Below are 99537 nucleotides of genomic sequence, written 5' to 3' on the forward strand. Positions count from 1 at the left end.
TAGTTTCTTATATCGAATATACTTCTTGGAGTTATTTTATAAATAATTTACTCACATTCTTTTTCACTTCATAATTCAAATCTATTGACTTTTAAAACTCAAATCAATAACTTCGCAAACATAGGAGAAATTATAAGTTTTACTGAAATGAACTTATATAACTTATATGGTTTTAAAATTTGAATCGTACAAAAAACACCGATAATAATCCTATTTAGATATTTTATCGGTTGCTTTTCCCAACTATTAAAATTAACCTTTTACTTCAACAAATTCTTTTTCTAATTTCACAGCTTTTAGAAATAAGATATTGTTTTCCAAATGAATGTGTTTGTGTAAATCTTCTTCGAACTCCTTCAGCATTGCAAAAGTGACTCTGTAAGTCGTACAGGCATCTGCCGGCGGAGTATAATTATTAGTTAGAGCAGCAATTTCCCTAAAACGCTCTCCTTCATTATCGTGTTCGTGCATCATCATTTCAATCGGATTTGAAACGGTTCCGAAAGAAGGCTGAGATAAAATACCATCAGATTCTTTGGTTTTCACCATTCGTTTTATAAATGGAAATAAAACCAATTCTTCTTTTTTCATGTGCTGAGACAATTCGCCTGCACAGCCCATAAACAATTCATTAATTCTGAATAATTCCGGGTGATTAGCACCATGTACTTTGCATAATTTATCTAAAAACGGAAGCAAAACACTTGTTTTTTCCTCTACATAACGATGATGCGTTTTCTCAATATAATCTGCAAGTAAATCCAAGGGCCATGAATTAAAATCGATACTTTCGCTTCTTCCTGATTTTAAAACTTCATACACATTTTCCAATAAAGTATCCGCATCAATATTTTGTTTTTCGCAGACTTCATTAACTGTCCGGTTTCCTTTACAGCAAAAATCAATTTTATATTTTGAAAAAACTGCGGCTGTTCTAAAATCTTCCGCTACAAATGATCCTATTGTTTTGTTTTTTAAATTTTCCATGATAATCAATATTATATTTGTGTGTTATTTTTTGTTTTTTAATGTCAGTTCAAATACAAACCAGGCCATCGTAATAAATCCGATTCCGAAAATAGAATCTCCTATCGCACGAAGCCATTTTAAGGTAATCATGGCGGGCTGCTGCATTAATTCTGATGAACGGGCGTACCACATTCCGTGGCTGATACTTTCGATTGCCTGCCAAACTCCAATTGGAAGCAAGCTCAAAATTGCCATTAGAAATAAACCAATATTTAAAGACCAGAAAGTAATTTTAAGCAATTGATTATTCCAGCTTACATTTCGATATAAACTTCTTAATACAAATAGTACCAGACCAATTCCTAACATTCCGTAAACTCCAAATAAAGCCGTGTGCCCGTGTAAAGGCGTCGTGTTTAAACCTTGTACATAATAGAGCGCGATTGGCGGATTAATGATGAATCCAAAGATTCCGGCTCCGAGGAAATTCCAAAACGCCACAGAAATCATAAAGTAAATTGGCCATTTATAATCGGCGATCCATTGTGTTGATTTTGAGATTTTATAGTTTTGATACGCTTCAAATCCGATTAAAGTTAACGGAACCACTTCTAAAGCACTAAAAGTGGCTCCCAAAGCCATAATTGCTGTTGGTGTTCCTGAAAAATACAAGTGGTGGAATGTTCCTAAAATTCCTCCGGACATAAAAATGATTGTTGCGAAAAGCACATTTAAAGTCGCTGTTTTCGTTTTTAACAATCCCAAGCGAACAAATAAGAAAGCAATTACAACTGTTGCAAAAACTTCAAAGAAACCTTCAACCCAAAGATGCACTACCCACCATCTCCAATATTCGGCGATTGCTAAATTGGTTTGTCTTCCCCACATTAATCCTGCACCGTAGAAAATGGCGATTGCGGTACAGGAAATCAAGAATAAAATAATCAGGTTTTTCTCTTCTGTTTTTTTCTTCAAAACCGGAATCAAAGGACGAACCATTAAAGCCAGCCATAAAAACAGTCCCACTAAAAGGAAAATTTGCCAGAAACGGCCTAAATCAACATATTCGTAACCCTGATGTCCAAACCAGAAGTTTTGAACTAAATTCAGCTTTTGCATCACCCCAAACCATTGTCCGGCCATTGAGCCTAAAACAATAATCAATAAAGCAATGAACAAAAAGTTTACACCAAAACATTGAAATTTAGGATCTTTACCAGAAACTGCCGGAGCAATATACAATCCTGTCGCCAGCCAAGCCGTTGCAATCCAGAAAATTGCTAATTGTGTATGCCATGTACGTGTTACGGCGTAAGGCAGGATTTTATCAATTGGAATACCATACAAACCATTTCCCTCTACACCATAATGTGCTGTGATAATTCCAAAAACCATTTGCAAAACCATCAGCAAACTCACAATCCAGAAATATTTGGTCACCAGTCCCATAGATTTGGTTTTACCCTGCTTAATAATCGGATCTTCTTTTGGAAGCGGAAATTCTTCTTCCTCACCTGATTTTGCGTGATAAAAAACTAATATTCCAACACTTAAAATCAATAAAATAATACTTACTCCAGACCAGGCTAAAAGTTCAGTCGTTGCTGTATTTCCAACCAATTCATCAGAAGGCCAGTTATGTGTATATGAAATATCTGCATCAGGACGATTGGTAACTGTTGCCCAAGTCGCCCAGAAGAAAAAGGCATTCATTTTATGCATTCTTTCAACATCTGTAATAGAGTTTTTCGGAATCGCATAGTCGCCTCTCAGCTTATCGAATTTCGGATCATTGGTAAAAAGACCTTTATAGTATTCGCTTAAGCTTTCAATAGCTGCCAGACGATTTTCTGAAATCGTAAGAATTCCGGTATCTGGATTGTAACGATTGATTCTAACATCATTCTGTAAACGAATTTTTAAAGCCGATTGTTTTTCAGCATCCAATTCCTCATACTTTTTATTGAAATCTTTTTGGGCATAAATATCCAATATAAACAAAGCTTCCCTATGCAGCCAGTCAGCTGTCCAGTCCGGAGCCACATAGGCGCCATGTCCCCAGATCGAGCCCACTTCCTGGCCTCCTATACTCTGCCAGATGTTTTGTCCGTCTTTAATTTCGCTTTCGCTAAAAACGACTTTTCCGGAATCGGTTACGATTTCTTTTGGAACCGGCGGCGCCTGCTGATAAATTTCGTAACCATAATAACCAAGCACTGTAAATGATATACTCATTACCAATGCAAAAACGATCCATAATTTTTTTTCTCTTTTCATCTTTTTCTGATTCAATAAAAGACTTTTTTATCTTTTATTAGTTTTTAAAAAAACTCCAAAATCTATTAAAAGTATCTGGAGTCTTTATTATTTACTCAACAACTAATACACCTTTCATCATGGCTACGTGACCTGGGAAAGAGCAAATAAAAGGGTAAGATCCTTTTTTATCAATTGTAAATTCGATTATATCTTCTTCCCCGCCTCCAATTAATTTAGTATGAGCGATAATTGAAGCTTTTTCAGATTCTGGAATATAATCTGTTGCTTTGGCATCATTGGCTTTCAAAGCAAAGGCCGACTGGTCTGTTCCTTCCTGAAGGATCACTAAATTGTGTCCCATTGCTTCTTTCGGAATTTTACCAACATGTTTTAACGTCAGTTTAATTGGTTTTCCGGCAACGGCTCTCAGTTCATTTGTGTTAAACTGCATTTGGTCGTTTCCTTCAATAAGCAAAACATTTTCTTCAGCTGCTACAGGTTGTACACCCTCTGTTGATGATTCGACCACTTCTGTTGATTCTTCTGCCGGAACAGTTTCTTTTTTCCCACAAGAAGTTATGGTTAAAAATCCCATTAGGATTAATAGTGAAAGTTTGGTTTTAGTATTCATTATTAAAATATTTATTAAATGTTAATCATTAATATTTAGTGTTTTTAAAAAGAAATCACCCGATTTTACCCCTGAAGCAAGTTGTTCTAAAGTCGTTTTAGCAAGCATTTCTAAAAGGAGTCCCCTTATTTTTTTAAACTCATGATGCACAGGACACGGATGATCTTCGGAACATTCTTTTAGTCCAATGCCGCATCCTCTGTAAATTTTATCACCGTCTATGGCATCTACAATCTGAATCAGCTTGATGGATTTTACAGCTTCATCCGAAACTTCAAAACCGCCCCCTACACCTTTTGCCGAATGAATGATTCCATTTTTAGTCAGGATTTGCATAATTTTCGCCGTAAAAGGTTCCGGAGAGTCAATTTCTTTGGCAACATCTTTTATTCCAACCCTAATCCCTTTGGAAGAATTGGTTGCAATAAAAATAGATGCCCTGATTCCGTATTCACATGCTTTTGAAAACATACTTTTGATGATTTAATTTCCATACAAAGATAAAAGGTTTTTAATTAAAGACAAATTTATCCTTAATTAATTTTAAGGAACAAGAATTTATTTATAACCAAAATAATTATTGCCCCCGAAGTCACTTATTCAGCTACAAATTCTAATAAAAACCAATTTTAATTTTAACTTTGAAAGTAATTAATGTTATAATATCCAAACAATGGCTCTGAGCAACTCAAAAGAATTAAAACTGGCCGTTCTTATTGATGCAGACAACGTTCCTTACAGCAATGTAAAAGGTATGATGGAAGAAATTGCAAAACTGGGAACTCCTACTACAAAAAGAATCTATGCCGACTGGACTAAACCAAATTCTAATGGATGGAAAGGTGTATTACTGGAACATGCTATTACCCCTATTCAGCAATACAGTTATACAGTAGGAAAAAATTCTTCAGATTCAGCCCTTATTATTGATGCAATGGATTTGCTGTATTCAGGCAAATTAGACGGTTTTTGTATCGTATCGAGCGATAGTGATTTTACGCGTTTAGCGATTCGGTTAAGGGAATCTGGCATGAAAGTAATTGGTATTGGGGAAAAGAAAACCCCAAACTCCTTTATTGTGGCCTGTGACCGTTTTATTTATATTGAGGTTCTGGATGGTGCTATTCAAAAGAAAAAACCAAAAACAAACACAACAGCTGATTCAAAAAAACCTGTTGAAAAACCCTCCGCAAAAGCATTAAACAAAATAGACGATGGCACAATTGATTTAATTGAAGCCACAATCGAAGATATTGAAGATGATGATGGCTGGGCATTTTTAGGTGATGTCGGAAACCTGATTGTGAAGAAAAAACCTGAATTCGATCCCCGAAATTACGGTTTTTCGAAACTTACACCTATGCTGAAATCATTAACAGACATTCTCGAAATAGACGAAAGAGAGTCTGACAAAAAAGGAATCAAGCACGTTTATGTGAGATTGCGATTTAATTAATTCAAATAATTATATTTTTTTAAAGTTTTATAAGCATGAGAAAAAAATTCTTTATTTACGGAGTTTTATTGTTTCTAATTGTTGCCACAATTTATTATTATACCGGACGAGGTTACTTACTTGTTTTTGTCATTCCTGTTTTATTAATTATTGGAGCTTATAATGCTTCTCAAAAAAAACACGCTATTTTAAGGAATTTCCCGGTTTTAGGTTATTTCAGGTATTTGTTTGAAATGATTGCACCTGAAATCCAGCAGTATTTTATCGAAAGATCTACCGATGGAAAACCTTTCTCAAGAAACCAGCGTTCTCTAGTATATCAAAGAGCAAAAAATATTGATTCAAGCACGCCTTTTGGAACACAGCAAAACTTAAATACAGACAGTTATGAAGGAATTAAACATTCTATTTTTCCGGCAAAGGTTAACGAAGAACTTCCTCGGGTACTGGTTGGCGGAAAAGACTGTGAACAACCTTATTCAGCTTCTTTATTTAACGTTTCCGCAATGAGTTTTGGCTCACTGAGTGAAAATGCTGTTCGTGCCATTAATATTGGGGCTAAAAAAGGTAATTTTTATCAAAATACAGGAGAAGGCGGATTGACTGAATATCATCTTGCGGGAGGCGGCGATATTACCTGGCAGATTGGAACCGGATATTTTGGATGCCGTGATGCGGAAGGAAATTTCAGTCCCGAAAAATTCTCTGAAAAAGCAAATCTCCCAAATGTAAAAATGATCGAAATCAAACTTTCGCAAGGAGCAAAACCAGGCCATGGAGGTGTACTGCCTGCTGCCAAAAATACGGAACAAATTGCAAAAATCAGAGGTGTCATCCCTCATACCATGATCCTTTCCCCTCCCGGACATACTGCATTTTCTGATGCAAAAGGCCTGATTCATTTCATCAAACAATTACGTGACTTGTCAAATGGAAAACCAATCGGATTTAAATTGTGTATCGGAAACACAGCTGAGTTTGAAGCCATTTGTCACGAAATGATAGCAGAAGATACTTATCCTGATTTTATTACCGTTGATGGCGCCGAAGGTGGAACCGGAGCTGCTCCTCTGGAATTTTCTGATGGTGTTGGGATGCCTTTTGAACCGGCTTTAATTTTTGTAAACCAAACTTTGACAGCATTAAATATTCGTGACAAAATACGCATTATTGGAAGTGGAAAAATCATATCCGGATATTCTATACTGCATGCTGTTGCTTTGGGTGCGGATATGTGTAACAGTGCACGGGGCTTTATGTTTTCACTTGGATGCATTCAGGCTTTACGCTGTCATAATAATGAATGCCCAACAGGGGTCGCAACTCAAAATAAGATGCTCATGAAAGGTTTGGTCGTTACAGATAAATCAGAACGCGTTTATCATTTCCATAAAAATACACTTCATTCCGCCAATGAACTTTTGGCAGCAGCCGGAAAAACTTCTTTTGCTGATGTTGACATTAATATATTCATGAGAGGCGATGAATTCACCAATCTCTCAGAATTATATTTCCCGGATAACTTAAAAAATGTTACCGGGCGGAATTAAATACAAAAAAGCCTCTTTGTTCAGTTACAAAGAGGCTTCGTTTTATTTGAGCTGTACTCCAAATATTAGATTAAAGCTTTGCAGTCACTTTCACAGCTGAGTCTCCTGAACCCGTTAATGCAGCTAATTCTTCCTGACCTATTAATTTTTGTGCAATTATGGAATTATTATAAGCCAAAAAGTAAACATCAAACTTGACACCTTCATCCACTAACTCTTTTGAAATTTGATCGTTTTGTATCATTCCTTTTAACAAATCAGGAAATGACTCACTATACGTCTGTTTATTCTCATCTGTTTCCTCCAGATTAGTTTCAATCCTAATCTCAATTTTATTGTCATTTAAAAATGCTTTAGCACTTGTACTGGTAATATTGGAACCTTTTATTGAACTTGAGGTGTTGTAGGCAGCCACATGTTCCTGTATTTTTTGTTTTGTGTTTTTACAGCTTACCAACATTAATACGACTGCAAAACAAAATGCGATTTGAGTAATTTTAATCATAATTTTTTAGGTTTTTAGGTTAATTTCATTAGACTTAACTCAAACATAATAAAATATTAACACAAAAACAACAATTACATGAATTATCAAAAATTACATTTTTAAAAACTAACAAAATCTATAAGAATAAGATTAACAAACCTTTACAGGAAATAAATAAAAAAAGCCTCAATAACAGACTTAATGAGGCTCTTTCAAAAAAACTTTGATTTTCTTCCTAAAAAATAATTTTACAAAAATTTACTTAGTCCCTCCTTATTTAGGATTTCGTGGACAAAAACTGTATTATCATCAGCTAAAAAATAAACATGAAATAGTACTCCTTCATCAATTAACTCTTTAGGAATTTGATTTTTCTTAATCATTTCTTTTAACAAAAGAGGAAAACTCGCTTCAGCGTTTTTTTTATTCGTTTCGTTCTGCTGTAAATCTGTCTCGAATCTTAATTCAATTTTATTATCATTGATATAACCTCTGGCGGTGGTAAGTGTGACATCATCTGCTTTAAAATGTACAGCCTCTTTATTATAAGCAACAACATACTCCTGCAATTTTTGTTTTGTGTTTTTACAGCTGATTACCACTAGTAAAGCAAGGACAGTAAATACAATTTTGAATGTTTTATGAATCATATCTTTATATTTCAGAGATGTTAAATTTCAACTTTTATTACAATTTTATTCAGCATTCCGTCAGTTATCATTGGTGCATGAACATCTTCCGGGAAAAGAATTACAAATTGATTTTTATTTAAACTGAAAAACATATCAGGAGCATCACTAAAGAAACGGACATCTTTCTCATCATTATAACCTCCGTTTGGCGTTTTACAATTGGCTCTCGGTTTCCATGCAAAAGTTTCCGTTTCGCTGATACAAAACTGAATATCAATATTTTTGTCATGACATTCGAAAGTATTTAAGCTTTCTTCAACTGTTTTTCCTTTTCCCTGAAATCCAAAAAATTTTACTCCTTCAGTTTCATATTTAAAATCCGAAAGAAGATTTTCTAAATCATTTTCGCGCAAATAATCAAAAGCTTTTTTGAATGACGGATGTAACACTTCATATTTCGCTGCATTTTCTAACGAGTCTATAATCATAATTCTATTGTAAATTGGGTTGAATTTTTATTGTAAAAATAGGATTTAATTTATTCCAATTTATAAATTATCTGATTTAGTAAATCAATTGCAACTTCTTCTTAACTTTGTTTATGCCAAATTTTCTTTAAAACAAGTAAACATTTCCTTTTGAAAAGTCCCCGAATCCATTATATCATATCACTGATTATTATTGTTTTTCTTGGAATTATTTCACGAAAAATTGATTTCATTCCGGTATGTTTCGGAGATTTTCTCTACGCAGTTATGATTTATATTTTAGCCAGAATCTTTCTGATTAATCACAAACCGGTTCAAATTGCAATTATTTCATTACTTATCTGTTACAGCATTGAATGCTTTCAGCTTTATCAGGCTGACTGGATTGCCGCAATTAGAAAAACTATTTTTGGGAAATACGTACTGGGACAAGGTTTTTTATGGACGGATCTTATAGCTTATACCTGCGGAATTACAATTGTATTTATTATTGAGAAAATCATCTTAAAAAAAACATCATATGAAACTCGTCTTCGCATCAAACAACAAAAATAAAATCAAAGAAATCCAGAGCATTCTAAAAGAATCAATACAATTATTGAGCCTCGAAGAAATTGGCTGCCATGAAGAAATTCCGGAAACTGCAGATACTATTGAAGGAAATGCAGTTCTCAAAGCCAATTATGTAACCCAAAAATATGGCTATGATTGTTTTGCAGACGATACCGGTTTAGAAGTTCATGCTTTAAATGGGGAACCCGGCGTTTATTCAGCAAGATATGCAGGAGAACAAAAAAATTCCAATGACAATATGAATAAACTTCTGGGAGCTTTAAAAAATAAATCAGACAGAAGCGCGCAATTCAAGACTGTTATTGCATTAAATTTAAATGGTTCGCAGCATTTGTTTACCGGAATAGCAAAAGGAAGTATTACTTTAGATAAAACAGGAAACAACGGTTTTGGATATGATCCGGTTTTTCAGCCAGAGAATTATACCGAAACATTTGCCGAGCTGGCTTCTGAAATAAAAAATAAAATCAGCCATCGTGCGAAAGCAACTCAGCAACTAATTGATTTTCTGAATTCAAGAAAATAATTGTTTAAAATACAACATTTAAATAGGTAAAATTTATATTTTCAGACGTAAAATTCTTCATTTAATTATCAAATCGATTTTACAAGAAAGATAACTTTTTGATTATCAAATCATAACAAATACATAATTCTTAAAAATGGATTAGTTTATCTGAAATATTAACAGTAATTTTGCACCCTATTTTAAAAATACATATGAATAAATTTGAACAATTAGGATTGAATGAATCGTTACTGAAGGCGATTTTAGATCTAGGATTTGAGAATCCGTCAGAAGTACAGGAGAAAGCGATTCCCCTATTATTGGAAAAAGATACAGATATGGTTGCGTTGGCTCAGACAGGGACAGGGAAAACGGCAGCTTTCGGTTTTCCGCTAATCCAAAAAATTGATGCTGACAACAGAAATACACAGGCATTAGTTTTATCGCCAACAAGAGAGCTTTGTTTACAGATTACCAACGAACTTAAAAACTACTCAAAATACGAAAAAGGTATTAATGTGGTAGCAGTTTACGGCGGGGCTAGTATTACAGAGCAAGCCAGGGACATTAAAAGAGGGGCACAAATTATTGTAGCTACTCCGGGAAGAATGCAGGATATGATCAACAGAGGTTTGGTTAACATTAAAAATATAGATTACTGTATTCTTGATGAGGCTGATGAGATGTTGAACATGGGATTCTATGAAGACATCGTATCTATTTTATCTGATACTCCAGATCAAAAAAGCACATGGTTGTTCTCTGCAACTATGCCACAAGAGGTTGCCAGAATTGCAAAACAATTTATGAGCGATCCACTAGAAATTACTGTTGGAACAAAAAATTCAGGTTCTGCAACAGTTTCTCACGAATTTTACTTAGTGAATGCACGTGACCGTTACGAGGCCTTGAAACGTTTAGCCGATGCTAATCCGGACATTTTCTCTGTAGTTTTCTGTCGTACAAAAAGAGATACTCAGGCTATTGCCGAAAAATTAATTGAAGACGGATATAGTGCTGCTGCGTTACACGGAGATTTATCTCAGGCACAGCGTGATGGTGTAATGAAATCTTTCCGCGGAAGACAAATTCAGATGCTTGTTGCGACTGACGTTGCTGCACGTGGAATTGATGTTGACAACGTAACACACGTTGTAAACTACCAGTTACCTGATGAAATCGAAACTTACAACCACCGTTCCGGACGTACTGGTAGAGCCGGAAAATTAGGAACTTCTATTGTAATTGTTACAAAAAGTGAGTTGCGTAAAATTTCATCTATCGAAAGAATCATCAAACAAAAATTCGAAGAAAAACAAATTCCTTCCGGAATTGAAATCTGCGAAATTCAATTGCTGCACTTAGCTACAAAAATTAAGGATACAGAGGTTGATCACGAAATTGACAACTACTTACCAGCTATTAATACTGTTCTTGAAGGTTTATCTAAAGAAGAACTGATTAAAAAAATGGTTTCTGTAGAATTTAATCGTTTCATCAATTACTATAAAAAGAACAGAGATTTATCATCTCAATCTGGTGAAAGACGTGAGAGAAATGATTCTGAGCCAAGAGAATTCAATAATAACGGAGCAGTTCGTTATTTTGTAAACATTGGTTCAAGAGACAATTTCGACTGGATGACATTAAAAGACTACCTAAAAGAAACATTAGACTTAGGTCGTGATGACGTTTTCAAGGTAGATGTAAAAGAAGGATTTTCTTTCTTCAATACAGATCCGGAACATACTGACAAAGTAATGGAAGTATTAAACAACGTACAATTAGAAGGACGTCGTATTAATGTGGAGATTTCTAAAAATGACGGTGGCGGAAGACGTGACCACAATAACCGTGGTGGCGGAAGAAGTTCAGGACCAAGAAGAGAAGGCAACTTCGCTCCAAGACGTGAAGGTTCCGGTGGTGGATTCAGAAGCGACAGAAACTCTGCTCCAAGACGTGAAGGTTCCGGAGGCGGTTTTAGAAGCGAAAGAAACTCTGCTCCGAGAGAAGGTGGTTTCAGAAGAAATGAAGGTGGTTCAGACAGAGCGCCAAGACGTTCTGAAAGCTTTGGTGATTCACCAAGACCAAGAAGACCAAGAAGAGATTAATCATTTGATTATCTTAAATATAAAATCCCAAATTCCAGACAAAATTGGAATTTGGGATTTTTTTTACATCTAAGAATCTTCCTTCTGTCTTTGTTAATTTTCTGATAATTATATTCAGATACTGCAAAATATTTAATCCTGATTTACTACTTTTAGTGCTTTAAATCAGGATATGAAATATTTCGCAGTTTTCTTTTTTACATTATTGTCAGCTATTGGTTTTTCTCAGGAAACTACACCTACTTTTCCTCAAAGGGTTTCCGGTTACATCTATAACGATAACAGTAAAGAACCTATTCCCAATGTAAATGTCATCAACACCAACAAAGTCCGTGGTGCCATGTCTGATGCCAAAGGATATTTTGAAATAGATGTACAGGTTAATGACACACTCCATTTTTCTATTTTAGGTTTTCAATCCCTAAGAATCAGGGTAACAAACGACTGGGTAAAAAATAAGGTTACGAGAATTCAGCTTACAGAAAAAGCAATTGCCCTGGAAGAAGTTGTTATTGCTCCATTCCATTTAACCGGTTATCTGGAAGTGGATTCAAAATTAATTCCAACAAAAGAAAACTACCGCTACAGCATTTCAGGACTTACACAAGGTTATGAAGCTGGCGAATATTCTCCAAACGCTTTCGGAAAAGTTTTAGGTTCGATTTTCAACCCCGCCGATATGCTTTATAATTTCTTTGGAAAAAATGGAAGAGAACTCAAGAAACTGAAAGAAATGAGGAAAGACGATACTGTACGAAATTTACTGGAATCTAAATATGATCGTGAAACAGTAGCTGTTCTTTTAGGAATAAGTAAGGATGAAATTCCTCAAATTTTAGAGCGCTGCAGCTACTCAGAAGCTTTTATCCAGGAAGCAAATGATTTACAGATTATGGATGCCATAAGTGCTTGCTACGAGCAATATAAAGTCTTGAAAAGAAATTAAATTTTACTATAAAAATCAAATCCTCAATTGTAATAATTGAGGATTTTTTATTTACAATCTTCTCAGATTGTTGATTTTATGAAATTTATTTTACAGGTATATTCGAAAGAATTTCCAATACAAATTTCCAGTATTTCTGAGCAGAAGAAATACTCGCTCTTTCATCCGGCGAATGTGCTCCGTGAATTGTCGGCCCAAAAGAAATCATGTCCATGTCAGGATAATTAGTCCCTAAAATTCCACACTCTAAACCAGCGTGACAAGCTACCACTTTTGGTTTTTCTCCATTTTGTTTTTCATAAATATTTTTTAAAACTTCTAATATTTCAGAATTTACATTTGGCGTCCAACCCGGATAAGAACCTGAAAGCTCTACTTCACAACCTACTAATTCAAAAGCTGAACGCAATGAATTCGCCAGATCAAATTTTGAAGTTTCAACAGAAGAACGTGTCAGGCATCCCACTAAAATTTCTCCGTCTTTTACAATAACTCGGGCAATATTATTTGAAGTTTCCACTAAATCAGCCATATCAGTACTCATTCGGTAAACTCCGTTATGAGCTGCATAAATCGCTCTGATTATCCCTTCCTGAACCCCCAGATCCATTACTTTTTCAGGTAAATCACATTTTACGATTTCAATCGAAAGGTTTGGTTCAGTAGTTTTATATTCCGTTTTAATATCGTTGATAATTTCCTGCATATTAAAAATGTAAGCTTCATCAAACATTTCCGAAATGATCACTTTTGCAACACTTTCTCTTGGAATTGCATTTCGCAAACTTCCACCGTTAATTTCAGAAATCTGAAGTCCGAAGTTTTCAAAAGCATCAAACAACAAACGGTTCATAATTTTATTAGCATTCCCTAGCCCCTTATGAATATCCATTCCTGAATGGCCACCATTTAATCCTTTTACCGTTATGGTGTAACCCACTGAACCTTCCGGAACTTCCTCCTCATGATACGTTCTTGTTGCTGTTACATCAATTCCTCCGGCACATCCAATATCAATTTCATCATCCTCTTCAGTATCCAGATTCAACAAAATCTGACCTTGCAAAATCCCGCCTTTTAAATTTAAAGCTCCGGTCATTCCGGTTTCTTCATCAATTGTAAATAAAGCTTCAATCGCAGGATGCGGAATATCTTTACTTTCCAGAATTGCCATAATTGTTGCTACCCCAAGCCCATTATCAGCCCCAAGCGTAGTCCCTCGCGCACGTACCCAGTCACCATCCACATACATATCGATTCCCTGAGTATCAAAATCAAAAACAGTATCAGCATTTTTTTGATGTACCATGTCAAGGTGTCCCTGCATTACTATTGGTTTGCGATTTTCCATTCCCGGTGTTGCCGGTTTTCTGATGATTACGTTTCTGATTTCGTCTTCAAAAGTTTCCAAACCTAAGCTGTTTCCAAAATTTTTCATAAACTCAATTACACGTTCTTCCTTTTTTGAGGGACGCGGAACTGCATTTAAATCTGCAAATTTATTCCAAAGTGCTTTTGGCTCCAGATTTCTTATTTCCTGACTCATATATTTTGTTTGATGTTTAACAATTAAGAGCTCCAAAGTTACAAAGTTTAAATTCTTTTTCGATACTAATTAATATTGTATTTATATTTACGTATTCAAAATATATACTGTGAAATCAAAATACATTTTACCTTTATTTCTTTTAATTCAGATTATCTTTTTAAAAATCCTGCCTTTCTATCCGGATTTTGTTGAAGGAGCTTACAGCAACAATTTTTATATCCGAATTTCACATTTCTCCAGAACACTTTTAGGTGAAATTCCGTTTTCTGTTGGTGACTATATTTATGCAGTTTTAATCATTTCTATAATCAGCTGGTTTTGGAAAATCAGAAAAACATGGAAAGCAGGCTGGAAAGATCATCTTCTTAAAATACTAGGTAAAATTTCTGTTTTTTACTTTTTGTTTCATCTCCTTTGGGCATTCAATTATTACCGTGAACCGCTTTTTCAAAAAATGGAAATTAAAAAAGAATACACGGATGCTGAATTGCTGGCTTTTACTAAAAGATTAATTATCAAAACGAATGAAATTCAGCTGCAGATTACTAAAAATAAAAGTACAAAAGTGATTTTTCCGTACTCGCAAAAAGAAGTTTTTAAGATGAATCTAAACGGATATGATAATCTGGCTAAAGAATATCCTTATTTTAAATACAAAACCTTAAGTATTAAAAAATCATTATTCAGCATCCCTCTTACTTACATGGGCTTTGGCGGTTATCTGAATCCGTTTACCAATGAAGCCCAGGTAAATGATTTGTTGCCCATGTATAACTTTCCTTTAACCAGTGCGCATGAAATGGCACATCAGATGGGGTTTGCGAGCGAAAGCGAATGTAATTTTATTGGTGTTCTGGCTTCAGTTAAGAATGATAATTTATATTATCAATATTCCGGCTACAGTTTTGCACTTCGCTATTGCCTTGGTATCTGGCAATTTAAAAACGAGAAAATTTTCGAACAGTTAAAAAAACAAACCCACACCGGAATTTTAAAAAATTATCAGGAAAGCCGTGATTTCTGGAAAAAATATGACACTTTTATTGATAAAGGTTTTCATTTCTTGTATGATAATTTCCTGAAAACAAATAATCAAAAAGAAGGAATGGAGAGTTATAGCAAATTCATTGACCTAATGGTGAATCATTATAAAAACAGAAAATTATAATTATGCTGTAACAAAATTGACAACATCACTACTAACACCCATATGAGCGAAAACCTAGAACATTCTTTTGTTGTGCAATTGCAGGCAAACCAGAATATAATCCACAAGATTTGTAGATTATATACTGCCGGCGAAGATGCCCACAAAGATCTGTTTCAGGAAATTACCATTCAGCTCTGGAAGGCATATCCTAAATTTAGAGGCGACAGCAAATTCTCGACCTGGGCTTATCGCGTTGCCTTAAATACCGCCATTACCTTATACCGAAAAACAAAGCGAACCGTATCTACAGTAGAATATGAAAACCACCAGCATTTTGTTAAAGATGTTGACTACAATTATGAAGAAGAAGAACAGATTAAACTAATGTATAAAGCAGTATATCAGCTTAATGATATTGAAAAGGCATTGGTTTTTATGTATCTGGAAGACAAGGATTATCAGGAAATAGCCGAAACTTTAGGAATCAGTGAAGTGAATGCACGAGTGAAAATGAACCGAATTAAAGGGAAACTTAAAAAAATATTAAATCCTTAAAATACCACCATGAAAGAACTGGATTTATTAAAAAAAGACTGGAAAAAGAACGCGGATTCTTTTGAACAAATTTCAGAGATAGAAATTTATAATATGATTCATAAAAAGTCATCTTCAACTGTAAAGTGGATTTTGATTATTAGTATTTTGGAAGTACTGTTTTGGACTGCCTCAAATTATTTTTCTAATATTGATGATATTCTCAAAAAGATCAATCATCCCGAAATTATACTTTACATGGAAATTTTAATGTACTTTAATTATGCTGTAATTCTGGCTTTTATTTACTTTTTCTACAAAAATTATAAAACAATTTCGACAACAGTCTCTACAAAATTACTAATGCTCAGCATTTTAAAAACTCGTAAAACGGTTCAGTACTATGTTTGGTACAACTTAGGAATGATAGTCGTTTCATCAATATTTAGCTTTTTCATTGGATACGTTTACAATCCAGAAATGGAGCTCATAAGAGAAAAACTAGCTCTTAATGGTAAAGCAATGTTATTTTCTATCGGAATTTTAATTCTGATAGTATTAGGGTTCTTTGGAATGTTCTGGTGTATTTACCGATTATTGTACGGAACTTTGTTACGCCGTTTGTATGCAAATTACAAGGAATTGAAGAAAATTGATTTTTAGAAAAATTTTTAAGTGAAATATTACTTCAAATTTAATTTTCACCTTCAGGTCCTTTATAACTCCATCTTCTCATTTCATTAAGTTCTTCCTGGGCTTTTAATTCTTCTGCCGGGATAACTTTTAAAAATGATGGGTGCTGTTCTATGGCATATTCAACTTTTTCAACAATTTCCTCAATAGTATCATTTTCATAATCAATATCAAGAGGCTCTTTGATAATGAATGATTGAAGGATATTTTTCTTTTTCATTCGCAATCCTTTCTTATCAAATGAACGACGGAAACCGTCAATAACAATTGGAATAACGATTGGTTTGTGCTGTTTGATGATATGCGCAGTTCCTTTTCGGACAGGTTTAAATGATTTTGTAGTACCTTGTGGAAACGTAATTACCCAGCCGTCATTAAGAGCGATTTTGATATTTTCAGTATCGTTTGGATTAACATCTCGTTTTTCTGTCACGTCAACGCCTTTGGAACGCCAGGTTCTTTCTACAGTTATTGCCCCAACATAAGCCAGAATTCTTGGCAGCAAACCAGCCTGCATTGTTTCTTTGGCGGCAACATAATAAATATTCATTTTAGGCTGCCATAAGTAGCCTATGTTTTTGATGGTATCCTGACGGCCGCTTAAACTGGCATTAAAAACATGAAACATTGCTACCACATCAGCAAAATAAGTCTGATGGTTGGATATAAACAAAACGTTTGTATCCGGTAACGTTTTAATAATTTCAGATCCTTCAATCTGCAATTCATTAAAACCTCTATATCGCCTATGTGTCATGGTGCCCAAAATACGGATCAGCCATTTTTTGATGAATAATATATGTCCGAAAGGATTTCGTTTAAACAATCCCATAGCAGTGAATTATGTTGTTTTTGTTAGGCCGCAAACATACAAAATTTATTTTTTTGGAAATTTTGTAAAAAATTCTACCAAAAAACAGTTATTGTAATGAATATCAAATCATTAAATTTACGTTTTTAAATCTTTTCTTCAAAAGTAATTTTTAAAACTTCTCTCAATTCACTTAACATCATCGCAGTTGCGCCCCAAACCACATGATTCTGAATATTAAAAGCCGGAACCAAAATATTGGCTGCATAAGAAGTTGATAACGTGGCTTCGATTATAATTTCATCATTTAAAAAAACAGATAGTGGAAGTTCAATAATATCAGCAACTTCCCTGACATCGGGGTAAAACGACAATTCCCGCACAGAAATACCTAAAAAGGGGTGCACCAAAAAATTACTTGGCGGAATATACATTGGCGTAAACTCCTTAACAATTTCTATTTTTTCAGATGAGATTCCAATTTCTTCCTGTGTTTCCCGCAAAGCCGTTTCCCTAAAATCCGCATCTGAAATTTCATGTTTGCCCCCGGGAAAAGCAATTTGAGAAGAATGAACACCATTATACGCATTGCGAACAATTAAAACTAAATGTGTTTTATTGTTTTTAGGATATAACAGCATCATGACTGCAGCAATTCTTGGACTTTTGGCTGTCAAATCAAGGTTTTTCATTAGCTGAATCCTTTCTGGAGGAGCCATTTTTACATGTGCATTCTCTGCCGGAAGTGCAACCGGAATTAAATTAGGAACATGTTGTAAAAAATCCTGAAAATCCATAATCAAAGTTTATTTTTGTACTTTCAAATAAAATATAAATATAGTCCAGAAAACGCGGTTGCACAAGTTTTCTAAAACCAAACCCCTGAAAATGTACAGCAGAGAAGAATCACAAAAACTAAAAAGAGAATTCTGGGTAGCATTTGCCGAGAAATATCCCAGAAAGTGGGTGCTTTACGATACTAAGATCAAAGACTTTTCTTTTAAATTTTATATAGATAATAAAAAAGCGCAGGTCTTAATTGATATCGAACACCGAAGCGATGAAAAACGAATGGCTTATTTTGAAAAATTAGAAGCATTAAAAAACATCTTAGAAGAAGAATTCATCAAAGATTTGGTTTTCGAAAAAAACTTCACATTAGAAAGCGGAAAAACCATCAGCCGTATTTGGGTTGAAAAAACCGGGGTTGGGTTCAGCAATCGAAATAATTGGGAGACTATTTTTGATTTCTTTTTCGAAAAAATGAATGCTCTGGAAATGTTTTATTTAGAGTATGATGAGTTTATTAAGGATATAGAATAAAGCAGTTCTTAAAATATTTATGCAATCCGCTTATTAGCTTTAAACTAATGAGCGTTTTTCTCTATTAAAAAATCTGTAATTAATCACACATTAAAAATATTATAGACAATAATCTGTTTATCATAATTGATATACAATTGTTTACGGTAGTCTTGCTTTTTGCGGGTAATAATTGAAATTTTGCAGTCAATTCCGCTATTGTTTTTGCATACAAACGAATAGACAATATCGGTATCATTTTCTTCCCTCTCTATGTATTCAATGATATTAAAAAGCTGTATTTCTTGTGAATACACCACAATTCTATGTTTTTCTGTATCAAGTATCACAGAAAGGTTAACCAAATCAAGATTTGACCATTCGCCCCATTTACCTTTATCATTTTTTTCTAAAACACTGAAACCCGATGTTCTAAAACGATAAGACTGACTGTAAGTTTGCTGGATTCCTAATGCAAGAAAAAGAAGTATGATATAATTGCGTAAAATATTCATAATGTTAGAGGGGCTATTAAAACTCAAATTTACTTTTTTCCTGATAAGCAGCTTTAAAATCGGCTATTATTTCATGAATTATTTTTTCTGCTGGTAAAATTTCATGGATTAATCCTGCTATTTGTCCTATTTCAAGCTCCCCTTCTTCAAGATCGCCTTCAAACATTCCTTTTTTTGCTCTTGCTCTTCCTAAAAGCTGTACTAACTCTTCTTTTGAGGGACACTTTTTATATAATTCCTGAATATCATCGTAAAATTTATTTTTAATCAAACGAACAGGCGCTAATTCTTTCAGGGTTAATTGTGTATCACCTTCTTTTACCCCTACTATCTTTTGCTTGAAATTAGGGTGTGAAGATGATTCTGTTGAGGCAGCAAAACGACTCCCAATCTGAACTCCGTCTGCACCAAGTATCATAACTGCCAGCATTCCTTTTCCGGTTGCAATACCACCTGCTGCAATAATCGGAATCTGAACTTTTTCTTTTACCATCGGAATCAAAGTCAGTGTTGTTGTTTCATCACGACCATTATGACCTCCCGCTTCAAAACCTTCTACTACAATTGCATCAACTCCGGCTTCTTGTGCCTTTAAAGCAAAAATACTGCTGCTAACCACATGAACTACAGTAATACCCTTTGATTTTAAAAATGAAGTCCATGTTTTAGGATTTCCTGCCGAAGTAAAAACAATCTTAACTCCTTCATCAACCACAATATTCATGATTTCTTCTATATTTGGATATAACATCGGAATATTGACACCAAACGGTTTATCGGTGTTTTTTTTGCATTTCTGAATGTGTTCCCGTAAAACTTCCGGATACATTGAACCAGCTCCAATAAGTCCTAAACCACCGGCATTACTAACTGCTGCAGCTAATTTATAACCGCTGTTCCAAATCATACCTCCCTGAATGATTGGGTATTTTATATTAAAGAGCTGTGTGATTTTATTCATTGAAAACTTATTTTTTTAAGATCTTTCCGGTTTTGTGCAAACCATTCGCATCAAAAGTATAAAAATAGAGTCCGCTTTTTAATGATTCTACTGAAAGATTTGGATTTTGACCTGTTATCTTTTGATCAATTACTTTTTGGCCTAAAACAGAATAGACAATAACCGATGCATCATTTATTTGATTAGAAAACCTGAATGTTATAGTGGTTTTAGCAGGATTGGGATAAACAGCAACATCTTTATTTGCAAAGCTATCAACTCCTAATGCAGTGCTGAAATTCGGAATTCCATAACCGTAATTATTATCAGGTGCTGAATATTTATCTGAAGACTGAATAACCATGTTTCTAATCTCCTGATTTGTTTTTTCAGGATACGCCTGCCATAAACAAGCAATCATTCCGGCCATAATTGGGCATGAAAAAGAAGTGCCGTCAGAAATACCAATATTCCCCGAAACATCGGCTACCACAGCATCTTTACCTTGTGCCATAACATCTGGTTTTATTCTTCCGTCATAACTTGGCCCTATAGAACTAAATCCTGATCTTACTTTAGAAGCCGTAACTGCACCAACTGTAATAACAGAAACAGCATCTGCAGGCCCTCCAATATGTTTTTCGGACTGTGTTCCTTCATTTCCAGCTGAAGCAACAACAATAATCCCTTTATTAAAGGCAATTTCAGCACCCCTGGATATAAAATTGGTTGTTCCGTTCATATCGCTGTAGGTATGATTATATTCCGGTCTTGTAAAATCACCAAAATATCCTAACGAAGTTGTGATGATATCAACACCCAGCCTGTCTGCTTCTTCTGCTGCCTCGACCCAAAGCGATTCCTCAACCGGACCTTCTGAAGTATTATCTTCTGTAATAAACAAATAATAAGAAGCATCGGGAGCAGTACCTATCAGTTGGTTTTCTTTATATCCTCCCATAGTCGAAAGAACTAAAGTCCCATGACTGTCGCCGGTATAAAAATTGGCGTTTCTGGAAACATAATCATACCCACCGAGAATTTGATTATTATCCCTTAATTTTTGAAAAGGCTGCGCCGTATTTACTCCAGGAAAACCGCCGTCCAAAACTGCAATTATTTTTCCGGACCCTGTGTAATTCTGCTGGTGCAGAACTTGTCCGTTCAGCATCTGAATCTGGCTTGCAGAAGTTCCGTAATTATAATTAATGGTTGTTTTAAGTTTATTGTTTGTTACTGCAATTTGATTTTCGCCAGCCTTCTTAGAAGTTATGTTTAATACCTTATTCGCAAAAACTACTTTACCAACAAATGATAACGCTTTTAACCCATTAATATTTACCTGAGTTCCCCTGATATGAAGCGCATTCAGCCATTTAGACTGTGCGAGAACCGTAATTCCGGTACTTGCTTTTACCTGATTAACATACGTTGTTTCCAAAGGAACATCAGTAAGATTCAGCGTTATATTTTGAGCAGATCTTCTCTCGAGGGCACGCTGAGAAAGCATTAAAGCAGGGTTGTCAAAATAGGCTTGCGCATTGGGTTTATCCTTAAAATAGACCCAGGCATCTTCCTGTGAAAACATTGCAGTCGAAATCCATAAGAAAAAAAACAAGTAATTTACCTTCATAGCAAACTCATTTAAAAGCAAAAGCCTTTGTTAAAAGTATAAAGCTATGAAATTACTCCCGAACCAACTAATTCATTTTCTAAATACCAGGCAACAAATTGTCCTTCGGTAATGGCAGATTGCGGTTCCTCAAATCGCACATACATCCCGTCTTCAAATTGATGCAATGTTGCTCTTTGCAAAGGCTGACGATAACGGATTCTTGCCATTACCTTCATGGTTTCGCCCACTTTTAAAGTCATATCGGTACGAATCCAGTGGACTTCTGATTTTTCTATAAATAATGCTTTTTTAAACAACCCGGGATGATTGCTTGTAAGACCGGTGTATATTGTATTGGTTTCAACATCTGTTGCGATAACAAATAGAGGATCAGTAGTTCCGCCAACGTTTAAACCTTTTCGCTGTCCAACCGTAAAATAATGAGCACCCTGATGTTTACCCATAAATTTTCCCATTTCAGGACGATAACCCAATTTTTGAGCTTCGATTTTTAATTCTTGTTCCAAAGATAATCCAAGTGGTTTTTCAACGTTATAAATGGGATCATTTTTATCAATCTGAACAATTTTCCCTTCTTTAGGCTGCAATTTTTGTTGTAAAAATTCCGGCAAACGCACTTTTCCAATAAAGCAAAGTCCCTGTGAATCTTTTTTCTCAGCCGTTACCAATTCCATTTCAGCTGCAATTTCGCGTACTTGGGGTTTAGTCAAAGCTCCAATTGGGAATAATGCTTTAGATAACTGTTCCTGAGATAACTGACATAAAAAATACGATTGATCTTTGTTATTATCTGCTCCAGCAATTAATTGATAAACAGTTTTTCCATCAACTTCAGTTTCACTTTTTTGACAATAATGTCCCGTTGCTACATAATCTGCACCAAGACTTAAGGCAATTTTCATGAAAACATCAAATTTGATTTCGCGGTTACAAAGCACATCAGGATTTGGAGTTCTTCCTTTTTCGTATTCGTTGAACATGTAGTCCACGATTTTCTCTTTGTATTCTTCGCTTAAATCGACTGTCTGAAACGGTATGCCTAGTTTTTCAGCTACTAAAAGAGCGTCATTGCTGTCTTCTAACCACGGACATTCATTTGAAATAGTTACAGAGTCATCGTGCCAGTTTTTCATAAAAAGGCCAATAACTTCGTATCCCTGCTGTTGCAACAAATAAGCTGCAACACTCGAATCTACTCCACCGGAAAGTCCAACAACTACACGTTTCATTCTAAATCTTTTATATTTTTACAAGGGTGCAAAGATAAATCAAATTATAGATAATTAGGGTAGTTTTGATTACTTTATAACATACTGAAATTGACAAAGCTTATTGTATTCATTTTTTCCAATAAACTTTTGAATTTATTTTTTCTTGTTCAGAAGATCAAATTTTCTTTATATCGCGAAAGTAAAATTATCCTTGAATACCTGCTTTACTATTGTTTCTTTTCAGCCGGATTTTTATTAGTTCCTGTTTTTTCAGAAATTTTATTGATATTCTTCGGATCACTCATATTGATTTCCTTCGTAAGCTTTCCTTTTACATAAAATTTCCAAATTCCTGCTTTTTTTCCATTCAGGAATTTACCTTCTGAAGCCACTACTCCATCTAAATCATAAAAAACAGCGTCACCATTATACTGGTCATTGGCATATGTTGTTTGTTCTAGAATGATTCCGTTTTGGCCAAACTTTTTATATACGCCTTCTTTCAGTCCATTTTTATACGTCATTTCTTCTGCCACTTTTTCATTTGGATAATAAACGGTTCTTTTACCTTCCAGTTTACCGTTCTTATAGTTTTCAAGCGTCATGATTACTTTTGAAGCTTTATGGTAATATTTCCATTCTCCTTCATATTTTTTGTCAACCACTTTTCCTTCACTTACCTTGTTTTTTTTCTGATCATAGAAAATTGTATAAGCACTTCCGTCATTTGCACTAAAGTCACGGGTTGCAATTACATCTCCTTTTTTAGTATCATCAAAAAATTTAAAAACCCCAACTTCTTTTCCGTGGCTAAAAGTACCTTCATAACGAGGTCTTTTCGAAATTTCATAAGTCCCTTTCCAGACACCATCTTTTTTTCCGTTGGTATCGAGTTTATTAAAATCCTGCGCAAAACCTGCGGCACTTATCAAAAACAAAATCCAAAAATTTCTCATATTTTTTTTTCTATATAACAACAAAGATTCATTTTTAGTATTGCAAAGGTATAACCATTAAACAAAAACTCCTTTATCTATTACTAAAAAGTCGTTAAGAGCTGAGATTTGAATCTTTTTAGTATCAGTAAATAAAATTTAAAAAAAGCTTTTATAATAATGAATAACTTTTGCAAATTAACCTATATTCGCAAAAAATATTATAGCAAAAAAATATAACGTAAATTAAATCCGGAGCCTGATGAAATCCTTAAAATTATTCTTACTTACACTTTTTATAGGTGCCTCACAATTACATGCACAAGCAAAAGTGGAATCTATCATCTATAAATTCCACCCACATTATATGACTACTGATATCGGTCAGACTGTCGCAGGAACTTATTTGATTGAAGGAAAAAAACAACCCGTTATTGAAATCAATGCTGATGGTACCGGTATCATTCAATTGGCCAATTTATCTAAAAAGAAATTAACCTGGGGAATAGAATGTTCTGATGAAGGTATTCCTATCTTCAAAGAAGGCTATGACAGTTCTTCTTATACATTTTGGTATAAAATAACAGGAACAGGTGAATGGCTTTATACACAGTTTTTAATTATTCCTGGCAAGAAAAAAATGTATCTTATGGGAGATCGTGTAAAATATTATGGAGAAACCCAAGTAAAAAATGAGGAGGAATAATTAACCTTTTTTATATGAAGTAAAGCAAAAATAAAAATGTTTTATCTGATTTTATCAACACTTCTGAAAATTTCAGCTTTTTATTTCATGAAATAAAAAATTATACCTAATTTTTATTTAATTTGCAATAAACTTCAATATCTCATCTAATGGTTACAATCACACGCCTTTTTGATTTCCCTTATTATCAACAAGAAACTTACAATCTTCAGGTTGCATTCGCTACCAAAAAAAATGGGGTTTGGGAAAAAACATCCAGCAGTGAATATATTGCTAAAGCCAATGCTGTTTCAAGAGCACTATTGCGCCTGGGTGTACAAAAAGATGATAAAATTGCCCTGATAACTTCTAATAACCGTACGGAGTGGAACATCATGGATATAGGCATCCAGCAGACTGGTGCACAGAACGTACCCATTTATCCTACCATTGCCGAAGAAGATTATGAATATATTTTAAATCATAGCGGCAGTATTTATTGTTTTGTTTCTGACGAAGAAGTGCTTCAGAAAGTCAATGCGATAAAAGCAAATGTCCCAACATTAAAAGAGGTCTATTCCTTTAACGAAATCGCAGGCTGCAAACACTGGTCGGAATTACTGACTCTGGGTGATGACGAAAGTAACCAGACAGAGGTTGAAGATAGAAAAGACAGTATCAAAGAAGACGATTTAGCTACTATAATTTATACTTCAGGAACTACCGGAAGACCTAAAGGCGTCATGCTTTCGCATAAAAATATTGTATCGAATGTATTGGACAGTGCTCCAAGAATTCCGTTTGATGCCGGAAAAAGTACCGCTTTAAGTTTTCTCCCAATCTGCCATATTTTTGAAAGAATGATTTTGTACATCTATCAATATTATGGTGTTTCGGTTTACTTTGGGGAATCCATTGAAAAAATAAGTGATAATTTAAAAGAAGTACGCCCTACGGTTATTACAGCCGTACCAAGGCTTTTGGAGAAAGTTTACGATAAAATTTATGCTAAAGGAACTGAACTGACCGGCATCAAGAAAAAACTTTTTTTCTGGGCGATTGATTTAGGCTTAAAATATGAACCATACGGCGCCAATGGATTTTGGTATGAATTTCAGTTAAAAATTGCCCGAAAACTGATTTTTAGTAAATGGAAAGAAGGTTTGGGTGGCAGGCTGGATTTAATGGTTTCGGGAAGTGCCGCTTTACAAACGCGTTTATCGAGAGTTTTTGCCGCCGCTCAAATTCCGGTTATGGAAGGCTACGGCTTAACGGAAACTTCGCCTGTTATTGCTGTAAACGACCAGAGAAATAAAGGTTTCAAAATTGGAACCGTAGGAAAACCAATCCGAAACGTCGAAGTTAAAATTGCCCAGGATGGTGAAATCCTTTGCAAAGGACCAAATGTAATGTTAGGTTATTTCAATGATCCTGAAAAAACGGCCGAGGCTTTACAAGACGGCTATTTCCACACGGGAGACATTGGCGAAATTGACAGCGAAGGTTTCCTGAAAATTACTGACCGTAAAAAAGAAATGTTCAAAACATCAGGAGGGAAATACATTGCACCTCAGATGATTGAAAATGCGATGAAACAATCCCGTTTTATCGAACAGATTATGGTAATTGGTGAAGGCGAAAAAATGCCGGCAGCTTTTATTCAGCCTAATTTTGAATTTGTAAAAGAATGGGCGAAAATCCATAAAATTACTTTAGGAAATTCTACTGCTGAAATCGCTTCTAATCCTGATGTGATTAAACGAATTGACGAAGAAATTGAAAATATCAACAATAAATTCGGACACTGGGAACAAATCAAACGTTTTGAGCTTACCCCGGACATATGGTCAATCGATGGCGGACAGCTTACTCCTACCCTAAAATTAAAACGAAAAATTATCAAAGAAATCTACAAAGATCTTTACTCAAAAATCTATGGGAATATTCAATAAATCAAAATAATTTAACCAAAAAACGGAAAAAGGCTGTCTTTTTAGGACAGCCGTTTTTTATTTGTATAATTCTTCCCTAATTTGAATTAAAGTCTGAATGGCTTTCGCCTCATCCGGTTTTTCAGGTAAAGTTGATGTCTGATAATGCTTTTCGATTGAAGCAATAAGATTATTTGCCATTTCCAGTAAATCATCGTATTCTCTGTTTCTGGCTTTTATATCGAGTAATTCCTCCCTATTTGAAACACGAATATTTAATTTTCCGGTTGACAGAATCTGCTCGGCGGTTTGCAAAAGTCTGATAGTGTGCATCATGTTTTTGCTGTCGTAATTTTTGCCGTGCTGCTGGTTGGTGTTGTAACGGTCTTCGTTGCGCTTTTCGATCCAGTTCCAGTATTCGGTGTATTCTTTGCAGTATTTTGAATAACCGTCCTTATTGCAGGATAAGTATCCAATCAATTTTTCGTTTTTAGGAATCGACGAAAGCGAAACTTCATTGGAGTTTTCTTTCTGAATAATTCCTTTGTAACCCAATGTTTTCTCGTGATCGTAAAACATTGCAAACATGCCTTTTGAATTGGGCAGATCGACCAGACCAATCTGTTCCTGCTTTAAATCATTTTGCTGTAGAAATTCTAATGCCGAAACAGTTTTATAACCTTCTAAAACATAACAAAAATCCAAAAGGCTTTTCTTTTCCTTTGGCAGCGGATTTACGATTTTCTTGTTTAAACCTCTCGCCTTTTTGATCTGGGTTACGGCATAACCTGCAAAAGAATCTTTGCAGAGTTTCGACAGAAAGTCTTCCATTTTTAACTGTTCTATCAACGGATGTTTGTACAAAATACAATCGTCCGGCGAAGCCAGAATCTCCAGAATATTAGGATTATTTTTAAGCAATAATTCTATAAAACGCCCAATTTCGTAATACACCTCATCATTGGTTTCATTACTAATCTGCGGAATATAATCTAACCCAAAGAATTTTTCTTTTGGGAGATAATAAACGCCTTTGATATCGGTATCTGATGTTGGAGTATTTAACCCAAACGATTTGCTTCCCGAAATGACTTCGAAAAGGATTAGGTTTTGGTATTTTAAGTTTTGGATGGTCATAGATTTATGATTTTATTCAGGTAAGCTCAAAATATAAAAAATAGATTTTGGCAAATCATCATAGGTTTTCAAAACAACGTAGTACCATTTGTTTTCAGGAATATCAACTTCAAAAACATCATTTTTTTTATGATTTTTAATTGCATCTTCAAAAGTTTTATGCATAACTCCCTCATTAAACCATCCTAAATCACCTTTATTGACATTACCATCCATATTATAAATGGAAGCTAACTCTTCAAACGATTTATTTTTTTTATATAATTTGAGAATCTCTTCCCTTTTTTTATTAATCTCATTAATAGTTAACCTACTACCATCTAAATAAATATAACTTACTCTCATCGAGACAGTAGGTTCTGTTTTAACAATTCTGGCCTTATCAATGATATCTTCTTCAAGAAATCTATTTTTATAATAATCAATACTATCATTAGTAATTTCTAAAGTCGTAATTTCAGCTTTTGGATTCAATTTAATAAAGTTCTCAGCTTCTTCAAGAGAGTTTATTTCTTTTAAGTTTTGTGAAGAAACAATAGTTAAATAGAAGAAGTTAATGGCTAATAGTAAGTATTTAAACATAATGCATAGGTATTTAATTTACATTTCATGATCACATTTGCTAAATTAATTTATCATAGCTTCAAAATGAGGTTCTGCTATTTCTCTAAAAATCATTTCAAATGCATTAAATAAATTTTGAGGAACCTCATTAACTACTCTCTGATAAAACATCTCATCCAATGGAGAAACCTTATGACTACCATCATTAATTTCAGAAATTAAGGCGCTACAAATATAATATCTTGGGTCTGTGACAGAAATGTTAGATATAGCAGCCCAAGAATCTTTTCCTAATTTGGTAAAATTAACATAACTCTCTAAAATTCTTCTCATTATATTACAAACAGAAATATTTAGTTCATTATCATCTTTATCTTTCAACGTTTTTAATGAATTCCAGAGTAATGTATAATCATTTAAAATTTCATTTTTATCTCCTGTACAGATTAGGCTACTTATATTTTTTTCCTTGATTACATGAAAAAAAGTTTTATCATAACAAATAGGCCTGAAATCTGAAGAAACTTCTTTAAAAAAATAAAGATTATGAGACATTATAAAAACTTGTTGGATATTGGTATTTTTTAATAGTTTATGATCAGGTTTATTCCCTTTTTTAGCAATTAATTGATGTATCAAAGTTGTAACTATAAACAAAACTTGGCTATCCAAACTAGAAACTGGGTCATCTATCACTATAATTTTCTTTTTCGAACTTCTATCAGCATTATCTGTTCCTAAGCAAAGTTGATAGAAATATAAAAATGAAATAAAATTTTTTTCTCCTTCACTCAAAGTTTTAAATACATTTTCTGAATACTCATTATCAATCCTTTTGAGATAATATTGAGATATATTATTGATCTTTTCTTTTTCATCGATTAAAAAACCGTCAAAACCGCTATTGCTTAAAATTGAATTTATATTTGATATTGCTTCTTGTGTTGTAATTGTTTCTGTCTTCCACTGCTCTATTTTATTTTTTGATTCTAATATTGACAAATTAATGGAATTCTCCATTTCAACTTCGAAAAAATAATCAATAGATGAATTGTACTTTCGTAAATAATACTTTTCTATTTTTCCTTTAGCTTTCTTTGCAAAATACTTCCACAAATCTAATTCGAATTGCTTTTTATTTAAATCAAGATTACTAAAATCCCCATTGTGTTTATTAATTAAATCTTTAATTTCCGAAATACTATCTTTAAAATTAAGTATAGATTGAAGTTCTTTTCTCGTATTAGATTCTTTAATTTTCAAATCAATCTGTTCGATGTTTTTATCGACAAAAGTTTTTAATGAATCATACAAATTAGAAACAAGATTTTTACGATTATATTCATTTAGAACATTTCTTATTTCTTGCAGTAAAAGAGAAACAGTTGAGACATAATTAGTCTTCAATTTTTCTAATTCTGATATTTTATTTTTAAAATTTTGATCAAAATAATTTTCAAATTTTTTAACCAACTCACTATCTATAGTTTCTTTTTGACAAAAAGGACATTTTTGTAAATCTTTGTCTTCTTTTAAAAATGATATTCCGGTAGAAACCCAATTACTAACCCCTAGATTATTAATCATCTCAGCAATGTCAATATCATTATTTCCTATAATTATCTCTTGCAGAAGTTTATTCAATTCTATTTCTTGTCTTCTAATTTTGGAGTATAATTTTGTTGAAATGTTGGAATTAATTTTTACAATTTCATTATCATAAAATCTTTTATACTTACTTACTAAATCATCAAAAACAATATTCTCGTAACTATTTTTTTTAGATAAAATCCCCTCAATTTGCTCAAAATTATTTTGAACCTGTTTGAAAGGAAATAAATCCTTGATTTTTAAAAAAGATTGTAATGCGCTCTTTCTCTCTTCGAAACATTCCCTCTTTAATTTATCAAAACTTGTTTTATCATCTTGAATAATCTTCTCTTTTCTTGGTTGCAAAATATCTTTTAGATAATCTGAATTTTGTTTCAAAATTATAGTCTCTTCATCTATCAACTTATCTATTATATCATTACCTTGATTTAAAGAGAAAATACCATTCTGAACATCTTTTTTAATGAAATTTTTCTCAGTAAATTTTTCATCAAAAATGACAATTTCATAATCTTCTTCTAAATACCCTATTTGACTACAATTATTAAACTCAATGGATTTTGAGACGTCATCTAAAGTTAAATTATACAAAAATTTAGCAATTGTCGATTTCCCTGAACCATTTTTACCAAAAAAGAAATTTACCTTTTTCAATTCATCAATTACAACTTCATTTTTGTAACTTGTTACTCCTTTAAGTTTTATATTTGTAATCATAAACTATAGTTTAATACATAATTTCTTTTCTAAAAAACAAATCCAACTCCTCAGCCATCTTCTTCCCACTTTCCAACGTAATCGAATTCTCCTGATTAAATTTTACGGTTTCGAGTAAAAAATCAGTGATCAAAACTTCTTTTGGGTGCAGGTATTTTTCGTCCTGAGTGGCTTTTATTTCTTGTAATTCCAATATTTTTTCCTGTATGTTTTTCGGTGCAATTGGTACTAAATCGGCAAAAGCAACGGGCGGAAATGTATTGTTTTCTATAATCCATTTTCCGGCTAAAGCGGTGCGTAAGGCGTAGAAATAACTTTTTAGTTTTACTTCCTCCATTTCGCAGACTTCCATGAAATTTTTTGTCGTTCCTAAATAATGGTGTAAAACCGCTATTGGCGAGAAACATTCCGTGGCTATCTTCCGCATTTGTTTTGCAAAATCATCATTTGCATAATACACAATTGGCGAAAACAACCACTCAATCAAAGGTGCGTTAGATTTTGCTAATAATTTTATGGCTTTCCGTAAATCCCAGCCGGAACCGTCAAGATCGTCTTCGGTCATGAACTCAATCACATCGGGTTGTTCCCAAAGTGACAAATAATACTCGGGTTTGTGTTTGTAGATAAAACGAATATCATAGTCACTGTCCGGAGAAGCAAATCCCCAGGCACGGCTTCCGGATTCTACGGCAAAGAGTATTTCTACTTCTTTTTCGAGTTCTGTTTGTTTTAGTTTTTGAAGTATTTTTTCTTTCATGGCTGGTTTCAAATATAAATAAACAACAAAGCTTTAAACCAGGTAATAATACGTGAATTTTTTAAAAAAAAAGGTACTGAGTTTCTAAGCTTCTAAGTTTCTAAGTTTTTTCTTCTCAGTATTTATATTATCTCGCAAAGGCGCAGAGTCGCTAAGTTTTATTTTTATGCAAGTGTTTTAAGTTTTTATTCTTTGTCCTCTGAACCTTTGCCTCTTTGTCCCTATATATTGAAAAAGACTTTAGCATTCCTCGTCGTTTCCTCTGCCACTTTATCCAAAGCAATTCCTTTAAACTGTGCAATTGTTCCGGCAACATACGGCAGAAAAGCAGGTTCGCAACGACGTTCATGGTATTTCTTCAAGAGACTGTTCGGGACATTTTTAGGAAGCATAAACGGCGCATCGGTTTCGATCAGCATTCTGTCGAGAGGTACGTACTGAATGACTTCTTTTAAATGGCTGAAACGTCTGGCATCTGAAATCGCTCCCGTAAAACCCAGATAAAATCCGTTATCGAGATAGGTTTTGGCTTCCTGCAAAGTTCCCGTAAAACAATGCACCACGCCTTTTGGCAGTTTCGGCAGATAGTCTTTTGTGATATTCATAAACGAACTAAAAGCGCTTCTTTCGTGCAAAAACAAAGGTTTCTGAACTTCAATCGCCAATTCTAACTGGGCTTTGTAACATTCTTCCTGTTTGTTTCGGGGTGAAAAATCACGATCAAAATCGAGTCCGCATTCGCCTACTGAAACTACGTGTTTCTGCTGTAATACATTCTTTAGTTTCGAAATGCTTTGTGCGTCGAAACTCTTCGCGTCATGTGGGTGAATTCCGGCTGTCGCATATAATATGCCCGGATACTGCCTGGCAATCTTTGCGGATTCTTCACTATTTCGTACGCTTGTTCCAGTTAGTATCATTTGCGATACATCGGCATCTAAAGCGTCTTGTACGACATCGTCTATGTCGGTTTGGAATTGTTTGTTGGTTAGGTTGATTCCTATGTCTATGTATTTCATTTTTTTTAGTTGCTAAGGTTCTGAGGGGCTAAGATTCTAAGTTTTTCCCTCTCAGTTACCTTGAATTATTATTTTGTTTTTTGCCATTAAGGCGTTATTTTTAATCTCGCAAAGTCGCGGAGTCGCAAAGTTTTTTGCGTTAAGTTTGTCATTTCGACATTTTGGGAGAAATCACACGCGGGATTCGACAAAGATTGGTTTGACTTTGTGGAGCTACTTGTGTGATTTCTCCTCCGTCGAAATGACAATAATGAGTATAAACTTTGCGAGTCTTTGCGTATAAATCTTTGCGAATCTTTGCGGTAAAACCTTTCTAAAAATCCCCGTAATACACCTGAAAGCAAGGTAATTTCAGGTCATTTCGCCATGTATCCACTACCTGGTTTCTATCGTCTAAAACAAATTCTACAAAGTATTTATCTTTTATAAACTCGTTATAGATTTCGGTTTTGATGATCGAATCTTTTCGGCTGTCTTTTGTTTTACGCATAATTAAATCATCGTATTCGATTTCGTGTTTTTGAAGGAATCGCAAGGTTGGTTCTTTGTATCGGTCTTCTCTTCCGGAAACCAGCAATATTTCGTATCCTAATTTCTTGTAGTTTCGCAACACATTTGCTACCGGATTGTTGATTCCGTCTTCATCACATTTGCTTGCATCAAAAGGGTTTCTTCCGTTCATTAAAGCCAGTGTTCCGTCAAGATCACAAATTATTGCTTTTGGCAGATCCGGGTTTTGATCGCAGTATTCCAGGTTTTTTTCGACTTTTCTGATCGGTTTAAAATCAAATTTTTGTTTGGTTTTCTGCAATTGGTAAAACATATTTTCAATTACTTTTTTAGGCACTTTTCGATCTCTTTTTTCATTTCGGGTAAAAAGTTCTTCTAATGATAAATCAAAAACTTTGAATTCGATATTAGCCATTTCTGAGAAATCTGCGATAGGCTGCTTTATGTATTCCAGGTTTACATTGCAGGTATCCAAAAGTACATTCCACCCATTCGAAAGCAGGGTTTTGATCTGCACATTGATAATCTTTGTAATCATGTTTTCTACCGATGGATCCATCACTTCCTGAAATTGCGAAAACCTGATTTCATCACGACTGATTCGCATGGTTTTGGCTTCAGTTCTCACTTTCCATTCGGCAAACGTACTTTTTCCTGATGCCGGGCAGCCGACTAATATCGTTAATGTAGGTATCTTTTTCATTTTATAATCGTGTTACAATCTTGGATCTAATGTTTTTTCTATTTCTTCATTATTGATTCTTTTCAGAAGAAGTAAACGCATCAAATAATTTTCATCTCCTAAATCTTTATACGGAATCTGAAGCATCTTCTGATTGATTTCCCAGCCGTTTATCGACTGTTCCAGTTTCTTTTTTACGTTTCTCTTATCGATATAGTGATCAAAATCCTGATGGAAATTCACTCCGTAAATCATCGTGAGATAATTATTGTTTCTGACTTTAAAACATGGCGGCTGGTTTTTGATGTAATTCTGCACCGGCTTTATCATGATTCCTTCTTCATTGGCATCAGTCAGTTTTTCAAAAAAGGCATAAATCTCTTTTAGCTTTTCCTCTTTATCAGAAGCCGTAATTTCTAAATGCAGAAACACATCATCGTTTACCAGTTCATACGTTAAATTGCTGTTTGGCAATACTTCTTCACCCGAAATTTTGACTTCTTTTAAAATCGTGAAAGGTTTAAAATGTATTTCCCCTTCAGTGCCAAACGTATCAATTTGATTTTTGAATAAATGTAAAGATTCCTGCTGTTTCTCTAAATCCGGAATTTTCACTGCCTGTAAAGCTTCGTACTGACGAACAATATGAGACTTGTATTTACTGCCGAATTCTTTTCTGGTCAGTTGCTTTTTATCCGAAACATAAGCTGTGAACGATTCCTCATTTTTTACAGCAACCAATTTCTCAAGCAATCCAGAAGTTTTCAAATACGAATTGTGCGTTTGCAAAGCGTCATAATAACCTGTAAATTCTTTTTCGATTAATCCCGCCCCCAAAACTTTCCATGGCAATAATTCTGAAGCAATCAAAAGCGTATCAAAATCAGGAAAAGCAATCAGCATTCTGGTATGTAGGTCTTTCAAGCTTTCTATAGCTTTCTCTACATCAATATGATCGAGTTTGAAACCATTTCTGGAAACAAAATATGTTTCTTCGAGATTTCTTTTTAGATAAATCGTACAGTAGGAACCCATGTATTTTTTCTGAACCACAAAATCGGTCACACCATTTTTCAAATAATAATTTACTGCTTCTTCGATGCTTTCGATTTCGTTTTTTTCTTTGCTTTTTGGAGCCGGAGAAATGGTTGGCGAAAAATCATTTATCTTATTTGTGCAGAACCACTCTATTCTGTTTCTTACTTTAAAATCTAACATCTCTTTACTTTTTTTGAATAATTACCGCACTTGTCGGGTAAACTCCTTTTACACAATCTCCTACTCCGTAAAATGTTTTTGGATTTGGAAAAATATCCTCAATCAACTTTACAAACTCTGCATTTGACAATTCGAAATCATGATCGTCGTGCCTGAACTCTTCTGTCAATTCGTAGTTAACATTAAAATCTTTATCCGGCGTTGTCACAAACAATTGCGTAAAACTGGTATTATCCCGAATCCAGATCAGCAATGATTTTGCTTCTTCTAACGAGTTGTGTTCAATCACTTCGCTTAAAATAATCTGTCCTTCAAAATCTTTAAGATCTTCTAATTTTTCAACCCAAACCAAATGATCTGCTCTTTCGATAGCCTGAATTTTATCTGCAACATGTTTAAAATCAACCTCATCGTAAGCGTAATATTCCTGCAAAAATCCTCTTTTGTTTAACAATTTGAAATACTGCAATTCGCCACAACCGAAATCTAAAACAGCTTCATCAAAATCAATTTTACTGCAAATGAATTCTCTTCTCGATTGATGTGTATCTGTAAAAACTAACTCCACTTCATTATCAAAATACGCTTCTAACTGCGGCTTGAACTTCTCAAACTGCACCGGAGAGCGCATGATTCTTTTTATGAAAAGATAAAATACGAAATACGGAATCCCGGTAAGATTGGTAAACATCGTAATATGCTTCTGAATGAAAAAATCATCGATAAAAGTGTACACTGCATATCTGTTGGTGAAATGTGTAAATAATGCTACCAGTGAAAATTTCTGAACAGCCTCTCTTACCGTTGCTCCTTCTATCGTTAATTCATAATTATTGCCAATCTTATGTTTGATCGTAATCCCGTCAATATATTTCGATAAAAGATATTTCTCGTTTTTATACCAGCCAGAATCTATAAAGAACGTAGGAACTTCGATTGTACATTTCCCGGTATCCACTTCATCGTAATTTTTCTCCAGCCAGGAAATAATCGTTTCGCTTAAGACTTTGTTTTCTTTGTATAAATGATTAAAAAACTCCGTCATGATGTTTAATGCCAGGAGCGGACTGCAATAACTTTGAAAATCAATCTGATTCCCTTCTTCCGGCAGGTAACTTTTTTTTCCGTCTAAAAAGACACAGTGATATTCGTTTTCGGCAATTACATTTCCTATTAAAATCCCGTTTTTCAATTCTTTCAAATAAAGTCCCTGATCGGTGTTTGGGTTCTTGTAAAGAATATCTAAAAAGTATTTATTATCTGATTTAAGTTTTATAATCATGACATTTATTTTTGTTTGACAAATATAGCTTTGTCACTGCGCAATTATTTTGCGCAGTTTAAATTAAAATTTAATTTTCTTCTCTATTAAACGGTTTTTCAAATTTTGGCCGGATCATTTTCCAGATTGTCTCTGAATACTCTTTTCCGTCCAGCATCCAAAACAATACATTTGGATGTTTACAAGTCTGAAAATACAAAGCGGTTTCCTTACGCGATTCTAATACTTTAAAATCGGCTTTACATTGCGCTTCGATTGCTTTATAATCATTTTCCAGATTTGTCTTAGTTAGTTTCACCCAGCTAAAAAACTCATCAGGAACACGTTCTAAAATTTCCTCGAATGACTGATTGTTTTTTAAATATTCCCAGATATTCAAATTAGAAACCTGCGTAACGATGCGATGCAAACGAAGATATTCTTCAAATTTGATTTTTACCCGAAAATTATTGGCGTATTTAATCACAAAACCTTCCTTGTTGTCCTGATTCAATGCTGATAATTCACCAATATCTTTTATTCCGTCAAACTTCTGAACTATTGGAAAACCAATATCCTCAAGCGGAAATTCGGCTCCTGATTCTGTATCAACAATCGCTAACAAAACCAATTCTTCTGATGCTCCGTAATCTAAAACGATTCGGTTTTCAGGATAGATAATTTCGAACAAATAGGTTTTGGTTTTATCCAGTAATGACCATGAGTCTTTATATTTTCCATGAAGCATTTCATTCGCTTTATCTGACTGATTGCTGGCAAAAGAACCTCGGCTCGCCATAAATGGTACATCGTTTATCCAATACAAAATGCCAAGTGAACCGTCCATTTTATCAAATACTTCAAAAGTTGTATTGGGAAGCATTTGATTTTCCATTTCTCCTAAATTAAAAAACTTAGGAAAAGGTCTTGCCACAACCTTACCCTCCGAATCTAAAATAAGTCCGCGACAGCTTATGGTAATTTCATTCCACACTCTCTCGAATTGGGCATTTTGAGTATAATTATAAATGTACAAATCATGCTCAAGATGTTTATTTACCCTGATATAATTTTGCGAAATCATTTCTTTTAAAAGCGTTGTATTCATTAGTTCTAATCTTTGAACAAATATTCAGAATGGACTACGCAATTATTTTGCGCAGTAGTTTGAAAAATTAATAAAAGCGGTTCCTACGGAACTTTATTTTGTGGTCGATTTATTTACCAACGGATTAAAATCCGTTGCTACAACATTAGCATTCCTACGGAATTTTTATAACAATAATTATGTTCTTTTACTGAACCAACAAACATGTGAAAGTTTCATAGAAACGATTTATTTTGTAGCAACGGATTTTAATCCGTTGAAAAAATAGCCGATTTAGAATTGAGTTCCGTAGGAACGACACATATAAACTAAGAATCTAATTTATTTTTCATAAATGTAATTTTCATCTTCATATTTATATTCTTCCTTGTTTTTCATTTCAAAACTTCTGGCTTTGAGTATTATTACAAAATCGAGAAGCCGTTGCTGCAGGTTTTCAAAATCTGTATTTTTTCTAAAAAGATATTGTCGCAAATCAGGAAACTCAAATGCAATTTCATTTTTTGTATAAAGTTCTTTTCCGTCATGAAGAGAAATCGCCTGTCCTAACTGGAATGCAATTGATTTAATACTATCCAGGTCGTTTTTATCTTTTCCGAAAGAATCAATATGTTTTAAATCTATGTTTTCTAATGCCTGAATCTTTTCATCTAAATCGCCTTTCAAACCATTTTTGATTAACGGTCGATATTCTGTTTTGCTCAAAAAAGACAGAATCATTCGGGTACTTCTCAAAAATTTCAAATCGACATCTCTAACCAAAAGTTTTGTTATCTGATTATCGAATTTCTGACTATGATTTTTATAGGTGTGGAATAATGCGTTATTCAATTCGTCTGTTGTGCCTTTGTAAACCTCCGTTAAATGTCCATTTTTTTGAACCGCAAGATTGGCATTGATTTCTTTTTCAGGATAAAATGATTTTATCGATTCACTGAGTTCTTTAGATACTGAAAGTCTTTCCAAAATAGTTTCCGGCATTTCTTCAACAAAGAAAACCAAATCGAGATCCAGTGAATTTTCAGAACCGAATATTTGATAGATTGGTGGTTTCATGATTCCGTATTAACATTTTAAAAATTATTCACTTTCAGAATCCTCTAAATTTTCAATTCTTATAGCTGTACGCTCTTTAAAATAAACAGCAATACCATAAGGATCACAGATGTCAAATTTACCTTCAGCAAATCTAACACACCATTCTTCATCTGATTCCCAAAAAGTTAATTCCGGAAAATCAACAGGAAAGTCTCCAAGGTTTAGCTTTAAATAATGTAATTCTTCAGTTCGGATTTTATATGTTACAGGATCTTGAGTTAAAGTCTTTTTTAAAAATATTATTGCTTTTTGTAAATAATTCTCAATATGCAATACAATTTCTTCAAGTTCCCTAACTGTTTTTTCTTCTACTTTTTGCTCGTTTGTTATAATATAAACCGGAATTTCTCCTTCAAAAAATTTATTATTTGTTGTAAAATTACCTGACCAGACAAATTTATTATCTGGTGCATTCTCAGGTTCAAAATCACTAAATGGAAGTTGTATTTTTTTGGCCATTTTATCTGTTTTTTAATTTCTAAAAACCACGAATCAAATGGATTCGTGGCTTAAAATTAATCTATTAATAATTGCGTGACAAACGCCGGGTTCATCGCCCATTGCACTGTATAAACCTCATCAGCAATTTCATTTTCGGTGATCGTTAAACCCTGAGCTTCCGCTTTAAGCTGTAACAAATTACCAATATTCAGTTTGCTGTTCAATTTTGCCAATAGCGCCTGAACTCCTTTAAAATCCAAACCTCCAACAACCTGACCTCCGAAAGTCATCTCTAACCAAACGATTTCTCTTTTGGCTACATCCAACACTCCAAAAACCAAACCTTTGGCAACATTCTGCGTCACACGAACCTGATGATCTACACACGACGGATCGTAAGCAACACCTGTTCGCTCCGAAATTTTCATCGGGTGTTTGCTGTTCATCCAACCTACAACCAAATTTGGTGTTATACTTCCGTTGCTGTACGCATTGCAGGTAAAAGTCACAAATTTTGCGTTGGCTTTCGCCAATTGGTCGATATTGATGTTGATATATTCGGCAGTTCCAATTTTATTCGGAATACTTCTGATATCACCACTATGCTGACAACCTGTTGTGGTTAATCGGCTGAAAGAACAAATATCTGAACTGTTTTCGTATGCGATATGACAGCTTAAATCCATATCCAGATGTTGTGCCGGCAAATCTTTCCCCCATTGCATAAACAATCGTACTTCGTTTCCTTCAATTGGGAAACGTGTTCCCATCAAAGCAACCGGAAAATCCTGAACCGTATCGCTTCTATCACCAATCGAAACTGGCATATTGTACAATTGTGGATCGATATAGATTGTCTTGTTTGGGTTTGAAACCGACGCAAATCGTTTTTTCATCGCCAAAATAGTCAGGTCTTCAATTTGAGTTTTCATTGTATCCAACTGAGCATCATCATACAACTTCAATAACTGATTTGACGCAATTCTTTTGTTGGTTCCACCCAAAGGTTTCACACTTCTCTTCATGTTTTTATCAAAATAATTTTGAGCATACATATTCAACGTAAACACCAATCGAGCTGGAACTTTATCGATAATTTCTTCAAAATGAGCAAAAGTTTCCTCCGCTCCAAACCATAGCATATTCGAGAATAACGAACGTGCAAACAATCCTGGACGCTGTTTCAATAAAGCAAACGTTTTATCGGCATCAAATTTCAATCTTGACGAATCTACTTTGCTTTGCCAAACATCGTACACTTGGTTGTAGAATACATCCATTAAAAAATTCAATTTCTCAAACCCTTTTCTTTTGCTGTATTCTGCCAAACGCAATGCTCGGATAAAACGAACCCACATTCCTCTTTTTGGATGCATAGTTTCGCACATCGCTTCAACGTCCATGTTCATATTATTCAACCAATTTGCCACCATTAAACATTCTTTTCGGGAATATTTTAGTTTCAAATCTTTTTGAGATGCAATTCTGGCCTGAACGCTTGTATTTAAAACATTGTAGAAATGCTGTGCATTTTTTGATGTTCTTTTGATAATCGTTTTTGGCTCAATAATCTGAAGCATTCCTGTGTTTTTATACCACAAGTATCGTAAGATATCTGTTGGCGTTTTCAAAAATTGAGAAGCCTCTTCTTCTTTACCATTTTCGATCAAAAGATCAATCACCAGCATTAAAGTTTCCTTCATTGCTACTTCCGTTTTTGGCAAAGGCAAATATTGCATCGCCATTTTTAAACTATCTACTTGCGTAGCGTCTAAAGCGGTTTTAGATTGCAATAACGAGATATAGAAATCATTTAAATCTTTTTCTGTCCATAATTCAAGCATTTTCAATTTGCTTCCCTGACCGATATTTTCCAGTTTTCCAAATTCAAACGGAGTTCCGCAGAACGGACAACCGTTGTATCTTTCTAATGAAAAAGTATTATCTGGGATAATATGCCCGCATTGCAAAGTTGTTCCGTTTTTAGTTTTAAAAACATTCCCGAAATACGTGATGATATGATCCAAAACAGATTCTCCTGTTGGAACATTCCATTCTTTTACCAATGGCGTCCAGTTTTTATCTGTCCCTAAAATTGCTCTCAAAACTTCTAAAACCTCAATTTTATAATTTGGGCTCACATTATTTAAAGCATGTAATAATGACTCAGAAAATGTAAATCCAAGTTTAGAAACATTGGCTAACAAAACTGATGTTGTTCCTGATAAATTTTTAACGTCATTCGTAATCATTTCTGATGGAATGAAAATTGCATTTTGACGTAAACTGATTTTTAATAATTCTCTTGTTTTCATTTTTTTTAATTTTTAAAATTTAGATAATGGTGTTTCTGAGTTCTACCTAAAAGATTTTTGAAGTAAGAAACACTTGACCTTAAATTGGAGTGTAATGAATTAGCTGTTTCAAAGTGACAGTTTGGTGGGTTCCCCCGAAGTAAGCTAATTTTGACCCTCGTTTTTTTTACTAATGATAATTCTAAAACTTGTTCGGACTCGAACCGAAAGTTACCAATTGACTGAAGTAAGTTTTAGTTGACCTTTAATAGTGAAGCAGATGGGATTCGAACCCACGACCCGGACATTAAAAGTGTACGAAGTAAGTTTTGATTGACCTTTGAAGGATAATTTCAAAACTACCTGCTCTAACCGCTGAGCTACTGCCTCATAATAATTAAATAAAAAGGTAATGGTGTAAGTGGGTACATTGGAAAGTGTTTTTCGAAGTAACTCAAACTTGACCTGTTTTATTCTTTATTTTATTTATATGAACGTTTGTTTTTTATTTCTGAACAAAGATTTTAAAACTAATTCGCAGTCATTTTGCGTAGTGAAATTTTTGTTTTCATTTTTTAGAAGTACTATTTGTTTTATTACTTGAGCAAAGATTTTAAAACTACTACGCAATTATTTTGCGCAGTAAAAAAAAGTATTTTAAATTTGAGTAAAAACAAGATGACTTTAAAGGAAATTTATTCTGAATTACTTTCTAACATTGGCTTTTCAACAAATGAAATTCAGCAGAATTGGTTGGATTTAGAAAAAGCATATTCCAAGAAATCAAGGCATTATCATAATCTGACGCATCTAAAAGACATGATTGCCAGTTTTGAAACGTATCATAATCGCCTTCAAAAGCCAAATGAAATATTATTTTCAATTTTTTATCATGATTTTGTGTATTCGGCTTCAAAAAAAGATAATGAATTGAAAAGCGCTGAATTTGCTTTGTCGATTTTAAATAAAAACCACACTTTAAATAAACAATTGGTTTTTGATGCGATCTGCGCAACACAACAACACGCCCACAGCACAAACGAAGATATTAATTGGCTAATCGATTTTGATTTGAAAATCCTTTCCAAAAACTGGGAAGATTATAAAATCTATTTTGAACAAATCAGAAAAGAATATCGTATTTACCCTGATTTTCTATACAAACCCGGACGCGCCAAAGCTTTGAAACATTTTCTGGAATACGAGTTTATTTTTCAAACAGATGAATTCAGAAATTCATATGAAGATCAGGCAAGACGAAATATTGAAAAAGAGATAAGTCTTTTAGAAAGTAAAAAATAATCTCGCAAAGTCGCTAAGACGCAAAGTTTTTATTTAAGTAATTCCCGCGCAGTTTGTCATTTCGAGGAACGAGAATCACACGCGGGATTCGACAAAGATTAGACTTGCTTTGTGGAGCTACTAGTGTGATTTCTCGTTCCTCGAAATGACAAAGCTAAAGCAACAAAACTTTGCGTCTTAGCGACTTTGCGAGCAAAAAACCAAACACCCTATGTCACAAAACAAAAATGCCTTAATCCGCTATAAAACAATCGACAAATGTCTGCAGAATAAATACAGGCAATGGACATTAGAAGATTTGATCGAATGCTGTTCTCAGGCTTTAGAAGAATATGAGGGCAGACAAATTCCGATTAGCAAACGAACGATTCAGATGGATATTCAGATGATGCGGAGTGAAAAACTGGGTTACAATGCGCCAATAGTAGTTTATGATAAAAAGTATTATAAATATGAAGACGAAGATTTTTCGATAACCGATATTCCGCTGACAGAAACAGATATGAATGTCCTGACTGAAACGGTTTCGATGCTGAAACAATTCAAGGATTTCTCTTTGTTTAATGATGTTTCGGATATTTTGCAGCGACTGGAGGATAAAATCTATTCTGAAAAGTCACATACCAAACCTGTAATTTATCTGGATAAAAACGAGAATCTGAAAGGATTGCATTATCTGGACGAGATTTATCAGGCGATTATTAAGAAAATGGTTTTGATCATTACGTACAAATCTTTTAAGTCAAGAGACGAAACCAAATTTCACTTTCATCCTTTCATTTTGAAAGAATTTAATAACCGCTGGTTTTTGGTTGGAAAAAAGAAAAAATCACAGCCCATTACGAATTTGGCACTTGACAGAATTATTTCGATTGATTATGACTTTAATCTTCCCTATTTAGAAGAAGATTTTGATGCCGAATTATATTATAAAAATGTAATTGGCGTGACTGTCAATTCAGGTTTACAGCCCAGACGGATCGAACTTTGGATTGATGCTGAAAATGCGCCCTATGTTCTGACCAAACCCTTACATCAAACCCAAAGGGTGATTCAGGAAAATGAGGATAAAAGTATTATTGTGCATCTTTTTGTTATTCCGAATTACGAAATGGAACGTTTATTATTGGGATTTGGCTGCGGAATCGAAATTTTACGTCCCGAAGGTTTTAGAAAACGAATGAAGGGAATACATCAAAAAGCGCTTGCTAAATACGATGAACAAATCTCAACTGAATAAAACCAGATTTCTCAAAAGGTAAATTAAATACTTCATTTTATTGTATCAATAATTATTCCGATCATAAACTCATTAATACTAAAAAAAAGAGTAGTATATTTCAATTAAAAAGAATCCCTTAAACCCCACAAATTCAAAAGTATTTACTAATTAACCTAAAATTTATGAAAAAATAATATGCATGCATAGTATTTTTTCATTATATTTGAAATCGATATAGTTATTTATGAAAGATAAAACGATAGATTATATTTTAAGAGCAACATGGCAGGCTGTATCTAGAATGTATAATGAAGAGGCTGCAAAATACGATGCTACAATGGCAACCGGATTTGCTCTGTTAAGTATTGACAAGGAAGAAGGAACTCCATCGACCGCTTTAGGTCCGAGGATGGGAATGGAAGCCACAAGTCTGACCAGGACTTTAAAATCTATGGAAGACAAAGGTTTAATTGTTCGTAAAAAGAACCCAAGTGACGGAAGAGGTGTTTTAATCTACCTGACGGAATTTGGAAAAGAAAAAAGAGAGTTATCTAAGAATACAGTCCTGAAATTTAATGAAATGGTTCGTAAACATGTTTCGGATGAAAAGATGGATCATTTTATCGAAGTTGCTGAAATCATCAACGAATTAATTCAGGACAAAAATATATTTACAGAAAACACAGCAAACGAATAATAACAATTCGTTTGCTTTTAAAAACAAATAGCAAATTATGAAATCGCCCAGATTAAATTCTTTTCAATTAATAAAAAGGCGATAACATATTTGACAAATAAAAAAGAAAATCAACAAATATGAAACGCACAATTAAAAAAGTTGCTGTAATTGGATCCGGAATTATGGGTTCAGGTATAGCTTGTCATTTTGCCAATATTGGTGTTGAAGTTTTACTGCTTGACATCGTACCTCGCGAGTTGACAGAAGCTGAAGCTAAAAAAGGATTAACGCTTGAAAGTAAAGCCGTTCGCAACCGTGTGGTAAATGACCATTTGGCGAACTCATTAAAATCGAAACCCTCTCCTATTTACAGTCAGAAATTTGCAAGCCGAATCACAACTGGAAATACAACAGACGATATGGCAAAAATTGCTAATGTTGACTGGATTATTGAAGTTGTAGTGGAGCGTTTGGACGTTAAGAAATTAGTATTCGAACAAATCGACAAATTCCGTAAACCGGGAACTTTGGTTACTTCTAATACTTCTGGTATTCCAATTCACTTTATGAGCGAAGGAAGAAGCGAAGATTTTCAACAGCACTTCTGCGGAACACACTTTTTTAACCCTGCGCGTTACTTAAAATTATTTGAAATTATTCCTGGTCCAAAAACTTCTTCTGAAGTATTGGATTTCTTAAACGAATACGGTTCTAAATTCTTAGGAAAAACTTCGGTTGTGGCTAAAGATACACCGGCGTTTATTGGAAACAGAATTGGTATTTACGGAATCCAGAGTTTGTTCCATTTAGTAAAAGAAATGGGATTAACTATTGAAGAAGTGGATAAACTGACTGGACCAGTTATTGGTCGTCCAAAATCAGCTACTTTCCGTACGGTTGACGTTGTTGGTTTGGATACTTTGGTACACGTTGCCAACGGTATTTACGAAAACTGTCCAAACGACGAACAACACGAATTGTTCAAACTTCCTGATTTCATCAACAAAATGATGGAAAATAATTGGTTAGGAAGCAAAACTGGACAAGGTTTCTACAAAAAAGTAGACAAAGATATTCTTTCTCTTGACTTAGATACATTAGAATACCGCGCTGCAAAAAAAGCAAATTTTGCAACTTTAGAATTAACTAAAACTATTGATAAACCTATCAATCGTTTTAAAGTTTTAGTAAAAGGTACTGACAAAGCAGGAGAATTCTATCGTAAGAGTTTCGCTGGAATGTTTGCTTATGTATCCAACAGAGTTCCTGAAATTTCAGACGAATTATATAAAATTGACGATGCCATGAAAGCTGGTTTTGGATGGGAAAATGGTCCGTTCGAAATCTGGGATGCTATTGGCGTTGCAAAAGGAATCGAAATCATGAAAGCAGAAGGTTTAGAGCCTGCTGCATGGGTAAACGAAATGCTGGCTTCTGGAAACGAAAGTTTCTATACTGTAAAAGAAGGCGCTACTTATTTCTACAACCTTCCAACAAAATCTCAGGTAAAAGTTCCTGGACAAGATTCATTCATTATTCTAAACAACATCCGCGAAAGCAAAAAAGTTTGGAGCAACAGCGGAGCAATTATCCAAGATTTAGGAGATGGAATCTTAAACTTAGAATTCCAATCTAAAATGAATACGATTGGCGGTGACGTTCTTTCAGCGATTAATAAAGCAATTGAATTAGCTGAAAAAGAACACCAAGGTTTAGTTATTGGAAACCAAGCCGCAAATTTCTCTGTGGGAGCTAATATCGGAATGATTTTCATGATGGCAGTTGAGCAAGAATACGACGAATTGAACATGGCTATTAAATTGTTCCAGGATACAATGATGCGTGTTCGTTATTCTTCGATTCCAGTAATCGTTGCACCTCACGGAATGACTTTTGGCGGTGGATGCGAAATGAGTTTACACGCTGATAAAGTAGTTGCTGCTGCCGAAACCTACATGGGATTAGTTGAATTTGGTGTCGGCGTTATCCCTGGTGGTGGTGGTTCAAAAGAATTGACTTTAAGAGCTTCGGATTTGTTCCGCAAAAATGATGTAGAATTAAACGTTCTTCAGGAGTATTTCTTAACTATTGCTATGGCAAAAGTATCAACTTCTGGTTACGAAGCTTTTGATACTGGACTTTTACAACACGGTAAAGATATTATCGTAGTAAACAAAGACCGTCAGATTGCTGAAGCTAAAAAACATGCTTTGTTAATGGCAGAAGCGGGTTATACACAACCAATCAGAAGAAACGATATTAAAGTTTTAGGAAAACAAGCTTTAGGTATGTTCTTAGTGGGAACGGATCAAATGGAAGCTGGAAAATATATCTCTGAACACGACAAGAAAATCGCTAACAAACTGGCTTATGTAATGGCTGGAGGTGATTTATCTGAAGCAACTTTAGTATCTGAACAATATTTATTAGATATCGAACGTGAAGCTTTCTTGAGTTTATGTACAGAGAGAAAAACTTTGGAACGTATTCAGTATATGTTAACTAAAGGGAAGCCTTTGAGAAATTAGTATCAAGTAATAAGAATTAAGTATTAAGAAATGCACCAATTTGAAAAATTAAAGATTTGGCAAAAAGCAATGGATATTGCAGTTCATGTTTATGAAATTTCGTCAATGCTGCCAAATGATGAAAAATTTAATTTAATTCATCAAATAAAAAAATGTGCCGTTTCAATCCCTTCAAATATTGCAGAAGGATCAGGAAGAAATTCAGATAAGGAATTTATGCATTTCTTAGGAATTGCAAACGGTTCAACTTTTGAATTAATAACTCAATTAATACTTGCAAAAAGACTTAAGCTTGTTAATGAAGATCTTATTCAACCAACTATTAATCAATTAGTAGAAGTTTCAAATATGAATTTTTCATTTCAAAGAATACTAAAAGATAAAATCAACAAAACTATTGGAAAATCTTAATACTTAATTCTCCAATCTTAATACAATCATTTATGAAAACAGCATATATAGTAAAAGCATATAGAACAGCAGTTGGAAAAGCTCCAAAAGGTGTTTTTAGATTTAAAAGACCTGATGAATTGGCTGCAGAAACCATTCAGTTTATGATGAATGAACTGCCTGATTTTGACAAAAAACGTATTGACGACGTTATGGTTGGAAATGCAATGCCGGAAGCAGAACAAGGACTTAACGTTGGTCGTTTAATCTCTCTTATGGGATTAAAAGTAGAAGACGTTCCTGGAGTTACAGTAAACCGTTACTGCGCATCTGGATTAGAGACTATCGGAATGGCAACGGCTAAAATACAGTCAGGAATGGCAGATTGTATCATTGCTGGTGGTGCAGAAAGCATGAGTTATATTCCGATGGGAGGTTACAAACCAACTCCAGATTATAAAGTTGCTGCTGCAGGTCACGAAGATTACTACTGGGGAATGGGTTTAACTGCCGAAGCGGTTGCTAAACAATATAATGTTTCCAGAGAAGATCAGGATGAGTTTGCTTACAATTCTCACATGAAAGCGTTGAAAGCACAGGCAGAAGGAAAATTCGATAAACAAATCGTTCCAATTACGGTTGAACAGACTTTCATCAACGAAAATGGTAAAAAAGAAACTAAATCTTACGTAGTCAATAAAGACGAAGGACCAAGAGCTGGAACTTCTAAAGAAGCTTTAGCAGGTTTAAGACCAGTTTTTGCTGCTGACGGAAGTGTAACTGCTGGTAACTCTTCTCAAATGAGTGACGGTGCTGCTTTCGTTTTAATCATGAGCGAAGATATGGTAAAAGAATTAAACCTTGAGCCAATTGCACGTTTGGTAAACTTTGCTTCTTCTGGCGTTGAGCCAAGAATTATGGGTATCGGACCAGTAAAAGCAATTCCGAAAGCTTTGAAACAAGCGGGATTAACATTAAACGATATTGAATTAATTGAGTTGAACGAAGCTTTTGCTTCTCAGTCTTTGGCCGTAATTCGCGAAATAGGTTTAAACCCTGATATCGTAAACGTAAACGGTGGCGCAATTGCTTTAGGACACCCGCTGGGTTGTACTGGTGCGAAACTTTCTGTTCAGTTATTCGACGAAATGAAACGCAGAGGTAACAAATACGGAATTGTTTCTATGTGTGTGGGTACTGGACAAGGTTCTGCAGGGATTTACGAAGTGTTGTAGATAAAGTTATACGCAATATTTGTCATTCTGAGGAACGAAGAATCTTCGTAAGTAACTCCTCAAAGATTGATAATCTATGCGGATAATTGTCGCGAAGATTCTTCGTTCCTCAGAATGACAAGATTGAGGACAAAAAACATAATGTGTAGGTCGAAAGTTCGAATCCTTCTGGGATCACCAAAAAAAATAAAAAGATACTAAAAACAAAAAAATAAAAGTCATGAGCGACAAAACAAGAGGAGGTCAATTCCTAGTAAAAGAAACAAAATGTGAAGATATCTTTACTCCAGAAGATTTCTCAGAAGAGCAGTTAATGATGCGTGACTCTGTAAAAGAGTTCGTAGACAAAGAATTATGGGCGCATAAAGATCGTTTTGAAAAAAAAGATTACGCTTATACAGAATCATCTATGCGTAAAGCAGGTGAATTGGGACTTTTAGGCGTTGCAGTTCCAGAAGAATACGGCGGATTAGGAATGGGATTCGTTTCTACAATGTTGGTTTGTGACTACATTTCGGGAGCAACTGGTTCTTTCTCAACTGCTTTCGGAGCTCATACCGGAATTGGAACGATGCCAATTACACTTTATGGTTCTGAAGAACAAAAGAAAAAATACGTTCCGAAATTGGCTTCAGGAGAATGGTTTGGTGCTTACTGTTTAACTGAGCCAGGCGCAGGATCTGATGCTAACTCAGGAAAAACAAAAGCAGTTTTATCTGATGACGGAAAATACTATTCAATCACAGGTCAAAAAATGTGGATTTCGAATGCAGGTTTCTGCAGCGTTTTCATCGTTTTTGCTCGTATTGGAGATGATAAAAACATTACAGGTTTCATCGTAGAAAATGATCCTTCAAACGGAATTTCTATGAATGAAGAAGAGCATAAATTAGGAATTCGTGCTTCTTCTACTCGTCAGGTTTTCTTCAACGAAACAAAAGTTCCAGTTGAAAACATGTTATCTGAAAGAGGAAACGGTTTCAAAATCGCTATGAATGCTTTAAACGTTGGACGTATTAAATTGGCTGCTGCTTGTTTAGATGCACAAAGAAGAGTTACTTCAGGAGCTGTAAAATATGCTAATGAAAGAATTCAGTTCAACACTTCTATTTCTTCTTTTGGGGCTATCCGTTCTAAACTGGCTGAAATGGCAACTAGCGCTTACGCTGGAGAAAGTGCTTCTTACCGTGCTGCAAAAGACATCGAAGACAGAATCGCTGCTCGTGAAGCTGAAGGAACTTCTCATCAGGAAGCAGAATTAAAAGGTGTTGAAGAATACGCTATCGAATGTTCTATCCTGAAAGTAGCGGTTTCTGAGGACGTTCAAAACTGTTCTGACGAAGGAATTCAGATTTTTGGAGGAATGGGATTCTCTGAAGATACTCCGATGGAAAGTGCCTGGAGAGATGCTCGTATTGCTCGTATTTACGAAGGTACAAACGAAATCAACAGAATGCTTTCTGTGGGTATGCTAATCAAAAAAGCAATGAAAGGACACGTTGATTTACTTGGTCCAGCAATGAAAGTTCAAGAAGAATTAATGGGGATTCCATCTTTTGATACTCCAGATTTCTCTGAATTATTCTCTGAAGAAAAAGTAATCGTGGCTAATTTGAAAAAAGTTTTCTTAATGGTTGCCGGAAGTGCTGTTCAAAAATACGGTCCAGATTTAGATTCTCACCAACAGTTATTAATGGCTGCTGCTGATATCTTAATCGAAATCTACATGGCTGAAAGTACTATCTTGAGAACTGAAAAATTAGCTAAATCTCAAGGAGAAGATAAAGTTCAGGAGCAAATTGCAATGGCAAAATTATACTTGTACAAAGCAGTAGATATCGTAAACTTAAGAGGAAAAGAAGGAATCGCTTCTTTTGCAGAAGGAGACGAACAAAGAATGATGTTAATGGGACTTAAACGTTTCACTAAATACACTAACCTGCCAAATGTTGTGGCATTACGTGAAAAAATTGCAGAAAAATTAGTTGCAGAAAATTCATACTGCTTCTAGCTCAAAATACTTTTTAGGTTTTAATTTGTTGAAGCCGCATTTGTCCTGAAACAAATGCGGCTTTCTAATTTATATACAGAAAATAAAGTACTTGTTATAGGGTTTTATTTTTTAACTTCCTCTAATTTTGGCGTCTCAATTTCTCCATCATAGGAAATTGACGCCCTATTATTGCTATTAACTGAAAGAGATGCCCCGCCATCTAAGAAAACAGTAAAAAAGAGATTGTAGAAATCATCTTTGCCTTTTACAGTTGCCTTTATATTATATGACTTTTTCTTTTTTTCAATCACAATATTTTCAGGAACTCCTTCGAATTTTATTCCGCCATCACCTCCTCCGTATGGCACATTAAATCCACGCCCAAAAAAGGGCAGATCGCAGGTTGTTTTGGCTTCATTAAATTTCAAAAAATAGCGATCGTAATCTAAATTTAAAAGTCTTCCGCCTTGTGGCATAACTTTTTGTGCTTCAAAAACAAAATTCTTCGAATTCATTAGCGATTCAATTTCTTTTTGTTTCTGTAGTTGTCTTTCAGCCTTAAGATCTTTTCTTGATTTTCCCTGTGCTGATCCGGGAATGGTTAAAAAGGACAATATTACTACTAATGCAAATAGTTTAGTTTTCATAAATTATATAATTAATAGTTTAAAATATTTTTTACTTTTTTGTAAATCGCATCGTTGCAATATCACCAGAAATAAGATTTAAAGTTTTTCCATCATCAGTAATACTATAGGAAGTTACTTTTGACAAAGTGTTCATAAAAACTTGTTCACCCTGCCCGTCCAGACACATCATTTTTGTTGATACCATCGGCTGTGTAAAATCAATCTTATTTTCTGTTGCAACAAGTTTTCCAGTATAGGAGTTACAACTATTATTACCAGAAACCATTTTTTCTTTTGTATTGAAGTTTATTGTCGGTTTTTTATTTGGATATAAACCATCAAATGCAATTCGTGGCCCGGATATGTAATTAAGCTCCCATTTACCTTCTAATTTAGAAATAGTATTCTTGTTGCATTTAAAAATATTACATGAAATTAAAAGGAAACTAAATAAAACAAGGGTAAAAAAATTCTTTATCATAAATTTTAAGTTTTTAATATATTCCAGATATAATTATATTTTTTCATTAAAAAACACATCTAAATTAAGCATTTTTTTGAGCATTATATCAAAAAACAAACTTAAATTACATTGAATAGTTTTAGATTTTTTTAACGTTAGGTCCTAAAGAATATCAACTGTTTTATGTTAAATTTACTTAACGTATAATTTAAAAACTCACTCATGAAAAAAATAATTGTTTCCTTCGCAATAATTACAGCCTTAATTATTGGTTGTAAGACTAGTACAAAATCAAACGATGCAAAAACTTTAACTGTAAATTTAGAGCCAAAAAGCAACAGTACAGTTACAGGAACTGCTACTTTTACAGAAAAGAATGGTAAAGTAACTTTTACAGCAAAAATAGCTGGTTTGCAGCCAGGTGTTCATGCTATACACATTCATGAAAAATCAGATTGCTCTGCTGCTGACGGAAGTTCTGCAGGCGGCCACTGGAATCCAACTTTTAAAAAACATGGAAAATGGGGAGTTGGTGAATATCATAAAGGAGATATTGGCAATTTTACTGCAGATGCAAACGGCAATGGAACTATCACTTTGACAACAGACGAATGGGCTATTGGCGGTGATGACGAAACTAAAAATATCTTAGGAAAGGGACTAATTGTGCATCAGGGAGCGGATGATTTTACAACGCAGCCTACAGGAAATGCAGGAGGCAGGGTTGCTTGTGCCGGAATCATCAAATAATATAAAAACATAAGACATATGATAACCACTATTTTCTACAAAATCTAGTGGTTATTTCATTTAAAAATAATCTTGACACAAGAAAAAAGATATAGCTTTGTATCCTCAAATTAAAAGTTAATGATTAACCCATCGGCACCAGGCTGGATAGACAAGTTTTTTAATGAACAAAAGTTTTCAGAAGCAATTCCTTTTGAAACAGCAGACTCGTTTTACTATCAGGTAAGAGAAACCGGTTTTATTTACGGACATATCATTTCTATCGACACCCAGATTCCTATTCCGATAAAAGGCTGGTTTAAAACCGAAATCTCAAAAACTGCTTTATTAAACACTTTATATCATGTTTTCTGCTTAGAAAAAAGAAATTCTGAACCAGCTAACTTCCTATCAGAAGTCTTGAAATTTTATAAAGAAATGAATCCGGAAGGGTTCAGTTTATTTAAAATGCTGCTTCCAAAAGATACACCTGCTCTTTCGCTGGAAAACATAATTGACCAGAGGGTACAAACCAATGACAGCATCATTAGTAAAAACTTCTCACATTTAGTAACGAATGCGCTTTTGTTTATTGATGTTCTTGCTTTTAGGAAATATTTGGAAGAAGGAGAAATCCCGGAAAAATATCTGAAAAGAATTGAAGAAACTGTTTTAGGAATTGTTGGTTTAGCATTAAAAACCAAGACCGTAAAATCACAGTACGACGATTTATTAATTAAACTTTTTGAAGCTTCTATACGATATTCTAAATTCTCAAAAGTAACTGTTGATACTTTAGAAACTTTAAATCTTGATTATTTCAAAAACAAACTGGAGCACTATTATTTAATCGATATGGCCGGAATGGCTTTATGGAGTGATGGTGTTGTTGAGAATGAAGAAGCATACTTTTTATATTCATTAGGATCTATGATGAATGTATCAGATGAATTTGTAACTAATAGCATTAAAACGACTAATGCATTTATAACAACCCATAAAAGCAAAATACCATATTTCAATTATTCGAATCCGGTAAAGCATTTCTATGATCAAATGACGCATATGGTCGTAAAACTGATTATTAGAAACAAAAACAGGTTAGTGAAGGAAATTGTTCAAAGCAAAGAATTAATGATTCTTTTGGCCTATTCTACAACAAGGGATTTAGATGCCAAAGAAAAGAAAAAAGTAAAAAAACAGCTTTTGGACATCTGCAAGACGATTCCATCACTTACGATCTTTTTACTTCCCGGAGGAAGTTTGCTATTGCCGATTTTAATAAAATTTATTCCCACGATGTTACCGTCAGCTTTTAATGAAAATCTGGACGAAAATGAATAAAAAAATCGCCTTTTTTACAGGGCGATTTTTCATTACTATATTTTTTCAATTAAAATTTTAATTGGTAAACTTCGTCAAGTTCTTCATTAGAAGCGATATTTACATTTAAATCGGTAACAAAACCTGAATTTAAACCGTAAACCCATCCGTGAAGCATTAAGTCCTGTCCGTTTTTCCAAGCGTTTTGAACAATTGAAGTTTTAGCCAAGTTATAAACTTGTTCTTTTGCATTGATTTCTACAAAGGCATTAAAACGTTCTGTTTCATCCTCGATAGAATTTAAATATTTATCGTGCAGACGGTATTCATCTTTAATGTGACGAATCCAGTTATCAATGATTCCAACAGATTGATTTCCCATAGCAGCTTTTACACCACCGCAACCGTAATGTCCGCAGACAATTACATGTTTAATTTTTAGTACGTTTACCGCATAATCCAAAACACTCAGCATATTCATATCAGAATGCACTACCATATTAGCAATGTTTCTGTGTACAAAAACTTCACCTGGTTTTGCGCCAACAATTTCGTTTGCAGGAACACGACTGTCAGAACATCCAATCCATAACAATGGCGGCTGCTGCCCTTTAGCTAAATCAGCAAAATAGTTAGGGTCTTTTGCTAATGAAGTTTCAACCCACTTTTTATTATTTTCTAATAGCTGTTTATAAAACTCTCTCATCTTTTTATTTGTTTGAATGGTATTTCTATGTAAAGTTACCTTATTTTTGAAGGTTTTCAAGTCATAGAACCACTTAAATTTATTTTATTTGTTTTAAAAATCTTCTTTTACTTCTTCTTTTTTAACCAATGCCCTTTTAGCCACATCATAGTAATGTTCAATAGAAACATGGTTATTATTTTCAGGCGTATTCTCTAACTCATAAGCTTCTTTAAAGCCTTTAAGCTTCACCTTAATATTTTCGTCAATAGCACGGGTTTCCTTAAACTCACGAATCAAATCAAGTACATCATGCGCAATATACTCTGTGTCATGGGCATTAATTATTACTTTTGAATTTTCCGGAATGTCATTTAAAGTCTGTTTTATAGCAGCTTTATTCAAAAAGGAAACTTCCTGGGCTAAGTCGATGTGAATAATATCGCCATCTTCATATTCTTCTTTTTTGAAGTTGTATGCTCTCTTCAGGTTTCCTCTTAATACAAAGATGATACTTATTATAATTCCCAACGCAACACCTTTCAGCAAATCTGTAGCGACAACAAAGACTAATGTTGCTATAAAAGGGATAAACTGGTATTTTCCTTTTTCCCAGAAATGCATGAAAGTTGCCGGTTTTGCTAATTTATATCCAACCAAAATCAGGACAGTTGCCAAAGTAGCCAATGGAATTTTATTTAATACTACCGGAATTGACAGTACACTGATTAATAAAAGCACTCCATGAATTATAGTTGACATTTTAGATTTAGCACCAGCATTGTTGTTTGCAGATGACCTGACCACTACTGATGTCATTGGCAAACCTCCTAAAAGTGCACTCGCCATATTTCCTAATCCCTGCGCTTTAAGCTCAACATTTGTATTTGTATATCGTTTCTGAACATCCATCCTGTCTGAAGCTTCAATACACAATAGTGTCTCAATAGAAGCAACTATAGCAATTGTAATACCTACAATCCAAACTTGTGGATTTGTTACGGCTGCAAAATTTGGCGTAATGATAATCGATTTAAAGTCCTCAAAAGATTTTGGAACTGGCAACGAAACTAAATGTTCTTTTCCAATAGCAAGTGAACTTCCTGAAGATGTAAAAAATTCATTCAGGACAACTCCTAAAATTACAGCTACAAGAGCTCCTGGAACTAATTTTAATCTTTTTAAAAACGGAACTTTATCCCATGAAATCAAAATTACCAATGATATCAGGGAGATTACTACGGCTCCTAATTGAATATGATTAATTACATCAAATAAAAATGAAAAAGAATTACTTCCGTCATTTTGAACAAAAGCCTGATCACCTTCATAATCAGCATCATAACCAAAAGCGTGTGGAATTTGTTTCAGGATTATAATAATTCCGATACCTGCCAGCATTCCTTCGATTACGTTAGTCGGAAAATAATTCGAAATACTACCTGCTTTTAAAAACCCTAATACTAACTGAATTACCCCTGCTATAAAAACAGAAAGCAAAAACACATCAAAAGCACCAAAATCAGTAATAGCCGTTAATACAATTGCTGTTAGTCCTGCTGCAGGTCCGGAAACGCTGATATGTGACTGGCTTAAATAACCCACTACGATTCCGCCAATAACACCTGCAATAATTCCTGAAAATAAAGGTGCACCTGAAGCCATTGCTATACCTAAACACAATGGAAGAGCCACCAGAAAAACCACTAAACCTGAAGCGAAGTCAGATTTGAGGTTGGCAAAAAGATTAATTTTTTTTGTCATGATATAATACTAAAATAATGTATAAAAAATCTACTGCATTTATATAAATACAGTTGGTTCAAAATAATCGGAAGTATTATACGAAATTTGGGGGTGGTGCAAAAATGCTTGGAGAAATATTGTCAAGTTTTACAATATTACCTGATACTATAATTTTTGATTCTGTGAAAACAGGCATTGTCAATTCATGATCAAGAGCGTCAGCATAAACTGCTGCCTTAATTTCTTTATGAGATTTTTCTTCTTCAGAAATACTGATTGTTATAGCCGCGTTGTTGCTTTTCTTTATCATGGCCACAATTGTTGGAGTTGATAAGAAGGCGATAAATATGAATAATAATATGCGGGCTACTAATTTCATCTGAACAAAAATAATGTTATAGATGTAAAATCAAAGTGTCACGTTAAAATTTTTATAGAAATTTAACATTTATAAAAAAGCTGAATAATCGATCTTCGTTATTCAGCCTTCTAAAGAACTCACTAATACTATTTTACAATTCCTCTTCAAGCCATGCATTCATCATCCAAATTGTTTTTTCCTGCTCGGCAATGAAATCACTCATCATTGAATTAGTACCTTCATCATTGATCTCTCCAGATTGATTAAGAATATTTCTTTCAATTTTCAACAAATCAGATAATGAATTTACAATGAGCTGAACTGCTTTTTCATCGTTCGAAATATTCTTTCCAATTGTAAGTTTATTGTTTTTAATATAATCTTCGAAAGTATGCAATGGTGTTCCGCCAATTGTCAAAACTCTTTCGGCTATCATATCAATTTTTAATTGTGCATCAGTATACAATTCTTCAAATTTTACATGTAAATCGAAGAAACGTTTTCCTCTGATATTCCAATGAATTCCTCTTAAATTCTGATAGTAAATCTGAAAGTTTGATAGCAGTACGTTCAATTCATTTACTACTAATTCTGATTCTTTAACAGGTAGTCCTAAAATATTTGTTTTCATCTTTATCTATTTTATAGTATGTTTTTTACAAATTTAAAATAAGTTGTCCTGAAAAAGCATAGTTAAAAATTATATTTTCTTATTTTTGCATCACAAAATACTATGAAATGACTATTACTCAATTACAATATGTTTTAGCAGTGGCTGAACATAAAAATTTTACATTAGCTGCAGAAAAATGTTTCGTGACTCAGCCTACATTAAGTATGCAAATACAAAAAATTGAAGAAGAACTTAATATTTTAATTTTTGACAGAAGTAAAAAACCCATTCAGCTTACTGATATTGGCCAAAAAATTGTAAATCAGGCCAAGAATATTGTAAATGAAGCAAATCGTATCCAGGATATAGTAGAGCAACAGAAAGGTTTTATTGGAGGGGAATTCCGTTTAGGGATAATACCAACCATAATGCCTACACTTTTGCCGATGTTTTTAAATAATTTTATAAAAAAATATCCAAAAGTAAAACTTTTGATTGAGGAGCTAAATACAGATGAAATTATTATAAAATTAAAAAATGGCCATTTGGATGCTGCTATAGCCGCAACTCCTCTCGAAGATGAAAAAATCAAGGAAATCGTATTGTATTTTGAACCTTTTGTCGCTTATATTCCTGAGCATCATTCTGTTTACCAAAAAGAAGAAATAGAAGTTTCTGATTTAAATATCAATGAAATTTTATTATTACAAGACGGACATTGCTTCAGAGACGGTATTTTGAATTTGTGCAAAAACGCTACTGAAACAGAACAAAACAATTTCCAGATACAAAGTGGAAGTTTTGAGACCCTTATAAAATTAGCCGATGAAGGTTTGGGGACAACACTGCTCCCTTATCTTCATACCTTAGATTTAAAGGAATCTGACAAATTAAAACTGCGTAATTTTAAAGAACCAAAACCTGCGCGTGAAGTGAGTTTAATTTACCCAAAAAGCGAATTAAAAATGCAGATCATTGATGCTTTAAGAAGCACAATTGCAGGTGTTGTAAAAGGAGCTATTGTTTTTCAGAACGTTCAGATTATAAGTCCGTTGCAAAAAAAATAATATTGATTAATTATCAATTAGTCTAAAATAAAAAAATCGTATCCGAATTAAACATCGGATACGATTCTTTTATAATATAATTGAAATTTATTTAATTCCCTTTTTAAGTTTTTCAACAGAAGGGTCTTCCAAAAGTTTTATTTGATTAACCACAATCTGTGCTATTTCTGTTGCGCCTTTCAAAGAAAGATGTGTATCATCTGCTTTATCTTCTTTATAAAAAGGATTTTCCCCCGCTTTAAAATGCAAATGCAGTTGCTTTGATTTTTCAGGACCATAAGACTGTTCCAACAGTTCTGTATAGTATTCTAAATCTATAAAAGGAACTTTATATTCCTGGGCAACCAGTCTTGTTTCCAGAGGATAATCTCCATGCGTACCAATTAAAACGCCTTTTTCATTAAAATTCCTTCTTGCAATTGAAGTCAATAAAATTGGAATTGCCCCTTTTTCACGGCTCTCTTTTACAAAACGGATTAAATTATGTCTGTACGCTGTGTGTGGATTAGTATAACGCAGTGAGTCCATATTTTTTTGGTCATTATGCCCAAACTCGATAAAAACATAATCCCCTTTTTTAAGACTATTATAAACTGCCTCCCATTGTTTTTCAGCAATAAAGCTTCTGGTACTTCTTCCGTTTAAAGCCCTGTTATCTATAACGATATTATCTTTAAAAAAAGGTTGTAAAACCTGAGCCCAACCGTGTTCCGGATTTTTATCAGGATCTTTTTTGTTTGCCATTGTCGAATCACCGATGGTATAGGCGGTAGTCTTTTGTGCAAAACAAACGGTTGAAACCAACCAAAAAATTAATATGTACTTTTTCATTTTATTTGTATTAAACTATTTTGCTGCTGAAGGAACTGTAGCTTTTTCTCCAATGAAAACTTCATTCAGAATGACATTTTCAGCATTTGTACTTGAAATAGCATTTTTTGCGGACTTAATTTCTATATTGTTCAAAGAGATATTCTTTATTTTTTTATCCGCAAAACCCTGTATAACAATACCCGAAGCTGATGCTTTATTACACGAAATATCAGAGAAAGACACATTTGAAATTTCAGACTGATATCCTTTTCCCTCTCCGTGGTAATTTGCAGTTATATAAAGGCAGTCTTCAACTTCGTCCAGCTTAATATTTTTAACAAAAACATTTTTTATAAAACCTCCTCTGTCAGCGTTAGTTTTCAGATAAATTCCTCTTTTCAGATAACCAACCGTCTTGCAATTTTCGACAAAAACATTTTTTACACCTGCAGACATTTCGCTTCCAATAACCACTCCGTGAAGTCCTTTAAAATTGCAGTTTCTGATAATAATATTTTCACTTGGAGTCGCTGAGTTTGCTCTTCCTTCATGATCTCTTCCAGCTTTTATGGCAATATTATCATCGCCATTATTGAACGTTACATTTTCAATTAAAACATTTTTAGCATATTCCGGATCAACACCATCATTATTATAATTTAATGACTTATAACTTATCCCTCTGATGGTTATACTTTCAGACTTGAGCAAATGCAAACACCAAAAAGGCGAATTTTCAATTCGAACATTTTCAATCAATATATTCGAACATTTAAAAAACTGAATCATCTGCGGACGCAAAAAGTAACCTGTTCCAAATTTTCTGTCTATTAATGGAACATTCGTATGGTTCATTTCGCGGCTGAGTTCTTTTCCTTTACCTTCTTTTGATTTAAAGGTTTTCCAGGTCTTTCCTCCTTCTCCATCAATTGTTCCTTCACCGGTTATTGCAATATTTTTACAATCATAAGCATATATCAATGGACTGTAATTGTAAAGCATTGTGCCCTCCCAGCTGGTTAAGACCATTGGTAGATAGTCTTCTGGGTTATCGCTAAATTTAATCTTAGCTCCTTTTTCAATTCTCAAATTCACATTGCTAACAAAATGAATCGGGCCGTTTAAAAGATAAATACCTTTTGGAACCACAATTGTCCCGCCATTATTCTTTTTGCACAATGCCATTGCCTTATCGAAAAAAGGTTTGCTGTTGGAAACAGAATCCCCTTTAGCACCCAGCTTTGCGATATTGACCTGATAAGAAGGGATTTTTGGCAACTGAATAGCATTTATAATCGAATCTGCCTTTGCTGTTGGGAATTTATTTTCCTGGGCAAGAGAAACTACTGAAAACAATAGAAAAAAAAGAAGTCTAATATTCATGATTTGTATTTTGTCTGACTCAGAAAAAACAATTAGCGAATCAATTCTTATTAAAAATTATTCTGAATCACTACTTTCTAAATTATTCTTTTTTGCCCACTTCTTATATTTTTTAAGAACTTCTTTCGGCTCATTAGAATACCACGAATAACCATTTCTTCTTTCTTCTCCAATATCGGTTATAAATCTCTTTTTAATTCCGTCACGGTCACAAAAAATGGCCTCATTAGTATCAAGTTCTGCAAATCTTGGCCAAATGGGCGCACTATCTACCATAGGATACATTTTTTTTCCTATAATTTTACCGTCTTCATCATAGATGCGTTCTTCCTTAAGATTGGTTATTTTTGTCTTTTCAAACCAATCGTAAGCGCTTTTGACAGCTGTCTTAATTTCCGGTGAGGGATTCTCGATAGACATTAAAAACAATACAACTTTAGCTGATTCTTTTCCACTTAAAGAAGCAAGCTCATAAGCTCTTGCTTGTGCCGGAGCAAAAGTAACTTCATCATGTTGTGCACACCAAACTGTGAGAACACCATTTTGTTTGTATTGCGTTTTTAAAATACACTCAATTCCTTTATTAACTGCAATTTTAGCTTTGTCAATAACCTCTTGAGATGGTTTAATACTATAATATGGTGTTTCATTTGCTATTTCCTTTAATACATTCAAAACATCAACCATTGAATTATCATTATAGGTAATATGTGTATAATATCCTTTTTTTAACGGAAAGTATTGAGGCCAGCCACCATTAGGATATTGTGCAGAAAGTAAATAATTCACTGCTTTCAAGAACGAATCTTTATATCTTTCATCTTTTGTCTGTGCATACATTTTTGAAACAAAAAGTATTTCCTGGGTCGTAGCTCTATTATCGATTGTACAATCTTTTGCTATTGGCTTTAGGGCTACTAATTTAGCTTTTTCTTCTTCTGTCAGTTCATTAAGCATTGGAATATTTTTAGGCCAGCCTCCAATATCCCTTTGGTAAAGCAAAACATTTTCGCCTACTTTTTTGCCTTCTTCAGATCCAAACCAGGCGGAGTAACTTTTTACAATTAAGTCTGGCCATTTTTTGGCTTTATCCTGTGCATTAACATGACAGCCAGTAATAATTAGAAGTAATAACGCTGTCTTTTTTAGTTGATTCATTTAATTGGTTAATTTTAGTTATTTATTTAGTTATTTAGTTTTAGTCAGTTATTCTGAACCAGTCTATTGCTACGCTTCCCGCATCATTTATAACTCCTTCTCTAAGAGCTAGAAATCCTATCTTAGCACCTATCCATTTTCCTTCTCTGGCTGTAAAAGTATCACCTATTGCATTGAATTTTTGCCCATCTTCACTATAGAAAAAATTACATATTCCTCCCGATTTTACTTTTACCTGCAGGTATATTGTCCTGTCTTTTATTTCGATTCTCTTATTTTCAGATTCAACTCCTTTTTTATCTGATCTTAAAGCTGTTTTTTGCGAAAGAAATAATTTTCCTTCGTTTTGCTTGAGACATAAAAAACTATAATCGAGTCCCATGATAACCAAACCTGTATATTCTCCATCGAATCTGGAATTGAAAGTGATTTTTGTAGTCGCCGTAAACTCATTTGCCGGCAATTTTTGCAAAAGTAAATTGGGAATATCAAACAGGTTATTATAATCTTTAGGGACAGGGATACAATTCAAATTATAGTAACCCATTGAGGTAGGAAGCCCCCATGTTATCTGCGGATTTGCATGCCACTGCCATTGAAGCCCAAGTTTAGGATTATTAAATTCATCACTTTCAGGTGGTGTTGCAACCGGAAAAGTTTTTTTACCAACATTTGGTTTTTTATATCCCATAACAGGCTCTCCAATACCATCATTATCGTCATCGCTTCCAATTACCGGCCAGTCTTGCTGCCATTTCATGGGCTGCAAATGAACAACTCTTCCGTAAGCAAACTGATCCTGAAAATGAAGAAACCAGTCTTCACCTGTTTGTGTCTGAACCCATGCACCCTGATGTGGGCCGTTAACAGTTGTTTTTCCCTGTTCCATCACTTTTCTTTTTTCATAAGGACCAAAAATATTCTTAGCCCTCATAACTGTCTGCCAGCCTGTGGCTACTCCTCCAGCAGGAGCAAAAATATAATAATAACCATTACGTTTATAAAATTTAGGCCCTTCAATGGTTGGTTCATCCGTGTGTCCGTCAATAATCATAACATCATCATTATTTGCAGATAAGCCATCCTTATTCATTGAACAGACTGCCAAAACACTTTTTACTCCTGCACGGCTGCCTGCAAAAGCATAACCCAGATATGCTTTACCGTCTTCATCCCACAAAGGTGTTGGGTCAATCAATCCTTTTCCTTCTTTTACCATAACAGGTTCAGACCACGGGCCTTCAGCTTTTTTTGCTTTCACGACATAAATCCCAAAATCAGGATCGGGATAGTAAATATAAAATTCATTTTTGTGAAAACGAATACAGGGAGCCCACACTCCGTTTCCATGCTGGACATTATTGTATATTTCTAATGGTTTTTGTCTGGAAAGTGCATATCCTATCAATTTCCAGTTTACTAAATCCTTCGAATGAAGAATAGGCAGGCCAGGAATACAATTAAAAGATGAAGCAGTCATATAATAATCATCTCCCACCCTGATAGCATCCGGATCAGAATAATCAGCATATAAAACAGGATTTTTATAAGTACCGTCACCCTGATCTGCCATCCAGACATTTGAATAATTGTTTTGTTTTTTTTCCTGCGCAGTCGAATCCTGCATCAAAATACTAGACAACAAAATAGATGTTATTATGACAAATTTCATTTAAAAGGTATTATCTGTTTAATTCTAATGCTGCCAGAATAAAAGGTCCTGTTGCTTTAGGATCATTATCTTTCTTTTTTTCATTTACATAATATTCATAAGAACCATCTCTGTATGGAGTTCCTCCAAGTCCCGCTACCTGACAAGCCTGAGTTAATGTTATAGTTCCGTCTGCATCAACTTTGATTAACTGAGTAGTTAGTCCATCAAAAGCTTTGTTAGCTAATTTTTTGAATTTTGCAGGTAAATATCCTTTATTAACACCTTTTGCAAATGCATAGGCAAACATAGATGAACCTGAAGCTTCAAGATAATTTCCTTCCTTGTCCATTTTATCTGTAACCTGATACCATAAACCTGATTTATCCTGATATTTTGCTAAACTTTCCGAAACTTTATTTAAATAACCAACCAATTCTTTTTGTTTTGGATGCTCTTTCGGGAAATAATCTAAAGCATCAACAAGAGCCATTACATACCAGCCAAGAGCTCTGGACCAGAAGTTTGGTGAATTTCCTGTTTCTTTATTTGCCCATGGCATTTGTTTGCTTTCATCCCATCCGTGATATAATAAACCTGTAGCCGGATCTGTTGCATGTAATTGAATTTGTTCGAATTGATGGGCAACATCATCAAGGTTTTTTCCTCCTTCAAAAGTTGCTGTATACTCAGCATAGAAAGGTTCCCCCATATACAAACCATCCAGCCACATTTGATTAGGATAGATTTTTTTATGCCAGAATCCTCCAGACTGGGTTCTTGGATGTACTGTTAACTGTTGGCGTAACAATTGCATCGCTTTTAAATATTTTTCTTCTTTTGTTTTATCATAAGCATTAAAAAGCAAACGCCCAGCCACAATCATATCGATATTGTATTTTTCAATTTCATAGGTTTTGATTGTGCCGTCATTTTCAATTAATGCATCCAGATATCCCTGCACATAAGAAGCATATGCCGGATTTGGATTTTTTTTATATAATTCCTGAAATGAATACAAAACAAGTCCGTGAACGTAGTCCCATTTTGGTGCTTTTGAATCATCAATCTGCCAGGATTCAGGATGACGTTTCATTAATGTCAACGCCATTTTGTCTGACCATTTCAAATCTTTAGAAACTACTGTTTGATTTGTAGAGTTGGTAGTTTTTCCTGCTTCGGGCGATGCTGTCTTGCATCCAAAAATTGCGAATGAAACGAAAAGTGTGGCGACTTTTAAAGTGTTGATTGTGTTGTTTAACATAGTGATTATTTTAACTTTTTGAAAATCTTATTATTTGATTACATCACATATAATTATAAAACTATTTATTGCTATCAAATTATGTTTCGTATTTGTACTGTAATTTATTTATTTTTAAAAATTTTATCTAAAAATTGAGTTGTATATAAAATTGTTTCATCCAGCCAGGGAGTAAAAAACCAAAAAGAATGGGGCGAATCCTTAATAGTCTGAACTTCATTGTAAACATTATTTATATTCAAAATTTTAATCATATCATCTCTTCCTGCATGAAATCTCGGAATACTACTATTCAAAAATAATGTTGGCGGTGTATTTTTATCTGTATGAGTCAAAGCAGAAGCATTTTTCCAGTTTTCAGGATTTTCATCAAAAGTACCTTTAAGCCATAAAGCTGCTACTTCACCTTCCGATGATTCCGGGTGTTTAAAAGCTAAAATGCCATCTATATTAATAATTGCATTTACCTCTGATGAAGATTTGCTTTTATTTAAAATATCATCAAAAGCCGGATTCTTATTTGTTGTACCAATCAAAGCTGCCATTTGACCTCCTGAAGAACATCCTAAAACAGCAATTTTGTCTGGGTCTACATAGAATTTTCGTGCATTATCTTTTATAAATCTTATTGCATTTTTAACATCTAAAATTCCCTCCGGATACTTGGCTTCTAATGAAAGCCTGTACTCAATTGCAAAACAGGAATATCCTTGTGAAGCTATTCTTTGTGCCATTACTTTCATTTGACTTTTACTACCTGATTTCCAACCTCCTCCGTGAATCATAACTACACCGGGATTTTTTCTTTTGGTTTTATTTAAATATGCATCCAAATGTAATGCTCTATTTTTATCGTGACTATAAATCACATCTTTAATTTCAGCAACATTTTTGTTTTTTACTTCCTGAGCAATTTTTATGAAGGGATATTTTTTTATTAGTTTAGCATAGGTACTTTTTATCGTATATGAGGTATCGATGGGAAAATTGATTTGTCCAAAAAAAGAATTTGATACAAAGAACAGAAGTACTAAAAAAATATTCTTCATAAACTAAATTTAGCTAATATACAAATCTGGCAAAATAACAGACTTTTTCTCTATACTGATTGAAAATAACATTAATAGTATGCAGTAAAAAATCATTTTTTAACTGATTCTATATTTTTGTCATTGATATAAGTATTAATAAAATTAAAATTCTTAATATTTTTCAATAAATAAACAGAGTCTGCTTTTTCGATAACTACATTTTTAAGCGTAATGTTTTCCACAGGGGATTCTTTATATCCCTCAGCCCAAATACCATATTTACCTGCTTTTTTTACTTTTACATTTTCTAAACTTACATTTCTGATAACCGGAATGAAGTTTCCTGTCTGCGAACCGTATACATTATAAAACATATTTAATTTCAGGACACATTCTTTAACAGTTCCTACTTCCAGATTCCTCACATAAACATCTTCAATAACCCCTCCTCGTTTAGAATTGGTCTTGATACGAATTGCCCTGTCTAAATTTGGGCTATCCATAATGCAATTCTCTACAAAAACATTATTTACACCTGCGGATATTTCACTACCAATTACAACTCCTCCATGACCGTCTATCATTTTACAATTTTGTACAATAATATTTTTGCTGGGTATCCCTACTCTTCTTCCATCAGCATCTCTCCCTGATTTTATGGCAATGCAATCATCTCCTGTATTAAACACACAATTTTTAATTAGTATATTTTGCGAATATTCAGGATCACAGCCATCATTATTAGGTCCATGACTATCAACTGTAACCCCGTCTATAATTACATTATTGGATTTTATTGGGTGCAAAATCCAAAAAGGGGCATTAATTACTCTAATATCTTTTATCAGAACAGTATTACATTCAAAGAATTCAATAAAATTAGGCCTTAAATAACGTCCTTCTCCAAAAATCCTTTCTGAAACCGGCACACCTTTTTCTGCCATATCAACCAAAACTTCACGATTAGTTGGGTCATTTTGCGAAGGAATCCCTTTTTTCCAGCCATAATCTTTAGCACCGGACCATACCCACCAGTTGCCACTACTAGCCTGACCATTCAAAGTGCCTTTACCTGTTATAGCAACATTTGTTTTATTCTTAGCATAAATAAGTGGGGAGTAATTCATTAATTCTGTTCCTTCAAAAGAAGTATGAACTATTGGATAATCTTTTGGACTTGTACTAAACAGAATTTCTGCATTATCTTTCAAATGCAAATTCACATTATTTTCCAAATGTATAGGCCCGGTTAAGTATTTTCCTTCGGGAACAATAACTCTTCCGCCACCATTAGAAGTACAAGCTTTTATTGCCTTTTCAAAAGCAATTGTATTGAACACAACTCCATCTCCAACTGCGCCAAAATCTTTCAAATTATAATCTTTCTCTAAAAAATTAACTTGAGGCATAGTCTTTATAACAAAGTCCATTTTTTTCCATGGATCTTCAATTGATGTTTCTAATGTTTTGAGCCTGCAAGACATGAAAACAATACAACATATCATTATTAAAAATGAGTAATTATTTTTAAAAACATTATACACCATCATTCTATTTATTAATCAAGACTTTTTAATTATGTAATCGATTACACGAAAGTAAAGAAATCGAATTACATCAACAAATAAATTCGAATAAAAATTATGCTTTTATTTTTAAAAAGTAACATTAATTGTAATTGTTGTAAAAAAAAACATAATTTTTTACCATTGCTCCATCATATTTAACATGTAGCTTTTTTTTGGTAATCGATAACATTTTATCCTTCTGTTTGCAAAAAAAATGTATTTTTGTGTTAAAATAATCAAAATATGAATTTTGAATGAGCGAAAAAATAACCATTTATGATATTGCAAAAAAATTAAATATAACTGCTGCCACAGTATCGAGAGCACTGAATAACAGCCCTAAAATAAAAGATAGCACCAAAAAATTAGTTCTTGAAACTGCTGCCTCAATGAACTATAAACAAAATAAATTAGCTTTAGCTTTAAAAAGTGGAAGAAGTAATAATATTGGAGTTATTGTACCTCGTATTGACAGTAATTTTTTTGCATCTGTAATTAGAGGAATCGAAGAAGAGCTCTATCCCCATGGTTATCAGGTTATTATTTGCCAGACACATGAAAATCCAAAAAGAGAAAATGAAAATCTTTATACCTTAATTGATGCGCAGGTTGACGGTATTTTAATGTCAGTTACAGATGTTACTAATGAAAATGATGGCGCTTTTCGTAACGTATTGGAAAAGAATGTTCCATTGATTTTCTTTGACAGAAGCAAACATATAGAAGGTGTAAGCTCTGTTACAATAAATGATTTTAAAGGCGGTTACATAGCTACAAAACAATTAATTAATCAAGGATGCAAATGTATTGCACATCTATCCGGAGATCTGTCGTTAGAAATTTTCAAAAATAGATTTTTAGGATACAAACAGGCTTTACTGGATAATGGAATCCGATTTAACGAAAAATATGTTATTCAGTCCAAGAGTAGTGTTGAAGCTGGAAAAAATGCCATTAATATTTTACTTGAACTTGAAACACCACCAGACGCCATATTTTCTTCAAGTGATTTTGCTGCCTTAGGGGCTATTCAGGAATTAAGAGACCGAAACATTAGTATTCCGCAAGAATTTTGTGTTGCAGGTTTTAGTAACGAACCTTTCACTAAGTTTATGGAGCTATCGATAACTTCTGTTGATCAGTCACCTCTTGAAATGGGAAAAATGTCAGCGCGTGTGTTTTTAGAACAAGCTGGCAAAACAGACACTATTAAAATCGAAAAAAAGGTAGTTTTAGCACCAGAATTACATATTCGTAAATCTACGTCCAGAATAAATTTATAATTACTCTTGACTATTAATCCATTTCTTTTAATAACGTTTACTTTTTCTGTAAAAATCTAATTCTCTTTCTATTTATAATTAAACTTCTACCATGCCGTATTCTCAATAAAACAATTACATTAATTGCAAAATAAAAACCTATAGCTTTTATTTTTATACACATTTACAACTAAAATAATAACATTTTATCAATCGATGATATTTTATATTGAATTATTCAAAAAAAAAGTATTTTTGTGCTGAATAAAATAAAAGAATATTTTTTTGAATGAGTGAAAAAACCACTATATACGATATTGCCAAGAGACTAAACATTACTGCAGCTACTGTTTCAAGAGCTTTAAATAACAACCCGAAAATAAAAAAAAGCACACGCGAATTAGTACAGCAAACAGCTGACTTAATGAGTTACAAACCCAACAAGCTGGCATTGGCATTAAAAAGTGGAAGAAGCAACAATATAGGTATCATAGTTCCTCGAGTTGACAATAATTTTTTTGGAACCGTAATTAGAGGCATTGAAGAAGAATTATATCCTCACGGCTATCATGTTATTATTTCACAGACTCATGATGATCCCAAAAGAGAAAATGAAAATCTGTATGCTTTAATCGATGCACAGGTAGATGGTATCTTAATGTCTGTTACTGATGTTACTGATGAAAATTATGAAGCCTTTCAAAACGTTCTCCAAAAAAATGTTCCTTTAATTTTCTTTGACAGAACCAGACATATTGACGGAGTTAGCTCTGTAACTATTAATGACTTCAAAGGAGGCTATCTTACTACAAAACATTTAATCAACGAAGGCTGCAGAAATATCGCTCATTTTTCCAGAGACCAGTCACTTGATATATTTAAAAATAGATTTTTAGGCTATAAACAAGCATTACTGGATAGCGGAATACCATTTAAGGAAGAATATGTTATTCCGATTAAAAGTAGCGTAGAATCAGGAAAAGAAGCAGTAGACATTTTGTTACAACTGGAAACTCCTCCCGATGCTATATTTTCTTCAAGTGATTTTGCTGCTTTAGGTGCCATTCAGGAATTAAAGGAAAGAAACATCTCTATTCCTGATGATTTTTGTGTAGCAGGATTCAGTAACGAGCCTTTCACCAAGTTCATGGAGCTATCAATAACTTCAGTTGACCAGTCTCCGCTTGAAATGGGAAAAATGGCTGCAAAGGTATTCTTAGAGCAAATAAGTAAAACCGAAACTATTAAAATACAAAAAAAGGTGATCCTTGCACCCGAACTGCATATTCGCCAGTCTTCCACAAGAACTACTTTTTAATTTTTTAAAAATAAATTATGTGAGTTTTATTTAATTTGCAAATCATTACGTTACACCTTAAAGTTTTATCTCTAAAGAAAAACAAAAAAAGGCAGCTTTATCAGCTACCTTTCTACATAGTAAAAATTACTTATATAAGTTAAACGTTGGGAAAATTATAATGAAACCCCTCTTTTCCAAGGAATAAACACATCTTGTTTCAACTGATCTGCTTTTGTTTCCACGTTTCCGCTAGCCAATTCTATAATATAATCAACGAGTTCCTCTCCAACTTCAGTGATGTTTTTTTCACCAGTAATGACAGTTCCGGCATTGAAATCGATAATATCCGACATCCTATTGGTCAATGCTGTGTTTGAAGCAATTTTTACGACGGGTGCTACTGGATTTCCCATCGGATTTCCTAAACCTGTTGTAAATAAAACTATTGTTGCTCCAGCTCCAACCAATCCTGTGGTACATTCAGCGTCATTCCCTGGGGTATTTAGAAGATTTAAACCCGGTTGTGAAATATATTCACCATAATCCAAAACATCTACAATAGGTGCAGTTCCTCCTTTTTTAGATGCACCGGCAGATTTCATCGCATCTGTAATTAATCCGTCTTTAATATTTCCCGGAGATGGGTTCATATCAAACCCTGAACCTGCATCTACAACTGATTTTTCAAATGCTTTCATCAAAGATAAAAACTTGTCTGCCTTTTCTTCGGTTACACATCTGTTCATCAATTCTTGCTCAACGCCACATAATTCCGGAAACTCTGCCAAAATGGATTTGGCTCCCAAAGCTGCAAAAATATCTGAAACAACTCCTAATGCCGGATTTGCCGATATACCTGAAAATCCGTCAGATCCACCACATTCCAAACCAATACTTAATTTTGAAATAGGAGCAGGTTTGCGTTCAATTTTATTAGCTCTTTTAATGGCTTCATAAGAATCTTTAATCACCATCTGGAACATCTGATCGGTAGTTCCAATTTGTTGCTGCTCGTAGATCAAAATTTCTTTATCACAATTTGGACTCATTGCTTTCAATGCAGCTTTAAAAATATCTACCTGCAAATTTTGACAGCCCAAACTTAAAATAGTGGCACCAGCAACATTTGGATTGTTAACATATCCTGCAAGTAATTTTGCCAACAATTCAGAATCTTGTCGAATTCCACCACAACCACCTTGATGATTGATAAATTTTACTTCAATATTATCTAAAAGATTTTCATTTGAATTTCTCTCAGCTACTTCTTCTACACTTTTTTCTTCAATTAAAGAACGTAATAAGTTCTTATAAGAAACTTCTTTTTTTGGCAGTAATTCGTTTTCGAAAATATCTTTCAGCTTTTCGATATTTTTATTTTCACAAAAAACTAACGGAATAAATAACCAAACATTTTTAGTCCCAACTTGTCCATCTGAACGGTGATATCCATTGAAAGTTTTGTCTTTCCAACGATCTACATTTGGTGGAGTCCACCCTAGATTTCCATTTTTGCCAAAAACTTTTTCGCTTTCATGTTTTACATTTTCAGTGGTAATTACCTCTCCCTTTTTTATAGGTTTTACAGCTTTCCCAACCAAAACTCCATACATTATAATCTCATCACCAATTGCAAAATCTTTCTCTGTGATTTTATGTTTTGCTTTAACATCAGTTGTTGGTGAGACTGTAGTTCCTTCAAACATAATTTGTTCGTTTTGGACCAAATCGGTTAAAGCGACAATTACGTTATCTGCTGGATTTACTTTTATTAATTTTTTTTGCATGATAATAATTTTAAAATCTAATTAGTACTTTGCGCTGAAATTAGCGTAACCTTTTTCAATTCCATTTGCTTCAATTTCGGTTAAAGCTACAACTAATGCTTCAGAAAGACCATTAATTTTTGTTAAATCCTGACCCCAAAAATCTGTATTAGCCAAAACAGCATCCACAACTGAATCTAAAGCTCCTAATTGCCATGCATTGTTAAATGCCTCAACTAATTCGGGAGTATCTTTTACAGGCAATGCTTCATTATTCCATGTCCCTTTATAAAATTGTATTAAAGAAGCCAATGAGAAAGTCAAACTAACCGGCAATTTTTTATTTGCATTATAATATCCTAATAAACTTGGTAAAACCCTTACTTTGAATTTTGAAATAGAATTTAAAGCAATATCTGCAAGTGCATGTTTGATAAATGGATTTTTAAAACGATCCATTACCTCTTCAGAATAGGCAGCGATTTCATTTTTGTCCATCGCAAGCGTTTCGCTGATTTCACTGATAACACTGTTTACGAATTTCCCGGTAAAATCTCCGTTAACCGTTTCCATTACTAATTTGTTACCGTATAAAAGAGAAGTAGGAACCATTGCTGTATGCGCGCCATTCAAAATACGAACTTTGATCATTTTGAAAGGACGGATATCATCCACAATTTTCACATTCAAATCCGTTTTATGAAAAGGTAGTTTTGCTTTCAAATCATCATCGCCTTCAATAGCCCAAAGGAAAAATGGTTCAGCAGCAACAATTAAATTATCCTGATAATCTAATTTACTGTTGTAGTCTTCAATTTCAGCTCTTGGATATCCCGGAACGATTCTGTCAACCAAAGTACTGTGATACGTACAAGCATCAGATACCCATGTTTTGAATGCGTCCTCTAACTTCCATAAATCAACATATTGTAAAATATATTTTTTTAGAGTCTCCGAGTTATAATCAATCAATTCGCAAGGAATAATCGTTACACCTTTAGAAGCATCTCCATTGAAATGTTTGAATCTTTCATAAAGTAAAACAGTCAATTTTGCAGGAAATGCTGCCGGTGGCTGCATGTCCGGAGTATCAGTATCAAGGAATTCAATTCCGGCTTCAGTAGTATTTGAAACAATAAACTGAAGCTCTTCCTCTTTAGCTAAAGCTAAATAATCTGCAAATTCAGTATATGGATTTATAGCTTTTACAATATTATCAATTAGCTGAATGTCTTGTATTTTTTCGCCTTTTTTAATCCCGTTCATAAACAAAGTATAAAGACCATCCTGATCGTTTATCATGTTTACCATACCATCTTTCAATGGCTGAACAATTGCAATACCAGCGTTGAAATCAACCTCTTTGTTTAGTTTATGAAAAGCATAATCAACAAATGCTCTAAGGAAATTTCCTTCTCCAAACTGAACTACTTTAATAGGCTTTAAATTTTCTAAACCTGTATTTACTCTATTTAATTTTTTCATTTTAAATCTTCTCTAAAAGTGTTATAAATAACCTCATTAATCCCTTACCTGTTTTATTATTGTAAAAGAAACATTACACTTGTAAATGTTAAAATAAAGTTTGCTGTGAGGAGTGACAAACTTTATTTTTCAAGCGTAATGTTCAATTACAACCTTTAAAACTCTAAAAAAAACTGCTTTGAAATAAGGAACAAACTAATTATTCCTTATTTATTTCTAATATCTTTAATGATGTTCAACACATCACTTACTTTATTTTTTAATCCTTCAAAATCCTGCTTATCCAACAAATCTTTTGAAATCAATTGTGAACCAAGACCAACGCAGGTAGCACCGGCATTTAACCATGAAGACAAACTTTCAACAGTTGGATAAACACCTCCTGTAGGCATAATTGTAGTCCACGGACATGGTCCTTTAATTGCTTTAATAAATTCTTGCCCATAAGTATCAGCAGGAAACAATTTTACCACTTCACAACCTAACTCTTCGGCTCTTGCAATTTCTGTAAGTGTTCCACAGCCAGGCGACCATAAAACTTTTCTACGGTTACACGCTATTGCAATATCTTCCCTAAATACCGGAGTTACAATAAAATTAGCGCCAAGCTGCATGTATAATGAAGCCGCCGCCGCATCAGTAACAGAACCAACACCTAAAATCATCCCCGGCAGTTCAGCCAATGCATATTTATTTAATGCTCCAAAAACTTCGAAAGCAAAATCACCTCTGCTGGTAAATTCCATTAATCTGGATCCTCCATCATAACAGGCTTTTAATACTTTTTTACTGATTTCAATATCCGAATGAAAAAACAAAGGAACCATTCCGTTGTCTTTCATCGTCTGAGCTACTTCAATTCTTGAATACTTTGCCATACTTTATTTATCTTGATACTAATCCGGCAGAATTTCCTCCCGCCATGTTTTCAACTTCTTTTAATGTAACCAAATTATAATCTCCGGCAATGGTATGTTTCAAGCAACAAGCTGCCACTGCAAAATCTAATGCCTTTTGCTTGTCTTCTTTATACTCAACTAATCCGTAGATTAATCCGCCCATAAAGGCGTCGCCACTACCTACTCTGTCGATTACAGGAGTTACTTCCTGTACAGCTGCATTAAAAATGGTTTTCCCGTCAAATAAAACGCCACCAATTCTTTGATGCGAAGCACTAACTGAATAACGCAATGTAGTTGCCACTGTTTTTAAGTCCGGACAAAGCTCATATAACTTAGAATATAAAACTGGTAAAGATTCCTCATCCTGATAATCCGGATTTACTTTAGGAATTCCTAACATAAAATAGGCTGTATCTATATCTCCTAAAATAACGTGACTGTATTTTAATAACTCTGGCATAACCTCACTTGGAGTTTTGCCATATTGCCATAATTTTGATCTGTAATTCAAGTCACATGAAATCGTCAAACCTAATTCATGCGCAATTTGAACTGCTTCAAGACATGCTTCTGCGGCACTTTGGGAAATTGCAGCTGAAATTCCGCTAAAATGGAACCAGGTAGCGCCTTCAAGTACTTTCTTCCAATCAATATCTCCTTTTTGAATCGTTGCCATCGAGCTATGCGCGCGATCGTACACCACATTGCTTCCTCTGGTTCCTGCTCCAGTTTCTAAATAATACGTTCCTAAACGTTCTCCGCCGTAAACAATACTTTTAGATTCAACATTCATTTTACGCATCTCCTGAACTGCACAGTAACCAATTTCGTTTTCAGGCAATCTGGTAACAAACTCTGTATTAATTCCGTAATTCGCCAGAGAAACACAAACGTTAAATTCACCTCCGCCATAAGACGCTGTAAACGCTTTAGCCTGAGAAAAACGCAAATGTCTTTCTGTAGAAAAGCGCAACATTATTTCGCCGAATGCAACTACTTTACTCATTGTCAATATTTAATTAAAATTTAAAATATTCTTTTGCATTATTATACGAAATATCAGAAACCATTTTCCCGATCCATTCCATATCAGCAGGAAGTTCTCCTCTCTGAATTTCATCTCCAAGAAGATTACAAAGAATACGTCTGAAATATTCGTGTCTTGGGAAAGACAAGAAACTTCTGGAGTCGGTCAGCATTCCAACAAAACAGCTAATTAATCCCATGTTTGAAAGGGCATTTAATTGTTTTGTCATTCCGTCTTTCTGATCCAAAAACCACCATCCTGAACCAAACTGCACTTTTCCTCTCACACTTCCGTCATTAAAGTTACCAATCATGGTAGCCATTACCTCGTTATCAGCAGGATTTAGGTTATAAATAATTGTTTTTGTTAATTTATCTTTACTATCTAAAGCATTTAAAAAAGCAGATAATTTTTGAGCCTGAGGATAATCCCCGATAGAATCCCATCCTGTGTCAGGTCCTAAAATTCTGTGCATACGCGCATTATTGTTACGTAAAGCTCCTAAGTGAAATTGCTGAACCCATCCCAATTCATGGTATGTTTCAGATAAAAACAATAATACTGCACTCTGGAATTTCAATGCTTCTTCAGGAGTAATCGTTTGATTTTCTCTTTTCTTTTTGAAGATTGCATTTACTTCAGATTCAGTAAAGTTTTCGAAATAAATCTGATCTAAACCATGATCACTTAACTTACATCCGTTTGCATTAAAGAAATCAATTCTTTTTCTTAATGCTGAAAGTAAATCAGCGTAAGTACTGATTGCTACTCCGGACACATCCCCCAATGTGTCCAGATAAGCATTGTAACCGTCATTTGAAATCAAAATAGCTTTATCAGGCCTAAAAGCCGTGCTCATTTTAGTTTCAAAAGGATTACTGTTTAATTTTTGGTGAAACTCTAAAGTATCAATAGGATCTTCTGTAGTACAAACTAGTTCAGCATTTACTTTTTTAAGCAAATTGCGTGTACTGTATTCTGCCGAGTTTACTTTTGCCGAAGCTTCCTCATATATTCTTTCAGCAGATTTTTCATTCAGCAAATCGTAAATATCAAAATAACGTGCTAATTCTAAGTGAGTCCAATGATACAAAGGATTACGCATTGTATACGGAACTGTTTTTGCCCAGTTTAAGAATTTATCTTTATCAGAACCATTACCTGTAATAAACTGCTCGTTAATTCCTAATGTACGCATTGCACGCCATTTGTAGTGATCTCCGTTTATCCACACATTTGTGATATTGTCAAAAATTTTATCCTCTGCAATAAACTGTGGATTTAAGTGATTGTGATAATCAATAATAGGCTGATTTTTCGAATAGTTATGGTATAACTCCTCAGCGTATTTATTTTCAAGTAAAAAATTATCGTTTATGAATGTTTTATTAGAACTCATGATTTTTTAATATAATAGAAAAATTATTCTTCGTTTGATGGTTTTCCAATTGTAGCAAGGATTCCACCATCAACATATAAAATGTGACCGTTAACAAAATCACTGGCTTTTGATGACAAGAATATTGCAGCTCCAGCTAAATCACTTGGATCTCCCCATTTTGCAGCAGGAGTTCTGCTAATGATAAAATCGTTAAAAGGATGTCCGTCAACTCGGATTGGCTTAGTTTGCTCAGTTGCAAAATAACCAGGTCCGATTCCGTTAATCTGAACATTATATTTTGCCCATTCTGTTGCCATATTTTTGGTCAGCATTTTCAAACCTCCTTTTGCGGCAGCGTAGGCAGAAACCGTATTTCTACCCAATTCACTCATCATTGAGCAAATATTAATGATTTTCCCTTGTCTTCTTTCGATCATTCCTTTAGCAACATGCTTAGAAACGATAAACGGACTAACTAAATCAATATCAACAACCTCTCTGAAATCAGCAACTTCCATTTCCAGTAAAGGGATTCTTTTAATGATTCCTGCATTATTGATTAAGATATCAATTGGTCCAACTTCGCTTTCAATTTTGGCTACAGCGGCACTAACTTCTTTTTCTTCTGTTACATTAAATTTGTAACCAACAGCATTAATTCCTTCACTTTTTAATTCTGCTACAGCATTATCAATTTTTTCCTGAGAAGAATTTCCGTTTACAACAATCGTTGCACCCGCCTGACCTAATCCTTTTGCCATTGCCATTCCCAATCCGTGAGTACTTCCTGTGATAAGGGCAACTTTTCCTTTTATATCAAATAAATTTGTCATTTTATCTTAAATCAGTGATTTTACAAACATCCATATCTCCATAATCTAAATTCTCTCCAGCCATTCCCCAGATAAAAGTATAATTACTTGTTCCGGAACCGGAGTGGATAGACCAAGGCGGAGAAATAACTGCCTGATGATTGTTCATCCAGATATGTCTTGTCTCCTGCGGCTGTCCCATAAAATGGCATACGGCCTGATTTTCCGGAATATCAAGATAGAAATAAACTTCCATACGACGATCGTGAACGTGTGCAGGCATGGTATTCCAGACACTTCCCGGTTTTAATTCTGTCATTCCCATTTGCAATTGGCAAGTTGTAACCACGCTTCCAATAATCATTTGATTAACGGTACGGTGATTAGCCGTTTCCATTGTTCCCAATTGCAATTTATTAGCTTCATCTAAACTTACTTTTTTAGTTGGGTAAGTCGTATGTGCTGGTGCAGAATTTAAATAAAATTTTGCTGGATTGCTGCTATCATCACTTTTGAAGATTACTTCTTTGTTTCCACTTCCAATATACAATGCATCTTTAAAACCTAACTCATAAGATGTTCCTTCCACAACAACAGAGCCACTTCCTCCTACATTAATGATCCCCAACTCTCTTCTCTCCAGGAAATAAGGTGCTTTAAGCGGATCAATAGTTTCTAAAACTAAATCTCCTTTTACCGGAACTGCTGAACCGGTTATATATCTGTCATAATGAGAATAAACCAATACTACTTCATCTTCCTGCATCAAATCATCAATCAGAAACTCATTTCTCAATTGCTGGGTATCATATTTTTTTACAGCTTCTGGGCTTGATGCGTATCTGGAACTATATTTTGTCATATTTTTATTTTTAATGTAATCGATTGCACAAAATTATATTTTTATATTTAAATATCATAATACAAATGAAAATTTATTTGTGTAATTATCACACTTCTACTTTTTTCATTTTCGGAACTAAGATATGCATAATTAACCATGCTGAAAGATATGCTGCCCCACAAATACAGAACATTATAAAATATCCGGTTTCAATTTTTCCAATTTTAGTATAATAAACAAACATGTTTTTTTGAACCAAAACTGTCAATAAAATTCCTCCAAGTGCTCCAAACATCCCTCCTATACCTGTTACAGAAGCAGTTGCTTTTTTAGGAAACATATCAGATACTGTGGTAAATATATTTGCACTCCACGCCTGATGTGCAGAAACCGCCAAACCTATTACTAAAATTGCCCACCACATATTTATTGTTCCTAAGTATTGAGAGAACAATACGGGTAAAACAGCAAACGCGTAAAGCAGCATACTTGTTTTTCTTGCTTTATATGCCGGCCAGTTTTTCTCAATTAATTTTAATGGAAGCCAGCCTCCAAAAATACTTCCAACACTTCCTATCACATATACTAAAGCGCAAGGCCAGATAATTTCTGTAGCTGAAAGTTTATACTGCTTCATCAGGAAATCTGGCAACCAGAACAAATAAAACCACCAAACGGGATCTGTCAACAATTTTCCAATTGCAAAAGCCCATGTTTGACGAAAACCCAACAATTTCAACCACGAAACTTTCTCTGTATCTTTTTCTTCAACTAAATCAGTTTTATCAGCAGTAATATATTCTAATTCTGCCTGAGATAAACGCTTTTGTTTTTGAGGCACTTCATATAAAACGAACCATAATGCCAGCCATATAAATCCTATAACACCTGTAGCTATAAATGCCCATTGCCAGCCATAATTTTCTGCTATAAAAGGAACAGATAAAGGAACAATTATGGCACCAATATTACTTCCTGAATTAAAAATCCCTGTTGCCAAAGCACGCTCTTTTTGTGGAAACCACTCTGCTGTGGCTTTTATCGCTGCAGGAAAATTACCCGCCTCCGTCACACCTAAAAACACACGTGCTATTAAAAAACCTCCTGTCCCGGTAGCAAATGCATGCCCAACAGCTGCCAAACTCCATAAACCGGTCGCGATTGCATAACCTAATTTTGTGCCTAATTTATCAATAATCCCTCCTGCAATCAGCATTCCAAGTGCATAGGCTATTTTAAAAGCCAATTCTATATTAGAGTAATCAATTACTTCCTGCTCTGGGGTCCAGTGAAAGGCTTCTGCAAGAAAAGGCCTTAGATAACTGATTACATTTCGATCTAAATAATTTACGGTAGTAGCAAAGAAAACTAAGCTACAGATAGTCCAGCGATACTTTCCTATCGCGGCATTGGTTTGGTTCATAATTCAGTTTGGTTTGGTTTGGTTGGTTAAATTAGTTAGTATAAAATCTTTTTAAAGATCCGTAATTGGCGCATATTTAGGAACCAAAGTTTTCATCACAATCCAGCCTGTTAAGTAACATACTGCACAAATTGAAAAAATGATAAAATATCCAGCCTCAATTCCCTGAAAGCCCATAAAAGACATATTTGTATCTTTACTATAATCGAACAATAATCCAGAACCTTTGTTAATTAAAGTTGAACCAATTCCACCAGCTAAACCTCCAATACCTGTAATAGTTGCAATTGCTTTTTTAGGAAACATATCACCAACTGTTGTGAAAATATTAGCCGACCATGACTGGTGAGCTGCCCCGGCAATACCTATGATAATTACCGGCAACCAGTAACTAATATAGCCTAATGGCTGTGCTACTAAAGCTAACAATGGAAAAAAAGCAAAAATCAACATAGCTCTCATTCTTCCTTCATACGGATTCATACCTTTTTTTTCAACAAAATAAGTCGGAAGCCATCCACCTATAATTGACAAAAGTGTAATCATATACAAAACAAATAGGGGTAAGGCAGCTTCAGTAGAGTCCATTCCATAGACAGAACTCAAGTAAGCAGGAGTCCAGAACAAAAAGAACCACCAAACACCATCTGTCATAAATTTCCCAAAAGCAAATGCCCAGGTTTGTTTGTATTTAAAACAATCTACAAGGGAAACTTTTGTTTTGGTTTCAGGTACGTAACCCACTATTTTACTATCCGCTATTTCATCTTGCTGAATATAAGCTAATTCAGCTGCACTAACTTTTGGGTGTTTTTCAGGTTTATCATACATAAAAACCCAGAATCCCATCCATACAAAACCTAAAGCTCCAATAATAATAAACGCCATTTCCCAACCAAAAGCCTTAGCAATGAAAGGAATTGTTATTGGCGCGGCTAAAGCTCCTACTGTTGCTCCAGCGTTAAAAATACTTGTTGAAAATGCCCTGTCTTTTTTAGGAAAATATTCTGCTGTAGTTTTAATAGCAGCCGGGAAATTTCCTGCCTCTCCAACAGCTAAGACAAAACGGGCAAAAATAAACAGAGTAACACTCACATTAATTACCAATGCTGTATCATTAACTGTATGAATAACATCTTTAGCACCTTCAAAACCAACAAACCAGTCCCCTGTTATAATCCCTGAAGTCGCAATACCACAAAATGCATGCAAACAAGCACCTAAAGACCATATTCCGATTGCCCACAAAAATCCCTTTTTTGTATCCAGCCAATCCACAAATCTTCCTGCAAATAGTAAAGAAACTGCATAAAAGATAGAAAATAAAGCTGTAATGTTTCCATAATCATTATTAGTCCAGTGAAATTCAGGAGCAATAAAATCGCTCCACGTTAACGAAAGAACTTGTCTGTCTAAATAATTAATGGTTGTTGCAAAAAACAACAATGCACATATACTCCAGCGATAATTTCCAATAGATTGGTTTTTTTGACTCATAGTAATTATGTTTGTTTGGCTTATTTAAAACCGTTTAATTAATTAAAAATGTATTTTTTACAATTACAAACAAACGTAATATTTTTATATTAACCATACGTTTTTAAGATATAATTAATTTACAAATAAAACCAAAAAATGTAATCGATTGCACAAATATAGGTTTAAATACTTATATTGCAAATAAATTACTTAAAAAATTATTTCCTACTATTAATTAAATATATATGGTAAAAAAACAGATTAAAAATTAAACATTAAACAATACATTTGTTAAATCAATCGCTCCGAACAAGTAATTAAAACATTGATATGAAATCAAATAAATTTTGCCAACAATACATGTTTTTTATTAAAAAATGTAATCTTAAAAATTTGAAAACGTCAAAAAAAAATAATTCAGAAAAAATACTTTTACTATGTTATTTAACATTTGGAATGATGTTGAATTTACATGCTCAAAATGAAATTTTGCCATTGTGGAAATCTATTCCAGATGAAATAATTCCTCCTGACTATAAAGAAAAAGAAGTTGTAAAAGAAGGCAAAATTCAACGTACAAGTTTAGTGACAACCCCAACATTGAGTGTTTTTATTCCGAAAGAAACAAAACCTAATCAAACTGCAGTCCTTATTTTTCCGGGTGGAGGATATGCACATTTGTCAATGGAAAAAGAAGGAACGAATGTAGCAGAATGGTTAAATAGCTTAGGTATTGTTGCTTTTGTTGTAAAATATCGCTTACCCAGCGATCTAATCATGAAAAACAAATCTATCGGATCTTTGCAGGACGCCCAGGAGGCCATTCGTTTTGTTCGGTCTAATGCCACAAAATGGAATATTGATCCGAATAAAATTGGTACGATAGGTTTTTCAGCAGGTGGTCATTTAGCATCGACACTGGCAACACATTTTGATAATAAAGTATATGAATCGAAATTTAACATGAGTGCCCGACCAGACTTTTCAATATTAGTTTACCCAGTAATCTCAATGGATAACCATATAACCCACAAAGGCTCGCAAACAAATTTGCTGGGAAAAGAGCCTTCCCAAATTCTTATTGATGATTTTTCTAATGAAAAAAAAGTCACCTCAAAAACACCTCCAACATTTTTAGTTCATGCTTCAGATGATAGCGCTGTTTTACCTGAAAACAGTATCAATTATTATCTGGCTTTAAAAAAGAACAACATTTCAGCCGAATTACATATTTACGAAAAAGGCGGCCACGGTTTTGGTTTGGGAGTACAAGATACAAGTCTTTATTGGATCAATGACTGTAAAGAGTGGCTTAAAGCAAATCACTATATCCTTTAAGAACACATAGCTATCATAAAATTTATCTAAAATTATTTTTAATTAATTTACATATCGGGAAAAGTCGATATATTTGCATTATGGAACAAGTAGAAATTTTTAAAGCATTGTCTAATAAATCCAGATTACAAATGCTGGAATGGCTAAAAGAACCCGAACTCAACTTCCCGGATCAGATTACTGCAGGATTTGAACATGGCGTTTGTGTTGGTCAGATACAAGCCAAGACAGGCCTTACTCAATCTACCGTTTCAGAATATTTGTCGATTTTACAACGCGCAGGTTTTATCGAATCTACGCGAGTTGGACAGTGGACATACTACAAACGCAACGAAAGTGCCTTTGAAGCACTCAGTAAATTAATTCAATCTAATTTGTAAATTATTATGAGTACAAACAGTCTGTTTTCTCCTTTCGACCTGAAAACACTACATCTTAAAAACAGAATTGTGATGGCGCCAATGACGCGATCCTTTTCTCCAAACGGAACTCCAACCGAACAAGTTGCTTCATACTATCAAAAAAGAGCTGAAGGCGAAGTTGGACTTATATTATCTGAAGGAACTGTTATTGACAGACCTTCATCGTCAAACGATGCAAACGTACCGCACTTTTATGGAGATGAGGCTTTAAAAGGATGGAAAAAAGTCATCGATGAAGTTCATGCTGCCGGAGGTCAGATGGGACCTCAAATCTGGCATATGGGAATCATGGACAATCATCACTCCGGATGGGTTCCTCCTGTTCCTTTTGAAGGACCGTCAGGATTCAATCGTCCTGATTTCAGAAATGGTATTGCCATGTCTGAAAAAGATATTGAAAATACCATCTTAGCTTTCGGAAAAGCTGCTGCCGATGCCAAAAAGTTAGGTTTTGACACTATCGAAATTCACGGTGCACACGGTTACTTAATTGATCAGTTTTTTAGAGCAGAAACCAATTTACGTACCGATATTTATGGCGGAAAAACGTTGCCGGAGCGTAACCGTTTTGCAATTGAAGTTATCAAAGAAATCAGAAAACAAGTTGGCAACGATTTTGCTGTGATTATGCGATTCTCTCAATTTAAACCTTCTGACTATAATTATAAACTGGCTAAAAACCCTCAGGAATTAGAGGCCTGGCTTACTCCACTTGTTGATGCCGGAGTAGATATTTTACATTGTTCGCAAAGAAGATTCTGGGAACCTGAATTTGAAGATTCAGATTTGAATTTTGCAGGATGGGCAAAAAAAGTAACCGGAGCACCAACCATAACAGTAGGTTCAATCGGATTATCAAGCGATTTCTTTGGTGCTTTTGCGGGAGAAAGTTCTGAACCTACTTCTTTGGAAGAACTAAACAGACGTTTCGACAGAGGCGATTTTGATTTGGCTGCCGTTGGAAGGCCATTATTATCTGACCCAAATTGGGTTGCTAAAATTAAAGCAGGAAAAACGGATCAATTGAAAGGTTTCAGTAAAGAAGCTTTAACGGAATTGGTTTTAGAATAATACTATTTGTAAATAAGTTACAGCGCTGCTGTGAGTCTCTACGTATAAATCATAATTAAAAAAGAGATGGAACCTTAAAATGTTTCATCTCTTTTCTTTTATAAATCGTCGTCACTATTATTATCAAAAAAATCTTTTGGATCAAAAGGAATATCATCGTCAGGATCTTTATCATGTGCATTCACTCCGGGTGGATTAAATAATCCCCAACTGTCTTTAATATAATTCCACTGATCAAATCCTGCCACCCAATCAATAAATAACAACCGAAATTCATCAATTGTACTTCGCAATAAATCAATATAATCTGTATCAGTAATACCCTCTTCATAACGCAGACTTCCAGCCTGAACAGACAGTTCTCGTGCGGCTTTGCGAATAATTGCTGCATTTTCCATTCTTAAATCATATAAATCACCTCCTTCTGCTCCGGCAATTTTCACAGGAATTGTAAATGCATTTTCTAACATAAAACGGACTGTAGTTTCCTGCAGAAAATCATTATCAGCAGGAACTACATGAATCAATCCTTCGGTTAATTTAAAAATTTGCTCTGCCTTTTGATAAATTGGCATTTTATGTATTTCGTCTAATTCTTCCATTTTACATTGAAAAAAATCTTTTGTCAAATATAAAATTACTTTTCAGATAAAGTTATTTTCCTTTTTTGAAATTTATTCTGCAACCAATTACGAACCGGTTCATCGTACAATTTCAAACACAAATAAGCGAGTACAATACTGGCAACTAAAACCCCTGTTCCAACCACATACCCATCTTTTAAAGAGACATTATTATCTACAACCCAGGCCGTAAACCAATAAATCAGCGGATAATGTGTGATATAAATTGGATAGGAAATATCCCCAAGCCATTTGCAGATTTTAAGTGAGAACGGATTTTTTATTTCTCCTCCTGCACCAATTGATACTATCAAAGGAAATACGAGAATAATACAAAACGATTCATACAAACCGTTCATCCACAAACTATTTTCATCCCCAATTCTTGGCACTATCAGCACAATTGCTATCAATAAGCTGCATACCCAGAAAGCGCCTTTTATATGAATTAATTTTCCTAATCGGGAAAGTAAAATTCCGGCAAAGAAAGGATACAGTAAACGTGTAAATCCGATATTCATTTGCTCCAGATTCAGTGACCATCCTCCAATAACATCTCCTTTTGGTCCAAAAACAGTATAATTAATCAGTAAACCTGCAAATATCAAAACAAAAAAAACGAGTACTTTATTTGAGAATTTACGAAAGAACAAAGCATACAGGATATTTGCGATATATTCGAAAAAAAGCGACCATGCAGGTCCGTCAAGCGGATGCATTTCACCCCAGCCTCTGATTTCCATTGATGGCGGAACCGGGAGCAATGTAAAACCTACAATCATGGTCAAAATTACCTTCCAGGCTTCCATTCCGGCAATCATCGGAAACAATTTATCAGAAGCCTGAAAATAGTAAAATATGGCCCCAATAATCATTCCCATAATAACCATGGGCTGGAGACGAATCAAACGACGTTTGTAAAATTCCCATTGTGTCATTTTCCCCCAGCGGTCATCATACGCATAGGCAACAACAAATCCTGATAAAAGAAAAAAGAAATCGACGGCCAGGTAACCGTGATTGATAATTTGCTTAAAGCGGTTTCCTCCGGCAAAGGTTTCAAAAACATGAAAAGCAACTACTAAAATCGCAGCTACCCCACGTAAACCGTCTAAAATTTCATAATGCTTTTTGGGTTTAATTTCGGTCATAAAATGGTTAGTAATTAGTTGTTAATAGTTAATTATTAATTGATAACTAATCCTGATGATTCTTCAGCCATTCTAACCTGCGCTGATCCGGTAAATGGGTTACTTTGAAGTTTTCAAATTTAGCTTCAAAACCTTTTCCGTCAGGTGAAGCTGCCATCAAACCTACCATTACCGGCGTATTGTCCTGCAAAGGTGCATTGCGTGTCAGGATATAGTTTTTATCATCATAAGAAAAGAATATTTCAACTGCATCTAATCTTCTCACCACTTTTATCCAGACAAATGGCGGGGCTTTGTCTAAAGTGGTTACGCTCCAGTCGCTTTTGTTGTGTGTCACAACGGTGCTTATATTGAATTTTCCGTCAACAAATTCCACTCCGGTTTTAATGTATTTTTTTTCGTCTATCCTTATCATCAGGCCCATCTGATCAAAACGTGCAATATAATTTCCGGTTAATTTTACTTTGGCTTCAAATTCACCACCATAAGTTGCATAATAAAAAGGTGCATCATCAACCGTAAAACCGTAATGCGAAATACGCCAATAATCACTACCAGCCGTAACATTCATGATTAAGGCATTGTTTTTAATTTCCCATTTTTCAGGTTCATTAAACCATTGCATTTTGTTCAGGCTTTGCGCCGAAAGGTTTTGTATTAAAAAGAATACTGTTACAAACAAAACTATTTGTTTCATGATTATTTTTTTATAAAAGTTAAACATTTTACGTTTGACATTTGACATTATACTATTTTTTCAAAGCAAAGCTGCAACTTTTTACAATTACAGCTTTACAACCAACCAATTTAGAAAATTAATGAAATTTATTGAAGCGAAAAATTCACTTTAGATTTTATATCCGTAGAAGATGCACCAATGATGGCTTCAAAAGCTCCCGGTTCTGCAACCCATTCATGTTTCTTATCGTCAAAAAAGCTTAAAGCCGTTTTATCCATTGTAAAAGTTACAGTTTTCTCTTCTCCCGCTTTAAGCGAAATTTTCTCAAAACCTTTTAGTTCTTTTATTGGACGAGGCAATGAAGATTTTAAATCGCTGATATAAAGCTGAACAATTTCTGATCCTTCCCTGCTTCCTGTGTTTTTAACTTTTACAGAAAATGTAATCTGATCATTAGCAGAAATTTGTTTTTTATCAGCCGTTATTTTACCATACTCAAAAGTGGTGTAGCTTAATCCGTGACCAAAAGAAAATAGTGGTTTTGCTTTTTGTTTGTCTGCCCAACGATAGCCTACAAAAATGCTTTCGTTATATTTAACCTCATCACCACCCGGAAATTCTCCTAAAGCATGTGCTCCATTATCAGACAATTTTACCGGAAAAGTAAACGTCAATTTACCTGACGGATTTACATCACCTACTAAAACATTTGCCAAGGCATTTCCGGCTTCTGTACCTAAGAAACATCCCTGCACAATTCCCGGAACTTCTTTTACCCATGGCATTGCCACTGCATTTCCGGAGATGTTTACAAAAACTATATTTTTATTTACTTTAACCAATTCAGAAATTAATTTATCCTGATTATATGGAAGACCTAAATCTTTACGGTCTGCTCCTTCAGCATCCTGATGGTCGCTTTTGTTTAATCCACCTATGAAAAGAACTATATCAGCATCTTTGGCTACCTTCAAAGCTTCCGCAGTCAATTCAGCAGGTGAACGTTTGTCTTCTAAACTCACTTTTGCTATTACACCATTATAATTACTGGTTGGATCTCCAACATATCCACGGGCGTATACAATCTCAGCCTGATTACCGATTCTTTTTTTCAAACCTTCAAGCGGAGTGATTTCATATCTTGCTTTTAAGGATGAGCTTCCTCCTCCAACTGTCATCATTTTGATGGCGTTTTCACCAATGACAGCGATTTTTTTCGTTTTAGAAAGATTGATTGGCAAAATATTGTTGTTATTCTGAAGTAACACAATTCCTTCTTCTGCAATTTTCAAACCTGCCTTTGCATGTTCTTCTGTTCCAAATGAGCCAAAAGGACGATTTTTATTCATATTCGTAAGGAAAGACAAACGCAGAATACGACGCACTTTTTCGTCTAATTCTTTAGTTCCAACTTCACCTTTTTTAATCATTTCCGAATAAGGTTTTGCCAGATAATAGTTGTCATACGCATTACTGGTTCCCCAAGAAAGTCCGTTTGTCCAGGAACCAAATTCCATATCCAAACCATTATGAATCGCTTGTTTTGTATCATTGACTCCTCCCCAATCTGAAACAACAACTCCTTTGAAACCCCATTCACCACGAAGAATGTCATTCAGCAAAAATTCGTTATGACAACATTGCTGCCCTTTATATTTATTGTAAGACCCCATAATGGCCCACGCATCACCTTCCTGAACAGCTGCTTTAAATGCAGGCAAATAAATTTCGTACAAGGCACGATCATCAACAATTACGTTAACCGAATTACGATTGGTTTCCTGATTGTTCAGGGCAAAATGTTTGACACAAGCTGCAACTCCAATTGACTGAACTCCTTTAATATAAGGAACCACCATTTTGGATGTCAGGAAAGGATCTTCTCCCATATATTCGAAGTTGCGTCCGTTTAATGGCGTTCTGTAGATATTTACACCAGGCCCTAAGAGTACATTTTTATTACGATAACGGGCTTCTTCTCCCAATGATTTACCATATAATGAGGCTAATTCTCTATTCCATGTGGCAGATAAGGCCGTAAGTGCCGGAAAAGCGATACAGGAATCATTGGTCCAGCCTGCCTGATCCCACTCATCCCATTTTACTTCAGTACGAATTCCGTGTGGCCCATCGGTCATCCAGTTTTCAGGAATTCCTAAACGCGGCACACCCGGTGAACTAAATTTAGACTGCGCATGAATCATGGCAATTTTTTCATCAGTTGTCATTCGCGAAAGCGCATCTTCTACACGCTCATTAAGTGGCTTTTTATCATCAAGATAAATTGGAATTTTATTTTGTGCATTACTTCCAAATGAATTCAGCAATAACAAAACAGCTATTACTTTAACGTTCTTAAACATACCTTTTAATTTATTAATCATTAATCAAACTATTAGAATAGCATGTAAAATGCCTTCTAAATAATTAATGGTAAAACTAAAACGATATCGTGTTCGTATAAATCCTGAATAAAAAAAAGTAGTGGGTTAAAAGTATAAAAAAATGAAAATCAATGTTTTAAACAAGAATAAGTCGTAAAAAAAGTAGTGATTCTAAAAAAAATAATTAGCCTTTTTGAGAAATCTGTCCAATTTTCATCACCATTTCCTCAAAATCATTCCGGGAAACGATGGCTTTATTTCTGGCTCTGGTACGATAATTATAAATAGTGCTTAAAGAGTAGCGAAGAAAGGCAGCAATTTTTACGCTATCCGTTATTCCGAGTCTGATCAGGGCAAAAATTCGGAGTTCTGTATTGAGCAGTTCTCCTTGTTTTACTATAATTTGTTCTTCGGGAATAAGCAAAGCATTGAAGTCTTTTACGAAAGTAGGATACAGACTTAAAAAGATACTATCAAAATTTTTGTATAATTCTTCCAGTTCATTATCAACCAAAGTAGTTGATTTCAACATTTTGTAAATTTCATCAAACTGTTTTGCTGTTGCCTTTTTGTTTAAAATAACACGATAATTTTCAAGCTTATTGATATAGGCTGAACACAGACTAAAGAAATTTGCAATGTATTCCTCCTTAATATGATTTGATTCTGATAATTGGGCATTACGTTCCTGAAGCTGATTATTGGTTTCAGTAATGTCTTTGTTTAATTCGGCTAATTTTTGGCTGGTTACATACAGCTCTCCACGAATTCTGGATACTTTTTTCATCTGCTTGTAAACGTAAATTATGGCAACAATTAAAAACAATGATAACAGACTAATACACAAAAGATAAACCTGAAGTTCTGTTTTTCGCTGGGCTTCACGTTCTAAATAAGCTGTATTGATAATGGAATAAAGCTGTGACATCAGAAGTGTTCGGAATTGTACATTGCAATACAATGCATCTTCAATAGCCGATTGCGTGAGTTTGTAAGCCATGTCAACATCTCCCAACTCGTAAAAAACCATAGCCAGTTCCTGTTGTGAAGCATTATCTTTTATGGCTTGTTTAATATCTGAAGCCGCAGAAAGCGCATAATACTTTTTGACTAATTCTATTTGACGTACATTTTGTGAAATATTACCTAAAAGATATGTGATCATGGGATATTGAGGATGATCATCCTTCATTCCTTTCAATAATCTTAGTAATTCTTTTTGTGCAGCATCAAATTCCCTATGGTAAATTTTCTTCTGAATTTTATTAATCTTATAATCTAAAGAATTTGGATTTAAAACGCCCAGCAGCGAATCACGATATTTACCAATCTGCTCAAAAAACTCACTACTGCGGCTATTTGCACTGTAATGTTCATAAAATTCTCGATAGGTAATATAATAATTAGGCTGTAGTGATTTTACTAATTCTTTTTTGTTGATGCTTTTTAAAATCGCTTCTGATTCCCTGTAGTTTCCTGTTGATGAATACAGGTTTGCCAGTTGCAGTTCCGCCAGATTCAGCAGCTCTATTTTATGAAGCTCATCTGCGATTTTGAGATTTTTCTTTACATAAAAAATAGCCGAATCCGAATTGAATTTCTGATACTCTTTATATAATGCCTGATTGTAATTATACTCTTGCTCTTTAGAAAGGTCCTTTGATTTTATTTTTTTGAAATTTGAAATCCGTTCTTCTTTCAGGCGGACGTAATGCTGTTTATTTTTCACAGCATCATTTAGCTTTTCCAGAATAGCATCTGTACTATTTGATGCGTGACCAGAAAAGCGAACTACAAGAATGATAAAAAACAGACAATAATTTTTCAAACGATAAAAAATAAGTTTTATGAATATACAGCAATCGGTGCTGCAAGGCAGCTTTCCGGAATATCAAAAGCATTGACCAAAGAAACTGCATCCGGTCTGATATCCCAGCAAAGCTGATTGACCATTTTACGAACGGCTTTGGTTTTCACAGCTTCCATATATCCGTCTTCTAAATACCAGGCTTTATTTTTTTCAATCTGCGAAAGCGCAAATAATTGATTTAATTTTACCAATATTGCTTTTGTTTTTTCATCTTCTACTTTAGAAACTGCTATTTGAAATTGCTCGAGTACTAATCGTTCCAGATAAGCTTCGCCCACTTCAATCATCTGGTGCTGTACGACATTAAAAGCATCATAAGCTTCTAAACCGCCATCTACTAATTTTTTAATACGTCTTGCCGCAGATGCCAGAATTGTTTTTTCCCTGTGGATAAAAGCCTGCAGATGAAATTCTGAATCCAGCAAATGTTCATCATCGGTTCTTCTGGTTACGATTGGGTTTTTCTCTGAGAAAGCGGTTTTGGCATTTTCAAAAACATAATTAATGATTCCTAAAGAACCCATTTCTCCAAATGCTTTTCTGAATTCTGCTAAACGATTTTTGGCTACTAATTGCATCAAAACCGTATTATCGCCTTCAAAAGTGGTATAAATTTCCGTATCATTTTTCAGTGCATCAATTCTATTTTCTGACAGATATCCTTTCCCTCCACAGGCTTCTCGGCATTCCTGCAAAATATCCCTTGTACTCCAGGTAGAATACGATTTCATTCCGGCTGCCAAAGCTTCAATTTCCTGCATTTCGTCTTCTGTTTTGTTTAGAAAACGATTCGTTAAATATTGCAATCCAAAATGTACGGCATAGGTTTTCGCTAAATGCGGAATCAATCTTCGCTGATGCATCCTGTAATTTAAAATCGGAACTTCAGAACCTCCTTCCGGGCCGAATTGTCGTCTTTGATCGCTGTAGCGAATGGCAATCGTAAGTCCTGATTTCGCTGCCGCTAAAGCCGATCTCGGGATTCCGATTCTACCTCCGACCAAAGTGCCTAACATCGTAAAAAAACGTCTGTTATCACTCGGAATCGGGCTTTCGAATTCTCCTTTGTCATTTACAGATGCAAAACGATCCAGCATATTTTCTTTCGGAATCACGACATTATTAAAACGAATGGTTCCGTTATCCACTCCGTTAAGGCCCATTTTATGTCCGCAATCACCAATTGTAATTCCGTTTAAAACATTTCCGTTTGTATCACGCAGCGGTACTACAAAAGCATTTACACCATAATCATGACCGTCAATAACAAGTTTGGCAAAAACGGTTGCCATTTGTCCGTGAACGGCAGCGTTTCCAATATATTCTTTCTGGGCTTTTTCGTGTGGCGTATGGATTGTAAAAGTCTGATCATTATGATTGTAAGTTGCTGTTGTTTCAAGGCCTTTTACATTTGAACCATGATGCGTTTCGGTCATGGCAAAACAACCAGGAAGTTTTAATTCACCAATATCTTTAAGATATTTAGCATAATGTTTTTCGGTTCCCAACGACTGAACGCTCATTCCCCACAGTCCAAATTGTACACCAAATTTAATCACCAGACTCAAATCATGATAACTCAGTGTTTCCATAATCGCAAAATAATCCGCTATGTTTTCACCTCCTCCATGTCGTTTTGGATAGGCCATATTACCGAGATTTTCATCGGCTAAAATTTTACACCAATTGTAAACCGTCTGGCGATAAACATTAATATCAGTAGAAGTTTCATAAGCAAATTCTGGTCTTGAAATCACTTCTTTTACTTTTTTGATAATACTGGCCTGATCCCCATCTAAAATTTCAGTCAGCTTTTGGATTTCAAAATTATCGTTGGTTTTAGTAGTCGCAGTCAAAGAGTCTCCCTGGGTTTTGAAGTTCTGAATTAATTCTTCACCCAAAACACCCAAGTCATTTTCTAATTTTGTAAAATTCTGTTCCAATACTGAAATATCCAAATTCTTTTCAGAAAGCGCTACAGCGATATCAAAAATCGATTTTATGGTCGATTTATCTTTAATACTTTTCTCAATATCCGATTTCCATTGTTTGAGTTCATTTCGCGAAGGCGGATTCGAAATATCCACTTTCGAAAGCAGAAACTGCTGCTCTTCCGGCGAAAGAATCGTTAGAGAAGTAATAAATTCCTGTAAAGTCGCAAACTCTTTTTGCGTTAAAAGATCGTCTGACCAAACAAGGTATAAAAGTGGTATAAAAGCCTTAATTTTTGAATTCTCCATAGCAACCTAAGTATTAATTTGTCTGTGGTTAAATTAATACAATTAATTGAAGTTTTCTATAAATCACGCTCAATTAGGATTTTTTTCACATTTCAAAAATCAAAGATAAAATTCCATTATTGTAAATTCCTGACCTGCTTTGCTAAACATTTGGAATGTATCTTTCATTCCCAATTTCTCATAAAAAGATTTTTTATTGGATCTGGCATTGCACCAGATTCTTCTTAACTCTTTTTTTCTGGCCAGTTCGAAAATATATTTTAAAAGTTCAGAAGCTATTCCACGACCTTGAAACTCATGCAAAGTAGCTAGTTTTCTAAACTGCATCTCATTTTCTGAAATAAAACAAGATACAATTGAAACTAGTTTTTCTTCTGTAAAAACACCAAAATGTAGCCCGGATTCATCTTCATCCAGCTGAACAAATTCTAAAGGCTGATCCGGCCACATTACTTCATGCCTGATTTGCCAGGTATCAGAAGATTTGATTGATTTTATTATCATCATATAAAAAATAAAAACCGTCTTAATCCATAAGGAAAAAGACGGTTCTAAAATACGCTTTTTTTTTATTTAGCTATCGGGCTATATTGTTCTAAAGTAATATATTCTTCTACTTTCTTTTCAGACAAACCACGTGTCAGCCATCCTTTTTTATGCGCAGTGATAATGGCATACGGAGTGATCCAAAACAGGCTGAAGCTGTAAAAAACACTATATGAATACGCCCACATTGCTTCTGAAAAACTATATTTTTTAGCATAAAAGAAAGCTGAAAAACTGGAAATAACGAATATGCTTACGAGTGTTGAGCTAAAAAACAATAGTGGATGGATTGCTATAAAAAAGAACATGAAAAATAAAAATGGTAAAGACATTATAATTTTTGCAGTTTGGTCTAAGTATAAAAGTCTTGTTCCTACTTTAGATCCGGTTCTGAAATTTTTGAACACATACTTTGCCATCATCAGGTTTTCACGAACATTGCTTCTGCCCCATCTAATGAACATTTTATATAATCCCGTGTACCCTTCCGGAACATTCGTAAGAACAATTGAATTTCTTTGAAATAAAACCTGATATCCCTGTTTCAAAATCATATTGGTCATCGCGCGATCCTCACCAATATCTGAAGGTTCTCCCATAAAAGTCTGGTTGATCCATTCTTCAAGACAGGCAAATACCGAAGTATTGCGATATGCAGCCAAAGCTCCCGGAGTACAAAATACGGAACCCAATACGCTTTCTACAGACCGTACAAATTCAAAACTCATTACAAAACTCACATTCAGCATTTTAGGAAGCATTGCTGTTTTATTGTTCAAAACATGAACATTTCCGGCAACTGCCCCGCATTTTTCATTGTGAACAAAAGGACTCACTAAGTTTCGCAATGTATCTTTTTTTACAATTGAATCGCTGTCAACAGTCACAAAAATATCTCCTGTTCCTAATTTAAATCCTCTGTAAAGTGCGTGACGTTTTCCTTTGTTTTGTGGCTGCTGATAAATAGACAGACGATCACCAAGCTGTATCTTGGCTTGCTGAATCCAATACCAGGTATCATCTTTACTGCCATCGTCAATTGCGAGTATCTGCATTTTCTGCTCGGGATAATCGCTATCTGCTAAGCTTAACAAGGTATTCCAAACCAGTTTCCCTTCATTATAAGCCGGAACAATTATGGTAACCGTAGGCAATAATTCATCTGAAACAGATTCTATGGGTTTGTATCTAAAATAAAGAAAGGACTTGTATAGAAAAACACCTGCTTTAAAAAGAAACAAAGCTGTAGTCAGAATTAAAAATGGATAACCCCAGGTAGAATTTATTCTGTCAATATGAAACTGATCAAAGTCGGATTGGAATTTATAAACCAGAAAACCTCCGGTCATCATTAGTAAAAAAGTGGCTATAAGTATTGCAATACCGGTAGCACTTGTTGTTTGATTATTATTTATCGAGTATTGTTCATTATTTGTTACATTAAGACCTGTGTCATAAAGTTGTTCTGAAGTAATGGTTTCGCTTTTCATTGTGGATTGTATTTTTTATCTAAATGGCATTTATGTTTTTACCTGATTAATTATCTACAAATGAATAAGCAAGCCGTGTGCCATTTGAATTTATCACTGATAGTAAGCGATTTAAAAAAAATCACTCTCTTTATCTGTGTATTTATTACACACTTTTACGAAACAATACACACTTTTTATGAATGGAATGAGAGAAATAAACTCAAAGTATAGTAAAAGATAAAACCGTCTGATTCTAAAAGAAAAAGACGGTTTTGAAAATTAATATATAACCTTAAAAATTATAAAATATAATCTGTATTGATGAAATTAGACTCTTTACTGTTTAATAACTCCTGAAGGATTTCATTGTTATAAGCTATATCTTTTGAAGCTACAAAAGTACGAATTGAGAACGAACGCAATGCATCCGGAATACTCAAAGTTCCTACTGCAGAATCCTTACGTCCTGTGAACGGAAATGCATCCGGACCTCTCTGGCAAGAACTGTTCAGGTTTACCCTGCACACTAAGTTAACCAAAGCATCGATAAGTGGTGCTAAAGTTTTAATATCTTTCCCAAACAAACTTACCTGTTGTCCGTAGTTTGATTCGGCCATATCGTCAAGAGGTTCATTGATATCTTTGAAAGAAATAATTGGCACAACTGGTCCAAATTGCTCTTCGTGATATACTCTCATTTCTTTATTTACAGGATACAAAACAGCAGGGAAAATATAGTTTTCAGAATGTTTTCCTCCTTTTTCATTTAAGATTTTAGCACCTTTACTTGTAGCATCATCAATTAATCCCTGAATATAAGCCGGTTTATCTTCTTCCGGAAGCGGAGTTAAAGAAGCTCCTTTTTCCCATGGATTTCCGAATACCAAAGCATCCACTTTTTCAGAAAAACGTCTGTTGAATTCTTCAGCAATTGATTCATGTACATATAATATTTTTAAAGCTGTACAACGCTGACCATTAAAAGACAATGAACCTGTGATACATTCCTGAATTGCCAAATCTAAGTCGGCATCCGGTAAAATAATCGCAGGGTTTTTAGCTTCCAGACCTAAAATCAAACGCAGTCTGTTTTTGTTTGGATGCTGATCTTGTAAAGCAATAGCTGATTTACTGTTTCCTATTAATGCCAAAACATCAATTTTTCCTGACTTCATAATTGGAGAAGCCACTTCACGACCTCTACCATAAACGATATTGATAACTCCTTTTGGAAAACTGCTTCTAAAAGCTTCCAATAATGGTGAAATACATAAAACACCGTATTTTGCCGGTTTAAAAATTACGGCATTTCCCATAATCAGTGCAGGAATCAATAACGAGAACGTTTCGTTAAGAGGATAATTGTAAGGCCCAAGACATAATACAACCCCAAGAGGTCCACGGCGGATCATTGCGTTTACTCCCTGAACTTTTGAGAATTTAGAACTGCGTCCGTTTAATTCTTTGTAGCTGTCAATAGTATCCTGAATATATTCTACTGTTCTGTCAAATTCTTTTTGCGAATCGCTAAGGTTTTTTCCGATTTCCCACATCAAAAGTTTCACTACTTCTTCGCGTGTTTCTTTCATTTGCCTAACGAAATTCTCCATGCATTTGATACGGTCAATCACTTTCATCGTTGGCCATAAACCTTGTCCTTTATCATAAGCAGCAGTCGCAGCTTCAACTACCTCAGCAGCTTCTTTTTCTGCCATGAACGGAATAGAACCCAATAATGTCGGCGCATATTTTTCTGTAGAAGAAATAGTCGAAAAAACAGGTGTTGTCTGACCTGTCCATTTTTTCAATTCTCCATTAACAAGATAAGTATCCTGATTCAGAAGGTCTTTAATCTGATATTCTTCGGGTATAAAACTCATAATCTGGTAATTTTAGTTTGGTTATTTATTTATTTTTAAATGAAAAAAGAGGCTTTGCCGCCTCTTTCACTTTTATGGATTTACGGTATCACCTTCCCAATCCAGGATTCCGCCAAGCAGATTATAGGCATTCTCAAAACCTAATTCATTCATAATCTGACATGCTTTTGCACTTCTTGCTCCTGAACGGCAATACACGTAATAATTTTTGTTTTTATCTAATTCTTCTATTTCATAAATAAAAGCCTGGCCTTTATTAATGTCAATGTTTACAGCGTTTTCAATATAGCCGTCATTAAACTCGTCTTCAGTTCTTACATCCAGTATAACTGCATTTTCATCAGACTTTAATTGTTCAACCCAATCTTCTTGTGATAAATTCATAGCATTGTGTTTTTTGTAAAATTAAAAGTTTTTACTACATAAAATACGTTCAAAATACTTTTTCGATTATTATTCAGAGAAAACGTTTTAGAGAACATAAAATTGTCAGCGTTTTACAAATTTACTCACTATTTTCAAAAAAACATACTTTAATATCACCAGAAAATAGGATATTTTCATTTTAAGTATTCCTATCTTAAAAATAGTTTTCTGACATTTTATACCATTTCAATCCCTTATCTTTACAAAAAATTATTTTTTATTAACTTTTGATAAAATTAAGAAAACTAATATCTGTGATTGATGGCGAGTTTCAGTAATACAAATCATCTGATTTAGCAAAATTATTACCTCAATGGAAAATTCATTAAAAACCCTATTTCCTAATTTCTCCAATGAACTTATTGCGACAATTGAAGAAAGCGGAAATCTGCAGGATTTTAAAGCCGGCACTATCCTGATGCGAACCGGACAATATATCAAAAACACGGTTTTAATTATCAAAGGAAAAATCAAAATTTATCGCGAAGGCGACGACGGAGGTGAGTTTTTAATGTATTATTTACAGCCCGGACAAGCCTGTGCTATTTCGATGATCTGTACCGCAAAAAGCGAAAAAAGCCAGATTATGGCGAAAGTCGTTGAGGATGTTACGGTTATGATGATTCCGCTGCAAATGATGGACAAATGGATGATGGAACACAGATCCTGGTACGAATTTGTTATCGAAACCTACCGAAGCCGTTTTGAAGAAGTTCTTGAAGTCGTAGATAATATCGCTTTCCGGTCTATGGATGAACGCCTTGAATTCTATTTAAAACGCCACTCCGATGCTTGTGGTTGCTCTGAAGTCAAATTATCACATCAGGAAATTGCATCCGAATTAAATACCTCCAGGGAAGTGGTTTCGAGATTACTCAAAAAAATGGAACAACGCGGCCTTGTCAAACTAAACCGAAATCAGATCGAATTATTAAAGACTAATTCTACTAATTTGCACTAATTATATTCTTTTACATTCAGCTTTTAAATGCTGTATCAAAAAATTACCTTCTGTGATAAATGTTACTGTATAATCCTAATTTCCGAAGCAACTTTGCATAAAAACAAATGCAATGGAATACGCTGGTTATTTTGCTTCAGTTATTATCGGAATCTCTCTTGGCTTAATCGGTGGAGGCGGTTCTATACTTACTGTACCAATTTTAGTATATTTATTTAAGGTAAATCCGGAACAGGCCACTTCATACTCCTTATTTATTGTAGGGATAACCGCCATGTCCGGAAGTTACAGCCATTACAAAATGGGCAACCTGAAATTCAAATCGGCTTTGTATTTTGCGATTCCTTCTGTGATATCCATTTTAATTATCCGCGAAGTTATTTTCCCTCAGATTGCAGCTACTTTATTCTCCGTCGCTTCCTTTTCCGTTTCAAAAGATTTCCTGATTATGGTTGTCTTCTCTATTTTGATGATCACTGCGGCGATTTCCATGATTCGGAAAAACGAGCCCGAAATAAAAGCAACCAAAACTAATTATATCCAATTAAGCATAATAGGTTTTGTAGTTGGAATAGTAACTGGATTTCTGGGTGCCGGAGGCGGATTCTTAATCATCCCGGCCTTACTGTTTTTCGCTAAATTACCAATGAAACAGGCCGTAGGAACTTCATTATTAATCATCACAATCAATTCTGTAATAGGTTTTGGAGGCGATTTGTACATTGGAACACCAATCAATTATCCTTTTCTATTGGGTATTTCGATAATGGCACTTTTGGGAATGCTAATAGGAAGCCAGCTTTCTAAAAAAATAGATGGTACAAAGTTGAAACCTCTTTTTGGCTGGTTTGTACTGGTTATGGGAATTTATATTATCACTAAGGAAGTTTTGTTTTAAGATTTTATAAAAAGCTTTTAGCCCAAATAAGTTTTGGGCTAAAAACAGGACGCATTTTACCTGGAGTTACATCAAATTTCCCCAAATTTTTGTTTATAACGTCCAGGCTCAACTTATGTCCTGCTTAAAAAGCTTTTCTATAATATGATTTTGTCTTCGAAAGTTTACTCGCATTGTTATTTGCGTTAATACTTTATTTAGGATATTCTAAAACTTTTTATTATCAGAAAATTACAGCGCTGTATTTCATTATTTTTTTCTGATAGTGATAAAATAACCATACATTAAAGCTGCCATTATGATAACTATATCATAGTGAGAAATTCCAAATACATACATTTTCTTTATTCTTTATTTAAGCAGTACTTTTTATATTTCTTTCAAACTGAAAATCCAGATATTGATCTATCTGCCTGCCTATCAGAAAACGGTCATTTGCTTCAATTTTAATTCTTGTCTCTTTTTGATAAATATCTTTTACAAAAACAAAATATATAAATTCTGAAGAATCAAATCTTGCGATTATAATAAAAGCGTAACATAAAATTGTGGGAATGATATAGTATAAATCCATCATATCAGTAAAAATCATACAATAATATGCTACCGCGGTTACGGCAATAAAAGCACTGTTTTCAAGAAAATATTTTTTCTTTTTTCTAAGCAGTCCAAGTTCTTTAATTTCATCAAAATTATACTGCCAGTTTTTAGATTTGTAGTTAAATTTAATTGTGTCGCTAAAAATTGTTATGAACATAATAATAAGAAATAAGAGTTTGCATAAACATCTTTTTAAAATCTTCCGGAAAATCTTAGATGTGCAATATTAAGTATTAACTTCTTTTTTATCTTAAAACAAAAATTATAGAATATAACCAATAGTTGTAATTAAAAACTTAGAAAAACAATAACCTAGTTACAGTTAAATTTCTATTTAATTTATTAAAGAGAATATTCTTTTGTGTGTTCCTACGGCCGGGCTATCCGCTAAATTCCCGATTAACAAAAACTACGAGGCTGTCTCAAAAGGACAGCTTCTTTTCGTTTATAAAAAATTAAGATAGCTATAAAAAATTAATTCGGTTTTCGGAATTCGGCTTTAAAGATGATTTTCCTTTTTTTGACTGATTTTTAGGCAAG

The 99537-nt window shown here is 34.2% G+C and carries 89 protein-coding genes and 1 tRNA gene; 29 read left to right on the plus strand and 61 right to left on the minus strand.

All coding sequences use genetic code 11. From position 1 onward, the window contains the following. Positions 1–252: 252 nt before the first annotated feature. The 4 genes from ric to K8B81_RS16270 all read right to left on the minus strand — a co-directional run bounded on the left by ric (position 253) and on the right by K8B81_RS16270 (position 4330). Positions 253–987, minus strand: coding sequence for an iron-sulfur cluster repair di-iron protein (ric, locus tag K8B81_RS16255; protein ID WP_223682615.1), 735 nt, complete (start codon positions 985–987; stop codon positions 253–255). Between the two features lie 24 nt (positions 988–1011). Then, entirely contained in the window at positions 1012–3246 is a 2235-nt protein-coding gene (locus tag K8B81_RS16260; protein ID WP_223682616.1) for a nitric-oxide reductase large subunit, read from the minus strand. A 91-nt stretch (positions 3247–3337) separates the two neighbouring features. Next, positions 3338–3859, minus strand: coding sequence for an azurin (azu, locus tag K8B81_RS16265; protein WP_223682617.1), 522 nt, complete (start codon positions 3857–3859; stop codon positions 3338–3340). 21 nt (positions 3860–3880) lie between these two features. Then, entirely contained in the window at positions 3881–4330 is a 450-nt protein-coding gene (locus K8B81_RS16270; RefSeq protein ID WP_163394196.1) for an RrF2 family transcriptional regulator, read from the minus strand. Positions 4331–4532: 202 nt separating this feature from the next. Here K8B81_RS16270 and K8B81_RS16275 point away from each other — a divergent pair, with 202 nt between their 5' ends. Beyond that, the gene (locus K8B81_RS16275; RefSeq protein WP_223682618.1) at positions 4533–5315 is read left to right on the plus strand and encodes an NYN domain-containing protein; all 783 of its coding nucleotides are present in this window, start codon (positions 4533–4535) and stop codon (positions 5313–5315) included. A 35-nt stretch (positions 5316–5350) separates the two neighbouring features. Then, positions 5351–6865, plus strand: a complete 1515-nt coding sequence (locus K8B81_RS16280) for an FMN-binding glutamate synthase family protein (protein WP_223682619.1) — start codon at positions 5351–5353, stop codon at positions 6863–6865. Positions 6866–6935: 70 nt separating this feature from the next. On the opposite strand, the gene K8B81_RS16285 is transcribed toward K8B81_RS16280, so the two are convergent. From K8B81_RS16285 to K8B81_RS16295, 3 genes are all read right to left on the minus strand, one after another. After that, positions 6936–7370, minus strand: coding sequence for a hypothetical protein (locus K8B81_RS16285; protein WP_223682620.1), 435 nt, complete (start codon positions 7368–7370; stop codon positions 6936–6938). Positions 7371–7600: 230 nt separating this feature from the next. Beyond that, positions 7601–8002: a hypothetical protein gene (locus K8B81_RS16290; RefSeq protein ID WP_223682621.1), complete on the minus strand. Its 402-nt coding sequence runs from the start codon at positions 8000–8002 to the stop codon at positions 7601–7603. A gap of 20 nt (positions 8003–8022) precedes the next feature. Next, positions 8023–8472, minus strand: coding sequence for a YhcH/YjgK/YiaL family protein (locus tag K8B81_RS16295; protein ID WP_223682622.1), 450 nt, complete (start codon positions 8470–8472; stop codon positions 8023–8025). 150 nt (positions 8473–8622) lie between these two features. On the opposite strand from K8B81_RS16295, the gene K8B81_RS16300 reads away from it, so the two are divergent. The 4 genes from K8B81_RS16300 to K8B81_RS16315 all read left to right on the plus strand — a co-directional run bounded on the left by K8B81_RS16300 (position 8623) and on the right by K8B81_RS16315 (position 12610). Further along, complete coding sequence (locus tag K8B81_RS16300) at positions 8623–9027, plus strand: ribosomal maturation YjgA family protein (protein ID WP_223682623.1); 405 nt, start codon at positions 8623–8625, stop codon at positions 9025–9027. Continuing rightward, positions 8993–9571 (plus strand): non-canonical purine NTP diphosphatase, encoded by a 579-nt coding sequence (locus tag K8B81_RS16305; RefSeq protein ID WP_223682624.1) that lies wholly within the window; start codon positions 8993–8995, stop codon positions 9569–9571. The genes K8B81_RS16300 and K8B81_RS16305 overlap by 35 nt, the downstream gene beginning before the upstream one ends. A 194-nt stretch (positions 9572–9765) precedes the next feature. Further along, a complete protein-coding gene (locus tag K8B81_RS16310) occupies positions 9766–11664 on the plus strand; it encodes a DEAD/DEAH box helicase (protein ID WP_223682625.1) in 1899 nt (632 codons plus the stop codon). Between the two features lie 172 nt (positions 11665–11836). Next, positions 11837–12610, plus strand: a complete 774-nt coding sequence (locus K8B81_RS16315) for a carboxypeptidase-like regulatory domain-containing protein (protein ID WP_223682626.1) — start codon at positions 11837–11839, stop codon at positions 12608–12610. 85 nt (positions 12611–12695) lie between these two features. Here the strand turns inward: K8B81_RS16315 and K8B81_RS16320 are convergent, their stop codons facing one another. Further along, complete coding sequence (locus K8B81_RS16320) at positions 12696–14156, minus strand: aminoacyl-histidine dipeptidase (protein ID WP_223682627.1); 1461 nt, start codon at positions 14154–14156, stop codon at positions 12696–12698. Between the two features lie 109 nt (positions 14157–14265). Between K8B81_RS16320 and K8B81_RS16325 the strand changes: the two genes are divergently transcribed. Genes K8B81_RS16325 through K8B81_RS16335 form a run of 3 tightly spaced genes read left to right on the plus strand, consistent with a single transcriptional unit; the run spans position 14266 to position 16506 of the window. Further along, positions 14266–15327 (plus strand): DUF3810 domain-containing protein, encoded by a 1062-nt coding sequence (locus K8B81_RS16325; protein ID WP_223682628.1) that lies wholly within the window; start codon positions 14266–14268, stop codon positions 15325–15327. A 42-nt stretch (positions 15328–15369) separates the two neighbouring features. Further along, positions 15370–15864 carry an RNA polymerase sigma factor gene (locus tag K8B81_RS16330; RefSeq protein ID WP_223682629.1) on the plus strand — a complete coding sequence of 165 codons (495 nt, stop codon included), beginning with the start codon at positions 15370–15372 and terminating at the stop codon, positions 15862–15864. 9 nt (positions 15865–15873) lie between these two features. After that, positions 15874–16506, plus strand: coding sequence for a hypothetical protein (locus K8B81_RS16335; protein WP_223682630.1), 633 nt, complete (start codon positions 15874–15876; stop codon positions 16504–16506). A gap of 31 nt (positions 16507–16537) precedes the next feature. Here K8B81_RS16335 and K8B81_RS16340 read toward each other — a convergent pair whose 3' ends face one another. Beyond that, the gene (locus K8B81_RS16340) at positions 16538–17368 is read right to left on the minus strand and encodes a lysophospholipid acyltransferase family protein (RefSeq protein ID WP_223682631.1); all 831 of its coding nucleotides are present in this window, start codon (positions 17366–17368) and stop codon (positions 16538–16540) included. 125 nt (positions 17369–17493) lie between these two features. After that, complete coding sequence (locus tag K8B81_RS16345) at positions 17494–18144, minus strand: NUDIX hydrolase (RefSeq protein ID WP_223682632.1); 651 nt, start codon at positions 18142–18144, stop codon at positions 17494–17496. Positions 18145–18235: 91 nt separating this feature from the next. Between K8B81_RS16345 and K8B81_RS16350 the strand changes: the two genes are divergently transcribed. Beyond that, on the plus strand, positions 18236–18670 hold the full coding sequence (locus K8B81_RS16350) for a DUF4268 domain-containing protein (RefSeq protein ID WP_223682633.1): 435 nt from the start codon (positions 18236–18238) through the stop codon (positions 18668–18670). Positions 18671–18753: 83 nt separating this feature from the next. Here the strand turns inward: K8B81_RS16350 and K8B81_RS16355 are convergent, their stop codons facing one another. The 5 genes from K8B81_RS16355 to K8B81_RS16375 form a co-directional block, all read right to left on the minus strand. Further along, the gene (locus K8B81_RS16355) at positions 18754–19164 is read right to left on the minus strand and encodes a hypothetical protein (RefSeq protein ID WP_223682634.1); all 411 of its coding nucleotides are present in this window, start codon (positions 19162–19164) and stop codon (positions 18754–18756) included. A gap of 16 nt (positions 19165–19180) precedes the next feature. Then, positions 19181–20125, minus strand: a complete 945-nt coding sequence (locus tag K8B81_RS16360; protein ID WP_223682635.1) for an NAD(P)H-dependent flavin oxidoreductase — start codon at positions 20123–20125, stop codon at positions 19181–19183. 7 nt (positions 20126–20132) lie between these two features. Then, positions 20133–21737 (minus strand): S8 family serine peptidase, encoded by a 1605-nt coding sequence (locus tag K8B81_RS16365; protein ID WP_223682636.1) that lies wholly within the window; start codon positions 21735–21737, stop codon positions 20133–20135. A gap of 44 nt (positions 21738–21781) precedes the next feature. After that, positions 21782–22969, minus strand: a complete 1188-nt coding sequence (mnmA, locus tag K8B81_RS16370; protein ID WP_223682637.1) for a tRNA 2-thiouridine(34) synthase MnmA — start codon at positions 22967–22969, stop codon at positions 21782–21784. A gap of 209 nt (positions 22970–23178) precedes the next feature. Continuing rightward, entirely contained in the window at positions 23179–23907 is a 729-nt protein-coding gene (locus tag K8B81_RS16375) for a toxin-antitoxin system YwqK family antitoxin (protein WP_223682638.1), read from the minus strand. 241 nt (positions 23908–24148) lie between these two features. Between K8B81_RS16375 and K8B81_RS16380 the strand changes: the two genes are divergently transcribed. Then, complete coding sequence (locus K8B81_RS16380; RefSeq protein WP_223682639.1) at positions 24149–24592, plus strand: hypothetical protein; 444 nt, start codon at positions 24149–24151, stop codon at positions 24590–24592. 149 nt (positions 24593–24741) lie between these two features. Next, positions 24742–26523 (plus strand): AMP-dependent synthetase/ligase, encoded by a 1782-nt coding sequence (locus tag K8B81_RS16385; RefSeq protein WP_223682640.1) that lies wholly within the window; start codon positions 24742–24744, stop codon positions 26521–26523. Between the two features lie 57 nt (positions 26524–26580). Here the strand turns inward: K8B81_RS16385 and K8B81_RS16390 are convergent, their stop codons facing one another. The 13 genes from K8B81_RS16390 to K8B81_RS16450 all read right to left on the minus strand — a co-directional run bounded on the left by K8B81_RS16390 (position 26581) and on the right by K8B81_RS16450 (position 41312). Then, positions 26581–27639, minus strand: coding sequence for a nucleotidyltransferase domain-containing protein (locus K8B81_RS16390; RefSeq protein WP_223682641.1), 1059 nt, complete (start codon positions 27637–27639; stop codon positions 26581–26583). A gap of 12 nt (positions 27640–27651) precedes the next feature. After that, complete coding sequence (locus K8B81_RS16395; RefSeq protein WP_223682642.1) at positions 27652–28221, minus strand: peptidylprolyl isomerase; 570 nt, start codon at positions 28219–28221, stop codon at positions 27652–27654. Between the two features lie 45 nt (positions 28222–28266). Next, positions 28267–30531: an AAA family ATPase gene (locus K8B81_RS16400; RefSeq protein ID WP_223682643.1), complete on the minus strand. Its 2265-nt coding sequence runs from the start codon at positions 30529–30531 to the stop codon at positions 28267–28269. 10 nt (positions 30532–30541) lie between these two features. Then, positions 30542–31291: a nucleotidyltransferase domain-containing protein gene (locus K8B81_RS16405; RefSeq protein WP_223682644.1), complete on the minus strand. Its 750-nt coding sequence runs from the start codon at positions 31289–31291 to the stop codon at positions 30542–30544. 221 nt (positions 31292–31512) lie between these two features. After that, entirely contained in the window at positions 31513–32310 is a 798-nt protein-coding gene (locus K8B81_RS16410) for a TatD family hydrolase (protein WP_223682645.1), read from the minus strand. Between the two features lie 313 nt (positions 32311–32623). Further along, positions 32624–33523 carry a phosphatase domain-containing protein gene (locus K8B81_RS16415; protein ID WP_223682646.1) on the minus strand — a complete coding sequence of 300 codons (900 nt, stop codon included), beginning with the start codon at positions 33521–33523 and terminating at the stop codon, positions 32624–32626. A gap of 12 nt (positions 33524–33535) precedes the next feature. Continuing rightward, positions 33536–34720, minus strand: coding sequence for a DNA ligase-like domain-containing protein (locus K8B81_RS16420; RefSeq protein ID WP_223682647.1), 1185 nt, complete (start codon positions 34718–34720; stop codon positions 33536–33538). A gap of 4 nt (positions 34721–34724) precedes the next feature. Further along, positions 34725–36002 carry a class I SAM-dependent methyltransferase gene (locus K8B81_RS16425; protein WP_223682648.1) on the minus strand — a complete coding sequence of 426 codons (1278 nt, stop codon included), beginning with the start codon at positions 36000–36002 and terminating at the stop codon, positions 34725–34727. Positions 36003–36072: 70 nt separating this feature from the next. After that, the gene (locus K8B81_RS16430) at positions 36073–37089 is read right to left on the minus strand and encodes an RNA ligase (RefSeq protein WP_223682649.1); all 1017 of its coding nucleotides are present in this window, start codon (positions 37087–37089) and stop codon (positions 36073–36075) included. Positions 37090–37410: 321 nt separating this feature from the next. After that, a complete protein-coding gene (locus tag K8B81_RS16435) occupies positions 37411–38145 on the minus strand; it encodes a hypothetical protein (protein WP_223682650.1) in 735 nt (244 codons plus the stop codon). 24 nt (positions 38146–38169) lie between these two features. Then, the gene (locus K8B81_RS16440) at positions 38170–38646 is read right to left on the minus strand and encodes a hypothetical protein (RefSeq protein ID WP_223682651.1); all 477 of its coding nucleotides are present in this window, start codon (positions 38644–38646) and stop codon (positions 38170–38172) included. A 56-nt stretch (positions 38647–38702) separates the two neighbouring features. Further along, positions 38703–40943, minus strand: coding sequence for a hypothetical protein (locus K8B81_RS16445; protein ID WP_223682652.1), 2241 nt, complete (start codon positions 40941–40943; stop codon positions 38703–38705). 251 nt (positions 40944–41194) lie between these two features. After that, a tRNA-OTHER gene (locus K8B81_RS16450) sits at positions 41195–41312 on the minus strand. A 288-nt stretch (positions 41313–41600) separates the two neighbouring features. Between K8B81_RS16450 and K8B81_RS16455 the strand changes: the two genes are divergently transcribed. The 7 genes from K8B81_RS16455 (at position 41601) to K8B81_RS16485 (ending at position 50289) form a co-directional block, all read left to right on the plus strand. Next, complete coding sequence (locus K8B81_RS16455) at positions 41601–42224, plus strand: HD domain-containing protein (protein WP_223682653.1); 624 nt, start codon at positions 41601–41603, stop codon at positions 42222–42224. 211 nt (positions 42225–42435) lie between these two features. Further along, positions 42436–43464, plus strand: coding sequence for a helix-turn-helix transcriptional regulator (locus K8B81_RS16460; protein ID WP_223682654.1), 1029 nt, complete (start codon positions 42436–42438; stop codon positions 43462–43464). 226 nt (positions 43465–43690) lie between these two features. After that, on the plus strand, positions 43691–44143 hold the full coding sequence (locus tag K8B81_RS16465; protein ID WP_223682655.1) for a MarR family winged helix-turn-helix transcriptional regulator: 453 nt from the start codon (positions 43691–43693) through the stop codon (positions 44141–44143). Between the two features lie 119 nt (positions 44144–44262). Continuing rightward, positions 44263–46653 carry a 3-hydroxyacyl-CoA dehydrogenase/enoyl-CoA hydratase family protein gene (locus K8B81_RS16470; protein WP_223682656.1) on the plus strand — a complete coding sequence of 797 codons (2391 nt, stop codon included), beginning with the start codon at positions 44263–44265 and terminating at the stop codon, positions 46651–46653. A 30-nt stretch (positions 46654–46683) separates the two neighbouring features. After that, a complete protein-coding gene (locus K8B81_RS16475; protein ID WP_223682657.1) occupies positions 46684–47064 on the plus strand; it encodes a four helix bundle protein in 381 nt (126 codons plus the stop codon). A 32-nt stretch (positions 47065–47096) separates the two neighbouring features. Then, positions 47097–48278 (plus strand): acetyl-CoA C-acyltransferase, encoded by a 1182-nt coding sequence (locus K8B81_RS16480; protein ID WP_223682658.1) that lies wholly within the window; start codon positions 47097–47099, stop codon positions 48276–48278. 220 nt (positions 48279–48498) lie between these two features. After that, a complete protein-coding gene (locus K8B81_RS16485; protein WP_223682659.1) occupies positions 48499–50289 on the plus strand; it encodes an acyl-CoA dehydrogenase family protein in 1791 nt (596 codons plus the stop codon). 104 nt (positions 50290–50393) lie between these two features. Here the strand turns inward: K8B81_RS16485 and K8B81_RS16490 are convergent, their stop codons facing one another. Further along, positions 50394–50918 carry a DUF4251 domain-containing protein gene (locus tag K8B81_RS16490; protein ID WP_223682660.1) on the minus strand — a complete coding sequence of 175 codons (525 nt, stop codon included), beginning with the start codon at positions 50916–50918 and terminating at the stop codon, positions 50394–50396. A gap of 31 nt (positions 50919–50949) precedes the next feature. Then, on the minus strand, positions 50950–51381 hold the full coding sequence (locus K8B81_RS16495; protein ID WP_223682661.1) for an META domain-containing protein: 432 nt from the start codon (positions 51379–51381) through the stop codon (positions 50950–50952). Between the two features lie 204 nt (positions 51382–51585). Here K8B81_RS16495 and K8B81_RS16500 point away from each other — a divergent pair, with 204 nt between their 5' ends. Both K8B81_RS16500 and K8B81_RS16505 read left to right on the plus strand, forming a co-directional pair. Next, on the plus strand, positions 51586–52113 hold the full coding sequence (locus tag K8B81_RS16500; RefSeq protein WP_223682662.1) for a superoxide dismutase family protein: 528 nt from the start codon (positions 51586–51588) through the stop codon (positions 52111–52113). A 120-nt stretch (positions 52114–52233) separates the two neighbouring features. Further along, the gene (locus K8B81_RS16505) at positions 52234–53436 is read left to right on the plus strand and encodes an LETM1-related biofilm-associated protein (RefSeq protein ID WP_223682663.1); all 1203 of its coding nucleotides are present in this window, start codon (positions 52234–52236) and stop codon (positions 53434–53436) included. 49 nt (positions 53437–53485) lie between these two features. Here the strand turns inward: K8B81_RS16505 and can are convergent, their stop codons facing one another. The 4 genes from can to K8B81_RS16525 all read right to left on the minus strand — a co-directional run bounded on the left by can (position 53486) and on the right by K8B81_RS16525 (position 56838). Continuing rightward, positions 53486–54121, minus strand: coding sequence for a carbonate dehydratase (can, locus tag K8B81_RS16510; protein WP_223682664.1), 636 nt, complete (start codon positions 54119–54121; stop codon positions 53486–53488). A 93-nt stretch (positions 54122–54214) separates the two neighbouring features. Continuing rightward, positions 54215–55864: a SulP family inorganic anion transporter gene (locus tag K8B81_RS16515; RefSeq protein WP_223682665.1), complete on the minus strand. Its 1650-nt coding sequence runs from the start codon at positions 55862–55864 to the stop codon at positions 54215–54217. 76 nt (positions 55865–55940) lie between these two features. Beyond that, positions 55941–56156: a hypothetical protein gene (locus K8B81_RS16520; protein WP_223682666.1), complete on the minus strand. Its 216-nt coding sequence runs from the start codon at positions 56154–56156 to the stop codon at positions 55941–55943. 202 nt (positions 56157–56358) lie between these two features. Next, complete coding sequence (locus K8B81_RS16525; RefSeq protein WP_025572891.1) at positions 56359–56838, minus strand: Dps family protein; 480 nt, start codon at positions 56836–56838, stop codon at positions 56359–56361. A 107-nt stretch (positions 56839–56945) separates the two neighbouring features. Between K8B81_RS16525 and K8B81_RS16530 the strand changes: the two genes are divergently transcribed. Then, entirely contained in the window at positions 56946–57887 is a 942-nt protein-coding gene (locus K8B81_RS16530; RefSeq protein ID WP_025572890.1) for a LysR substrate-binding domain-containing protein, read from the plus strand. Between the two features lie 87 nt (positions 57888–57974). Here K8B81_RS16530 and K8B81_RS16535 read toward each other — a convergent pair whose 3' ends face one another. The 7 genes from K8B81_RS16535 to K8B81_RS16565 form a co-directional block, all read right to left on the minus strand. Next, positions 57975–58718 (minus strand): rhamnogalacturonan acetylesterase, encoded by a 744-nt coding sequence (locus tag K8B81_RS16535; RefSeq protein ID WP_223682667.1) that lies wholly within the window; start codon positions 58716–58718, stop codon positions 57975–57977. 15 nt (positions 58719–58733) lie between these two features. Further along, entirely contained in the window at positions 58734–60083 is a 1350-nt protein-coding gene (locus K8B81_RS16540) for a glycoside hydrolase family 28 protein (RefSeq protein ID WP_223682668.1), read from the minus strand. Between the two features lie 57 nt (positions 60084–60140). Beyond that, positions 60141–61241, minus strand: coding sequence for a pectate lyase (pelA, locus tag K8B81_RS16545; protein ID WP_223682669.1), 1101 nt, complete (start codon positions 61239–61241; stop codon positions 60141–60143). Between the two features lie 40 nt (positions 61242–61281). Continuing rightward, on the minus strand, positions 61282–62913 hold the full coding sequence (locus K8B81_RS16550; protein WP_223682670.1) for a glycoside hydrolase family 43 protein: 1632 nt from the start codon (positions 62911–62913) through the stop codon (positions 61282–61284). 10 nt (positions 62914–62923) lie between these two features. Then, positions 62924–64156 carry a glycoside hydrolase family 88/105 protein gene (locus tag K8B81_RS16555; protein WP_223682671.1) on the minus strand — a complete coding sequence of 411 codons (1233 nt, stop codon included), beginning with the start codon at positions 64154–64156 and terminating at the stop codon, positions 62924–62926. 104 nt (positions 64157–64260) lie between these two features. Continuing rightward, the gene (locus K8B81_RS16560) at positions 64261–65205 is read right to left on the minus strand and encodes an alpha/beta hydrolase (protein WP_223682672.1); all 945 of its coding nucleotides are present in this window, start codon (positions 65203–65205) and stop codon (positions 64261–64263) included. Positions 65206–65297: 92 nt separating this feature from the next. Continuing rightward, a complete protein-coding gene (locus K8B81_RS16565; RefSeq protein WP_223682673.1) occupies positions 65298–66692 on the minus strand; it encodes a glycoside hydrolase family 28 protein in 1395 nt (464 codons plus the stop codon). A gap of 317 nt (positions 66693–67009) precedes the next feature. Between K8B81_RS16565 and K8B81_RS16570 the strand changes: the two genes are divergently transcribed. Together K8B81_RS16570 and K8B81_RS16575 are read left to right on the plus strand one after the other, a co-directional pair. Beyond that, entirely contained in the window at positions 67010–68038 is a 1029-nt protein-coding gene (locus tag K8B81_RS16570) for a LacI family DNA-binding transcriptional regulator (protein ID WP_025571680.1), read from the plus strand. A 268-nt stretch (positions 68039–68306) separates the two neighbouring features. Continuing rightward, positions 68307–69335 (plus strand): LacI family DNA-binding transcriptional regulator, encoded by a 1029-nt coding sequence (locus tag K8B81_RS16575; RefSeq protein WP_223682674.1) that lies wholly within the window; start codon positions 68307–68309, stop codon positions 69333–69335. 155 nt (positions 69336–69490) lie between these two features. Here the strand turns inward: K8B81_RS16575 and K8B81_RS16580 are convergent, their stop codons facing one another. From K8B81_RS16580 to K8B81_RS16620, 9 genes are all read right to left on the minus strand, one after another. Then, on the minus strand, positions 69491–71104 hold the full coding sequence (locus K8B81_RS16580; RefSeq protein ID WP_223682675.1) for a UxaA family hydrolase: 1614 nt from the start codon (positions 71102–71104) through the stop codon (positions 69491–69493). A 21-nt stretch (positions 71105–71125) separates the two neighbouring features. Then, entirely contained in the window at positions 71126–72568 is a 1443-nt protein-coding gene (locus tag K8B81_RS16585) for a tagaturonate reductase (RefSeq protein ID WP_223682676.1), read from the minus strand. Positions 72569–72774: 206 nt separating this feature from the next. Beyond that, the gene (locus tag K8B81_RS16590; RefSeq protein ID WP_223682677.1) at positions 72775–73446 is read right to left on the minus strand and encodes a bifunctional 4-hydroxy-2-oxoglutarate aldolase/2-dehydro-3-deoxy-phosphogluconate aldolase; all 672 of its coding nucleotides are present in this window, start codon (positions 73444–73446) and stop codon (positions 72775–72777) included. 7 nt (positions 73447–73453) lie between these two features. After that, a complete protein-coding gene (locus tag K8B81_RS16595; protein ID WP_223682678.1) occupies positions 73454–74476 on the minus strand; it encodes a sugar kinase in 1023 nt (340 codons plus the stop codon). 13 nt (positions 74477–74489) lie between these two features. After that, a complete protein-coding gene (gene uxaC, locus K8B81_RS16600; protein ID WP_223682679.1) occupies positions 74490–75896 on the minus strand; it encodes a glucuronate isomerase in 1407 nt (468 codons plus the stop codon). Between the two features lie 23 nt (positions 75897–75919). Further along, positions 75920–76711, minus strand: a complete 792-nt coding sequence (locus tag K8B81_RS16605; RefSeq protein WP_025571668.1) for a gluconate 5-dehydrogenase — start codon at positions 76709–76711, stop codon at positions 75920–75922. A 1-nt stretch (position 76712) separates the two neighbouring features. Next, on the minus strand, positions 76713–77552 hold the full coding sequence (kduI, locus tag K8B81_RS16610; protein WP_223682680.1) for a 5-dehydro-4-deoxy-D-glucuronate isomerase: 840 nt from the start codon (positions 77550–77552) through the stop codon (positions 76713–76715). An 88-nt stretch (positions 77553–77640) separates the two neighbouring features. Beyond that, positions 77641–78957 carry an MFS transporter gene (locus tag K8B81_RS16615; RefSeq protein WP_025571666.1) on the minus strand — a complete coding sequence of 439 codons (1317 nt, stop codon included), beginning with the start codon at positions 78955–78957 and terminating at the stop codon, positions 77641–77643. A 51-nt stretch (positions 78958–79008) separates the two neighbouring features. Continuing rightward, positions 79009–80454 (minus strand): MFS transporter, encoded by a 1446-nt coding sequence (locus K8B81_RS16620; protein WP_223682681.1) that lies wholly within the window; start codon positions 80452–80454, stop codon positions 79009–79011. Positions 80455–80892: 438 nt separating this feature from the next. On the opposite strand from K8B81_RS16620, the gene K8B81_RS16625 reads away from it, so the two are divergent. From K8B81_RS16625 to K8B81_RS16635, 3 genes are all read left to right on the plus strand, one after another. After that, positions 80893–81774 carry an alpha/beta hydrolase gene (locus K8B81_RS16625; protein ID WP_223682682.1) on the plus strand — a complete coding sequence of 294 codons (882 nt, stop codon included), beginning with the start codon at positions 80893–80895 and terminating at the stop codon, positions 81772–81774. Positions 81775–81854: 80 nt separating this feature from the next. Next, positions 81855–82154, plus strand: a complete 300-nt coding sequence (locus K8B81_RS16630; RefSeq protein WP_025571660.1) for an ArsR/SmtB family transcription factor — start codon at positions 81855–81857, stop codon at positions 82152–82154. Between the two features lie 6 nt (positions 82155–82160). Then, entirely contained in the window at positions 82161–83267 is a 1107-nt protein-coding gene (locus K8B81_RS16635; RefSeq protein WP_025571659.1) for an NADH:flavin oxidoreductase, read from the plus strand. A 98-nt stretch (positions 83268–83365) separates the two neighbouring features. On the opposite strand, the gene K8B81_RS16640 is transcribed toward K8B81_RS16635, so the two are convergent. From K8B81_RS16640 to K8B81_RS16685, 10 genes are all read right to left on the minus strand, one after another. Next, the gene (locus tag K8B81_RS16640) at positions 83366–83869 is read right to left on the minus strand and encodes a hypothetical protein (protein ID WP_025571657.1); all 504 of its coding nucleotides are present in this window, start codon (positions 83867–83869) and stop codon (positions 83366–83368) included. Between the two features lie 35 nt (positions 83870–83904). Further along, positions 83905–85041, minus strand: coding sequence for an acyltransferase family protein (locus tag K8B81_RS16645; protein WP_223682683.1), 1137 nt, complete (start codon positions 85039–85041; stop codon positions 83905–83907). 46 nt (positions 85042–85087) lie between these two features. Continuing rightward, complete coding sequence (locus K8B81_RS16650; protein ID WP_223682684.1) at positions 85088–85738, minus strand: DUF1349 domain-containing protein; 651 nt, start codon at positions 85736–85738, stop codon at positions 85088–85090. 128 nt (positions 85739–85866) lie between these two features. Then, complete coding sequence (locus tag K8B81_RS16655) at positions 85867–88083, minus strand: glycoside hydrolase family 3 C-terminal domain-containing protein (protein WP_223682685.1); 2217 nt, start codon at positions 88081–88083, stop codon at positions 85867–85869. A 205-nt stretch (positions 88084–88288) separates the two neighbouring features. Further along, positions 88289–89932, minus strand: a complete 1644-nt coding sequence (locus K8B81_RS16660) for a DUF6377 domain-containing protein (protein WP_223682686.1) — start codon at positions 89930–89932, stop codon at positions 88289–88291. Positions 89933–89949: 17 nt separating this feature from the next. After that, positions 89950–92214, minus strand: a complete 2265-nt coding sequence (locus K8B81_RS16665; RefSeq protein ID WP_223682687.1) for an acyl-CoA dehydrogenase family protein — start codon at positions 92212–92214, stop codon at positions 89950–89952. 99 nt (positions 92215–92313) lie between these two features. Then, positions 92314–92718: a GNAT family N-acetyltransferase gene (locus K8B81_RS16670; protein WP_223682688.1), complete on the minus strand. Its 405-nt coding sequence runs from the start codon at positions 92716–92718 to the stop codon at positions 92314–92316. A gap of 65 nt (positions 92719–92783) precedes the next feature. Beyond that, a complete protein-coding gene (locus tag K8B81_RS16675; RefSeq protein WP_223682689.1) occupies positions 92784–94250 on the minus strand; it encodes a glycosyltransferase in 1467 nt (488 codons plus the stop codon). Positions 94251–94531: 281 nt separating this feature from the next. Next, complete coding sequence (locus K8B81_RS16680; RefSeq protein WP_223682690.1) at positions 94532–96112, minus strand: NADP-dependent glyceraldehyde-3-phosphate dehydrogenase; 1581 nt, start codon at positions 96110–96112, stop codon at positions 94532–94534. Between the two features lie 72 nt (positions 96113–96184). After that, positions 96185–96496 (minus strand): rhodanese-like domain-containing protein, encoded by a 312-nt coding sequence (locus tag K8B81_RS16685; RefSeq protein WP_078226243.1) that lies wholly within the window; start codon positions 96494–96496, stop codon positions 96185–96187. Positions 96497–96851: 355 nt separating this feature from the next. On the opposite strand from K8B81_RS16685, the gene K8B81_RS16690 reads away from it, so the two are divergent. Together K8B81_RS16690 and K8B81_RS16695 are read left to right on the plus strand one after the other, a co-directional pair. Beyond that, positions 96852–97499, plus strand: a complete 648-nt coding sequence (locus K8B81_RS16690; protein ID WP_223682691.1) for a Crp/Fnr family transcriptional regulator — start codon at positions 96852–96854, stop codon at positions 97497–97499. 112 nt (positions 97500–97611) lie between these two features. Continuing rightward, on the plus strand, positions 97612–98397 hold the full coding sequence (locus K8B81_RS16695) for a sulfite exporter TauE/SafE family protein (protein WP_223682692.1): 786 nt from the start codon (positions 97612–97614) through the stop codon (positions 98395–98397). Between the two features lie 355 nt (positions 98398–98752). Here K8B81_RS16695 and K8B81_RS16700 read toward each other — a convergent pair whose 3' ends face one another. Next, positions 98753–99154: a hypothetical protein gene (locus K8B81_RS16700; protein WP_223682693.1), complete on the minus strand. Its 402-nt coding sequence runs from the start codon at positions 99152–99154 to the stop codon at positions 98753–98755. Positions 99155–99537: the final 383 nt, after the last annotated feature.

Source organism: Flavobacterium hibisci, assembly GCF_020026925.1.
GTDB classification, from domain to species: Bacteria; Bacteroidota; Bacteroidia; order Flavobacteriales; family Flavobacteriaceae; genus Flavobacterium; species Flavobacterium hibisci.

Excerpts from the sequence above, each read along its gene's own strand:
- K8B81_RS16390 (WP_223682641.1), bottom strand. The coding sequence starts at position 27,639 with ATGACCATCCAAAACTTAAAATACCAAAACCTAATCCTTTTCGAAGTC.
- K8B81_RS16355 (WP_223682634.1), bottom strand. The coding sequence starts at position 19,164 with ATGAATATTTTACGCAATTATATCATACTTCTTTTTCTTGCATTAGGA.
- K8B81_RS16425 (WP_223682648.1), bottom strand. The coding sequence starts at position 36,002 with ATGATTATAAAACTTAAATCAGATAATAAATACTTTTTAGATATTCTT.
- K8B81_RS16570 (WP_025571680.1), top strand. The coding sequence starts at position 67,010 with ATGAGCGAAAAAATAACCATTTATGATATTGCAAAAAAATTAAATATA.
- ric (WP_223682615.1), bottom strand. The coding sequence starts at position 987 with ATGGAAAATTTAAAAAACAAAACAATAGGATCATTTGTAGCGGAAGAT.
- K8B81_RS16495 (WP_223682661.1), bottom strand. The coding sequence starts at position 51,381 with ATGATAAAGAATTTTTTTACCCTTGTTTTATTTAGTTTCCTTTTAATT.
- K8B81_RS16640 (WP_025571657.1), bottom strand. The coding sequence starts at position 83,869 with ATGGAAGAATTAGACGAAATACATAAAATGCCAATTTATCAAAAGGCA.
- K8B81_RS16375 (WP_223682638.1), bottom strand. The coding sequence starts at position 23,907 with ATGAGAAATTTTTGGATTTTGTTTTTGATAAGTGCCGCAGGTTTTGCG.
- K8B81_RS16550 (WP_223682670.1), bottom strand. The coding sequence starts at position 62,913 with ATGAAATTTGTCATAATAACATCTATTTTGTTGTCTAGTATTTTGATG.
- can (WP_223682664.1), bottom strand. The coding sequence starts at position 54,121 with ATGAGAGAGTTTTATAAACAGCTATTAGAAAATAATAAAAAGTGGGTT.
- K8B81_RS16560 (WP_223682672.1), bottom strand. The coding sequence starts at position 65,205 with ATGAAGAATATTTTTTTAGTACTTCTGTTCTTTGTATCAAATTCTTTT.
- K8B81_RS16565 (WP_223682673.1), bottom strand. The coding sequence starts at position 66,692 with ATGATATGTTGTATTGTTTTCATGTCTTGCAGGCTCAAAACATTAGAA.
- K8B81_RS16635 (WP_025571659.1), top strand. The coding sequence starts at position 82,161 with ATGAGTACAAACAGTCTGTTTTCTCCTTTCGACCTGAAAACACTACAT.
- K8B81_RS16285 (WP_223682620.1), bottom strand. The coding sequence starts at position 7,370 with ATGATTAAAATTACTCAAATCGCATTTTGTTTTGCAGTCGTATTAATG.
- K8B81_RS16280 (WP_223682619.1), top strand. The coding sequence starts at position 5,351 with ATGAGAAAAAAATTCTTTATTTACGGAGTTTTATTGTTTCTAATTGTT.
- K8B81_RS16445 (WP_223682652.1), bottom strand. The coding sequence starts at position 40,943 with ATGAAAACAAGAGAATTATTAAAAATCAGTTTACGTCAAAATGCAATT.
- azu (WP_223682617.1), bottom strand. The coding sequence starts at position 3,859 with ATGAATACTAAAACCAAACTTTCACTATTAATCCTAATGGGATTTTTA.
- K8B81_RS16485 (WP_223682659.1), top strand. The coding sequence starts at position 48,499 with ATGAGCGACAAAACAAGAGGAGGTCAATTCCTAGTAAAAGAAACAAAA.
- K8B81_RS16365 (WP_223682636.1), bottom strand. The coding sequence starts at position 21,737 with ATGAAGGTAAATTACTTGTTTTTTTTCTTATGGATTTCGACTGCAATG.
- K8B81_RS16270 (WP_163394196.1), bottom strand. The coding sequence starts at position 4,330 with ATGTTTTCAAAAGCATGTGAATACGGAATCAGGGCATCTATTTTTATT.
- K8B81_RS16500 (WP_223682662.1), top strand. The coding sequence starts at position 51,586 with ATGAAAAAAATAATTGTTTCCTTCGCAATAATTACAGCCTTAATTATT.
- K8B81_RS16475 (WP_223682657.1), top strand. The coding sequence starts at position 46,684 with ATGCACCAATTTGAAAAATTAAAGATTTGGCAAAAAGCAATGGATATT.
- K8B81_RS16650 (WP_223682684.1), bottom strand. The coding sequence starts at position 85,738 with ATGAAACAAATAGTTTTGTTTGTAACAGTATTCTTTTTAATACAAAAC.
- K8B81_RS16670 (WP_223682688.1), bottom strand. The coding sequence starts at position 92,718 with ATGATAATAAAATCAATCAAATCTTCTGATACCTGGCAAATCAGGCAT.
- K8B81_RS16505 (WP_223682663.1), top strand. The coding sequence starts at position 52,234 with ATGATTAACCCATCGGCACCAGGCTGGATAGACAAGTTTTTTAATGAA.
- K8B81_RS16410 (WP_223682645.1), bottom strand. The coding sequence starts at position 32,310 with ATGAAATACATAGACATAGGAATCAACCTAACCAACAAACAATTCCAA.
- K8B81_RS16415 (WP_223682646.1), bottom strand. The coding sequence starts at position 33,523 with ATGAAAAAGATACCTACATTAACGATATTAGTCGGCTGCCCGGCATCA.
- K8B81_RS16665 (WP_223682687.1), bottom strand. The coding sequence starts at position 92,214 with ATGGAGAATTCAAAAATTAAGGCTTTTATACCACTTTTATACCTTGTT.
- K8B81_RS16605 (WP_025571668.1), bottom strand. The coding sequence starts at position 76,711 with ATGACAAATTTATTTGATATAAAAGGAAAAGTTGCCCTTATCACAGGA.
- K8B81_RS16685 (WP_078226243.1), bottom strand. The coding sequence starts at position 96,496 with ATGAATTTATCACAAGAAGATTGGGTTGAACAATTAAAGTCTGATGAA.
- K8B81_RS16655 (WP_223682685.1), bottom strand. The coding sequence starts at position 88,083 with ATGTTTAAGAACGTTAAAGTAATAGCTGTTTTGTTATTGCTGAATTCA.
- K8B81_RS16690 (WP_223682691.1), top strand. The coding sequence starts at position 96,852 with ATGGAAAATTCATTAAAAACCCTATTTCCTAATTTCTCCAATGAACTT.
- K8B81_RS16345 (WP_223682632.1), bottom strand. The coding sequence starts at position 18,144 with ATGGATTTTCAGGATTTTTTACAACATGTTCCTAATTTAATTCCGGTT.
- K8B81_RS16645 (WP_223682683.1), bottom strand. The coding sequence starts at position 85,041 with ATGACCGAAATTAAACCCAAAAAGCATTATGAAATTTTAGACGGTTTA.
- K8B81_RS16430 (WP_223682649.1), bottom strand. The coding sequence starts at position 37,089 with ATGAATACAACGCTTTTAAAAGAAATGATTTCGCAAAATTATATCAGG.
- K8B81_RS16530 (WP_025572890.1), top strand. The coding sequence starts at position 56,946 with ATGACTATTACTCAATTACAATATGTTTTAGCAGTGGCTGAACATAAA.
- K8B81_RS16305 (WP_223682624.1), top strand. The coding sequence starts at position 8,993 with ATGAAACTCGTCTTCGCATCAAACAACAAAAATAAAATCAAAGAAATC.
- K8B81_RS16260 (WP_223682616.1), bottom strand. The coding sequence starts at position 3,246 with ATGAAAAGAGAAAAAAAATTATGGATCGTTTTTGCATTGGTAATGAGT.
- uxaC (WP_223682679.1), bottom strand. The coding sequence starts at position 75,896 with ATGAGTTCTAATAAAACATTCATAAACGATAATTTTTTACTTGAAAAT.
- K8B81_RS16585 (WP_223682676.1), bottom strand. The coding sequence starts at position 72,568 with ATGAAAAAATTAAATAGAGTAAATACAGGTTTAGAAAATTTAAAGCCT.
- K8B81_RS16330 (WP_223682629.1), top strand. The coding sequence starts at position 15,370 with ATGAGCGAAAACCTAGAACATTCTTTTGTTGTGCAATTGCAGGCAAAC.
- K8B81_RS16395 (WP_223682642.1), bottom strand. The coding sequence starts at position 28,221 with ATGTTTAAATACTTACTATTAGCCATTAACTTCTTCTATTTAACTATT.
- K8B81_RS16490 (WP_223682660.1), bottom strand. The coding sequence starts at position 50,918 with ATGAAAACTAAACTATTTGCATTAGTAGTAATATTGTCCTTTTTAACC.
- mnmA (WP_223682637.1), bottom strand. The coding sequence starts at position 22,969 with ATGAAACGTGTAGTTGTTGGACTTTCCGGTGGAGTAGATTCGAGTGTT.
- K8B81_RS16290 (WP_223682621.1), bottom strand. The coding sequence starts at position 8,002 with ATGATTCATAAAACATTCAAAATTGTATTTACTGTCCTTGCTTTACTA.
- K8B81_RS16575 (WP_223682674.1), top strand. The coding sequence starts at position 68,307 with ATGAGTGAAAAAACCACTATATACGATATTGCCAAGAGACTAAACATT.
- K8B81_RS16580 (WP_223682675.1), bottom strand. The coding sequence starts at position 71,104 with ATGCAAAAAAAATTAATAAAAGTAAATCCAGCAGATAACGTAATTGTC.
- K8B81_RS16700 (WP_223682693.1), bottom strand. The coding sequence starts at position 99,154 with ATGTTCATAACAATTTTTAGCGACACAATTAAATTTAACTACAAATCT.
- K8B81_RS16335 (WP_223682630.1), top strand. The coding sequence starts at position 15,874 with ATGAAAGAACTGGATTTATTAAAAAAAGACTGGAAAAAGAACGCGGAT.
- K8B81_RS16590 (WP_223682677.1), bottom strand. The coding sequence starts at position 73,446 with ATGGCAAAGTATTCAAGAATTGAAGTAGCTCAGACGATGAAAGACAAC.
- K8B81_RS16620 (WP_223682681.1), bottom strand. The coding sequence starts at position 80,454 with ATGAGTCAAAAAAACCAATCTATTGGAAATTATCGCTGGAGTATATGT.
- K8B81_RS16680 (WP_223682690.1), bottom strand. The coding sequence starts at position 96,112 with ATGAGTTTTATACCCGAAGAATATCAGATTAAAGACCTTCTGAATCAG.
- K8B81_RS16315 (WP_223682626.1), top strand. The coding sequence starts at position 11,837 with ATGAAATATTTCGCAGTTTTCTTTTTTACATTATTGTCAGCTATTGGT.
- pelA (WP_223682669.1), bottom strand. The coding sequence starts at position 61,241 with ATGAATCAACTAAAAAAGACAGCGTTATTACTTCTAATTATTACTGGC.
- K8B81_RS16380 (WP_223682639.1), top strand. The coding sequence starts at position 24,149 with ATGAAATCCTTAAAATTATTCTTACTTACACTTTTTATAGGTGCCTCA.
- K8B81_RS16615 (WP_025571666.1), bottom strand. The coding sequence starts at position 78,957 with ATGAACCAAACCAATGCCGCGATAGGAAAGTATCGCTGGACTATCTGT.
- K8B81_RS16435 (WP_223682650.1), bottom strand. The coding sequence starts at position 38,145 with ATGAAACCACCAATCTATCAAATATTCGGTTCTGAAAATTCACTGGAT.
- kduI (WP_223682680.1), bottom strand. The coding sequence starts at position 77,552 with ATGACAAAATATAGTTCCAGATACGCATCAAGCCCAGAAGCTGTAAAA.
- K8B81_RS16340 (WP_223682631.1), bottom strand. The coding sequence starts at position 17,368 with ATGGGATTGTTTAAACGAAATCCTTTCGGACATATATTATTCATCAAA.
- K8B81_RS16515 (WP_223682665.1), bottom strand. The coding sequence starts at position 55,864 with ATGACAAAAAAAATTAATCTTTTTGCCAACCTCAAATCTGACTTCGCT.
- K8B81_RS16630 (WP_025571660.1), top strand. The coding sequence starts at position 81,855 with ATGGAACAAGTAGAAATTTTTAAAGCATTGTCTAATAAATCCAGATTA.
- K8B81_RS16470 (WP_223682656.1), top strand. The coding sequence starts at position 44,263 with ATGAAACGCACAATTAAAAAAGTTGCTGTAATTGGATCCGGAATTATG.
- K8B81_RS16275 (WP_223682618.1), top strand. The coding sequence starts at position 4,533 with ATGGCTCTGAGCAACTCAAAAGAATTAAAACTGGCCGTTCTTATTGAT.
- K8B81_RS16465 (WP_223682655.1), top strand. The coding sequence starts at position 43,691 with ATGAAAGATAAAACGATAGATTATATTTTAAGAGCAACATGGCAGGCT.
- K8B81_RS16520 (WP_223682666.1), bottom strand. The coding sequence starts at position 56,156 with ATGATAAAGAAAAGCAACAACGCGGCTATAACAATCAGTATTTCTGAA.
- K8B81_RS16535 (WP_223682667.1), bottom strand. The coding sequence starts at position 58,718 with ATGAAAAAGTACATATTAATTTTTTGGTTGGTTTCAACCGTTTGTTTT.
- K8B81_RS16350 (WP_223682633.1), top strand. The coding sequence starts at position 18,236 with ATGTACAGCAGAGAAGAATCACAAAAACTAAAAAGAGAATTCTGGGTA.
- K8B81_RS16420 (WP_223682647.1), bottom strand. The coding sequence starts at position 34,720 with ATGTTAGATTTTAAAGTAAGAAACAGAATAGAGTGGTTCTGCACAAAT.
- K8B81_RS16385 (WP_223682640.1), top strand. The coding sequence starts at position 24,742 with ATGGTTACAATCACACGCCTTTTTGATTTCCCTTATTATCAACAAGAA.
- K8B81_RS16440 (WP_223682651.1), bottom strand. The coding sequence starts at position 38,646 with ATGGCCAAAAAAATACAACTTCCATTTAGTGATTTTGAACCTGAGAAT.
- K8B81_RS16540 (WP_223682668.1), bottom strand. The coding sequence starts at position 60,083 with ATGAATATTAGACTTCTTTTTTTTCTATTGTTTTCAGTAGTTTCTCTT.
- K8B81_RS16480 (WP_223682658.1), top strand. The coding sequence starts at position 47,097 with ATGAAAACAGCATATATAGTAAAAGCATATAGAACAGCAGTTGGAAAA.
- K8B81_RS16675 (WP_223682689.1), bottom strand. The coding sequence starts at position 94,250 with ATGAAAAGCGAAACCATTACTTCAGAACAACTTTATGACACAGGTCTT.
- K8B81_RS16360 (WP_223682635.1), bottom strand. The coding sequence starts at position 20,125 with ATGAATAAAATCACACAGCTCTTTAATATAAAATACCCAATCATTCAG.
- K8B81_RS16460 (WP_223682654.1), top strand. The coding sequence starts at position 42,436 with ATGTCACAAAACAAAAATGCCTTAATCCGCTATAAAACAATCGACAAA.
- K8B81_RS16405 (WP_223682644.1), bottom strand. The coding sequence starts at position 31,291 with ATGAAAGAAAAAATACTTCAAAAACTAAAACAAACAGAACTCGAAAAA.
- K8B81_RS16320 (WP_223682627.1), bottom strand. The coding sequence starts at position 14,156 with ATGAGTCAGGAAATAAGAAATCTGGAGCCAAAAGCACTTTGGAATAAA.
- K8B81_RS16525 (WP_025572891.1), bottom strand. The coding sequence starts at position 56,838 with ATGAAAACAAATATTTTAGGACTACCTGTTAAAGAATCAGAATTAGTA.
- K8B81_RS16295 (WP_223682622.1), bottom strand. The coding sequence starts at position 8,472 with ATGATTATAGACTCGTTAGAAAATGCAGCGAAATATGAAGTGTTACAT.
- K8B81_RS16595 (WP_223682678.1), bottom strand. The coding sequence starts at position 74,476 with ATGAGTAAAGTAGTTGCATTCGGCGAAATAATGTTGCGCTTTTCTACA.
- K8B81_RS16400 (WP_223682643.1), bottom strand. The coding sequence starts at position 30,531 with ATGATTACAAATATAAAACTTAAAGGAGTAACAAGTTACAAAAATGAA.
- K8B81_RS16695 (WP_223682692.1), top strand. The coding sequence starts at position 97,612 with ATGGAATACGCTGGTTATTTTGCTTCAGTTATTATCGGAATCTCTCTT.
- K8B81_RS16455 (WP_223682653.1), top strand. The coding sequence starts at position 41,601 with ATGACTTTAAAGGAAATTTATTCTGAATTACTTTCTAACATTGGCTTT.
- K8B81_RS16555 (WP_223682671.1), bottom strand. The coding sequence starts at position 64,156 with ATGTTAAACAACACAATCAACACTTTAAAAGTCGCCACACTTTTCGTT.
- K8B81_RS16625 (WP_223682682.1), top strand. The coding sequence starts at position 80,893 with ATGATGTTGAATTTACATGCTCAAAATGAAATTTTGCCATTGTGGAAA.
- K8B81_RS16310 (WP_223682625.1), top strand. The coding sequence starts at position 9,766 with ATGAATAAATTTGAACAATTAGGATTGAATGAATCGTTACTGAAGGCG.